Source organism: Mesorhizobium sp. P2_D6 (genome assembly GCF_056404315.1).
Genome location: NZ_JBFUEG010000003.1, coordinates 279,020 through 390,358, shown reverse-complemented (window position 1 = coordinate 390,358; position 111,339 = coordinate 279,020). Strand labels below are relative to the sequence as shown.

At 63.0% G+C, this 111,339-nt stretch carries 112 protein-coding genes and 1 pseudogene (2 of these 113 only partly in view); 62 read left to right on the top strand and 51 right to left on the bottom strand.

The window, feature by feature from the left end:
- Positions 1-133: the 5' portion of a hypothetical protein gene (locus AC1D1L_RS08290; RefSeq protein ID WP_477232759.1), read on the bottom strand. 77 nt of this gene lie to the left of the window's left edge; 133 of the gene's 210 nt are visible here — the first part of the coding sequence; its start codon is at positions 131-133; its stop codon lies off the left edge, out of view.
- A 381-nt stretch (positions 134-514) separates the two neighbouring features.
- On the opposite strand from AC1D1L_RS08290, the gene rpsD reads away from it, so the two are divergent.
- From rpsD to AC1D1L_RS08275, 3 genes are all read left to right on the top strand, one after another.
- The gene (gene rpsD, locus AC1D1L_RS08285; protein WP_027028657.1) at positions 515-1,132 is read left to right on the top strand and encodes a 30S ribosomal protein S4; all 618 of its coding nucleotides are present in this window, start codon (positions 515-517) and stop codon (positions 1,130-1,132) included.
- A 151-nt stretch (positions 1,133-1,283) separates the two neighbouring features.
- Positions 1,284-2,177, top strand: coding sequence for a tRNA 2-thiocytidine(32) synthetase TtcA (ttcA, locus tag AC1D1L_RS08280; protein ID WP_477340369.1), 894 nt, complete (start codon positions 1,284-1,286; stop codon positions 2,175-2,177).
- Positions 2,167-2,994 carry an inositol monophosphatase family protein gene (locus AC1D1L_RS08275; protein ID WP_477340367.1) on the top strand — a complete coding sequence of 276 codons (828 nt, stop codon included), beginning with the start codon at positions 2,167-2,169 and terminating at the stop codon, positions 2,992-2,994. The genes ttcA and AC1D1L_RS08275 overlap by 11 nt, the downstream gene beginning before the upstream one ends.
- 55 nt (positions 2,995-3,049) lie before the next feature.
- Here the strand turns inward: AC1D1L_RS08275 and AC1D1L_RS08270 are convergent, their stop codons facing one another.
- On the bottom strand, positions 3,050-4,318 hold the full coding sequence (locus AC1D1L_RS08270; RefSeq protein ID WP_477340365.1) for a multidrug effflux MFS transporter: 1,269 nt from the start codon (positions 4,316-4,318) through the stop codon (positions 3,050-3,052).
- A gap of 131 nt (positions 4,319-4,449) precedes the next feature.
- The gene (gene grxD / locus AC1D1L_RS08265; protein ID WP_192253553.1) at positions 4,450-4,785 is read right to left on the bottom strand and encodes a Grx4 family monothiol glutaredoxin; all 336 of its coding nucleotides are present in this window, start codon (positions 4,783-4,785) and stop codon (positions 4,450-4,452) included.
- 160 nt (positions 4,786-4,945) lie between these two features.
- Here grxD and AC1D1L_RS08260 point away from each other — a divergent pair, with 160 nt between their 5' ends.
- Positions 4,946-5,758, top strand: a complete 813-nt coding sequence (locus AC1D1L_RS08260) for a phosphodiester glycosidase family protein (RefSeq protein WP_477340362.1) — start codon at positions 4,946-4,948, stop codon at positions 5,756-5,758.
- Between the two features lie 12 nt (positions 5,759-5,770).
- Here AC1D1L_RS08260 and AC1D1L_RS08255 read toward each other — a convergent pair whose 3' ends face one another.
- From AC1D1L_RS08255 to purL, 3 genes are all read right to left on the bottom strand, one after another.
- Positions 5,771-6,004 (bottom strand): BolA/IbaG family iron-sulfur metabolism protein, encoded by a 234-nt coding sequence (locus AC1D1L_RS08255; RefSeq protein ID WP_010909092.1) that lies wholly within the window; start codon positions 6,002-6,004, stop codon positions 5,771-5,773.
- A gap of 110 nt (positions 6,005-6,114) precedes the next feature.
- The gene (locus AC1D1L_RS08250) at positions 6,115-6,639 is read right to left on the bottom strand and encodes a hypothetical protein (RefSeq protein WP_477340360.1); all 525 of its coding nucleotides are present in this window, start codon (positions 6,637-6,639) and stop codon (positions 6,115-6,117) included.
- Positions 6,636-8,867, bottom strand: a complete 2,232-nt coding sequence (purL, locus tag AC1D1L_RS08245; RefSeq protein ID WP_477340358.1) for a phosphoribosylformylglycinamidine synthase subunit PurL — start codon at positions 8,865-8,867, stop codon at positions 6,636-6,638. Before purL ends, AC1D1L_RS08250 begins: the two co-directional genes overlap by 4 nt.
- Positions 8,868-9,055: 188 nt before the next feature.
- Here purL and AC1D1L_RS08240 point away from each other — a divergent pair, with 188 nt between their 5' ends.
- On the top strand, positions 9,056-9,220 hold the full coding sequence (locus AC1D1L_RS08240; protein ID WP_185970361.1) for a hypothetical protein: 165 nt from the start codon (positions 9,056-9,058) through the stop codon (positions 9,218-9,220).
- Positions 9,221-9,260: 40 nt separating this feature from the next.
- On the opposite strand, the gene AC1D1L_RS08235 is transcribed toward AC1D1L_RS08240, so the two are convergent.
- Positions 9,261-10,673, bottom strand: a complete 1,413-nt coding sequence (locus AC1D1L_RS08235) for an aminotransferase-like domain-containing protein (protein ID WP_477340356.1) — start codon at positions 10,671-10,673, stop codon at positions 9,261-9,263.
- A 93-nt stretch (positions 10,674-10,766) separates the two neighbouring features.
- Between AC1D1L_RS08235 and AC1D1L_RS08230 the strand changes: the two genes are divergently transcribed.
- Positions 10,767-11,012, top strand: a complete 246-nt coding sequence (locus AC1D1L_RS08230; RefSeq protein WP_477340354.1) for a DUF1127 domain-containing protein — start codon at positions 10,767-10,769, stop codon at positions 11,010-11,012.
- 16 nt (positions 11,013-11,028) lie between these two features.
- On the opposite strand, the gene AC1D1L_RS08225 is transcribed toward AC1D1L_RS08230, so the two are convergent.
- From AC1D1L_RS08225 to AC1D1L_RS08195, 7 genes are all read right to left on the bottom strand, one after another.
- Positions 11,029-11,673 carry a Pr6Pr family membrane protein gene (locus AC1D1L_RS08225; protein ID WP_477340352.1) on the bottom strand — a complete coding sequence of 215 codons (645 nt, stop codon included), beginning with the start codon at positions 11,671-11,673 and terminating at the stop codon, positions 11,029-11,031.
- Positions 11,674-11,677: 4 nt separating this feature from the next.
- Positions 11,678-12,088 carry a hypothetical protein gene (locus AC1D1L_RS08220; protein WP_203279350.1) on the bottom strand — a complete coding sequence of 137 codons (411 nt, stop codon included), beginning with the start codon at positions 12,086-12,088 and terminating at the stop codon, positions 11,678-11,680.
- A gap of 43 nt (positions 12,089-12,131) precedes the next feature.
- The gene (purQ, locus tag AC1D1L_RS08215) at positions 12,132-12,800 is read right to left on the bottom strand and encodes a phosphoribosylformylglycinamidine synthase subunit PurQ (protein WP_112561440.1); all 669 of its coding nucleotides are present in this window, start codon (positions 12,798-12,800) and stop codon (positions 12,132-12,134) included.
- Positions 12,797-13,051, bottom strand: a complete 255-nt coding sequence (locus tag AC1D1L_RS08210; protein WP_477340350.1) for a hypothetical protein — start codon at positions 13,049-13,051, stop codon at positions 12,797-12,799. The genes purQ and AC1D1L_RS08210 overlap by 4 nt, the downstream gene beginning before the upstream one ends.
- Before the next feature lie 20 nt (positions 13,052-13,071).
- Positions 13,072-13,314 carry a phosphoribosylformylglycinamidine synthase subunit PurS gene (purS, locus tag AC1D1L_RS08205; protein ID WP_477340348.1) on the bottom strand — a complete coding sequence of 81 codons (243 nt, stop codon included), beginning with the start codon at positions 13,312-13,314 and terminating at the stop codon, positions 13,072-13,074.
- Positions 13,315-13,343: 29 nt separating this feature from the next.
- Positions 13,344-14,138, bottom strand: coding sequence for a phosphoribosylaminoimidazolesuccinocarboxamide synthase (purC, locus tag AC1D1L_RS08200; RefSeq protein ID WP_056594372.1), 795 nt, complete (start codon positions 14,136-14,138; stop codon positions 13,344-13,346).
- A gap of 104 nt (positions 14,139-14,242) precedes the next feature.
- Positions 14,243-14,365, bottom strand: a complete 123-nt coding sequence (locus AC1D1L_RS08195; protein ID WP_281401896.1) for a hypothetical protein — start codon at positions 14,363-14,365, stop codon at positions 14,243-14,245.
- Between the two features lie 47 nt (positions 14,366-14,412).
- On the opposite strand from AC1D1L_RS08195, the gene AC1D1L_RS08190 reads away from it, so the two are divergent.
- Positions 14,413-14,733, top strand: a complete 321-nt coding sequence (locus AC1D1L_RS08190) for a DUF1476 domain-containing protein (RefSeq protein ID WP_352559758.1) — start codon at positions 14,413-14,415, stop codon at positions 14,731-14,733.
- A 129-nt stretch (positions 14,734-14,862) separates the two neighbouring features.
- A complete protein-coding gene (locus AC1D1L_RS08185) occupies positions 14,863-15,636 on the top strand; it encodes an HpcH/HpaI aldolase family protein (RefSeq protein WP_112561442.1) in 774 nt (257 codons plus the stop codon).
- Positions 15,637-15,656: 20 nt separating this feature from the next.
- Here AC1D1L_RS08185 and AC1D1L_RS08180 read toward each other — a convergent pair whose 3' ends face one another.
- The gene (locus AC1D1L_RS08180) at positions 15,657-16,211 is read right to left on the bottom strand and encodes an RBBP9/YdeN family alpha/beta hydrolase (RefSeq protein WP_477340345.1); all 555 of its coding nucleotides are present in this window, start codon (positions 16,209-16,211) and stop codon (positions 15,657-15,659) included.
- Positions 16,212-16,402: 191 nt separating this feature from the next.
- Here AC1D1L_RS08180 and AC1D1L_RS08175 point away from each other — a divergent pair, with 191 nt between their 5' ends.
- The gene (locus AC1D1L_RS08175; RefSeq protein WP_477340343.1) at positions 16,403-17,215 is read left to right on the top strand and encodes a VOC family protein; all 813 of its coding nucleotides are present in this window, start codon (positions 16,403-16,405) and stop codon (positions 17,213-17,215) included.
- 75 nt (positions 17,216-17,290) lie between these two features.
- On the opposite strand, the gene purB is transcribed toward AC1D1L_RS08175, so the two are convergent.
- Genes purB through AC1D1L_RS08160 form a run of 3 tightly spaced genes read right to left on the bottom strand, consistent with a single transcriptional unit; the run spans position 17,291 to position 19,904 of the window.
- A complete protein-coding gene (gene purB / locus AC1D1L_RS08170; protein ID WP_477340341.1) occupies positions 17,291-18,598 on the bottom strand; it encodes an adenylosuccinate lyase in 1,308 nt (435 codons plus the stop codon).
- 59 nt (positions 18,599-18,657) lie between these two features.
- Positions 18,658-19,122: a hypothetical protein gene (locus tag AC1D1L_RS08165; RefSeq protein ID WP_477340755.1), complete on the bottom strand. Its 465-nt coding sequence runs from the start codon at positions 19,120-19,122 to the stop codon at positions 18,658-18,660.
- Between the two features lie 56 nt (positions 19,123-19,178).
- Positions 19,179-19,904 (bottom strand): DUF2259 domain-containing protein, encoded by a 726-nt coding sequence (locus AC1D1L_RS08160; RefSeq protein WP_477340340.1) that lies wholly within the window; start codon positions 19,902-19,904, stop codon positions 19,179-19,181.
- 138 nt (positions 19,905-20,042) lie between these two features.
- On the opposite strand from AC1D1L_RS08160, the gene AC1D1L_RS08155 reads away from it, so the two are divergent.
- Entirely contained in the window at positions 20,043-20,297 is a 255-nt protein-coding gene (locus tag AC1D1L_RS08155) for a DUF2171 domain-containing protein (protein ID WP_112561447.1), read from the top strand.
- Positions 20,298-20,310: 13 nt separating this feature from the next.
- On the opposite strand, the gene AC1D1L_RS08150 is transcribed toward AC1D1L_RS08155, so the two are convergent.
- Positions 20,311-21,330 carry a P1 family peptidase gene (locus AC1D1L_RS08150; protein ID WP_477340338.1) on the bottom strand — a complete coding sequence of 340 codons (1,020 nt, stop codon included), beginning with the start codon at positions 21,328-21,330 and terminating at the stop codon, positions 20,311-20,313.
- Complete coding sequence (locus AC1D1L_RS08145; protein WP_477340336.1) at positions 21,330-22,400, bottom strand: branched-chain amino acid ABC transporter substrate-binding protein; 1,071 nt, start codon at positions 22,398-22,400, stop codon at positions 21,330-21,332. Before AC1D1L_RS08145 ends, AC1D1L_RS08150 begins: the two co-directional genes overlap by 1 nt.
- 180 nt (positions 22,401-22,580) lie before the next feature.
- On the opposite strand from AC1D1L_RS08145, the gene AC1D1L_RS08140 reads away from it, so the two are divergent.
- The 7 genes from AC1D1L_RS08140 (at position 22,581) to AC1D1L_RS08110 (ending at position 29,093) form a co-directional block, all read left to right on the top strand.
- Complete coding sequence (locus tag AC1D1L_RS08140; protein ID WP_477340334.1) at positions 22,581-23,108, top strand: flavin reductase; 528 nt, start codon at positions 22,581-22,583, stop codon at positions 23,106-23,108.
- A complete protein-coding gene (locus tag AC1D1L_RS08135) occupies positions 23,105-24,034 on the top strand; it encodes an AAA family ATPase (protein WP_023711480.1) in 930 nt (309 codons plus the stop codon). The genes AC1D1L_RS08140 and AC1D1L_RS08135 overlap by 4 nt, the downstream gene beginning before the upstream one ends.
- 4 nt (positions 24,035-24,038) lie before the next feature.
- A complete protein-coding gene (locus tag AC1D1L_RS08130; protein WP_477340333.1) occupies positions 24,039-25,289 on the top strand; it encodes a vWA domain-containing protein in 1,251 nt (416 codons plus the stop codon).
- A 44-nt stretch (positions 25,290-25,333) separates the two neighbouring features.
- Positions 25,334-25,672 (top strand): XdhC family protein, encoded by a 339-nt coding sequence (locus tag AC1D1L_RS08125; protein WP_023734542.1) that lies wholly within the window; start codon positions 25,334-25,336, stop codon positions 25,670-25,672.
- A gap of 6 nt (positions 25,673-25,678) precedes the next feature.
- Positions 25,679-26,383 carry an XdhC family protein gene (locus tag AC1D1L_RS08120; RefSeq protein WP_477340331.1) on the top strand — a complete coding sequence of 235 codons (705 nt, stop codon included), beginning with the start codon at positions 25,679-25,681 and terminating at the stop codon, positions 26,381-26,383.
- Positions 26,380-27,990: an NTP transferase domain-containing protein gene (locus AC1D1L_RS08115; protein WP_477340329.1), complete on the top strand. Its 1,611-nt coding sequence runs from the start codon at positions 26,380-26,382 to the stop codon at positions 27,988-27,990. Before AC1D1L_RS08120 ends, AC1D1L_RS08115 begins: the two co-directional genes overlap by 4 nt.
- 185 nt (positions 27,991-28,175) lie before the next feature.
- Positions 28,176-29,093 (top strand): alpha/beta hydrolase, encoded by a 918-nt coding sequence (locus AC1D1L_RS08110; protein ID WP_477340327.1) that lies wholly within the window; start codon positions 28,176-28,178, stop codon positions 29,091-29,093.
- Positions 29,094-29,108: 15 nt separating this feature from the next.
- Here AC1D1L_RS08110 and AC1D1L_RS08105 read toward each other — a convergent pair whose 3' ends face one another.
- On the bottom strand, positions 29,109-30,158 hold the full coding sequence (locus tag AC1D1L_RS08105; RefSeq protein WP_477340325.1) for a DUF1176 domain-containing protein: 1,050 nt from the start codon (positions 30,156-30,158) through the stop codon (positions 29,109-29,111).
- A 139-nt stretch (positions 30,159-30,297) separates the two neighbouring features.
- Between AC1D1L_RS08105 and AC1D1L_RS08100 the strand changes: the two genes are divergently transcribed.
- Positions 30,298-30,804, top strand: a complete 507-nt coding sequence (locus AC1D1L_RS08100; RefSeq protein ID WP_477340323.1) for a DUF1993 domain-containing protein — start codon at positions 30,298-30,300, stop codon at positions 30,802-30,804.
- Positions 30,805-30,862: 58 nt separating this feature from the next.
- On the opposite strand, the gene AC1D1L_RS08095 is transcribed toward AC1D1L_RS08100, so the two are convergent.
- A complete protein-coding gene (locus AC1D1L_RS08095; protein ID WP_112395048.1) occupies positions 30,863-31,027 on the bottom strand; it encodes a hypothetical protein in 165 nt (54 codons plus the stop codon).
- A gap of 48 nt (positions 31,028-31,075) precedes the next feature.
- On the opposite strand from AC1D1L_RS08095, the gene AC1D1L_RS08090 reads away from it, so the two are divergent.
- The 4 genes from AC1D1L_RS08090 (at position 31,076) to AC1D1L_RS08075 (ending at position 34,406) form a co-directional block, all read left to right on the top strand.
- On the top strand, positions 31,076-31,315 hold the full coding sequence (locus AC1D1L_RS08090) for a hypothetical protein (RefSeq protein ID WP_477340319.1): 240 nt from the start codon (positions 31,076-31,078) through the stop codon (positions 31,313-31,315).
- 119 nt (positions 31,316-31,434) lie between these two features.
- On the top strand, positions 31,435-31,902 hold the full coding sequence (locus AC1D1L_RS08085; RefSeq protein WP_477340753.1) for a hypothetical protein: 468 nt from the start codon (positions 31,435-31,437) through the stop codon (positions 31,900-31,902).
- Between the two features lie 118 nt (positions 31,903-32,020).
- Positions 32,021-33,088: an aldo/keto reductase gene (locus AC1D1L_RS08080; protein WP_477340317.1), complete on the top strand. Its 1,068-nt coding sequence runs from the start codon at positions 32,021-32,023 to the stop codon at positions 33,086-33,088.
- 52 nt (positions 33,089-33,140) lie between these two features.
- Positions 33,141-34,406 carry a cysteine desulfurase-like protein gene (locus AC1D1L_RS08075; protein WP_477340315.1) on the top strand — a complete coding sequence of 422 codons (1,266 nt, stop codon included), beginning with the start codon at positions 33,141-33,143 and terminating at the stop codon, positions 34,404-34,406.
- A gap of 1 nt (position 34,407) precedes the next feature.
- Here the strand turns inward: AC1D1L_RS08075 and AC1D1L_RS08070 are convergent, their stop codons facing one another.
- Genes AC1D1L_RS08070 through AC1D1L_RS08045 form a run of 6 tightly spaced genes read right to left on the bottom strand, consistent with a single transcriptional unit; the run spans position 34,408 to position 40,446 of the window.
- Positions 34,408-35,436, bottom strand: a complete 1,029-nt coding sequence (locus tag AC1D1L_RS08070) for a histone deacetylase family protein (RefSeq protein ID WP_477340313.1) — start codon at positions 35,434-35,436, stop codon at positions 34,408-34,410.
- Positions 35,433-35,957 carry an N-acetyltransferase family protein gene (locus AC1D1L_RS08065; protein ID WP_477340311.1) on the bottom strand — a complete coding sequence of 175 codons (525 nt, stop codon included), beginning with the start codon at positions 35,955-35,957 and terminating at the stop codon, positions 35,433-35,435. Before AC1D1L_RS08065 ends, AC1D1L_RS08070 begins: the two co-directional genes overlap by 4 nt.
- A 3-nt stretch (positions 35,958-35,960) precedes the next feature.
- Positions 35,961-36,458: a 2-thiouracil desulfurase family protein gene (locus tag AC1D1L_RS08060; protein ID WP_477340309.1), complete on the bottom strand. Its 498-nt coding sequence runs from the start codon at positions 36,456-36,458 to the stop codon at positions 35,961-35,963.
- A 35-nt stretch (positions 36,459-36,493) separates the two neighbouring features.
- Positions 36,494-37,420, bottom strand: coding sequence for a 3,5-dioxohexanoate:acetyl-CoA acetone transferase (gene kce / locus AC1D1L_RS08055; RefSeq protein ID WP_477340307.1), 927 nt, complete (start codon positions 37,418-37,420; stop codon positions 36,494-36,496).
- Positions 37,421-37,428: 8 nt separating this feature from the next.
- Positions 37,429-38,796 (bottom strand): aminotransferase family protein, encoded by a 1,368-nt coding sequence (locus AC1D1L_RS08050; protein WP_477340305.1) that lies wholly within the window; start codon positions 38,794-38,796, stop codon positions 37,429-37,431.
- Positions 38,797-38,805: 9 nt separating this feature from the next.
- Positions 38,806-40,446 carry a N,N-dimethylformamidase beta subunit family domain-containing protein gene (locus AC1D1L_RS08045; protein WP_477340303.1) on the bottom strand — a complete coding sequence of 547 codons (1,641 nt, stop codon included), beginning with the start codon at positions 40,444-40,446 and terminating at the stop codon, positions 38,806-38,808.
- Between the two features lie 154 nt (positions 40,447-40,600).
- On the opposite strand from AC1D1L_RS08045, the gene AC1D1L_RS08040 reads away from it, so the two are divergent.
- The gene (locus tag AC1D1L_RS08040; protein ID WP_477340301.1) at positions 40,601-40,849 is read left to right on the top strand and encodes a ParB N-terminal domain-containing protein; all 249 of its coding nucleotides are present in this window, start codon (positions 40,601-40,603) and stop codon (positions 40,847-40,849) included.
- Positions 40,850-40,970: 121 nt separating this feature from the next.
- The gene (locus AC1D1L_RS08035) at positions 40,971-41,927 is read left to right on the top strand and encodes an alpha/beta fold hydrolase (protein ID WP_477340299.1); all 957 of its coding nucleotides are present in this window, start codon (positions 40,971-40,973) and stop codon (positions 41,925-41,927) included.
- Between the two features lie 63 nt (positions 41,928-41,990).
- Here AC1D1L_RS08035 and AC1D1L_RS08030 read toward each other — a convergent pair whose 3' ends face one another.
- Positions 41,991-43,025, bottom strand: coding sequence for an isopenicillin N synthase family dioxygenase (locus tag AC1D1L_RS08030; RefSeq protein ID WP_477340297.1), 1,035 nt, complete (start codon positions 43,023-43,025; stop codon positions 41,991-41,993).
- 199 nt (positions 43,026-43,224) lie between these two features.
- Between AC1D1L_RS08030 and AC1D1L_RS08025 the strand changes: the two genes are divergently transcribed.
- The 4 genes from AC1D1L_RS08025 (at position 43,225) to AC1D1L_RS08010 (ending at position 45,846) form a co-directional block, all read left to right on the top strand.
- The gene (locus tag AC1D1L_RS08025) at positions 43,225-43,623 is read left to right on the top strand and encodes a GFA family protein (RefSeq protein ID WP_477340295.1); all 399 of its coding nucleotides are present in this window, start codon (positions 43,225-43,227) and stop codon (positions 43,621-43,623) included.
- A gap of 118 nt (positions 43,624-43,741) precedes the next feature.
- Positions 43,742-43,933 (top strand): hypothetical protein, encoded by a 192-nt coding sequence (locus tag AC1D1L_RS08020; RefSeq protein WP_112561471.1) that lies wholly within the window; start codon positions 43,742-43,744, stop codon positions 43,931-43,933.
- 155 nt (positions 43,934-44,088) lie between these two features.
- Positions 44,089-45,174 (top strand): glycoside hydrolase family 25 protein, encoded by a 1,086-nt coding sequence (locus tag AC1D1L_RS08015; protein WP_477340293.1) that lies wholly within the window; start codon positions 44,089-44,091, stop codon positions 45,172-45,174.
- 168 nt (positions 45,175-45,342) lie between these two features.
- The gene (locus AC1D1L_RS08010) at positions 45,343-45,846 is read left to right on the top strand and encodes a DUF2314 domain-containing protein (protein WP_477340291.1); all 504 of its coding nucleotides are present in this window, start codon (positions 45,343-45,345) and stop codon (positions 45,844-45,846) included.
- A gap of 173 nt (positions 45,847-46,019) precedes the next feature.
- Here AC1D1L_RS08010 and AC1D1L_RS08005 read toward each other — a convergent pair whose 3' ends face one another.
- The gene (locus tag AC1D1L_RS08005; protein ID WP_477340289.1) at positions 46,020-46,934 is read right to left on the bottom strand and encodes a LysR substrate-binding domain-containing protein; all 915 of its coding nucleotides are present in this window, start codon (positions 46,932-46,934) and stop codon (positions 46,020-46,022) included.
- A 104-nt stretch (positions 46,935-47,038) separates the two neighbouring features.
- Here AC1D1L_RS08005 and AC1D1L_RS08000 point away from each other — a divergent pair, with 104 nt between their 5' ends.
- Positions 47,039-47,212, top strand: a complete 174-nt coding sequence (locus AC1D1L_RS08000) for a hypothetical protein (protein ID WP_185970365.1) — start codon at positions 47,039-47,041, stop codon at positions 47,210-47,212.
- 40 nt (positions 47,213-47,252) lie between these two features.
- Positions 47,253-47,862: pseudogene (locus AC1D1L_RS07995) on the top strand (class I SAM-dependent DNA methyltransferase).
- Between the two features lie 28 nt (positions 47,863-47,890).
- Here AC1D1L_RS07995 and AC1D1L_RS07990 read toward each other — a convergent pair.
- Positions 47,891-48,832: a phosphoribosylaminoimidazolesuccinocarboxamide synthase gene (locus AC1D1L_RS07990; RefSeq protein ID WP_477340751.1), complete on the bottom strand. Its 942-nt coding sequence runs from the start codon at positions 48,830-48,832 to the stop codon at positions 47,891-47,893.
- 169 nt (positions 48,833-49,001) lie between these two features.
- Here AC1D1L_RS07990 and AC1D1L_RS07985 point away from each other — a divergent pair, with 169 nt between their 5' ends.
- On the top strand, positions 49,002-49,976 hold the full coding sequence (locus tag AC1D1L_RS07985; protein WP_477340287.1) for a DUF3592 domain-containing protein: 975 nt from the start codon (positions 49,002-49,004) through the stop codon (positions 49,974-49,976).
- Positions 49,977-50,000: 24 nt separating this feature from the next.
- Positions 50,001-50,612, top strand: coding sequence for a hypothetical protein (locus AC1D1L_RS07980; protein ID WP_352586749.1), 612 nt, complete (start codon positions 50,001-50,003; stop codon positions 50,610-50,612).
- A 39-nt stretch (positions 50,613-50,651) separates the two neighbouring features.
- Here the strand turns inward: AC1D1L_RS07980 and AC1D1L_RS07975 are convergent, their stop codons facing one another.
- Positions 50,652-51,620 carry an MBL fold metallo-hydrolase gene (locus tag AC1D1L_RS07975; protein ID WP_477340285.1) on the bottom strand — a complete coding sequence of 323 codons (969 nt, stop codon included), beginning with the start codon at positions 51,618-51,620 and terminating at the stop codon, positions 50,652-50,654.
- Between the two features lie 154 nt (positions 51,621-51,774).
- Between AC1D1L_RS07975 and AC1D1L_RS07970 the strand changes: the two genes are divergently transcribed.
- Complete coding sequence (locus tag AC1D1L_RS07970) at positions 51,775-52,659, top strand: LysR family transcriptional regulator (RefSeq protein WP_352586752.1); 885 nt, start codon at positions 51,775-51,777, stop codon at positions 52,657-52,659.
- A gap of 181 nt (positions 52,660-52,840) precedes the next feature.
- Here the strand turns inward: AC1D1L_RS07970 and AC1D1L_RS07965 are convergent, their stop codons facing one another.
- Positions 52,841-56,614, bottom strand: a complete 3,774-nt coding sequence (locus tag AC1D1L_RS07965) for a vitamin B12-dependent ribonucleotide reductase (RefSeq protein WP_477340283.1) — start codon at positions 56,612-56,614, stop codon at positions 52,841-52,843.
- 811 nt (positions 56,615-57,425) lie between these two features.
- Here AC1D1L_RS07965 and gltX point away from each other — a divergent pair.
- Positions 57,426-58,799, top strand: a complete 1,374-nt coding sequence (gene gltX, locus AC1D1L_RS07960; protein WP_477340281.1) for a glutamate--tRNA ligase — start codon at positions 57,426-57,428, stop codon at positions 58,797-58,799.
- On the opposite strand, the gene AC1D1L_RS07955 is transcribed toward gltX, so the two are convergent.
- Complete coding sequence (locus AC1D1L_RS07955; protein WP_477340279.1) at positions 58,717-59,919, bottom strand: DUF2865 domain-containing protein; 1,203 nt, start codon at positions 59,917-59,919, stop codon at positions 58,717-58,719. The genes gltX and AC1D1L_RS07955 overlap by 83 nt on opposite strands.
- A 210-nt stretch (positions 59,920-60,129) precedes the next feature.
- Between AC1D1L_RS07955 and AC1D1L_RS07950 the strand changes: the two genes are divergently transcribed.
- A complete protein-coding gene (locus AC1D1L_RS07950; protein WP_477340277.1) occupies positions 60,130-60,747 on the top strand; it encodes a DUF1287 domain-containing protein in 618 nt (205 codons plus the stop codon).
- Positions 60,748-60,752: 5 nt separating this feature from the next.
- Here AC1D1L_RS07950 and AC1D1L_RS07945 read toward each other — a convergent pair whose 3' ends face one another.
- On the bottom strand, positions 60,753-63,077 hold the full coding sequence (locus AC1D1L_RS07945; RefSeq protein WP_477340275.1) for an NADP-dependent malic enzyme: 2,325 nt from the start codon (positions 63,075-63,077) through the stop codon (positions 60,753-60,755).
- A gap of 178 nt (positions 63,078-63,255) precedes the next feature.
- Complete coding sequence (locus AC1D1L_RS07940) at positions 63,256-64,035, bottom strand: SDR family oxidoreductase (RefSeq protein WP_436259768.1); 780 nt, start codon at positions 64,033-64,035, stop codon at positions 63,256-63,258.
- A 120-nt stretch (positions 64,036-64,155) separates the two neighbouring features.
- Between AC1D1L_RS07940 and AC1D1L_RS07935 the strand changes: the two genes are divergently transcribed.
- Together AC1D1L_RS07935 and AC1D1L_RS07930 are read left to right on the top strand one after the other, a co-directional pair.
- Complete coding sequence (locus AC1D1L_RS07935) at positions 64,156-64,971, top strand: UDP-2,3-diacylglucosamine diphosphatase (protein WP_112561808.1); 816 nt, start codon at positions 64,156-64,158, stop codon at positions 64,969-64,971.
- A 103-nt stretch (positions 64,972-65,074) separates the two neighbouring features.
- A complete protein-coding gene (locus AC1D1L_RS07930; RefSeq protein ID WP_477340272.1) occupies positions 65,075-66,289 on the top strand; it encodes an MFS transporter in 1,215 nt (404 codons plus the stop codon).
- On the opposite strand, the gene dgcA is transcribed toward AC1D1L_RS07930, so the two are convergent.
- Complete coding sequence (gene dgcA / locus AC1D1L_RS07925; protein ID WP_477340270.1) at positions 66,260-67,243, bottom strand: N-acetyl-D-Glu racemase DgcA; 984 nt, start codon at positions 67,241-67,243, stop codon at positions 66,260-66,262. The genes AC1D1L_RS07930 and dgcA overlap by 30 nt on opposite strands.
- 77 nt (positions 67,244-67,320) lie before the next feature.
- Between dgcA and AC1D1L_RS07920 the strand changes: the two genes are divergently transcribed.
- From AC1D1L_RS07920 to AC1D1L_RS07905, 4 genes are read left to right on the top strand one after another with little or no spacing between them, the layout of a single operon-like run.
- Positions 67,321-68,508, top strand: a complete 1,188-nt coding sequence (locus AC1D1L_RS07920) for an MlaE family ABC transporter permease (protein WP_436259772.1) — start codon at positions 67,321-67,323, stop codon at positions 68,506-68,508.
- Between the two features lies 1 nt (position 68,509).
- Complete coding sequence (locus AC1D1L_RS07915) at positions 68,510-69,322, top strand: ABC transporter ATP-binding protein (protein ID WP_477340268.1); 813 nt, start codon at positions 68,510-68,512, stop codon at positions 69,320-69,322.
- Between the two features lie 14 nt (positions 69,323-69,336).
- Positions 69,337-70,710 carry an MlaD family protein gene (locus AC1D1L_RS07910; RefSeq protein ID WP_477340266.1) on the top strand — a complete coding sequence of 458 codons (1,374 nt, stop codon included), beginning with the start codon at positions 69,337-69,339 and terminating at the stop codon, positions 70,708-70,710.
- A gap of 37 nt (positions 70,711-70,747) precedes the next feature.
- On the top strand, positions 70,748-71,389 hold the full coding sequence (locus AC1D1L_RS07905) for an ABC-type transport auxiliary lipoprotein family protein (protein ID WP_477340264.1): 642 nt from the start codon (positions 70,748-70,750) through the stop codon (positions 71,387-71,389).
- A gap of 407 nt (positions 71,390-71,796) precedes the next feature.
- Here AC1D1L_RS07905 and AC1D1L_RS07900 read toward each other — a convergent pair whose 3' ends face one another.
- Positions 71,797-77,859, bottom strand: a complete 6,063-nt coding sequence (locus AC1D1L_RS07900) for an apolipoprotein A-IV repeat region-like domain-containing protein (RefSeq protein WP_477340262.1) — start codon at positions 77,857-77,859, stop codon at positions 71,797-71,799.
- A gap of 315 nt (positions 77,860-78,174) precedes the next feature.
- Here AC1D1L_RS07900 and AC1D1L_RS07895 point away from each other — a divergent pair, with 315 nt between their 5' ends.
- The 3 genes from AC1D1L_RS07895 to AC1D1L_RS07885 all read left to right on the top strand — a co-directional run bounded on the left by AC1D1L_RS07895 (position 78,175) and on the right by AC1D1L_RS07885 (position 80,127).
- Positions 78,175-78,513, top strand: coding sequence for an Hpt domain-containing protein (locus AC1D1L_RS07895; protein WP_436261979.1), 339 nt, complete (start codon positions 78,175-78,177; stop codon positions 78,511-78,513).
- A 157-nt stretch (positions 78,514-78,670) separates the two neighbouring features.
- A complete protein-coding gene (locus tag AC1D1L_RS07890) occupies positions 78,671-78,991 on the top strand; it encodes a 2Fe-2S iron-sulfur cluster-binding protein (RefSeq protein WP_023707481.1) in 321 nt (106 codons plus the stop codon).
- A 104-nt stretch (positions 78,992-79,095) separates the two neighbouring features.
- Positions 79,096-80,127: an NAD(P)/FAD-dependent oxidoreductase gene (locus tag AC1D1L_RS07885; RefSeq protein ID WP_477340260.1), complete on the top strand. Its 1,032-nt coding sequence runs from the start codon at positions 79,096-79,098 to the stop codon at positions 80,125-80,127.
- 21 nt (positions 80,128-80,148) lie between these two features.
- On the opposite strand, the gene AC1D1L_RS07880 is transcribed toward AC1D1L_RS07885, so the two are convergent.
- Both AC1D1L_RS07880 and AC1D1L_RS07875 read right to left on the bottom strand, forming a co-directional pair.
- Positions 80,149-81,633, bottom strand: a complete 1,485-nt coding sequence (locus AC1D1L_RS07880; RefSeq protein ID WP_477340258.1) for an MDR family MFS transporter — start codon at positions 81,631-81,633, stop codon at positions 80,149-80,151.
- A gap of 217 nt (positions 81,634-81,850) precedes the next feature.
- Entirely contained in the window at positions 81,851-82,468 is a 618-nt protein-coding gene (locus tag AC1D1L_RS07875; RefSeq protein ID WP_477340256.1) for a DUF922 domain-containing Zn-dependent protease, read from the bottom strand.
- Positions 82,469-82,589: 121 nt separating this feature from the next.
- Here AC1D1L_RS07875 and folP point away from each other — a divergent pair, with 121 nt between their 5' ends.
- From folP to folK, 3 genes are read left to right on the top strand one after another with little or no spacing between them, the layout of a single operon-like run.
- The gene (gene folP / locus AC1D1L_RS07870) at positions 82,590-83,435 is read left to right on the top strand and encodes a dihydropteroate synthase (protein ID WP_477340254.1); all 846 of its coding nucleotides are present in this window, start codon (positions 82,590-82,592) and stop codon (positions 83,433-83,435) included.
- Between the two features lie 17 nt (positions 83,436-83,452).
- On the top strand, positions 83,453-83,812 hold the full coding sequence (gene folB / locus AC1D1L_RS07865) for a dihydroneopterin aldolase (protein WP_112561505.1): 360 nt from the start codon (positions 83,453-83,455) through the stop codon (positions 83,810-83,812).
- The gene (folK, locus tag AC1D1L_RS07860; RefSeq protein ID WP_477340252.1) at positions 83,796-84,308 is read left to right on the top strand and encodes a 2-amino-4-hydroxy-6-hydroxymethyldihydropteridine diphosphokinase; all 513 of its coding nucleotides are present in this window, start codon (positions 83,796-83,798) and stop codon (positions 84,306-84,308) included. The genes folB and folK overlap by 17 nt, the downstream gene beginning before the upstream one ends.
- Here the strand turns inward: folK and AC1D1L_RS07855 are convergent.
- Positions 84,305-84,853, bottom strand: coding sequence for a DUF924 family protein (locus AC1D1L_RS07855; protein WP_477340250.1), 549 nt, complete (start codon positions 84,851-84,853; stop codon positions 84,305-84,307). The genes folK and AC1D1L_RS07855 overlap by 4 nt on opposite strands.
- Complete coding sequence (locus tag AC1D1L_RS07850; RefSeq protein ID WP_477340248.1) at positions 84,850-86,700, bottom strand: monovalent cation:proton antiporter-2 (CPA2) family protein; 1,851 nt, start codon at positions 86,698-86,700, stop codon at positions 84,850-84,852. The genes AC1D1L_RS07855 and AC1D1L_RS07850 overlap by 4 nt, the downstream gene beginning before the upstream one ends.
- Before the next feature lie 160 nt (positions 86,701-86,860).
- On the opposite strand from AC1D1L_RS07850, the gene AC1D1L_RS07845 reads away from it, so the two are divergent.
- The 3 genes from AC1D1L_RS07845 (at position 86,861) to AC1D1L_RS07835 (ending at position 89,674) form a co-directional block, all read left to right on the top strand.
- Entirely contained in the window at positions 86,861-87,850 is a 990-nt protein-coding gene (locus AC1D1L_RS07845) for an AraC family transcriptional regulator (protein WP_192254335.1), read from the top strand.
- 60 nt (positions 87,851-87,910) lie between these two features.
- Positions 87,911-89,119, top strand: coding sequence for an MFS transporter (locus AC1D1L_RS07840; RefSeq protein WP_477340246.1), 1,209 nt, complete (start codon positions 87,911-87,913; stop codon positions 89,117-89,119).
- Positions 89,120-89,407: 288 nt separating this feature from the next.
- Complete coding sequence (locus AC1D1L_RS07835) at positions 89,408-89,674, top strand: hypothetical protein (RefSeq protein ID WP_112561811.1); 267 nt, start codon at positions 89,408-89,410, stop codon at positions 89,672-89,674.
- Between the two features lie 72 nt (positions 89,675-89,746).
- On the opposite strand, the gene AC1D1L_RS07830 is transcribed toward AC1D1L_RS07835, so the two are convergent.
- From AC1D1L_RS07830 to AC1D1L_RS07815, 4 genes are all read right to left on the bottom strand, one after another.
- Entirely contained in the window at positions 89,747-90,295 is a 549-nt protein-coding gene (locus AC1D1L_RS07830; RefSeq protein ID WP_477340244.1) for a hypothetical protein, read from the bottom strand.
- An 83-nt stretch (positions 90,296-90,378) separates the two neighbouring features.
- A complete protein-coding gene (locus AC1D1L_RS07825; RefSeq protein WP_477340242.1) occupies positions 90,379-91,443 on the bottom strand; it encodes a YcjF family protein in 1,065 nt (354 codons plus the stop codon).
- On the bottom strand, positions 91,440-92,918 hold the full coding sequence (locus AC1D1L_RS07820) for a YcjX family GTP-binding protein (protein ID WP_477340240.1): 1,479 nt from the start codon (positions 92,916-92,918) through the stop codon (positions 91,440-91,442). The genes AC1D1L_RS07825 and AC1D1L_RS07820 overlap by 4 nt, the downstream gene beginning before the upstream one ends.
- 85 nt (positions 92,919-93,003) lie before the next feature.
- The gene (locus AC1D1L_RS07815; protein ID WP_477340238.1) at positions 93,004-93,507 is read right to left on the bottom strand and encodes a SixA phosphatase family protein; all 504 of its coding nucleotides are present in this window, start codon (positions 93,505-93,507) and stop codon (positions 93,004-93,006) included.
- 255 nt (positions 93,508-93,762) lie between these two features.
- Here AC1D1L_RS07815 and dksA point away from each other — a divergent pair, with 255 nt between their 5' ends.
- Complete coding sequence (gene dksA / locus AC1D1L_RS07810) at positions 93,763-94,179, top strand: RNA polymerase-binding protein DksA (RefSeq protein ID WP_112395407.1); 417 nt, start codon at positions 93,763-93,765, stop codon at positions 94,177-94,179.
- Between the two features lie 173 nt (positions 94,180-94,352).
- Here the strand turns inward: dksA and AC1D1L_RS07805 are convergent, their stop codons facing one another.
- Entirely contained in the window at positions 94,353-95,066 is a 714-nt protein-coding gene (locus tag AC1D1L_RS07805; RefSeq protein ID WP_477340236.1) for a hypothetical protein, read from the bottom strand.
- 207 nt (positions 95,067-95,273) lie between these two features.
- On the opposite strand from AC1D1L_RS07805, the gene cckA reads away from it, so the two are divergent.
- Positions 95,274-97,847: a cell cycle histidine kinase CckA gene (cckA, locus tag AC1D1L_RS07800; RefSeq protein WP_477340234.1), complete on the top strand. Its 2,574-nt coding sequence runs from the start codon at positions 95,274-95,276 to the stop codon at positions 97,845-97,847.
- 79 nt (positions 97,848-97,926) lie between these two features.
- Positions 97,927-98,637, top strand: coding sequence for a purine-nucleoside phosphorylase (locus tag AC1D1L_RS07795; RefSeq protein WP_352561777.1), 711 nt, complete (start codon positions 97,927-97,929; stop codon positions 98,635-98,637).
- Between the two features lie 3 nt (positions 98,638-98,640).
- Here AC1D1L_RS07795 and AC1D1L_RS07790 read toward each other — a convergent pair whose 3' ends face one another.
- The gene (locus AC1D1L_RS07790) at positions 98,641-98,943 is read right to left on the bottom strand and encodes a ribbon-helix-helix domain-containing protein (protein WP_112561515.1); all 303 of its coding nucleotides are present in this window, start codon (positions 98,941-98,943) and stop codon (positions 98,641-98,643) included.
- 219 nt (positions 98,944-99,162) lie between these two features.
- On the opposite strand from AC1D1L_RS07790, the gene AC1D1L_RS07785 reads away from it, so the two are divergent.
- The 3 genes from AC1D1L_RS07785 to AC1D1L_RS07775 all read left to right on the top strand — a co-directional run bounded on the left by AC1D1L_RS07785 (position 99,163) and on the right by AC1D1L_RS07775 (position 101,793).
- Positions 99,163-99,558, top strand: a complete 396-nt coding sequence (locus AC1D1L_RS07785) for a VOC family protein (RefSeq protein ID WP_477340231.1) — start codon at positions 99,163-99,165, stop codon at positions 99,556-99,558.
- Between the two features lie 82 nt (positions 99,559-99,640).
- Complete coding sequence (locus AC1D1L_RS07780; protein WP_477340229.1) at positions 99,641-100,171, top strand: gluconate 2-dehydrogenase subunit 3 family protein; 531 nt, start codon at positions 99,641-99,643, stop codon at positions 100,169-100,171.
- A gap of 50 nt (positions 100,172-100,221) precedes the next feature.
- Positions 100,222-101,793, top strand: a complete 1,572-nt coding sequence (locus AC1D1L_RS07775) for a GMC family oxidoreductase (RefSeq protein ID WP_477340227.1) — start codon at positions 100,222-100,224, stop codon at positions 101,791-101,793.
- 68 nt (positions 101,794-101,861) lie between these two features.
- Here AC1D1L_RS07775 and AC1D1L_RS07770 read toward each other — a convergent pair whose 3' ends face one another.
- Together AC1D1L_RS07770 and AC1D1L_RS07765 are read right to left on the bottom strand one after the other, a co-directional pair.
- Positions 101,862-103,775 carry a PhoX family protein gene (locus tag AC1D1L_RS07770; protein ID WP_477340225.1) on the bottom strand — a complete coding sequence of 638 codons (1,914 nt, stop codon included), beginning with the start codon at positions 103,773-103,775 and terminating at the stop codon, positions 101,862-101,864.
- 120 nt (positions 103,776-103,895) lie between these two features.
- The gene (locus tag AC1D1L_RS07765) at positions 103,896-104,291 is read right to left on the bottom strand and encodes a hypothetical protein (RefSeq protein WP_477340223.1); all 396 of its coding nucleotides are present in this window, start codon (positions 104,289-104,291) and stop codon (positions 103,896-103,898) included.
- 311 nt (positions 104,292-104,602) lie between these two features.
- Between AC1D1L_RS07765 and urtA the strand changes: the two genes are divergently transcribed.
- From urtA to AC1D1L_RS07735, 6 genes are all read left to right on the top strand, one after another.
- Positions 104,603-105,913: an urea ABC transporter substrate-binding protein gene (urtA, locus tag AC1D1L_RS07760; RefSeq protein ID WP_112561521.1), complete on the top strand. Its 1,311-nt coding sequence runs from the start codon at positions 104,603-104,605 to the stop codon at positions 105,911-105,913.
- A gap of 105 nt (positions 105,914-106,018) precedes the next feature.
- Complete coding sequence (gene urtB, locus AC1D1L_RS07755; protein WP_477340221.1) at positions 106,019-107,635, top strand: urea ABC transporter permease subunit UrtB; 1,617 nt, start codon at positions 106,019-106,021, stop codon at positions 107,633-107,635.
- Positions 107,632-108,864, top strand: a complete 1,233-nt coding sequence (gene urtC, locus AC1D1L_RS07750; RefSeq protein WP_477340219.1) for an urea ABC transporter permease subunit UrtC — start codon at positions 107,632-107,634, stop codon at positions 108,862-108,864. The genes urtB and urtC overlap by 4 nt, the downstream gene beginning before the upstream one ends.
- Positions 108,865-108,868: 4 nt before the next feature.
- The gene (urtD, locus tag AC1D1L_RS07745; RefSeq protein WP_436259795.1) at positions 108,869-109,615 is read left to right on the top strand and encodes an urea ABC transporter ATP-binding protein UrtD; all 747 of its coding nucleotides are present in this window, start codon (positions 108,869-108,871) and stop codon (positions 109,613-109,615) included.
- Between the two features lie 69 nt (positions 109,616-109,684).
- A complete protein-coding gene (gene urtE / locus AC1D1L_RS07740) occupies positions 109,685-110,380 on the top strand; it encodes an urea ABC transporter ATP-binding subunit UrtE (protein ID WP_477238482.1) in 696 nt (231 codons plus the stop codon).
- Between the two features lie 499 nt (positions 110,381-110,879).
- Complete coding sequence (locus AC1D1L_RS07735; protein WP_112561526.1) at positions 110,880-111,056, top strand: hypothetical protein; 177 nt, start codon at positions 110,880-110,882, stop codon at positions 111,054-111,056.
- 56 nt (positions 111,057-111,112) lie between these two features.
- On the opposite strand, the gene AC1D1L_RS07730 is transcribed toward AC1D1L_RS07735, so the two are convergent.
- Positions 111,113-111,339, bottom strand: the final stretch of a protein-coding gene (locus AC1D1L_RS07730) for a GGDEF domain-containing protein (RefSeq protein ID WP_477340748.1). Its footprint extends 919 nt past the window's final position; only the last 227 of its 1,146 coding nucleotides appear in the window; its start codon lies beyond the right edge, outside the window; it ends in the stop codon at positions 111,113-111,115.

The following is a 111,339-nucleotide window of genomic DNA, read 5'->3' as shown; positions in this document are numbered from 1 at the left end:
TCACCACGATGCGGCAGACCTGATAGTGCCTGTGACCGTGCCAATGCCTGGCCATCGCCGGCTCGGGGACGGCAATCGACATCGATCCTGCCAGGACGGCTGCACTTACCAACGAAAGGAAGAATTTTTTCATACGACTTTTGGCTCCTCTGGCTCCAGTCCCTTCCTAATGCCGTTGGCAACGACACCGCCACATCCGGCACCGCACTTAACACCAGAAAAGCTATAGGGTTGCCGCAGCCGGCGCCAGCCGCGAGCTTGACACCGGTTAAATCTCCGTTTAACGAGCCCACCAACACCGGGCCGCAATGCCCGGTGGTTTCTTTTGCATGGCAAGCCCCGGGAAATCAGGTTTATCGTTTCCTTGGTCTTGTCTAGACTGACGTGTCCCGTGGGCTTTCCACCGCATTGCGTGGAAGACCCTGTCAGGTCTCGAAAACGGAGGCCAGAGGAGGGCGCGTTTCCTTCACCCGGACCATGAGGTTCCGGGTGGTTTGTTTTGAAAGGGAATGCGATGAGCAAGCGCGAATCCGCGAAGTACAAGATCGACCGCCGTCTCGGCGAAAACATCTGGGGCCGCCCGAAGTCCCCGGTCAACAAGCGTGAATACGGCCCCGGCCAGCACGGCCAGCGCCGCAAGGGCAAGCTTTCCGACTTCGGCCTGCAGCTGCGCGCCAAGCAGAAGCTGAAGGGTCACTATGGCGACGTTTCGGAAAAGCAGTTCCGCAAGGTCTATGAAGAGGCTGACCGCCGCAAGGGCGACACCTCGGAGAACCTGATCGGCCTGCTCGAGTCGCGTCTGGACGCGGTCGTCTACCGCTCCAAGTTCGTGCCGACCATTTTCGCCGCCCGCCAGTTCGTCAACCACGGCCACGTCAACGTCAACGGCAAGCGCGTCAACATCGGCTCGTACCGCTGCAAGCCGGGCGACGTCATCGAAGTGCGCGAAAAGTCGAAGCAGCTGGTCATCGTTCTGGAATCGGTCGGCCTCGCCGAGCGCGACGTGCCGGACTACATTGAAGCCGATCACAACAAGATGGTCGCGACCTTCTCGCGCATCCCCGGCCTGGCGGACGTTCCGTTCGCCGTGCAGATGGAACCGAACCTGGTCGTCGAATTCTATTCGCGCTGATCGGCCTCTTTGCCGCAGATATCGAAGGCCGCCTTTCGAGGCGGCCTTTTTCTTTGTGCATCGCGCTTTGCGAAGCATCGACCAAAAACCGATTTCGATTTTCGAGCCAATGCGCTAATCCGGGCGCAACAGGGATTTGGGCCGACGCGCCATGAACATGTTGCCAAACGCCGATCTGCTTGAACCGGTTGCCGATGCCGAAGGCGGCTTCCATCCGCTGTTCGCCGACGTGCCGTCCTCGGTCGAATTCAACAAGCTGCGCAAGCGGCTGTTGCGGCTGACCCGCCAGGCGATCGAGGATTTCGCCATGGTCAGGCCAGGCGATCGCTGGCTGGTGGCGCTCTCCGGCGGCAAGGATTCCTACGGACTGCTCGCCGTGCTGCTGGACCTCAAATGGCGCGGGCTTTTGCCGGTCGAACTGCTCGCCTGCAATCTCGACCAGGGCCAGCCGAATTTCCCGAAACATATTTTGCCCGACTATCTCGACAGGTACGGCATTCCCCATCGCATCGAGTATCAGGACACCTATTCGGTGGTCACCGACAAGCTGCCGCAGGGCAGCACCTATTGTTCGCTGTGCTCGCGGCTGCGGCGCGGCCATCTCTACCGCATCGCGCGTGAAGAGGGTTGTTCGGCGCTGGTGCTCGGCCACCACCGCGAAGACATCCTCGAAACCTTCTTCATGAACCTGTTCCATGGCGGCCGCCTTGCGGCCATGCCGGCAAAGCTGCTCAACGATGACGGCGACGTCATGGTGCTGAGGCCGCTGAGCTACTGCGCCGAGGCGGATCTGGAGAAATTCGCCTCGGCGATGAAATTCCCGATCATTCCCTGCGATCTCTGCGGCAGCCAGGAAGGCCTGCAGCGCAACGCCACGAAGGCAATGCTCGACGACATGGAAAAGCGCATGCCGGGCCGCAAGGACACGATGCTGCGCGCGCTCTCCAACACCAGGCCGTCGCATCTGCTCGACCGCAAACTGTTCGACTTTGCTGCCCTCAATGGCAGCCTCAGCGCAGGACAAGACCTTTCCGATGACATTTGACGACCATGCGATCGACTGGCTTGCCGAGCTTCTCGCCGATGCAGCCAGGGCCGAGATCATGCCGCGCTTTCGCCGGCTAGGCGAGGGTGACGTCCGCCAGAAAACCTCGGCCGCCGATCTGGTGACCGAGGCCGACGTCAATGCCGAACGGCTGATCACGGCAAGGCTGCGCGAGCGCTACCCCCAGGCGATGATCGTTGGCGAGGAGGCTTGTTCCGATAATCCGGCGCTGCTTCAGGGGCTTGGCGATGCCGATCTCGCCTTTGTCATCGACCCGGTTGACGGCACCTTCAACTTCGCCTCCGGCGTGCCGCTGTTCGGCGTCATGCTAAGCGTCGTGGTCAAGGGCGAGACCGTGGCCGGCATCATCCATGATCCCGTAGGCAAGGACTGGCTGATCGGCGCCAAGGGCGCCGGCAGCCATATCCGCCATGCGCATGGCGCGCTGGAGAAGGTGCATGTCGCCGATGCCGTGCCGGTCTCGCAAATGACCGGTTCGGTTTCCTGGCAATATCTGGCCGAGCCGCAACGCTCGCTTCTGGCGCGCAACCAGACCAAGACGCTGTCGCAGTTCGGCTATCGCTGCGCGGCGCATGAATACCGGCTGCTGGCCAGCGGCCACGCCCATTTCGTCGTCTACAACAAGCTGATGCCGTGGGACCATCTGGTCGGCGTGTTGATCCATGCCGAGGCCGGCGGTTACACCGCGCGCATCGACGGCAGCGCCTATTTGCCGTCGGATGTCGACGGCGGCATCCTGGTCGCGCCCGACAGGGAAAGCTGGCAGGAATTGCGCCGCGAACTATGGGCCGAGTAGGCTCAGTTCCTGCTCTGGCGTTTAAGTCGCCAGGCGTCCGGCCTCCAGACCAAAATCAATGCAGGTCGGTGACGTGCCCTGAAATGGGCGGGTTGTGCGGCTGGAACATCTTGCCGCGCTCGGCGATCAGGATCATCAGCAGCGCCGCGACCGAGACGCTGCAGAATCCGGCGGCAAGCGGCGTCACCGTGCCGTTGAAGGCCTGGCCGATCAGCGTGCCGAGAATGCCGCCGAGAAACGTCTGCATGAATCCCAGGATCGACGACGCCGTGCCGGCCAGTTGGCCGAGCGGCTCCATGGCGAGCGCGTTGAAATTGGCGCCGAGCGCGCCGAACGGGATCATCGCGCCGGCGAAGAAGGTGATGAACAGCCAGAGCGGCATCTTCATTTCAAGCGAAACGGTGAGCCAGGCAAGGCTGATCACCAGGAACAGCAGCAGCGCGCTCTGTGACAGGCGGCGCATGCCGATGCGGCCGACCAGGCGCGAGTTGAGGTAATTCGAAAAAGCAAGAACGCCGGCGACGCCGGCGAAGATGACCGGAAACATCTCGCCGACATGAAAAATGTCGACATAGATCTGCTGCGCCGAGGCAATGAAGCCGAACATGGCGGCGAAAATGAAGGTGCTGGCGAAGGCGTAGCAAAGCGCAATGCGGTTGGTGAGCACGATGCGGAAACCGCCGAGGACGGATGAGACTGTCAACGGCCGGCGATATTCCGGGTGCAGCGTTTCCGGCAGCCGCAGCAGCGACCAGGCCGACACGACCAGCGCTCCGACCGCCATGGTGACGAAGATCCAGTGCCAGCTTGCAAACAGCATGATGAACTGGCCGATCCCCGGAGCAATCACCGGGATGGCCATGAACACCATGAAGATCAGCGACATTACCTCGGCCATGCGCCGGCCGTCGAACGTGTCGCGCACGATCGAGACGGCGATGACGCGCGTGGCCGCAGCACCGATGCCTTGCACAAGCCGGCACAGCAGCAGGATGGCGAATGAGGGGGCGATGGCGGCAGCCGCCGCCGCCACGACGTAGATCGCCAGCCCGACGACCAGCGGCGCGCGGCGCCCGAACCGGTCCGAGATCGGCCCGAAGAAAAGCTGTCCGCCGCCGAAGCCCAAGATGTAGGCGGTGATCACATATTGGCGGTGGTTTTCATTTTCGACGCCAAGCGTGGCGCCGATTTGTTGCAGCGCCGGCAGCATGATGTCGATGGCCAGCGAGTTCAGCGCCATCAGCGCCGCGCACAGCGCGATGAATTCCCAGCGCGGAATAGGCAAGTTGCTTGCCTGTTGCGGCGCTTGTGACTGCTGGTCCACGGCGAGTCCGATCTTCAAAACGAATATGCGCCGGCATGCCGGCGCATCGATTCGTCCTCACCCGAAAGGGGAGGTAACATTTTGCCGGGGCGGGCTGCCCCGGTCTCAAACCAGAATCAGGCGCCCCAGAATCAGGCGGGAGCTTTGACGCTGATGCCCTTTTCGACGAGGAACGTCTGCAGTTCGCCCGCCTGGAACATTTCGCGGATGATATCGCAACCACCGACGAATTCGCCCTTGACGTAGAGCTGCGGGATCGTCGGCCAGTTCGAGTATTCCTTGATGCCTTGGCGAAGTTCGGCCGAGGTCAGCACGTCGACGCCCTTATAGTCGGCGCCGATGTAATCGAGGATCTGCACCACCTGGCCGGAAAAGCCACACTGCGGAAAACCGGGCGTGCCCTTCATGAAAAGGACGACGTCATTGCCCTTCACTTCGCTGTCGATGTAGTCGTTGATGCCGCTCATGGAATATCCTTTCACGCCTGTGGGAGTCAGGCTCGAAGCATAGCCATCAAATAAACCCATAGATGGGCCGAAACAAGATGTTTGCGCCGCTGCCGCGGAAATGGCGCAAAGGATCGCCTGTCTTGGGCCAAGCATCCCGCCCGATTGCAGCCTTCGGAAGATGATGAAAAAACGACATGGCGCCGCCCTTCTGATCGCAATCCTGGTGGCGGCGACAGCCATTATCTGGTGGCCGAGACGCCCGGAGCCGCCGCCACCGCTGGTTGTCGGCGGCGAATTGCCCGCACCCTGTCGGAATGTCGCTTTCGAGGCAGTGACCTATGTCGTCTGCGAGATCGATCTTCGAGCCGACAGCATCGGAGTTTTCCATGCCGGTGCCGACGGCAAGCCCTTCGGCTCGCTGGACGCCTTCGGCAGAGCAACGGCCGGCGAGGGCAGGCCGGTACTGCTCGCCATGAATGGCGGCATGTATCATGAGGATTTGTCGCCGGTCGGCCTCTTGGTCGAGAACGGCAACGAAAAGTCGCCGCTCAACAGTGCCGACGGCGAAGGCAATTTCTTCCTGAAGCCGAACGGCGTCTTTCTGGTTGGCAAGGACGGCAAGGCCGCGGTCATGGAAAGCAGCGCCTATGTCGCGGCGAAACCCGATGTCGCCTTCGCCACGCAGTCGGGCCCGATGCTGGTGATCGACGGTCAGATTCACCCGCGCTTCGAGCCGAACGGCACCTCGCGCCACATCAGGAACGGCGTCGGCGTGCGCGATGAATACACCGTCGTGCTGGCGATCTCACGTTCGGAGGTGAGTTTCGGCAGCTTCGCCCGGTTGTTCCGCGACGCGCTTGGCTGCCGCAACGCGTTGTTCCTCGACGGCGCGGTCTCGGCATTGTCGGATAGAAAGAGAATGATCGTCGGCGGAAAATACCCGGCAGGGCCGATCATTGCCGTTTCGGCCAGGCAGCCGCTGACGCAGTAGGCGAGCCTGGCTTCAGTCCGGCACGCTGGTCTGCAGTGCCAGCGCGTGCAGCACGCCGCCCATATTGCCCTTCAGCGCGTCATAGACCATCTGGTGCTGCTGGACGCGACTCTTTCCCCGGAAGCTCTCGGCCACCACCTCGGCCGCATAGTGATCGCCGTCGCCGGCGAGGTCGCGGATCGTCACCTTGGCGTCCGGAATGCCGTCCTTGATCAGTTTTTCGATGTCGTGGGCATCCATTGCCATGGCAAAATCCTGTTCTGGGCGGCGGCTAGGCAGCTTCTACGAGGTGACTCGGGGGCAAGCCTAAAGCCTTTCTGGTTCGGGTTGAAGCCGTTCTGTCGGTGACGCAGTGTCTAAGGCCCATCCTGCCGCGGGTGGACCACACCATCCTCGGTAATGTCATCGCGGGTCGAGAACCCCCGGCCAAGGCTGAAGACCAGCACATAGAGCGGAATGTTGATCACTAGGTTGACGATAGGGAGATAGCTGGTCATCTGCCAGAGCGGGGAGAAAAACGCCTGGCCGTAGCCGTCGCAAACCAGCGACGAGCCATATTCCCACAGCGCCCCTATGATCGCGGCAGCAACAAAAAGCTTGATGCAGGTGATGACATGCCTTGCTCGCGCCGGCTCCGGCAAAAGCCGGATCCAAAGCACCAGGCAGATGATCGGAACCGCATAAAGGAGGTTCTGCAGGACCAGCATCGGAAGCGCGCCGTTGGCCGCCTCAAGGAACTGCTCGCGCCTTTCCAGCAGCGGACAGACCTCGCTTGAGGTCGTCGACAGCAGAAAAAAGACGAACGGGCCGAGGAACCAGAAGAAGAACAGCGACGGCCAGAAGACGACAGCGATCAGCGTCCGGGCAGCCAGTCTGCTCAACTGGCCTTGTCCATGAAGCGCGGAAACCAGCCTTCATGGGCGGCGGTCAATTCGCTGACCGGGATCGCCCTGGCATCGCCGAGTTTCAGCTCGCGCCCGCCGGTCGAGCCGATCCATGGCGCAAAAATGCCGAGCTTGCTCTGCTCCTCGCGGATGGCGTCCCATTCCTTGCTCTGCGGATCGACCGACAGCGTCAGGAGGTAGCGGCCCTGGTCCTCTCCGAACCAGACCGGGATCGGATCGGTGCCCGCAAGGCCGGGAATTGTAGCGCCGATGCCGGATGCCATCGCCATTTCGGCCAGCGCCACGGCAAGGCCGCCATCGGAAAGGTCATGCGCGGCAGTCACCACGCCCGACGCGATCAGGGCGCGCACATGGTCGCCGACGCGCTTCTCATGCGCGAGGTCGACCGGCGGCGGTGGGCCGTCGGTACGGCCATGAATGTCTCTGAAATAGGCGGACTGGCCGAGATGGCTGCCCCATGTCGCCGGCGCGCCGACCAGCAGGATCATCTGGCCCTCGGCGGCAAAGCCTATGCGCGTCATCTTCGACCAGTCGGCGATCAGCCCGACGCCGCCGATGGTCGGTGTCGGCAGGATTCCCTGGCCGTTGGTCTCGTTGTAGAGCGAGACATTGCCCGACACGATCGGGAAGCCGAGCGCGCGGCAGGCATCGCCAATGCCTTTCACCGCGCCGACCAGCTGACCCATGATCTCGGGCCGCTCCGGATTGCCGAAATTGAGGTTGTCGGTGGCCGCCAAGGGCAGCGCGCCGGTGGCGGTCAGATTGCGCCAGCATTCGGCCACCGCCTGCTTGCCGCCCTCATAGGGATCGGCCTCGCAGTAGCGCGGCGTCACGTCGGAAGAGAAGGCGAGCGCCTTGGTCGCATGGCCCTCGACGCGTACCACGCCGGCGTCGCCGCCGGGCAGTTGCAGCGAATTGCCCTGGATCAGCGTGTCATACTGCTCCCACACCCAGCGGCGCGAAGACAGGTCCGGCCCGCCGAGCAGCTTCAGCAGCGCGTCGGCGACATCGGCCTTTGGTGCATCGCCGGCCGCCAATGCCGCCGGCTTCTTCGGCTCGACCCAGGGGCGGTCATATTCCGGCGCCTTGTCGCCAAGGTCCTTGATCGGCAGATTGGCGACCTCGTCGCCCTGGTGGATGACGCGGAAACGCAGATCGTCTGTGGTCCTGCCGACGATGGCGAAGTCGAGGCCCCATTTGTGGAAGATCGCCTCGGCTTCCTTTTCCTTCTCGGGGCGCAGCACCATCAGCATGCGCTCCTGGCTTTCCGAGAGCATCATCTCATAGGCGCTCATGCGCTCTTCGCGCACCGGCACCTGGTCGAGCTGAAGTTCGATGCCGAGGTCGCCCTTGGCGCCCATCTCGACCGCCGAGCAGGTGAGGCCGGCCGCACCCATGTCCTGGATGGCAATGACTGCACCCGATGCCATCAGCTCCAGGCAGGCCTCGAGCAGGCATTTTTCGGTGAAGGGATCGCCGACCTGCACGGTCGGGCGCTTCTCGTCGATCTTGTCGTCGAATTCGGCCGACGCCATGGTGGCGCCGCCAACGCCGTCGCGGCCGGTCTTGGCGCCGAGATAGACGACCGGCAGACCGACGCCCTTGGCTTCCGACAGGAAGATCGCATCGGTCTTGGCCAGGCCGGCGGCAAAGGCGTTGACGAGGATGTTGCCGTTGTAGCGAGCGTCGAAATTGACCTCGCCGCCAACCGTCGGGACGCCGAAGGCATTGCCGTAACCGCCGACCCCGGAAACCACGCCGGAGACCAGATGTCGCGTCTTGGGATGGTCCGGCGCGCCGAAGCGCAGTGCGTTCATCGCCGCGATCGGCCGCGCGCCCATGGTGAAGACGTCGCGCAGAATGCCGCCGACCCCGGTCGCCGCACCTTGATAGGGCTCGATGTAGGAGGGGTGGTTATGGCTCTCCATCTTGAAGACGACGCAGTCGCCGTCGCCGATATCGACTACGCCGGCGTTCTCGCCCGGACCCTGGATGACCTGCGGCCCGGTGGTGGGCAGCGTTCGCAGCCATTTCTTCGAGGATTTATAGGAGCAGTGTTCGTTCCACATCGCCGAGAAGATGCCGAGTTCGGTAAAGCTCGGCTCGCGCCCGACCAGATCGAGGATGCGCTGGTATTCGTCGGGCTTCAGCCCGTGCGCGGCAATGAGTTCCGGAGTAATCGGCACGGAATTGGAAATGGTCATGGGCAGCGATTGGTATCCATGGGAGAGGGGGATTGCTGAGTCCCCTCTTATCGCAAGCTTTGGCGTGATACACCCCATCCGCTGACGAAAAACGCCGGAAAGCTACAAGGCGAGGGGGCAGCGGAGCCCGTCGGGGAACGCTATGGCATTCCGGCCGTTAGGTCTCCAATCAATCAGGAGATCTGGATATGGCCACCAAGCAAGGCAAGAAAGACAATCGCCTCTCGGACAAGGAAGCTATGCATCTTGCCGAGATCACCGACGTTTCGCCGCAACAAGCCAAGGACCTGGCCGAGAAGCACGGCAAGGAAAAGGGCGCGAAGGAAGCCAAAAACTTCAAGGCAGAGGGCTGACCGAGGCCAGGGTCGCGAGCATCAGTTAAGCCTCAACGGGTCAGGAAGACCTGTCGTAGCCGGCGCGGCCTTCCTCCAGCAGTCGACGGATCACTTCGACACCGCCGGCAATCTCCTCGCGCCGCCTTGGCTGCGAGACGCCGAAACGCACGCCATGGAAAACCTGGTCGGAACGCCCCGCCTTGAACTCGTCCTCGTCGTCGAGGAGCACGCCATTTTCGAGGCAGGCACTCCGGAAGGTGCCGGACAACCAGGGGTCGGGCAGCGTGAGCCACACGAAGGGCACGCTGTCGTGTGACTTGAACGCGAAGCCGGCCAATATTTCGCGCACGATGGCGATGCGGGCGGCAATTTCGGCGATGCTGCGCTTGCGGATATCGCCAGCCTGCCCGGACAGAACCAGCCGCGCATTGACCTCCGCCAGCAGGAACGGCATGCCGCCGGTCATCATCTTGTGAGCGACGCGGATGCGATGGCGATAGGCGGGCGGGCAGGAGAGCCAGCCGCCGCGGACGCCGGCGGCAACCGATTTCGACAGGCCACCGGCAACGATGGTGCGCTCGGGCGCATATTCAGCGATGAGCGGCGTCGGGTCCTCGGTCAGACCGCCATAGAGATCGTCCTCGATGAGGATGACATTGTACTCGCGCGCGACGCGCGCGATCGCCTCGCGACGCGAAACCGACAGGATCGCCAGCGTCGGGTTCTGCACCGTCGGCATCAGGAAGATCATTTTCGGGTGCTTTTGCGCGCAGACGCGCTCAAAATCCTCGGGATCGAGACCTTCCTCGTCCGATGCCACCAGTGCAATGCGCCGCCCGATCAGCCCGGCGCTGCGGGCGATCTGCGAATAGGTCAGGTGCTCGAAGGCGACATAGTCGCCAGGCGTGGTCAGCGCCGCGATCGCCGCCATGACAGCGGCATGGGTGCCGAGCGTGGGAACGATGGTCTCGGCCGCCGGGCGGAACGAATTGCGCGATAGCCAGCGGGCGCCGGCCTCGAACCAGCGCTCCGGAAAATCCCTGGTGTAGCTGGAAATCTCATGCGGGTGATCCTGCACCGTGCGTAATAGCATGTCGGCAACAATAGCGCCCTGGCCGATGTCGGGCGCGGCCGTGCTGTCGAAGCGCAATTTGCCGGGCGGCGCATCGACATAGCGCGTGCCTTGCACGGCGGGCTCGGCGAATTCGGGGCTCGCCGCTTCCGATTGCTGGGCCAGAACATAGGTTCCGCGTCCGACCTCGCCGCTCACCAGCCCTCGCTCGCGCAGCAACTGATAGGCCCGGCCGATCGTGCCGACCGTGGTGCCGATGTCATAGGCGAGATCGCGCTGCGGCGGCAATTTTGCTCCGGCGTCGATGATGCCCTTGTCGATATCCGACTCAATGCTGTCGGCAAGGCGCTGATAGAGCGGGCCGGAACCGGTGGTGAGGTCAGGAAGCCAATTTGTCATGGTGACAATTTTGTATATTGCACCGAATTAGGAGTCAATACATATCAGCGCCGTACCGAAACGGGTACAATTTGCAACCTTGGCAGAAAGACAATGGATACATCAGAGACAATCCGCTGCGCGGGCATTGAACTGGTCGAGCCGCGCCCGTCGGGCCGGCGAGGCTTTGTCGGCCGCATCGTGCAGGTGGTCAGGTCGCTGGCGCAGCAGATCGACGCGCTGATCGAGCGCCGTCGCGGCCGCTTGGCCCTGCTGGAAATGACCGACGAGCAGCTTAAAGATATCGGTGTGTCGCGTTCCGATGCCTACCGCGAAGGGATCCGGCGCTTCTGGGACTGACCCGGGACCGTTCCAGTCAGCGACGGACGCCCGGTGCCCTGAGGCGTGAGACGCCCTTGTCGGCAAGCACGGCGAGGATGCACAGCACCAGAAAAACCCCGGTGACGACCAGCGCTGCAAGCGCGACGCTGGTCACACCGTTTTTCGCAACGTCCAGGAACGGGTAGGGCACTTCGCCCGCGATCGGCGCCCGCGCCAGCGCGTAGGCGAGATAGGCGATCGGATAGGTCATCCACCAGGAGATGTCGCTCCAGCGTGTCCTGCCGTCGGCACCCGCCAACAGCCACCACAGCACGAACAGCACCGGCGTCACATAGTGCAGCAGCACGTCGCAGAATAGAAACAGGCCCTGCGGCTGCCAGAGCTGTGCCAGAACCGTGGCATAGACGATGAAGACAAGTGCGATGGAAACCGCGACGCCTGCGCGCATCCGCGGTCCGGCAAAGGCGGGCAGCCAGGCATAGCCGCTGGGTGACAGCAGCGAGGTGTGGACCAGCACCGCACCGATGTTGGTCAGGATGGTGAAGAAGCTGAACAGGAAGACGATGGAGCCGAGAAAGCTGCGGCCGGCTTCCATCGACGCCGGGATGGTGATGCAGGCTTGCAGGACAAGCCCGGCCAGACCAATGACCAATCCCGCAATCTGCAGGAAGCGGCCCATGGCGTCAGGCGGCCGCGTTACACGAGGGATTGCCCGTCTGCCAGCGCGCAATGTCGGAGCCGATGCGAGCGCCGAGCGGATCGTCCATCAGCGGACCGAACACGTCGATGCGGCTGGAATTGCCTTGCGCCTGGACGACTAGCAAGGGCTTGCCGCCATAATGCTTGGCAGGAACCAGCAGGAAGCGTGGCGTGCCGCTGAACGAATTCAGCTCATTGGCCATCTGGTACGACTTGAAGGCGGGATCCTTGCTGGCGATCCAGCATTTGTGGGCTGATATCGCCACCTGTTCCATGGCCAGCAGCGAAGCGCTCTTGCCCGCAGGCGCCGGCGCGCTCTTCGGGCTGGACTGGCAGGACGCCAACGCCAAGCCGGCGGCGGTCAGGAGAGCCATCCGGGCAATCGTCAGTCTCATGGTCAGCCGCCCCCGCGCTTTGAAAGGAATTTCAAAAAGGATATCAGGCGGCGATGCCGAGCGCGCCTTCGAATAGCGCGCGGCCATCGCTTCCGCCATGCGCGGCCTCGATCAGGTTCTCCGGATGCGGCATCAGGCCGAGCACATTGCCTTTTTCGCTGATGATACCGGCAATGTCATTGATCGAGCCATTGGGATTGGTGCCCTCGGCATAGCGAAACACCACCTGTCCTTCGCCTTCGAGGCGGGCAAGCGTGTCGGCATCGGCAAAATAGTTGCCGTCATGATGCGCCACCGGCGTGCGGATGATCTGGCCCGGCTGGTAGCGGCGGGTGAACATGGTGTTGGCGTTCGCGATTTCGAGCTTCACCTGCCGGCAGACGAATTTCAGCGACGCATTGCGCATCAGCGCACCGGGCAGCAGGCCGGCCTCGACCAGGATCTGGAACCCGTTGCAGACGCCAATGACCATGACGCCCTTTGCCGCCTTTTCCGCCACCGCCCGCATCACCGGCATGCGCGCGGCAATGGCGCCGCAGCGCAGGTAGTCGCCAAAGGAGAAGCCGCCGGGGATGGCGATCAGGTCGACATCGGGGATTTCAGTGTCGGTCTGCCAAACGGTGGCCGGCGCCTGTCCCGAAATCTTGGTCAATGCGGCGATCATGTCGCGGTCACGGTTGAGGCCGGGGAGAAGAACGACAGCTGATTTCATTTCGGTTCGTAAGGCCTCTGATTTTCGGCTAGCTCTCGCAAATCGAGGCGCTGCTCAATCCGTTCAAGACGTTGATCGATGCGACCGGCTATCGCGTAGATGTTGCCGACATCCGTTTGCGTGCTCAAAGCCTGCAGCCGGATCGCAACAATCTCTTGCTTAACTTCGCCTAGACCATTCTCAAGCCGATCCATCCTTGAATGGATTTTCTTGAGGAGTTCGTACATCAGCTCATTCGTGACTTCAGGCATCCGAGCCCCCGGATACAACCTCAGGTAAGCGTCACATTATAGTTCTCAATCACCGTGTTCGCCAGCAGCTTGTCGCACATGGCTTTCAGATCTGCCTCGGCCTTGGCCTTGTCGGTCTCGGCAAGCTCGAGGTCGAACACCTTGCCTTGCCGCACCTGGCCGACGCCGCCGAAACCCAGGCCGGACAGGGCGTGCTCTATGGCTTTTCCCTGGGGGTCGAGCACGCCGTTCTTGAGGGTGACGGTGATGCGGGCCTTGATCATGCTGGACAGGTTCCTGTTCGAGTATGGGTTTAGTGCGGCTTGCCTTTGATGCCTTCGGTCGAGGCGACGAGCACCGGGCCGGTCGGGCGCGGCGGCTCGTTCTCGTTCATGATGCCGAGGCGGCGGGCGACTTCCTGATAGGCTTCGACGAGGCCACCCATATCGCGGCGGAAACGGTCCTTGTCGAGTTTGTCCTGCGTCGCCACGTCCCACAGCCGGCACGAATCCGGCGAAATCTCGTCGGCAACGACGATGCGCATCATGTCGCCTTCGAACAGGCGGCCGCATTCGATCTTGAAGTCGACGAGCTGGATGCCGACACCCATGAACAGGCCGGAGAGGAAGTCGTTGACGCGAATGGCCAGCGCCATGACGTCGTCGATCTCCTGCGGGGAAGCCCAGCCGAAAGCGGTAATATGCTCTTCCGACACCATCGGGTCGTCGAGTGCATCGGCCTTGTAATAGAATTCGATGATCGAGCGCGGCAGAACGGTGCCTTCCTCGATGCCGAGGCGCTTGGACAGCGAACCGGCGGCGACATTGCGCACCACCACTTCGAGCGGAATGATCTCGACTTCCTTGATCAACTGCTCGCGCATGTTGAGCCGGCGGATGAAATGGGTCGGAATGCCCATGCGGTTCAGATGATTGAAAATGTACTCGGAAATGCGGTTGTTGAGCACACCCTTGCCGTCGATGACCTCGTGTTTCTTCTTGTTGAACGCAGTGGCATCATCCTTGAAGAACTGGATCAGCGTGCCGGGTTCTGGTCCCTCATAGAGGATCTTGGCCTTGCCTTCATAAATGCGGCGGCGATTTTTCATCTGATTTTTTCTCTGGATTTGCGGGCAGGCGGCGAGCGACCAGTTCCTGTCCGTCTGCCTCAATTAGTGCGGCGACGGGTGGGTCAATGCCGGGTCTATCCCAATCACAGCGTTTGCTCAATCGGCAAATCCTTCTCGTTGGCCGCTTTCAGGAATGAAATGCCGCAGCGCAGCAAGTGATGTAGCATATTGACCGACCCGCGCCCTTTTGGTTTGTGCTGCGGCAACACACATATCCACCGCCAACGCGAATCGATTTCACCGGAGGGAAGCCATGAGCAGCATGAAAGACCGCGAAGAGGGTTTTGAGCGCAAATTCGCCTTCGACGAAGAACTTCGCTTCAAGGCCTCCGCACGCCGCAACAAGGCGCTTGGCCTGTGGGCCGCCGAAAAGCTGGGCAAGTCCGGCGCTGACGCTGACGCCTATGCCAAGGAAGTGGTTGTTTCCGACATCGAGGAAGCCGGCGATCACGACGTGTTCCGCAAGATCCGCAAGGATTTCGACGCCGCCGGCGTCGACCAGTCCGACCATCAGATCCGCCGCACCATGGACGAATTGATGGCGGAGGCGATCGAGCAGATCAAGAACACCTGATTCCAGCCACTTCTGGACCAATCGACCGCCCGGCCCAGCCGGGCGGTTTTTCTTTGCCTTTTCAGCCTTTTCCGGCTGAAACTGCGCGCAGGCCTGCTGAAGGGCCCGTGCCAACAAGGAAAAGCGCCGATGTCCCTAAAATCACGCCTGGCGGCGGATGAAACGCTGTTCACCGCCTGGTCCGGGGTTCCGGACGCTTTGACGGTCGAAATCATCGCCAAGCAGGGTTTTGACGCCGTCACACTCGACATGCAGCATGGCGGACACCACGAAGACTCGGTCTTGCGCGGCCTGGTGCCGGTGCTCGCCGCCAACAAGCCGGCGCTGGTGCGCATTCCGGTTGGCCGCTTCGACATGGCTAGCCGCGCGCTCGACTTCGGCGCCGAGGCGGTGATTGCGCCGATGGTCAACTCGGTGGCCGATGCAAAGCTGTTCGCCGCCGCGATGAAATACCCGCCGCTCGGCGAACGCTCCTGGGGTCCGACCTATGCCTTTCCGCGCCACGGCAAGGGCGACCATGCCGAGTGGCTGCGCGATACCAATCAGCGCACCATGGCCTTCGCCATGGTCGAAACGCGCGCCGCGCTCGATGCGCTGGACGGCATTCTCGATACGCCCGGCATTGACGGCATCTTCCTCGGTCCATCGGATTTCTCGATCGCCTGGTCGAACGGCGCCACCATCAACTCGACGCTGGAAAGCATGATGGAAACCGTCGCCTCCATCGCCGAGCGGACACGCAAGGCTGGCAAGCATGCCGCCATCTACGTCGTCGAGCCGGCGATAGCCGGCCGCGTCGTGGCAATGGGCTACCGGCTGCTGGCGATGGGCTCGGACCACGCGCTGATTTCACTCGGCGCAAAAACCCTGATCAAGAGCATGAACGATTCGATCAAGGGCTAAGGCGCGACGCCTCCCCCCGGTCAGGCCTTGAGGTCGGTCAGGAACTTGGCAAAGGTCATCGATCCCTCGGGCCACGGGCCGAAGCCGGCGTCCTCATTGAGGTGACCGGTTTCGCCGGCATCGATGAACAGCGAGCCCCAGGCGCCGGCAATGTCCTCGGCAACCTCGAAGGCGCAGAACGGATCGTTGCGGCTGGCGATCACGATGGACGGGAATGGCAGCGGCTCGCGCGAATAGGGGCCGAAGGTCATCAGGTGCCTCGGCCTTATCTCCGGATTGGCGACATCGGGAGGCGCGACAAAAAACGCGCCTGCGACCGGCTTCCTGAATTGCGGTATGGCCTGCACCGCGGCTGCCACGCCCAGCGAATGGGCAACGATCACCACCGGCCGCTCCGCTACGTTGACGGCGTTCGCCACGCTCGCTGTCCAGTCCTCGCGCACCGGCTTCGACCATTCGGCCTGCTCGACTCGGCGCGCCGTCGACAGTTTGGACTGCCAGCGTGTCTGCCAGTGTTCCGGGCCTGAATTGGTGTAGCCCGGCACGATCAAGATATCTGCGTCTTTGACTTTCATGCCGCTGAGATAGCGAGCAGCTCTGTCTCGTGCAACCATGCTGATGCACGCAATGTCATCACAATTGTGAACAACCTGTTCGATTCTTTCCGTCTTGTGTGAACGACCGGGATAGACGATCTGAGATGTCAGATTGGGACCATCGACAGAATTGCTGGGCGCCTCGGACAGTGCGCCGAATGGAGAGTTTTATGAGCGAACTGCCCTTTGCCGCGACTACCCCCGTCAGTGTGTCACGCGTTGGCCTGAAGGCGCGCGATGCCGAGAGCCTCGCGGCCTATTACCGTGCCGTTGTCGGCCTGCAGGAATTGAGCCGCGCCGACGGCGCGATCACGCTGGGCGCCGCGGAGCGCCCGTTGCTGGTCATCGAGCCTGACGCGGCGGCCAAGCCGGACGATCCGCGCAGCGCCGGCCTGTTCCACACCGCTTTCCTGCTGCCTAGCCGCGCCGATCTCGGCCGCTGGATCAACCATGCTGCCGCCAACAAGATCCGCATCGAGGGCGCCTCCGACCATCTGGTCAGCGAGGCGCTGTACCTGACTGACCCTGAAGGCAACGGCATTGAAATCTATAGAGACCGCCTGCCGGAGGAGTGGAAGTGGAACGGCGACAAGATCGCCATGGCGACCGAGCGGCTGAACCTGGCAGCCGTGGCTGCCAGCGTGCCGGCCGGAGACGCCGGCTGGCAGGGCGCGCCGCAAAACAGCATTGTTGGCCACGTCCATCTGCGTGTCGGCCGGCCTGAAGACGCCGAAGCCTGGTGGCACCAGGAGTTCGGCTTCGACACGGTGGCCAAATATGGCGGCCAGGCGGTGTTCCTGTCGTCCGGCGGCTACCACCATCACATTGGTGGTAATTCGTGGCACAGCGCCGGTGCCGGCCGCCGCGACCTGTCTCGCACCGGCCTTGCCTGGGTCGAGATGCGGTCGGACAATGTGACCAAGGAAACGAGCCGCGAGGATCCGTGGGGCACGGTGATCAGGACGGTTCCCGGCAAGGCGTGATTAGACAACGTTGGCGGTTGGCGAAAGCGGCGGCGAAATCGTCTTTCTCCCCGTATAGTGACGGGGAGAAGGAAGCTAAGCTTCCCCAAAAACCCGCTTGAAGATCGTGTCGACATGTTTGGTGTGATAGCCAAGGTCGAATTTCTCGCGGATCTCGACTTCGGGCAGCGCTGCGGTGACCTCCTTGTCGGCCAACAGTTCCTCAAGGAAATCAGCGCCTTGTTCCCACACCTTCATGGCGTTGCGCTGTACCAGACGGTAGGCGTCCTCGCGTGATACGCCGGCCTGCGTCAGCGCCAAAAGCACGCGCTGCGAATGCACCAGGCCGCGGAACTTGTTCATGTTCTTCAGCATGTTGTCGGGATAGACCAGCAATTTGTCGACGACGCCGGTCAGCCGCGACAGCGCGAAATCCAGCGTCACGGTGGCGTCCGGTCCGATCATGCGCTCGACCGACGAGTGCGAGATATCACGCTCGTGCCAGAGCGCCACATTCTCCATCGCCGGCAGCGCCATGGAGCGAACCATGCGGGCAAGGCCGGTAAGGTTTTCGGTCAGCACCGGGTTGCGCTTGTGCGGCATGGCCGACGAGCCTTTTTGACCCGGCGAAAAATACTCTTCCGCTTCCAGCACCTCGGTGCGCTGCAGATGGCGGATCTCGGTCGCCAGCCGCTCGACCGACGAGGCGATGACGCCAAGCGTGGCGAAGAACATGGCGTGGCGGTCGCGCGGGATGACCTGCGTCGACACCGGTTCCGGCTTCAGCCCCAGCTTTTTAGCCACATGCTCTTCGACATAGGGGTCGATGTTGGCAAAGGTGCCGATCGCGCCCGATATGGCGCAGGTCGCGATATCCTCCCGCGCGTGCACCAGCCGCTCGCGGCAGCGCGAGAACTCGGCATAGGCTTGCGCCAGCTTGATGCCGAAGGTGGTCGGCTCGGCATGGATGCCGTGGCTGCGGCCGATGGTGACGGTGTCCTTGTGCTCGAAGGCGCGGCGCTTCAGCGCGGCGAGCAGGCCATCCAGATCGGCGAGCAATATGTCGCTGGCGCGGCTGAGCTGCACCGCAAGGCAGGTGTCGAGAACATCCGACGAGGTCATGCCTTGGTGGATGAAACGCGCATCCGGCCCGACGAATTCGGCGAGATGGGTCAGGAAGGCGATGACGTCATGCTTGGTGACGGCCTCGATCTCGTCGATCTTGCCGACATCGAATTTGGCCGCATTGCCCTTTTCCCAGATGGTCTTGGCAGCTTCCCTGGGGATGACGCCAAGCTCGGCCAGCGCATCGCAGGCATGGGCCTCGATTTCGAACCAGATGCGGAAGCGGGTTTCCGGCGACCAGATGGCGACCATTTCCGGCCGGGAATAGCGAGGGATCATCCGTCAGTCCTGATATGTCGGTGGTTAAGTCCGCCTCCTAACAGAGGCGGACCAAATGCTCAACGCTGCTGGTGCGCAAACCACACGCTGGCGACGGCAAGCGCGATGAATCCGAGTGGAAAATAGAGCCGCACGCCCAGCACCACGAACTGATAGAGCGCCGTCAGCGAGGTGAACACCAGTTCGAACGCCCAGAGGACGGTGAAAGCCTCGGCGTGCCATTCGGCGTAGTAGGAGCGGTATTGCAGGGCAAACAGCCCGCCAGTGAAGGCGAGTGTCGTGGCAAGCAGGCAGATGAAGCCAGCGGCAAACGCCACTTCCGACGGCCGGCCGAGCGAGAGCAGCCGCGCCGCAAACAGGCCGAAGGGGAAGGCAAGTGCTGCGCCCATGGCATAGAGCAGGACGACGAAGCGGATCTTTTCCGGCGTCTCCCAATTGTCGAGCCAAAGGCCGGCCAGCGCGCTGGCGCCCATGGCCATCGCCCACAGCAAGGCACCGAGAAGAGCCGCGACCGTCGACGGCACGGCGCGGCGGACACGGTTGCCGGCGCGCTGGCGCCAGCCGGGTTGATCGAGCGATGTCACAGGCGGCCGGTCACGGCGATCCAGCGGAAATCCGGTCCTTCGAAGCCGTATTGGCGCACTGCGATCAGCACTGCATAGGCGCTGATGCTGTCCATGGAGAATATCTGAACCGCGCCGATCCGGTAGCCGTTCGGGCAACCGCGGCTTTTCGGGATTGATTTGTCCTCATGCAGAAGATGCGTCTGGCCGCCATCCCGGGCTTCGATGCGCAGCAACCGAAAACCATCGATCTCGCCCTGGCTCTCACAGCCCGCCGTATTGTTCATGCCGATCTCGTCGAGCCGGAATTCGAGCGGCGGGTCGACCGGCGAGAAGATCGGCCGCGGGTTGACCACCATGCGGAACGGGTCGGCCGACAATTCGGTCACCGGGTTGAAGCCGGCGGTGATGCCGCGGTTCGCGGCAAGTTCTGCCTGGGCAATAATGACTTCGCCGTTCTGCCTTGCCTGCAGACGGGCCGTGTCGAGCGAGGCGGTCTCGTCCTCCAGCCGGACCCGGATCGGCGTGCCTTTCAGGAATGTGTCGTCGGCGGTGTCGATGTAGTAGCGGTTGGCATAGGGAAAGCCCGATCCGTCCGCGACGCCGTATTCCTCGAAGGCGAAGACACCGCCGTCTCTAGTAAAGCCGAGGATCTCGAGCTCGGCGACATCGCCCGCCCGGGCGGCGATGCCGGATGCCAGCTGCACCAGCAGGCAAACGCCAATCAGGACAAGATTTCGCATCGGGGTTCCCGCTCCGGCCGCCATGGTTCGATCGTTCCCTATCATGAGACAGTCAAAACATCGTGCTATGCAAAAGGCGATGCATCCAATTGCGCCTCTGTTTGTTATCGTCGATCGCTTTCAAAAGGAGAACTCCCCATGACCGAGGCCAGCAAGATTCGCGAACATATGGAAGTGGTCGGCGCCGACGGCGTTCATCTCGGCACCGTCGACAAGGTCGAGGGCGACCGGATCAAGCTGACCAAGGCCGACAGCGGCATGGGTGGGCACAAAGGCCATCACCACTACATTCCCTTGAGTCTGCTGGCCGAGGTCGATGGCAAAAAAGTCTGGCTGTCGGCGAATTCGGACGTCGCGGTCAGCTTCGAGGAAGAAAAATCCGACCCGACCTGATCGGATTACGCGCCTAGCGCGACGACCACACCGGAAACAGATCGCCATCGGCCGGCGTCGCGGCATGGATGCCGCGGCTGATGGCGCGCGCCATGGTGGCACCGGCGGCGGCAAAGAAGTCGACCGCATCGTCGGCGCCAAGCTCGATGCCACTCTTGCCCGTCGCCAGCGCGAACACCAGGTCGCCGTCGGCCGGCGTGTGCACCGGCCAGATGGCGCGCACGAAGCCGTCATGCGCCGAAATGGCCAGCCGCTTGGCCGCCGCTTTGGTCAGCACGGCGTCGGTGGCGATGACGGCGATGGTGGTGTTGCCGCCGGCCTCGCCCGTCCCACCCACACGCTTGTCGCGATATTTCAAAAGGATCCGCCTGGCGTCGTCGGGCATGGGCGAGGGATAGCCAAGCCCGCCGAACTCGTCGCCGATTTCGAACGGTGCTGCCCAGAAATGGCGCGTTCGGGCGATGGTCACCGAGCCGGTCGGGTTGGCGGCGGCGAGCGCGCCGATGGTGACGCCGTTGTCGAGCACGGTCGAGGCCGAGCCGAGGCCGCCCTTCAGCCCGGAACTCAGCGCGCCGGTGCCGGCGCCGATTGTGCCGAGCTGAAAGTCGATTGTTGCCGTCTGGGCGGCTTCGTAGCCGAGGTCACGGTAGGGCGGATAACGGCCCCAATCCTTGTCGCCGCCATTGCGCAGGTCGAACAGGATCGCCGCCGGCACGATCGGCACGCGAAAACCGCCGACATCGACGCCGATGCCCTTTTCGCGCAACGCCGCCTGCACGCCCGAGGCGGCGTCGAGGCCGAAGGCCGAGCCACCCGAAAGCACCACGGCATGAACCGCTTCGATGGAATTGTGCGGTTCGAGCAGGTCGGTTTCACGCGTGCCCGGCGCGCCGCCCAGGATCTGCACCCCACCGACCGCCGGTTCGTCGCACAGCACCGCCGTCACCCCGGATTTCAGCCTGGCATCGCCGGCGTTGCCGACGCGCAGGCCGGCGACATCGGTGATCAAATTGCGCGGCCCGGTGCGGAACATCAGTTCGTCTCCGCCGGCACGAAACGCGTCCCGTCGAAGCGGAAGGCGCGATAGAGGTTTTGGGTCAGATCGCCTTTGTCGTCGAACCGCAGTGGGCCGATCGCTGTGGTGAAATCATGCGCGGTGAGCGCGTCGGCCAGCGGCTTGCCAGAGGTCTCGGCTGCCGCAGAGGCCGCCTTGGCTATTTCCACCGCGGCATAGGCCGGCAATGTGTAGCCGTCCGGCGTGATGTTTTTGGCCGCAAATGCCGCCAGCACCTTGGGATCGGCGACATCGGCCCATTCCGGCGGCGCGATCATCAGTGTGCCGACGGCGTAAGGCACGTCACTGGGTGGCGTGCGCAAGTTCTCGCCGCCGGCAAAGGTGATGCCGGCCTCGAGCTGGCTGGCGTCACGGCCCATAATCGCGATGTCGTCGCCGTCGCCGCCGGCAAAGACATGCGTCGCGCCCGCCTTCTTCAGCCGACCGATCAGCCCGATCTGGTTGTCGAGTTGCGGCCGGAACGTGTCGGTGAAGACCGGCTTCAGCGCCGCCTGTTCGGCGGCTGCCCGCAATGTCTCGGCGATCTCGCGGCCGTAGATGGTGCCGTCATCGACGATGGCGAACAGTTCGCTCTGCCAGAGACGGGTGAGGATGGTGGCCACCGCATTGCGCTCATCATCGCCGCGCGGCCCCAGCCGATAGACCGGCCAGCCGGTCTTGGCGCGGCGATCGGTCAGGCTTTCGGTACGCACGCCGACAGTGATCACCGGTATGTGGGCGTCCTTCAGGATCGGCAGCGCCGCCTGGATTGCCTCGGTGCAGAGGAAGCCGACGACGATGTTGACCTTCGCCGCGGCAAACTCCCTGGCGGCGGCAGCGCCGCCATCGGCGGTGCAGGCATCATCAACCGTCTTGATCTCTACGCCATTGGCTTCAGCTGCCAGGCCAGCGCCAGCCTCTATCTGCTTGCCGAGGATCGCCGACGGACCGGACAGGGGCGCGGCGACGCCGACCAGCAGTGTCTGAGCGCCGGCGGCTGCCGGCAACAGCCAGAGCAGTGCCGCTATTACAGCTGTTAGGGGTCGCATTCTGACGAAGAATTCCTCCGTGCCGGTCGCATGCTTCCAGCGTCTCTTGCGCCAAGACCTAAAGGCTGCCCGCCCCAGGCGCAACACGCGAATTTGCGGATTGGCGTCAAGCACTTCGCTTGTGGCCTATTGTGTGCCGCCATATATAACGCTTGGATTCCCGCTTATGGAAAATCATCGGTGCTGAAGTTGAACGACATAGGGCCGCAGGCCTATCGCGACGCGATGGCGCATTTTGCCGGCCACGTCCATGTGGTGACCACCGACGGTGCCGCCGGCAAACGCGGCACGACGGTGATCGCCGCCTGTTCGGTGTCGGACACGCCGCCGACGGTTCTCGTCTGCCTCAACCGCGAGAATGCCAAGAACGAGCTGTTCGTGCAAAACGGCCGGTTTGCGCTGAACACCCTGGCTTCGCACCAGCAGCCGCTATCGGTGGCGTTTTCGGGCCTGACCGGCCTGTCGTCCGGTGAGCGTTTTGCGCTCGGCGAGTGGGACATCATATCGACCGGCGCCCCGGCCCTGAAGGGCGCTCTCGCCGTGTTCGACTGCGAATTGATCGACACCAAGGATCTGGCCACCCATCGTGTGCTTTTTGGCAAGGTGACAGGCCTGCGCATGGGCGATAATTTGCGGCCGCTGATCTACCACGCCCGCGACTACCACGTGTTGGAAAGCGGAGCAGAGGCGTCAACGGAGAAAGAATGACCGAGCTGAAACCGCGCCCCGCGCCGCGGACGATCGACGAAACGCTCGATCTCCTGACCGGCGCGGACTATGTCGCGGACCGCTCGCTGGCAACGGTCCTGTTCCTTTCGCTGCGCATGCAGCGGCCGCTGTTCCTCGAAGGTGAGGCCGGCGTCGGCAAGACCGAGATCGCCAAGGTGCTGGCGCAGGCGCTCGGCCGCCGGCTGATCCGCCTGCAATGCTATGAAGGCCTCGACGTCTCCTCCGCCGTCTACGAGTGGAACTACGCCGCGCAGATGATCGAGATTCGTATGGAGGAGGCGGCAGGCTCGGTCGACCGCTCCGACATGGAGCGCAATGTCTTCTCCGAAAAATACCTGATCCGCCGCCCGGTGCTCGATGCGCTGACCGGCAAGGCCGGTGCTGCCCCGGTGTTCCTGATCGACGAGCTCGACCGCACCGACGAGGCTTTCGAGGCGTTCCTGCTCGAGATCCTGTCCGACTTCCAGGTGACGGTGCCCGAGCTCGGCACCATCAAGGCGGAAGAGCCGCCGATCGTCATTATCACCACCAACCGCACCCGCGAAATCCATGACGCGCTGAAGCGGCGCTGCCTCTATCATTGGGTCGACTATCCCAACGCCGAGCGCGAGCTGGAGATCGTGCGCCGCAAGGTGCCGCAAGCCAACAGCCGGCTTTCAGCCGAAGTGGTGTCGTTCATCCAGAAGTTGCGCCAGGTCGAGCTGTTCAAGGCGCCGGGTGTTGCCGAAACCATCGACTGGGCCGGCGCGCTGACCGAACTCGACAAGGTGGCGCTCGACCCCGAGACCGTATCCGACACAATCGGCGTTTTGCTGAAATACCAGGACGACATTGCCCGCATCGGCGCGGGCGAGGGCCGACGCATCCTCGACGAGGTCAAGGCCGAGCTTGCGGCGGCGGAGTAGGATAGTGAAGGCGCCGCATCCCGACCCCAGAGAGGCGACGGAAGACGGGCGCATAGCCGACAACATCGTCTATTTCGCCCGCACCTTGCGCAAATCAGGCATGCGCGTCGGGCCGGCCTCGGTCAAGGATGCGATCGAGGCGGTGCTCGCCGCCGGCATCGGCTCTCGCGACGATTTCTACTGGACGCTGCATGCCGTGCTGGTGTCCAGGCACGAGGATCATCCTGTCTTCGACGAAGCCTTCCGGCTGTTCTGGAAATCGCGCGAACTGATCGAAAAGCTGCTGGCGATGTTTTCGCCGGTGGCGCCCGACACCAGGGAGAAGCAAAAACCCCGCGCGGCCGAGAACCGCGTCAGCCAGGCGATGTTCGAAGGCCATCATAAGAACCAGCCGGTCAAGGAAATCCCTGAGTTCGAAGTCGACGCGCGCTTCACCTTCTCCGGCAACGAGGTGCTGCGAGCTAAGGACTTTGCCCAGATGAACGCCGCCGAGATGGCCGAAGCCAAGAAGGCTATCGCCCAGCTGCGACTGCCCTTCGACATGGTGCGGACGCGGCGGTTCAAGGCCGACCCGCATGGCCGCCGCATCGATCCGCGCGCCATGATGCGGTCGGCCGCGCGCACCGGTGGCGACTTGATCCTGCCGAAATTCCGCTCGGCCCGTGAGGTGCATCCGCCGCTGGTCGTGCTCGCCGATATTTCCGGGTCGATGAGCCAGTACACGCGCATCTTCCTGCATTTCCTGCATGCGCTGACCGACAAGCGCCGGCGCGTGCACACCTTCGTCTTCGGCACGCGGCTTACCAATCTGACCCGGCAGATGCGCCATCGCGACCCCGATGCCGCCCTTGCCGACTGCTCGGCGGCGGTCAAGGACTGGTCCGGCGGCACCCGCATCGGCGACACGCTGGCCGAGTTCAACAAGCAGTGGTCGCGCCGTGTGCTGGGGCAGGGCGCGGTGGTGCTTTTGATCACCGACGGGCTGGAGCGCGACGATGTCACCGGCCTGTCGGAAGAGATGGAGCGACTGCACAAATCCTGCCGGCGGCTGATCTGGCTGAACCCCTTGCTGCGCTTCGACGGCTTCGAGGCGCGCGCCCGGGGCGTCAAGGCGATGCTGCCGCATGTCGATGAGTTCCGCTCGGTGCACAATCTCGATGCGCTGGCCGACCTCTGCGCCTCGCTGGACAAGAAATCGGCTGCTTCGGTCGATCCGCGCCGCTGGCTGGAAGCTGGCATCAGGCGCGCAGCATAGCCATATGTTTACTTCTGCAAAAACAGACTCTGAGAGAAGCGATCATGGACAACAGCATCTATCTCGATGAGGCCCGCGACCCGCTGATCATCGCGGAAGGCTGGATGAAGGATGGCAAAGATGTCGCCATTGCCACCGTGGTCGAGACCTGGGGTTCGGCGCCGAGGCCTGTCGGCAGCCATCTGGTCATCGATGCCGAAGGCAATTTCCACGGCTCGGTCTCCGGCGGCTGCGTCGAGGGTGCCGTGGTGAGCGAGGCGATCGACGTCATCGATTCCGGCAAGGCCAAGATGCTGGAGTTCGGCGTTGCCGACGAAACGGCATGGCAGGTCGGCCTGTCCTGCGGCGGCCGCATCAAGGTCTATGTGGAAAGACTGGGCTGACCGCTGATGGATCCCTACGCCCTCAAAACACTGAATGCAGAACGCCGCGCCCGCCGCGCCGCGATCCTGGTCACCGATCTCGGCGACGGCCGCGACCGCATCGTGCGCGAGGGCGATTCCGTCGCCGGCGAACTCGGGCAAGCGATCGCCAGGGCGTTTCGGTCGGGCAGTTCGGGCTCGATCGAGGCAGAGGGACGGACCTTCTTTCTCAACGCGCATCTGCCGCAACCGCGCCTGGTGGTGATCGGCGCCGTCCATATCAGCCAGGCGCTGGCGCCCATGGCAAAGATCGCCGGCTATCCCCTCGAAATCGTCGATCCGCGTACCGCCTTTGCCACGCCGGACCGATTTCCCGATGTCGCGCTGTATGCCGAATGGCCTGAGGATGTGCTGAAGCGCCAACCGCTCGACAGCTACACGGCGCTCGCCGCCGTTACCCATGATCCGAAGATCGACGATTTCGCGCTGAAGGCGGCACTCGATGCCAATTGCTTCTATATCGGCGCGCTCGGCAGCCGCAAAACCCACGCCAAGCGCGTCGAGCGCCTGCTGGCGCTGGGCGCCAGCGCCGACCAGATCGGCCGCATTCACGCGCCGATCGGCCTCGATATCGGTGCCGCCAGCCCGGCTGAAATTGCTGTTGCCGTGCTGGCGCAGACCATCCACGCCTTTCGCTCACGCGGTCTCGAAGCGAAAGGCGCTGCGGCGTGAAATTCGGGCCGGTTCCGATCGACCAGGCCGAAGGCGCGGTGCTCGCGCATGCCACCACGGCCGGCGAGCGACGTTTCCGCAAGGCGCACAGGCTGAGCGCCGAGGACGTCTCGGCGCTGAAAGCAGCCGGCATTGCCGAGATCGTCGCGGCGGTGCTTGCAGCCGATGATCTCAGCGAGGATGCGGCGGCCGAGAAGATCGCCGCAAGCATGGCCCACCGCAACATCGAGGCGAAACCGGCTGCAACCGGCCGAGTGAACCTCCATGCCAAGGCGGCCGGCGTCTTCACCGTCGATGCCACAATGATCGACGCCATCAATGCGGTCGACCCGACCATTACCATCGCCACGCTGGCGCAGCATGCGCCGGTCGGGAAGGGCCAGATGGTGGCGACGGTCAAGATCATCCCGTTCGCCGTTGCCTCGGCCCTGGTCGATGCGGTGGTAAAAATCTGCGCCGGCGGCGAGATCTTCGCCGTCAATGCCTACCAGCCGGTGCGCATCGGCGTCATCCAGACGGTGCTGCCGGGCATCAAGGCCAGCGTGCTCGACAAGACGCTGCGCGTCACCGAGGCGCGGCTGGCGGGCTCCGGCGCCCGACTGACCGCCGAGCGCCGCACGCCGCACGAGATTGCGCCCGTCGCCGAGGCCGCGACCGCATTGGCGCGCGACAACGACATGGTGGTGATCTTCGGCGCCTCGGCGATGAGCGATTTCAGCGATGTCGTTCCGGCGGCGATCGAGAAGGCTGGCGGCACGGTCATCCGCGCCGGCATGCCGGTCGATCCCGGCAATCTGCTGGTGCTCGGCACGCTCGATGGCAAGCGCGTCATCGGCGCGCCGGGCTGTGCCCGCAGCCCCAAGGAGAACGGCTTCGACTGGGTGCTCGACCGGCTCATCGCCGGGCTCGACGTGACCGCCAGGGATATCGCCGGCATGGGTGTCGGCGGGCTTCTGATGGAGATCCCGACCCGGCCGCAGCCGCGCGAGCCGCTGCCGGCGAGAGCCGGGTTGAAGGTCGAGATCGTGCTTCTGGCCGCCGGCCGTTCCAGCCGCATGGGCGGGTCCAACAAGCTTCTGGCGCTGTTCGACGGCAAGCCGCTGGTGCGCCGCACCGCCGAACGCGCGCTTGGTTCGAAGGCATCCAGCACCATTGTCGTCACCGGCCATCAGCGCGAGCGGGTGCGCCAGGCCCTGGCTGGCCTGGACGTGATCTTCGCCGACAATCCGGATTTCGCCGACGGCCTCTCCTCGTCGCTCAAAGCCGGCATCGCCCGGGTTGGAGCCGATGCCGCCGGTGCGATGATCGTCCTCGGCGACATGCCGGGCATCTCCTCGGCCGATCTCGACAGGCTGATCGAGGCCTTCCGTAGGGACGGCGGCCATTCGGTGGTGCGCGCCGCGCATGACGGCCGCCGCGGCAATCCGGTGCTGTTGCCGCGCGCGCTGTTTCCAGCCATCGCCCATCTCGAAGGCGACACCGGCGCCCGCCATCTGGTCGAAGCCGAAGGGCTTGATGTCATCGACGTCGAGATTGGTGACGGCGCATCGATCGATGTCGACACCCGCGAGGCGCTGGAAGACGCAGGCGGCGTGCTGCAGGATTGACAAACCGAAGCTGAAAAACGCATGGCTTGGGCATGGCTCCCGGTTCGTCTATGTCTGCGCATCTACCCCCCTCTGGCCTGCCGGCCATCTCCCCCTCAAGGGGGGAGATCAGCAGTTTCGACGGCGGCGTCCACCTCGCAACTTCGAAAATTGGCGAAAGCCGAACGCATATCCAATCTCCCCCCTTGAGGGGGAGATGGCCGGCAGGCCAGAGGGGGGTGGCCTCGCTCCACGCCTTTCTAATTTCCCTATTTTTCCTGTTTTCCGCCGCCCGCGCCGATGCCCTCGAATTAAAACCCTACAAGGACGACCTCTTCGCCTATCCGGCGACGCTCTCGTCGACGGACAAGGGCGCCTACACGGTCATCGACTACCGCGAGATGCGTGACATCAATGCCCGCGACGAGGTGCCGGAAAAGCGCGTGCACGCGCAGTATACCGACACCGGCGTGCGCAAGGTGCAGCAGGATTTGATGCTGAAGACCGATGCCGGCGATGTCAGGCATGTCGCCGTCGGCAAGACCGAGGGCGCCGGCATCATCGTGCTCTACCTGCACGGGCAGGGCGGCAGCCGCAAGCAGGGCGTCGACGACTTCACCTTCGGCGGCAATTTCAACCGCATCAAGAACCTGATGGCCGGCAATGGCGGCCTCTATCTGTCACCGGATTTCACGGATTTCGGCGACAAAGGCGCAGCCCAGGTCGCCGCACTGATCGCCCATTATGCCGAGGCCTCCCCGGACGCAAAAATCTTCGTCGCCTGCGGCTCGATGGGCGGCGCGCTGTGCTGGAAGCTGGCCGGCCGCAACGATACGGGACGGCGCATAAACGGGCTGCTGCTGCTCGGCTCGCTATGGGATGAAAGTTTCCTGTCGAGCCCGGCCTACAGGCGCCATGTACCGGTCTTTTTCGGCCAGGGCAGCAAGGACCCGGTCTTTCCCGTGGAGAAGCAGGAAGCCTTCTTCCGCTCCATCATCGCGAACTCGAAAGCCTATCCTTATCCGACACACTTCGTCCGTTTTGAAACGGGCACCCACGGCACGCCGATCCGCATGGTCGACTGGCGCGAAACGCTGAACTGGATGCTGTCGAAATCGCCCTGAGCCGATGGCAATCGATCAAGGTGCGGTGTTGTAGTCGACCACCGTCTGCGGGTTTTCCTCGCCGTCATAGGACGCGTCCACGTCGTACTGGACCAGCGAAAAATCACCGTTGCGGAACAGATAGGTGCCGCTGTCGGAGGCATCGCCGACACCACGCCATTTGTTGAACGTGCGGATCGTCCTGGTTTCTTCGTCATATTCGGGATTGGTCGCCCAGCCGGTCGTGTGGAAGCCGGTGACGGTCACACCGAGCAGTTTGCCGTCGCTGTCGTTGTTCTCGTAACGGATATCCAGTTCCGGCTCGGCGAACTGCAGCTGCAGCACGCCGCCAAGCGCGTCGGTCATGTAGTAGACCGAGGCGGTATTGTAGGCAGCGGCAGAACAGGAGAATTCGAAAAGCCGTGTCTCCTTGTCGGGATCGCCTTCAGCCGCATCCTTGTCCTTGTATTTGATCGAAAAAGCGTTCGGCTCCTCGCCGAGAAATTGCTTGTCGCACTGGTTGCCATAAGTCGCCAGGAAAGCTTTCTTGGCCTGTTCGAGCGCGGTGTCCTTTTTCGGCGGCGGCGGTCCGTCGCCGCAGCTTGCCGGCAGCGCCTCCTCGAAATCGGCCTTGGACAGCTTCAGCGCGCCCTTGTCGATGAAGATCGGCTGGAACGGCGGAGCCTGGACCTGAGCGCTGACCTGGCGCAGCGTGTAGCAGCCGGCGAACACCGCCTCGTTGCCGTCCTTGCCGGTGGCGCGGATGGCGACGGGGACGCTGTAATAGATGCTGCCGGCCGCGCCCTCATCGGAAACGTCGCCGGTTTCGACATCGACCTTTTCGGTGCCGTCATAGCCCTTGACGAAGGCGTCAAAATCCTTTGCCGGCTTGGTATCGCCGTAATAGCCCCAGGCGCGGGCGAATTCGTGCCGGTTGATGGCGCTGTAAAGCGAACGGACGACGGCATCGGCGCTTGATCGGTCGTCGACGTAGGGGACTTCGGGTGTGTCTTCGGCAGCCAGCGCGGCTTGGCGTATCGTGGCAAGGGAGAAGAGTGCAACTGCTGCGAGAAAGATGCGCTTCATCGGGAATCTCCGCACGGTAACGAAGATTCTACCACACTGATTGCGGCGGCGCGGTGACGCGTGGCTGCAGTGGCTTGAACAATCGTCGGCGAAGGCGCTAGGTCGCGCCTTCGGCGCTCGGGCCGCAGGGAGAATCAAGATGACGATATCGATGTACGAGGCCTCGGTGCCGGTGTTTTCGGCCAGGCTGAAGGCGCTCTCAACTGTGCTGTCGACTGCCGAACAGAACGCGGCCGACCGCAAGATCGACCCGCAGGTGTTTTTGAACGCAAGGCTGGCGCCCGACATGTACGCGCTGGTGCGGCAGGTGCAGGTCGCAACCGACCATGCCAAGGGCGCGCCGTCGCGCTTGGCCCGCCGCGAAGTGCCGAAATACGAAGACAATGAAGCGACCTTCGCCGAGCTTCAGGCGCGCCTCACCAAGACGCTTGAATTGCTGGCGTCATTCTCGGCCGCCGAATTCGATGGCTCGGATGACAGGATCGTCGAACTGAAATTTGGCCAGCGCGAGGTCTCGATGCCGGGACTGCAGTACCTGCTGCATGTCGCCATGCCCAACTTCTATTTCCACGTCACGACGGCCTACGACATCCTTCGCCACAACGGCGTGCCGCTGACCAAGGGTGCCTATCTCGGCAATCGTTGAGGAATTCGGCGTTCCGAGGTTTCCCGGTCGCTGCCGGGAAACCTCGTCTTGCGCTGGTTCAGCGCACGGACATTTCGCGCGCGATGCGCGGAAAATCGGCCGGCTTGATGCCGATGTCGGCACGGTCGGCATTGCTCATTGAGTGCAGCAAAGCCAGTGCCGAGCGGTAACGCTGATGCTCCTGCGGACGCGGACGAGCAAACATTTCAGTGAAGAACCCCATGATTCGGCCCCTTAGTTGATCCTCCACGGCACCGAATATAGGGAAAATATGAAGATTGTGCAGTGCAGCATTTGCATGGCTGCCATGCCGGGCGATTTCTTTTCGGCACAATCAGCTCATTGGCTGAAACTTTCGGCTGATGCGGACCGTATGCATAGACGCTGGCACATGGCCGGCTTTTCCTCGCCACTCCTGGCGAATCTTCCGGGCTGCATGAAAATGCAGTCCGGCTTTTTGTTGAACTTCCCGCACCATCAAGCGGCCCGCGCAAGTCTGGCGAACGCCTAAACTGGTTAAGATCAGTGGCATTCATTTTTAACGAGCCGGTTCTATGGTGCGACCGGCTCTGTTCGCATGCGCAAAACGAGGGGGAGGCTGACATCGGCGCCAAGCGGGATTTCGCTTCCTTGCTCGACGATCTCTTCGTGGCTTCGGAAAAAGACGAGGCGGGCGGCGAGACAGGCGCGCGGCCGTCGATCCCGTTCGACTATCTCTCGGTGGCCGACGAGCTTCATTCCGGTCGCATAAAAGTCTCCGGCGAAACCTTCACCGCCGAATATCGCGAGTCTGGGTCCGATCTTGCCGCCGAATTCGCCGCAATTCTCGACCAGGCCAAGCTGGCACTGGCCGGCGAGGAAGCAAAGCCCGAGGAAAGACTGCCGCCGATCGATCCCGAGGCGATCGCCGTCGAGCTCGGTCTCGATCATCCCGTCAAGAACGCCGATCTCGGCCGCATGCGCCGCAGCTTTGCCTTTGCCAATCATCCTGATCGCGTCGCGCCGCATCTGCGCCAGCGCGCCATGATCCGCATGCAGGTCGCCAACATGCTGATCGACGAAGCCAAGCGGCGCGCGGTGGCCGGCGCCCGGCGCTAGCTTTTTCAGCTTCGCGCAAAAGTCGGCATGCCAAGGCTTGGAGAGCGCCTCTGCTTTCCCTATAGATGCGGCTTCATTTCCCGCGCAGCCGCGCAAAAATTCCCGCCGGAGAAATTCCATGCACAAACGCCGTCTCGGTCGGACCGATCTTCTTGTTACCCAGATCTGCCTGGGGTCGATGACCTGGGGCCAGCAGAACACCGAGGCCGAAGGGCATGCGCAGATGGATCTGGCCTTTGAGCGCGGCGTGAATTTCATCGACACCGCCGAGCTCTACCCGATCCCGCCCAAAGAGGAGACGCAGGGGCGGACAGAGAGGTTCATCGGCAGCTGGATGAAGGCCAAGGGCAATCGCGACAAGGTCATCCTCGCCTCGAAAGTGGTCGGCCGCACTGCCAACCGCTGGTTTCGTGGCGACCGGCCGTCAAAACTGGTGCGCGCCGACATCTTTGACGCCATCGACAAATCGCTGGCCAAGCTCGGCACCGACTATCTCGATCTCTACCAGATCCACTGGCCGGAACGCGACATCCCCTGGGGCGCCAACCCGACCCGCGTCGGCGCCACGCCGCGCCGTGCCGACGCCGTTGGCGCGCCGGCCGGCGAGACGCCGATCGCCGAGACACTGGCCGTCTTCGAGGAGCTGGTGAAGGCGGGAAAGATCCGCCATCTCGGCCTGTCGAACGAAAGCTCCTGGGGCGTCATGCGCTTCATCGCCGAGGCCGACAAGGGCCTCGGTCCGCGCGTCGTCTCGCTGCAGAACGCCTACAATCTCGTCAACCGCACCTTTGAGGTGAACCTCGCCGAGGTCTGCGAACGCGAAGAGGTTGGCTTTCTCGCCTATTCGCCGCTGGCGCAAGGCTATCTCACCGGCAAATACGACCATGGCGCGCGCCCGCAAGGCTCGCGCTCACAGCTGTTCAACCGCGGCCAGCGTTACGAGACGCCGAATGCCGCCGAGGCGCAGCTCGAATACAATGAGATGGCGCGCTCCTTCGGCCTCGAACCGGCGCTGTTTGCCAATGCCTATGTCGCCAGCCGGCCATTTGTTACCTCCAGCATCATCGGCGCGACGACGATTGCGCAGCTTGAGATGGCGCTGTCTTCAGCGGACGTGACGTGGACCGACGAGATGCAGAAGGCCGTCGATGCGATCCACCAGCGCGTCGGCAATCCGTGCCCGTAAGGCGGCCATTCGGCAAGAATTGCCGAGCAAAGACAAGGGGAAGGGGACAGCAATGGATTTTCCGATCGAGACCATCAGAGGGAAATTTCCGGCGCTGGACCTGATCGACAAGGGACGCCGGCGCATCTATCTCGACAATCCGGCCGGCACGCAGGTGCCGCAAGCGGTTGCCGATGCGGTGGCGCGCTGTCTCTTGACCACTAACGCCAATCTCGGCGGCTATTTCGAAACGACCGTGGCGGCGCAAAAAGTGGTCGACGACGCGCATGCGGCGATGGCCGATTTCCTGGGTGCGGCAAGCGCTGAAGAAATCATCATCGGCGCCAATATGACGACGCTGACCTATCACATGTCGCGCACGCTCGGCCGCAGGTTCAAGCCAGGCGACGAGATCATCGTCACCCGCATGGACCATGAGGGCAATGTCTCGCCCTGGCTGCAGCTGGCCGAAGACCTCGGCCTCGTCCTGCGCTTCCTGCCTTTCGACGAGAAGAGCTGGCAGGTCGAGGAGACGGCGCTCAGCGCCCTGCTCACCGACAAGACGCGGCTGGTGGCGCTGAACTATGCCTCGAACCTCACCGGCTCGATCAACCGGGTCAAGGCGCTGACGGCGCTCGCCAAACAGGCCGGCGCGCTTGTCTATGTCGACGCGGTGCAGTTCGCGCCGCACGGCCTGATCGACGTGCAGGAACTCGGCTGCGATTTCCTGGTCTGCTCCGCCTACAAATTCTTCGGCCCGCATATGGGCATCCTTTGGGGCCGCCGCGACGTCATCGACGCACTGAAACCCTACAAATGCCGCTGCTCGTCCAACGGCCTGCCGGAGCGTTTCGAACTCGGCACGCCGCAGATCGAACTGATGGCCGGGCTGACCGCCGCGGTCGACTATTTCGCCGATCTCGGCGCGGTCGCCGGCGAGAGCGGTTCGCGCAGACGCAAGATTGCCAAGGCATTCGAAGTCTCGATCGCCCATGAAAACCCGCTGGCGCTAAGGCTGATTGAAGGCCTGTCCGATATCGAGGGCCTGACCATTCGCGGCATCACCGATCCCAAACGTGTAAGCGAGCGCGTGCCGACGGTGTCCTTCACGGTCGACGGCATCGTGCCGGAGACGATCGTGCGGCAGCTGAATGCCGAAAACATCTTCCTGTGGTCAGGCCACAACTACGCCTGGGAGATCGTCCATCAGCTCGGCATTCCGGCCGAGCAAGGCGTCGTGCGCATCGGCATCGCGCATTACAACTCGGCAGCGGAGATCGACGACACGCTGGAAAGCGTGCACCGGGTCGTCGCCATGCTGAGGCAACAGCGTAGCTGAATCAGCGCTGTTTGCCGCCGAAACCGGTGAGGAATGCGGTGAGGTTGTCGCCGAGCGCGTCGCAGAGATAACCGCCTTCCTGCACGATCACCGTCGGCAGGCCGAGCTTGGCGATTGCCTCGCCGATGCGCGAGAAGCCGGGTGTGGTCACCGACAGCCCGCCGAACGGATCACCCTCGAACGCGTCGAGACCGAGCGCCACGACCAGCGCGTCCGGCGCGAAGGCGCGGATACGCTGGAACGCTACACCAAGTGCTTCGAGAAACGCCGCATCGGCGGATTTGCGCTGCAGTGGCAGGTTGAAATTATAGCCGAGGCCCGGCCCTTCGCCGCGCTCGTCGGCATGGCCCCAGAAGAACGGATAGAAGCGCACCGGATCGGCATGCAGCGACACCGTCAACACGTCGGGCCGCGCGTAAAAAATGCCTTGCGTGCCGTTACCGTGATGCAGATCGACATCGAGGATCGCTACCCGCGCTGCCTGCTTGCGCAACACTTGCGCCGCGACCGCCGAATTGTTGATGAAGCAGAAGCCGCCGGCGACATCGGCAAAGGCATGGTGGCCGGGCGGGCGGCAGAGCGCATAGGCGGCAGGCGCGCCTGATATTACCGCCTCGGCTGCCTCGACCGCGCTCCAGGCGCTCCACAACGCGCTCTGCCAGGTCTCGGCCGAAATCGGGCAAGCGGTGTCGGCCATGTGGTAGCCGGCCTGGCCGACCGCCGAGGCGGGATAGGCGCCGTCGCGCGCCAACGGATGGATGTTGGGAATGACTTCCGCCGAAGCGCCTTCAATGCGCTGCCAGCGCGCGAAAATATGTTCGAGGAAGGCGAGATATTCGGGCGTGTGCACGGCCGCCACCGGCCCGAGGCCATGATCTCTGGGCCGTTCGATCGTCAATCCGGTAGCTCGTGCGCCGGCTAACAACCGTTCGGCACGCTCCGGCTGTTCGGGATTGGGTTGCGGCGCGCCGCTGGACAGGAAGGCCTTCGGGTCGTGGCGTTTCTGCTCCTCGGCAAAGAAGGCTTTCATTCCGTTTCCCCATCCTGCACTGCATAGGCAAAAGCGAAAAAGGCCTCGCCGACGATCTTCTGCGTCTGCTCGTAATGCGCCCAGCCAATGCCGAGCTTCTCATAAAACGCCTTGGCGCCGTCATTATCGGTATCGACCGACAGCCTGAGATAGGCGCCACCATCCCGGCGGCAGTCACGCGCGACCCGGCGGAGCAGCTTTTCGCCGATCTTGCGGCCGCGAAAGCGATCCTCGACATAGAGGTCCTGGATAAAGACGCCGGGCCGTCCCATCCAGGTCGAGAAGATCGGGAAAGAGAGGCACAGCCCGGCAAATTCGCCGCCGACTTCGGCGATCAGGGTGGAGAAGGCAGGCTTTTCGCCAAAACCGTAACGGCGGAGATCATCGGCGGTGGAGGTGATTTCCTGATGCGCGCCGATATGAGCGCCGAGGCGCAGAAGCGCGGCGTAGATGGTGTCGACGTCCTTGATGGTGCCGCGGCGGATGACGATATCGCCGGTCATGCTGATCTTCTTCGCCATGGGTCAGGCCACGGTTCCGGCTGAGCCGTTCAGGAGATCGTCAAGTTTGCCGATATCGTCTTCCGAAAAGACGCGAATGCCGTTGGCTTCCAGGAGCGCGGTGGTCGTGCCGCGGCCGGCCACGCGGTTACCCGAAAAACTGCCGTCATAGACGAAGCTGGAGCCACAGGACGGGCTGCCGTCGGTGAGAACCGCATAGCGACATCCGGTTTCCCGGGCGAGTTCGAGAGCAAGCTGCCCGGCTTCGAGATAGAGTGCGGTCACATCGTTTCCCATCTGCTCGACCACCTGGCCTTGGCCGTGCAGCACAGCGTCGCCTGCGCCGCGAATTTCCGCCGGCGGGCGCGGCGTGGAGAAGCCCGCCGCAACCTCGGGGCAGATTTGCACGACCCGCCCTTCCGCCTGCCATCGCGTCAATACCGGATGGTTGTTGAGCCGGTAAGAGCCGTTGTAGCGGACGTGGCTGCCGAGCAGGCAGGCTGAGACCAGAATCCTTTCCATGTCAGCCTCCTTTTACCACGCGATCCGGTGCGCCCCTAGAAGGCTACCCGGTCGCCACCCTTCAGCGCCAGCATGTCGCGCGCCTCCGCCGGTGTGGCGACGTCCAGCGACAGCCCGTCGAGAATGCCGCGAATACGGCGCACCTGGTCGGCGTTGGATTTCGCCAGCTGGCGGCCGTCATAGAGGCTGTCCTCCAGCCCGACACGGACATTGCCACCCATCGCCGCCGCAATCGAGATCAGCGGCATCTGGTTGCGGCCGGCGGCGAGCACCGAGAATTGGTAACTGTCGCCAAACAATTTGTCGGCGATGCGCTTCATGTGGATGAGATTGTCGGGATCGGCGCCGATGCCGCCCAGGATGCCTAGCACGAACTGGATGAACAGCGGCCCCGACACCAGCCCGCGATCGCGAAAATGCGCCAGCGAGTAGAGATGGCCAACATCGTAGCATTCGAACTCGAAGCGTGTGCCGCAGCCCTTGCCGAGCTTTTCCAGCACGCCTTCCATGTCGGCAAAAGTGTTCTTGAAGATCGTGTCGCGGGTCGCTTCGAGCAGTTTTGGCTCCCACTCGTGCTGCCATTCGCGTGGCTTGTCGAGCATCGGGAACAGCGCAAAGTTCATCGAGCCCATGTTGAGCGAGCACATTTCCGGCTGGGCCCGCAGCGGTGCGGCCAGCCGCTGGTCAAGCGTCATCAGCGACGAGCCGCCGGTGGTGATGTTGATCACCGCATCGGTCGCCTGCTTGATGCGCGGCAGGAACTGCATGAACACATCCGGATCGGCGGTCGGCCGCCCGTCCTTGGGATCGCGGGCATGCAGATGCAGGATCGAAGCGCCCGCTTCCGCTGCCGCGATGGCGTCTGTGGCGATCTGGTCCGGCGTCACCGGCAGATAGGGCGACATGGACGGCGTGTGCACCGAACCAGTGACGGCGCAGGTGATGATGACTTTTCTCGCCATTTTGCGCCTCAGCGGTTGACCGGCAGGTCGAGTTCGACGGCAAGTGCTTCCAGTGTGTCGCCAAGGACCGCGATAATCTCACCGATCTGGTCGTGGGTCGCGATCAGCGGCGGGCAGACCATGAAATTGTCGCTCACCGGCCCGCCACGCACGCGCCGCGAGTAAACGATCAGCCCGCGTTCAAAGGCCAGATCGATCAGCCGCAAATTGGCGTTGAGATTTTGTGGCAGTGGCGTCTTGGCCAAGGGGTCCGCGTAGAGCTCCGCTCCCATGAAAAGGCCCTTGCCTCGCACATCGGCTATGAAAGGAAAGCGGCTCGACAGGGCTTCAAGCTCGGCCCTCAGCATCTCGCCCATGGCGGCGGAATTCTCGATCAAGCCAAGTCGGTCGACCTCGCCAAGAACGGCAATGCCCGCTGCGCAAGCCACAGGGTTGCCGCCGTATGTATGGCCATGCAGGAATCCACCCGCCTCGACAACCGGCCCGACGATCCTCTCTGTCGCGGCAAGTGCGCCAAGGGGCGCATAACCGGATGAAAGACCCTTGGACAGCGCGACGATATCCGGCCGGCAGGACCAGTGGTCACCGCCCAGGAATTTGCCGGTGCGCCCGATGCCCGTCATCACTTCGTCGTGGATGAGCAGGATGCCGTAGCGGTCGCAGATTTCGCGGATACGCTGAAAATAGCTGTCCGGCGGGACCAGCGCCGCGGTCGCGGCGCCGCCGATCGGCTCCATGATGAAGGCGAGCACACTTTCCGGCCCTTCCTCCAGGATCTTTTCCTCCAGCATATTCGCGTAGCGGACACCTCGCTGTTCCATTGACAGGTTGTCGTGATCGCGATGAACAAACGGGGCCGGCACCAATGGCATTGGCCGACCGATCGGATCGAAGGTCTTGGTGAGAATGTCATCGCCGGTTACGGCAAGCGTGCCGAGTGTGACACCATGATAGGAGGGCATGCGGCCGATGGTCTTCCAGCGTTTGTGCTGACCTGTTGCTACGGCCCATTGCCGCGCGAGCTTGAGGCAGGCTTCGATCGCCTCGGAGCCGCCGGAAACGAAATAGATGCGGTTGAGCCCGTTAGGCAGGCGATCGGCCAGTGCGCGCGCCAGCCCGATCGCCTGTTCGTTCTCGAATTGAAAGATGTAGGCGAAGCTGACGCGGTCCAGCTGCCGCTTCATCGCGTCGATGACATTGCGGTTGCCATGGCCAACATTGACGTTGACCGCGCCGCTCGATCCGTCGATGTAGCGGCGGCCGCTCTTGTCCCACAGGTAGATGCCATCGGCGCGGTCCACCATTGGTCGTTGCAACCTGGTGAAATGGAAAAGGTTCGGTCGACGGTCGGATTCGACGGACTGCAAAGCGATCATTCAAGCCTCTTACTTTCGGCCGAGATAGCGGTCGATTACATTTTTGGTCACGCGCTCGACCATCGGATCCTGCCTTAGCAGGCCGGCGACCCATTCGCAGCTTCCGGCGTGAAAGACCTCGCCCTTGCCGCGCGGGAAATTGACGATCATGCCATTGCCGCGTTTGACTTTTTCCAGATTGGCATCGCTTGGCTCGCCAAACAGCGTTTCGGCGGTGAAGCGGCCATCCTCGTCGGTCAGAAACTGGTCCTCGATCGGGATGTCGGCGCTTTCCTCGACCTGGCTCGCCATGCCGACGGCCAGCACTTGCAAACCTTCCGGCGCGCCGCTGTCCGATGTCGGGTAGGGCAGGCCACCGCGGATCTCGAAATCGAGCCCGTCGACCTCATAGCCATAGACATGGCTGTCGGCGCCGAGCAGGTCGCCATAATAGATGCCGGTGCCGGCAAAGGCCCAATGCTGCGGACGGTAAACCGGAAAGCCACGCACGCCGCGCGGCGCGCAGCCGCCCCAGCCGGCATAGACGCCGCGTGTGGCGTTGAGGCCGAAGGTCATTGCACCGGGACGGCCGATCTCCGGTGCCTCCCAGGAATTGGTGGCGCGGGTCACGTCACCGCCCTGATAGGCGGGGTCCTCGGCGCGCGCCCGGTATTTGTAGCAGACCTGCCGGCGGCCTTCGTCCTCAAGCCTGGTCTGCCACATGAAATTGCCGGCAAAGCGCGCCGCGTGGCCGCCACGCTCGACATAGGTGTCGACAGCGTCGCGCATTTCCCAGGTCCAGTATTCGTCATGGCCGACGAAGACGACGCAGTCATAACCATCGAGAATTTCGGGCGCAAAATGCAAATCGTGCTGGCTGGCGAGATCGACGCTGTAGCCGGCGCGCTCGGCGAAACGGAAGAAGTGGCTGTCATAACTGGCCCAACCGGAAGAGGTGTATTTCTTCGAATGTCCGGTGGCGAACGCCCATTCCATATGGGGATAGCGCGGCACGGTCTTTGGCGGCACCGCGACTTCCAGCGGCACACGCGGCGCGTCCTTGGGCAACACCACAAAACCGCGGCACCAGGGACGCTGCGTCGACACCATCGTTGCATATTGATTGCGGTTCGGCCCGGTGATGCCCTGATAGTGGTTGGAGCCGCCCCAGGTATTGTAGGAAAGCCAGGTTCCGGTCGCCGCCACCTGCAGCACCCGGCCGGGTTTTCTGCCGGGTAAGGGAGCGACAATGATGAGGTGGTGGCAAAGGATTGGCTTGCCGTCGCGCCCGTCCGCCGCCAGCGTGATGCTGTAGGCGCCGGAAGGCCAGTCGTCACCGATGCGAAATTCGAAAGACGCTTCCCAGCCGCAGCCTTCGACTGAGCACTGGTCCGGCGTGTCCTGCCAGCGCGCCGACAGGCCGGTCTGCTCAAAGACCTTTGTCTCGGTGCCGCCATCGCGGACAATCGTGAGGTTGAAGCGTGAAGCCGTCGAACTGACGTGGAGCGTTACAATCTCTCCGGCGCGGTAGGAGAAGCGGTCCGAATAGCACCAGATCTCGCCACGCTCGCCATCCATGCCCGGCCATTCATAATAATGGCCGCGCACAGCCTCGCGGCGCTGCTCGGGCGTCAGTCCGAAATCGGGGAATTCGGTCGGCAGATGGGTCATGGACACCGGAAACGTGACAGGCCGCCATTTCGGCCATCTGCCGGCCAAGCGTCAAATGGAAACGATCGGGCCAGCAATTGCTTAGCCGCTCTTGGCCGCACCCGGCAAAGCGACTATTTCAGGCAAGGCGGTATTTTCCGCCTCGGGAGCCCGCATGCTGAGAGTGCAGAAGGTCAAGGTCGACGACATCTACGTGCCGACGGCGCGCAAGAAAACGCTGCATCCCGAAACGGTCCGCCATCTCGCCGAAGACATACTGGAAAACGGCATGAAGATGCCGATCCAGGTCCGCCATGACGGCAAGCGCCATATACTGGTCGAGGGCCTGCACCGGCTGGAAGCCGCCAAATGGCTCGGCGAGATCGAAATCGACGCCTATCTGGTGCAGGCCAAGCGCCACTGAGGCGCACCCTCCGAACGAGCAACAACAGCCGACCGATCGTCGCTCCGCAGATTTTTCGCGGACCGTGTCGGCGCGCGGCGTTCCCGCTCGTCCTTGAGGCAGACCCTGAGGAGACTGACACATGTCCAGATCGATTTTTTTCGCCATGCTTGCCTCGGTTGCGGCCTTGTTCGCGGCACCCGGCCTGACCAATGCAGAGGAGACAAAGACCGCCATGACGACCGAGACCAATGCCATGCCGACGCCGGAAAGGTCCGGCCTGCTGCCTATCAATGGGTTGTTTTATTATTACGCCGTCTACGGCAAGGGCGAACCGTTGCTTCTGCTGCATGGCGGCCTCGGCACGTCTGACATGTTCGCGCCGCTGCTGCCGAAGCTGGCCGAGAATCGCACCATCATTGCGGTCGACCTGCAGGGTCATGGCCGCACCGCGCTCGGCGAGCGGCCATTCAGCCTGGAGGCGATCGGCGACGACATGGCTGCCATCGTCAAGGTGCTCGGCTATGATAAGGTCGACGTGCTCGGCTATTCGCTGGGCGGCGGCGTCGCCTTCCGCATGGCCGTCCAGCACCCCGAGACAATACGCAGGCTTGTCCTGGTGTCGACCGGCTACGCCGCCGATGGCTTCTACGACGAAATGCGTCCGCAACAGGCTCAGGTGAGCGCCGCTGCCGCGCCGTTCATGAAGGACACCCCGATGTACAAGTCCTACGTTGCAGTGGCGCCGTATCCGGACGATTTCCCGAAACTGCTCGATGCGCTCGGCAATTTCATGCGCAAGGATTACGACTATTCCGCCGATGTGGCGAAGCTGAAGATGCCGGTCATGCTCGCCTATGGCGACAGCGACATGTACAAGCCCGAGCACGAGATCAAGTTCTACCAGATGCTCGGCGGTGGATTGAAGGATGCCGGCTGGATGCGCGAGAACCTGTCGCAGAACCGGCTGGCCATCATTCCCAACCGCACACACTACGACGTCTTCTTCGCGCCGGAACTGACGGCCGCGGCGCTGCCGTTCCTCAACGGCGAAACCAAGGTAAAGACCTGGGACGAAGTCGTCAGCGAAACCGAGTAGGTCTGCCGGAGGTTGAAGCCGGCCGTCTCCAGCGAGACGGCCGGTTTTTCTGTGCCTGCGAGACTACGAAGCCTTGGCGCGGCGCGGCTCGCGCAAATGCTTGATGCCGCTCATCTCGACGAAATTCGTCGCCGACTCCCAGAGATAATCGCCATAGAGGAACGGCTCGAACGGGGCGGCGCCTGCCAGCGGCAGCGGTGCGATCTCGGCATCGACACGCGGCTCGTAGAAGAACGGGATCGAGTAGCGCGCCGTCTTCGGTGCAATCACCCGGTGCCGCGTCGCCCGCACCCGGCCGCCGGTCCAGCGCTCGAGCAACCGACCGAAATTGACCGCCAGCGTGCCGTCGGCGGGCGGCACGTCGATCCATTCACCGGCAAGGTTTTTTGCCTGCAGTCCCTCGACACCGTCCTGCGCCAGCAGCGTGACAAAGCCGGAATCGGCATGTTCGCGGCCGATGATGGTGCGCGTCTCGCCCTTGTGGACGACGGAAAACTCCGGCCCGCTCAGATCGACGCCGCTGCTGGCATCGCGCAACGGATAGCGGATCAGCCGCAGCGTCGAGATGCCGCCGTCGAAATCCGCGTCAAAGATTGGCTCCGGCAGGCCGAGGCCGCGCGCGATCGAGCGCATGAGCGCATTGCCGAGCGCATCCATCGCCAGATAGTACTGTGCTGCCGCCGCGCGCCAACCAGGCAGCACGGCTTCGGTTGGCAATGGCGTCGGCTCGCGCAGAGGATCGTCCGCGTCGCCGGCGCCGGCGGTTTGCGCATGCGCAATGTCCGGCCCCATGTCGATGCCTTCCTTGTAGGAAACGGCGGTCGGCTGCAGCGGGAACCAGCCGCGATAGACGTTCTTTTTGGTGCGGTCGAAATTCCAGCGCAGCAGCTTTGCCTTCTCTGAATCGGGCAAGGCAAAGATGTTGAGCAGCTTCGCCCGGTTATCGCGCGTCAGCCAGTCGTCGCCTGGAAAATCGCGGATCGCCATGAAGCCGATGCCGGAGGCTGCGGCCATGATCCGCGCGTCGGTACGCTCGCGGTCGGGCGAGGGTGGTCCGAACAGATCCGCGACGGCTATGGTTTCGATGTCCTGCACCATGATTTCCTCCCGGTCGGTCCCGCGCCAAGCAGGCGCGGCGGCCGGCCGGGTGTCAATCCTTCGCCGGTATCTGAGGTTGGGCCAGTGGCGGTCCATCGGTCGTATCAAGGCAATCGATCGCGCCATCAGGGCTTTTCAATTGACCGAACGATGCCTGTCGTTACCTTCCAGGGATCTTCGGCGTGACGGGGTTCAGATGATGGCGAAATATCAGGGTGGGTGCCATTGCGGGGCAGTGCGCTACAGTGCCGAGGTCGCACCGGTCAACCAGCGCGTCTGCCATTGCCGGCGCTGCCAGAAGGTGATCGGCGCGGCCTTCAACGCGCGTTTGCTGTTTCGTATCGATGATGTCACGGTCGAGGGGCAGGTGGCGACGGTCAACACCTCTCCGGACCTCAAGCGCGGCTTTTGCGCCGCCTGCGGTACAACGCTGTTTTCCCGGCGCGATTCCGCGGGCATCGTCGGCATCACCACCGGCTCGCTCGACGATCCCTCGCTGTTCAAGCCGGAAATGCATATGTGGACTGCCTCGAAGCAGCCCTGGCTGCGGCTCGACGACGGCCTGCCACACTATGAAGGTGCGCCGCCTCCGAACTGATGCCGGCCTTACCAGAAAGTAATCCCGAAAACACGACACAGCCGGCAAAACGTCATTGGCGGGCCATGATTGCCTGCCTATCTATCGGCTGCGGGTCTGGTATTGGAGGAGACGACCGATGAGCGACAGAATCAACACCCTGGACGAGCTTTTGAGCGATCCGATGGTCCTGCTCGTGATGGAGCGCGACCGCGTACGCCCCGAACAGGTTCGCCTGCTGCTCGAACGAGCGCGTCGCCCTGCTGTTGACGCCGTGCCCCCCGCGCATGTGGTGGCCAAAAGCTGCATGCAGCAATGGCTGGGCAGGTAGGGGCTTCCCCTTTTCCCACAGGGGGAGAAGGAACAGAGCCATTTCCTAACAACTTGATTCAATCTTTGTTGGTAATTTATCGTTAGTAATCGAAGCCGGTTTGTCCGGCGGCGTCTGTTTGCCTTCGGTCTGTTGTGTTTTGCGTACAGGTCCAGATGCGGATTTCAGGCGTCGTCGGTTTTATGGTGGCATCGCTGTGCCTTGCCGGCTGCTCGTCCACAGCGGGCGTCGATGCCTTGCAGCCGTCGAACGAGACGACCAGTTCGGTCGTGCGGCCAAGAGCTCCGGTCGCGGCGGCTCCGGTGGAGACCGCCGACCTCGCGCCGATGCGGTCCGACATGGCAACCGACAACACTGTGGCCGACAATGCCGTGGCCGACAATGCGCCGCCCTTCTCCATGGTCGAGGAAGAGGAGGCCATTGTCGCGGACACGCCTTCGGCCGATGGGAACACCAGGCCGCAGCTTGAGCCGGTAGCGCTGATGTCGCCGCCAAAGCGGCTGACGCGTGCGGCGCCGGCCATGCTGGCCTCGCCGGTGACCCGTTACGGCTTTCGTGATGCCAAGCCGATCAATTTCGGCAAGGCGTCGCCACGCTATCTTGCCGTCCACGGCGTCGACGTCTCGCGCTGGCAGGGCAACGTCCGCTGGAGCAAACTGCGCGCCCAGGGCGCCAATTTCGCCTACATCAAGGCGACCGATGGCGGCGACCATCTCGACCCGATGTTCATGAAGAACTGGCGCAATGCCGACGCCGCCGGGCTGAAGCGCGGCGCCTATCATTTCTTCTACTGGTGCCGCACCGCCGGCGAGCAGGCCGACTGGTTCATCCGCAATGTGCCGAAGATGGACGGCGCGCTGCCGCCGGTGATCGATGTCGAATGGAACGGCGAATCCTCCTGCAAGCGGCGGCCTTCACGGGCCACGGTGCTGGAGAAGATGCAGGTGTTCATGGACAAGCTCGAGCGCCATTACGGCCAGCGGCCCATCATCTACACCAGCCCCGATTTCTACCGCGACAATCTCAAGGGCGCCTTTCCAGACTATCCGTTCTGGCTGCGCGCTGTGGCGCGACATCCCTCAAAAGTCTATCCCGGCCGCAAATGGCTGTTCTGGCAGTATTCCGGTTCCGGCCTGTCGCATGGCGTGACCGGTCGCATCGACCTCAACGTCTTCCATGGTGATGAGCGCGCCTGGCGGGCATGGGCGGGCGGACAGACGACCGTCGCCGACGCCAACTGACGCTTCCCGCAGGGCTGGCGACAATGCCGCTGGAACCCGCGCCTGCGGCCATTGCGACGCCTTGGCTTGAATTTTCAGCGTCGCGCTAACGATCCGGTCACTCTGTCCTTTAGCGGTATCGCAACAGCCTTCCGGTAACGTGCCCGTGATCGGGTTTCGGAGGGGTTCATGCGCAATCCAATTGTGGCAATCGCTGTTGTCGCCGCTGTCGGCTACGGGTTTTTCAATTCGCTCGGGCATAGGCCGGGTAGTGGCGAACCGCTGGGGGAGTCGAAGCAAAACGTCGTTTCGTATTCCACCGAGGACAAGGCGATGCAGGCTGCCAAGAACAGCGGCCGCTCTACCCTCAAGCGCTTCCACGAACTGATGGCCGCCGGCACGCCCGGCACCTACACGGTAAAATTCCCGCTGACCCAGAACGGCGCCACCGAGCACATCTGGCTGCAGCTGGTCGGCTACAGCGACGGCTCCTATATCGGCCTGCTCGCCGACGTGCCGGTCAACGGCAACAAGTACAAGATGGGCGACAGGATGACGGTGACTGAGGCCGACGTCGAGGACTGGATGATCAAGAACGGCAAGGTGATCTATGGCGGTTACACCACCCGCCAGGCGCTTGCGGATATGCCGAAGGAGCAGGTCGCCAAATACGGGTTCACCTTCAAGGATTGAGGACCTAGGCGCCTCTTTCCCCTTCCCCCCTTGCGGGGGAAGGTGGCCTCGCGAAGCGAGGTCGGATGAGGGGTGTTCCAGGGAACCCGACGCCTCACTCCGCTGGAACACCCCTCAACCGTCTCGGCGCTGCGCGCCGATCCACCTTCTCCCACAGGGGGAGAAGGGAAAGCTCACCGGGCCTGCGGCCTTTCCTGCTCGCGTATCTCTGCCGTTTGCGCCAGCACCCAGTCCCGAAACACCTTGATCTTGGGGGTGTTTCGCCGGCTCTCCAGGTGCACCAGCCAGTAGCCGTCGCCATCCGATCCAAGCACGTCGAATGGCTGTACCAACTGGCCCTTTGCCAAAAGGGCGCTGTAAAGGTTCTTGGTGAGGATCGCGGCGCCCTTGTCGGTCAGCGCCGCCATTGCATCATAAGCCTGCGTCCCCAGCTTCGGGCCCGCCATGATGCGATCGGGCTCGAACGGTGCGCCGGCCGCTTTGAACCAGATTTCCCACCACGGATCGTCGGCACAGCATAGGGGCACCTTGTACAGATCCTCGGGACGGTGGATGCCGCCGACGCTCTCGGCGAGCCTTGGGCTGAGCATCGGCGTGTAGTCGGCCTTGAACAGATAGTGGGCCGTGAGGCCCGGCCATTTTCCGCTGCCGGTGCGAATGCCGACATCCATGTCGCCGCGCGTGAAATCGACCAGCTCATGCGATGTATTCACCTTCACGGCAAGGTCGGGATGCATCAGCTGGAATGTTCCAAGCCACACGGCCAGCCAGTTCGTTGCGAAGGTCTCCATGGTTGTCACCGACAGCACGCCGGTCGCTCCACCCTTGGTGGCGACCCATGCATCGGCCAGCGACGAGAATGCGCCGGATGCGTGCGGCGCCAGCTGCTGTCCAGCCTCGGTCAAGGCGATCTGCCTTGTTTTTCTTATGAAAAGCGGCGTCCCGGCGCGTTCTTCCAGCACCTTGATCTGATAGGAGGCAGCTGATTGGGTCATGCCGAGTTCTTCGGCTGCCTTGGTGAAACTGCCCAGCCGCGCGGCGGCTTCAAACACCCGGATGGCTCCTAATGGCGGTAGTTCCCAGCTCATGATGCATCAATCCTCCTGATGCATACTACGCGACGTTCGATTGGAAACCAAGCCCGGAAAACGGCATGCTTTGTCCATCAGATCAAACCCTGGAGGACACGGCAATGACCACCACAATCGCTCTCTACAACACGCTTCGCCGCCCGGTGCTCGACCTCTTCACCGCGCCGTTCAGACCCCGCAAGCGCGGCCTGCTCGACCACCGCTCATTGTCGGATCATTTCCTTAGGGATATCGGTATGCTTGACGGACGCGTGCCTCCCGGCACCATTCGCTAAGCAAGCTGTTTTGACCCAAAAAGATGCGAGGGAGGGAAAGATGACCGTGCTGTCCAAGGATCTGGCCAAGAGCCGCAAAAACCATCAACGCCTATGAAGACTATGCCGAACGCTACGACGCACTGGTGCGGCATGTTCCGAACCAGAGAGAACAGAAATGGCTGAAGCGCCTTGTGGCGATCGCCGGCAAAGGCGGCCGGATTCTGGAAGTCGGGTCTGGGCCGGGATACGATGCGGACTTTGTCGAGGGGCTCGGCGTCAAGGTCCGGCGCACCGACGCAACAAAGCGCTTTCTTGAGCTGCAGGCCGCACGCGGCAAGCACGGTGAGTTTCTCGATCTCATCACCGACGATCTCGGCGGCCCCTATGACGCGGTGCTGGCCCTGTGCGTACTGATCCATGTGCCGCGCGAGCAGACCGACCAAGTGCTTGCCAAGATCGTAGGGTCGCTGCGGCCGGGCGGCGCCTTCCTCGTATCGATGCGCATTGGCGATGGCGAGAAAAGCGGCGAATATCATACTGTCTACTGGCGCAGGGACGACTTCGCGGCCCGTCTCGAAAGCGCCGGGCTGGTCCTTGCCGGAGACGAATTCAACGTCGGCCGCGATCGCGAGGAGTGGACCACCTTCCTGGCTGTGAGGCCATCATGACGCGCCGTGGAACGCCAGGCAATCGCCGTCAGAAGTAAGGCCTCAAATTCTCGCGAATACGGTCCAGCACCGTCTTTCCCGAAGTATCGGCGACGAAGGTTTTGCCGGTGATGGTTTCATAGGCCTGGGTATAAACCCGCGACGTCTGCTCGATCAGCTCGGCCGGGATTTTCGGAATACGATCCTTGTAGGGATCGCAACGCGCCGTGACCCAGGCGCGGATAAAATCCTTGTCGAAACTCTGTGGCCGCTCGCCAGCCTTGAAGCGGTGCTCGTAGCTTTCCGCGAGCCAGTAGCGGCTGGAGTCGGGCGTGTGGATTTCATCGGCAAGGATAACGGTTCCGTCCTTGTCCGTGCCGAATTCGTATTTAGTGTCGACCAAAATCAGGCCGCGTTGGGCGGCCAGCGCCTTGCCGCGCGCAAACAGCGCCAGCGCATAGCGCGAGACCGTGTCCCACTGCTCTTCAGACAACAGGCCGCGCGTCAGGATGTCATCGCGCGTCAACGGCTCGTCATGGCCGCCATCGAGCGCCTTGCTGGTGGGCGTGATGATGGTCTGAGGCAGCTTCTCGTTGTCGCGCAACCCGTCCGGCAGGCGGATGCCGTACATGTCGCGCTCACCGTTTTTGTATTTCGTCAGCACCGAGGTGCTGGTGGTGCCGGCGAGGTAGTCGCGAACGACGATTTCCACCGGCAATATGTCGAGCCTTGTGCCGACGACTACGTTGGGATCGGGATAGTCAAGCACATGGTTGGGGCAGATATCTGCGGTTTCCTCGAACCAGTAGCGCGCTGTCTGGGTCAGAAGCTCGCCCTTGAGCGGGATCGCGGTCAGGATCACGTCGAAAGCGCTCAGCCGGTCGGTGGCGATGATGATGCGGCGGCCATCGGGCAGATCGTAATTCTCGCGGACCTTGCCTTTGTAGTGGTTCGGGAGTTCCGGAATGAAGGCATCGGAGAGAACGCGCAGTGCTGTCATTCGGTGTCGTGGCTCCCAACAGTTTGGGCGACTCTTAACAAAGTTGGCGGGGGTTCGATACCCGAGGAAGGGTGGTTCGGCTTTTGCGAATAAACAAGACATTGCCGTCGCTGTGCTGTCTATTTGAAGCTTCCTGCAATTCTGGGGGAGCGGGGACGCGGTGGAACTGCAATTTCTGATCGTCGGGTTTGTCTGCGTGGTCGCGGCCGCGCTGTCGCTCATCACTTTCGTGAAATGGCGCGAGGTGCAGGCGATGAGCCACTGGCTGCCGACGCCGGGCAAGATCATCTCGTCGCGCGTCGAGGCGCGCAAGGTGAGGGTCTCGGGCGTCGGCGCCGACAGCGAGAAGGTCACCGAAATCCGAAATTTTCCCGCCATCACCTTCGAATACAAAGTGGCCGGCAAGAAATACCGCGGCTCGCGCTACAGCGTGAAGGAAAATCTCGGCAATTTCGAAGTCGATGAAACCCTGGCGCAGTTTCCGACAGGCGCCGAGGTGACGGTGTTTTATAACCCGGCCGATCCCAGCAAAGCGGTGATCGAGCGCACCTTGCCGGACGGCGCCTTCAAATTCATGGTCAAGCTGTCTGCCGGGCTGGTGATCGGTTCCGCGGTGCTGGTGTTTTCCACCGGTGGTGTTCTGGAGGCGATCAGGCCGTTCCTGCCCAAGCCGGAAAGCCTCGGCATCGCGATGGTTCTGCTTTTCATGGGCCTGTTCATCCTGCTTATGGGAATAGCCCAGAAGGTGCTTGCAAGGCGGGCGACAAAATGGCCGGTTGCCGCCGGCCGCATCGATGCTTCGGGACTTGAGACGATCCGGATCGATGCCGGCTACCAACGCTGGCGCCGCGCCTTCCGGTCCCGCATCATCTACAGCTATGAGGTTGCCGGTCGGCGTTACAGCTCCAGCCACGTCACCTTCGGCGCTGCGGTCGCCGCCTCGCTGGCTGCCCTGGTTCGAGGCCAGTCGCAACGTTATGCCGAGGGCAGCAAGGTTGACGTGCACTACGACCCCGCCAACCCAGCCTCCGCCGTGCTCGAATGCAGGGTGCGCGGACTGTGGGTGCTGTGGGTCTGTTCGATTGGTTTTATTGGTGCTGCAGCCTGGTTGGTCGGGCTGGCGCCTACTCTTTAACAGGTCGCAATGATGAATAACTTTATGAGACCGATCGTCTTGGCCGGCGGTCTGTTTGCCTCCATTGCGCTATCTGCTGCAGCACGTGCGGATGAGCCGGCGCCATCGCGCCCGCCGATCGACAAATGCGTTTGGGAAAAACTGACCGACAAGACGATCAGGCTGACCGCCTGGGCGCAGCGCTGCGACTTCGGCTTCCGCCAGATCCATTTCGAATTCGTCGGCAACGCGCTCGCCATCAAATACAGCGATGGCGGCGCGCCCGATCCTCTGGTCGAGCTGTTCGACATCAAATCAGGCGAAACCGCCGAGGCTGCAGTGCTACGCCTGTTGCTGGAAAGAACCGACAGGTCCGTCAGCGCCCGCTGCGTGCTGGCGCCCTACACCGAGGGTGCCGTGCCCGCCGGCGTCAAACGCTACACATTCAGCCCCGACGCAGCCTACGCCAAGGAATTGAAGGCACTCGCCAATGATGAGGTTCCGCAGCCGCCCTGCGGCGAGTGGGGCGAAATGCCCGACGGCATCCAGTATTTCGAGGTGCCGGCGGGTGAGGGGCGCAGGGCGTTGTTCGTCCGGGTGGGGCAGGACGAGCCGTTGTTTGACGAGCAGACGCTGCGGGTGTTGCCGAAGGGGTAGCGCCGGGGCCTCACGGACAGCTCTCTCTGAGGCTGGAGGTCAGAGAACTGTCTTCAAGGGTTCGGGAATGTAGCGGAAGCCTTCGCCGTGCTTCACGACATGGCCAAGGCCAGGCCAGGGAAAATGGTATCCCATCATCCGCGTACGGTCAGATGTCAGCATGTCGAGCATTCGAATGCGCGTTGCGGCTGCCTGCTTGGCGTCCGTATCAAAGACGAATGTCCCGCGAGGATCTTCTAGCAGCAGAACAGAGTGATGCGCGAGATCGGCGGCGTAGCAGAAGGTTTCGGAGCCGGAGGTAATCATGAACATGGAATGTCCTACAGTGTGCCCCGGCGCCGCAAGTGCCTGGACGCCAGGCAGGAATTCCTGGCCATCCTTGTAAAAGACGATCCGGTCGCGCAAAGGCAATAGGTTTCGGCGGGCAGTTTCGATAAGCGGCTTGAGTTGAGAGCCGAGCTTCACTTCGTCGGTCCAGAAGTCCAGGTCGGCTGAGCTGATATAAATTTGGGCGTTCGAAAACACCGCCTGCCCATTGATGTCGACGAGACCACCGCAATGGTCGGGGTGAGCGTGGCTGATCACCACGGCATCGATATCGCTGGGCGCGATGCCAGCCTTCACCAACGTTGAGCCTAACTTGCCGGGAAGCGGCCCAAAGCTTTTAGAAGTTCCGACCCCGGTATCAAAGACGATGAGTTTGTCTCCTGTGTTGAGAACGAGGACGTTCTGCTCGAGGACGATGTCATCGGTCGGCAAGAAATTACTCTGCAGGAGCTTGGTGATCTCTCCCGGTGGAAACCCGTTGAAGCTGGCTGCGGGTTTACCCATCGGTAGAGGTCCATCTGAGACGACCGTCGCCTCGATCGCGCCAATCATGAAACGATGGAAGGCCGGTGCTTGGGTGCCGAGAAGAGGCGCCCGTGCAGCAGCGCGGTTCGTGAGCAATGCACTGCCGATTCCCGCCGCACCCAGCCTCAAAAGTGATCGTCTATCCAATGTCGACATCTCAGGTCTCCGATTTCGTTGTTCTATTTGAGTGTGACCGGCCTGATATCGGTTGGAACGTTTTGTCAGGCGCGGATCTGCCTGAATATTGATCCGATAGTGTTTTGGAGATAAATAGCACAATACGCCACTTACTCGTAACGAATGGTTTGCAATGGATCGCTTGTCCAGCATGGCTGTTTTCGTAAAGGCCGTCGAAGCCGGCTCGTTCGCCGCGGCAGCTGACGCACTCGACCTATCTGCCCCTATGGTCGGAAAACATGTCAAAATGCTCGAGGACCATCTGGGCGTCCGTCTTATTAACCGTACGACGCGCCGTCAGAGTCTCACCGAAACCGGGCAGTGCTTCTACGAGCGTTGCAAGACAGTGTTGATGGAGGTCGAAGCCGCAGAGGCATGCGCGGCAGAAAGCCGTGCGATGCCGCGCGGCCGGCTGCGTGTGAATGCACCCGTGACTTTCGGCGCTCATTGTCTCGCGCCAATCCTGCCTGAGTATCTGCGCGCCTATCCCGAGGTGTCGGTCGATCTCAGCTTGAACGATCGCATCGTGGACCTTGTCGAGGAGGGCTACGATGCGGTCATCAGGGTCGGGGTCTTGTCGGACTCGACTTTGATCGCGCGTCCTCTGGCGCCTTATCGCTTGGTCGCTTGCGCCGCGCCGAGCTATCTGACTGAACGCGGCACGCCATCGTCACCCATGGATCTTAGTGATCACGAATGCCTTGGATTCGTTCATTGGGCGCCGCGCGGTTCTTGGGAATTCAAAGATGCAAATGGTGCCACGAAAACGGCAGCGATTGCTGCCCGATTGACCACAAACAGCGGTCAAGCCCTCCGCGCGGCGGCACTTGCGGGCTTTGGGATTATCCTGCAGCCATTCGCGCTGGTGGCTGCGGACCTCGAAGCCGGACGGCTGGTCCAACTGCTGCGCGACTACGACCCGCCGTCGCGGCCCATGCATATTCTATTTGCGCCCGACGAGCGGCCTGGCCCAAAGCTCCGCAGCTTTGTCGATTTTATGGTGCAGCGCTTCGGATGAAATGACGAAGGCATCAACCAGCCGCTGCGGCGGCTGAAATCCAAACGGAAGGGCGGGCCTTTTAACACGTCAATCCGATCTCACCCTTCTGCGACCCTCACGATCATATTCGTCCCGCTTGATCGCGACCCTCAAAACATTTCGGCCCGATCTTGCGACCGGGCCGATGTTTCAGAATTTCTCAGCTGCACCCGCTCGTCGCGCCGCAAGTATCGCACTTCTCGCACGTCCCGTTCCGCACCATGGTAAAGTTCTGGCACTCGGAGCAGGAATTGCCGGTGTAGCCCTGGAGCAGCGACTTGGCGCGGCGGTCGGCGGCGAGCTTTTTCGCCTCGGCCGCTTCATTGGCTGCGGTGTCGGTGAAGAGTGCTGTGGTGGCATCGATGGAAGCCGCGTCCTCCTCGAAGGCGATGTCCTCGGCCAATTCCTTGGCCCGCTCCTCATAGTCGCGCTTGTAGGCGACGGCCTCGTCGCTGGCAGGCTTCAGCGCCAGCACGTTGGAGCCGGAGAAGGCGGTGGGTGCCGAGCGGGCAGGGGTGCCGGCGCCGGCAAAGCCCTTCGGCTCGCTGCCGGTCACCCGTGACACCAGCTTCACCGGCGAGGCGCCACGGGTCAGGCCCTTGGAGACCGCGTCCGTCTTGCCTTCGCTGATGCCGCGCCCCAATGCCGTGTTGGAAAAGTCCGACTGGTCGACATGGGCGAGGTCGTTGCGGCCGAGATAGGAGATGGCGAGCTCGCGGAACACGTAGTCGAGGATCGACGTCGCGCTCTTGATGGCGTCGTTGCCCTGCACCATGCCGGCCGGCTCGAACTTGGTGAAGGTGAAGGCGTGCACATATTCGTCGAGCGGCACGCCGTACTGCAGGCCCAGCGAGATGGCGATGGCGAAGTTGTTGAGCAGGCCGCGCAGCGTGGCGCCTTCCTTGTTCATGTCGATGAAGATCTCGCCGAGGCGGCCATCGTCATATTCGCCGGTGCGCAGGAAGATGGTGTTGCCACCGATCTTGGCCTTCTGCGTGTAGCCCTTGCGGCGTCCCGGCAGCTTCTCCTGCTCGCGCGACACGCGCTCGATGATGCGCTCGACGATCCGCTCAGTGATCTGCGCCGCGCGCGCTGCCGCCGGTGCCGCGATCAGCTGCTCGACCGCATCGTCCTCGTCATCGTCGCTGTCGGCGAGCAGCGACGAATTCAGCGGCTGCGAAAGCTTCGAGCCGTCGCGATAGAGCGCGTTGGCCTTCAGCGCCAGCTTCCACGACAGCATGTAGGCGCCCTTGGCGTCTTCCACCGTCGCATCGTTGGGCATGTTGATGGTCTTGGAGATGGCGCCGGAGATGAAGGGCTGTGCGGCCGCCATCATCTGGATGTGGCTGTTGATCGACAGCGAACGCTTGCCGATCTTGCCGCACGGGCTGGCGCAGTCGAACACCGCCAGGTGCTCGGCCTTGAGGAAGGGCGCGCCTTCCAGCGTCATCGCACCGCAGACATGGATGTTGGCAGCCTCGATGTCCTTCTTGGAGAAGCCCAGCGCCGGCAGCATCTCGAACGAGAAATCGTTGAGCTGCTCGTCGGTGAAGCCGAAGGTCTCCTTCACCCAGTCGGCGCCGAGCGTCCACTGGTTGAAGACGAACTTGATGTCGAAGGCCGACTTCAGCGCCGCATTGAGCGCGGCGATCTTCTCATCGGTAAAGCCCTTGGCCTTGAGTGAGCCGGGGTTGACCGCCGGCGCCTGGTTCATGTTGCCGTGGCCGACCGCATAGGCCTCGATCTCGGCGATCTGGCTCTCGGAGTAACCCAGCGTGCGCAGCGCTTCCGGCACGGCGCGGTTGATGATCTTGAAGTAGCCGCCGCCGGCGAGCTTCTTGAATTTCACCAGTGCGAAGTCGGGCTCGATCCCGGTGGTGTCGCAGTCCATGACGAGACCGATCGTGCCGGTCGGCGCAATCACGGTCGCCTGCGCATTGCGGTAGCCATGCTCTTCGCCGAGCTCGATGGCGCGATCCCAGGCGGCCTTGGCGTGAACGGCCAGATCCTGCTGCTTGAGGTCGGAAGCGACCAGCGGCACCGGATTGACGGCGAGCTTCTCGTAGCCGCCCTTTTCGCCGTAAGCGGCGCGGCGATGGTTGCGCATGACGCGCAGCATGTTCTGCGCATTGCGGTCGTAATCGGCAAAAGCGCCGAGTTCACCAGCCATCTCGGCCGAGGTGGCGTAGGCAACGCCGGTCATGATGGCGGTGAGTGCGGCGCAGATGGCGCGGCCTTCGTCGGAGTCATAGGGAATGCCCGACGTCATCAAGAGGCCGCCAATGTTGGCGTAGCCGAGCCCGAGCGTGCGGTATTCGTAGGACTGCTTGGCGATCTCCTTCGACGGGAATTGCGCCATCATGACAGAGATTTCGAGGACGACCGTCCACAGCCGCACCGTGTGCTCATAGGCGGCGATGTCGATCGTGCCGTCGGCATTGCGGTAGGGGAGCAGATTGATCGAGGCCAGGTTACAGGCCGTGTCGTCGAGGAACATGTATTCCGAGCACGGGTTGGAGGCCCGGATCGCACCGGCCGAAGCGCAGGTGTGCCAGTCGTTCATCGTCGTGTTGAAATGCAGGCCCGGGTCAGCCGAAGCCCAGGCGGCGTAGCCGATCTTTTCCCAGAGGTCGCGTGCCTTGAGCGTCTTCAACACCTTGCCATCCTTGCGGGCGGTCAGGTGCCAGTCGGCATCGTCCTCGACGGCGCGCAGGAAATTGTCCTTCAGCGACACCGAATTGTTGGAGTTCTGGCCGGAGACGGTGAGGTAGGCATCCGAATCCCAGTCGGTGTCGTAGGTCTTGAACGACATCGAGGTGTAGCCCTGCTTGGCGAACTGGATGACGCGGTAGATGTAGTTCTCCGGCACCGCAGACTTCTTGGCCGCCTTGATCTCGCGCTTCAGGGCGGAGTTGAGCGCCGGGTCGAAGCAGTCGTCGGCATTGCCTTCACAATTGATGCAAGCCTTCATGATCGCTTCGAGATGCTTCTTGACGATCTTGGAGCCAGTCACCAGCGAGGCGACCTTCTGCTCTTCATTGACCTTCCAGTCGATGAATTCCTCAATATCGGGGTGGTCGGCGTCGACAATGACCATTTTTGCGGCGCGACGCGTCGTGCCGCCCGACTTGATGGCGCCCGCCGCGCGGTCGCCGATCTTGAGGAAGCTCATCAGGCCGGACGAGCGGCCGCCGCCCGACAGCTTTTCGCCCTCGCCGCGGAGCAGCGAGAAGTTGGAGCCGGTGCCGGAGCCGTATTTGAACAGGCGCGCTTCGCGCACCCACAGGTCCATGATGCCGCCTTCGTTGACGAGATCGTCCTGCACGCCCTGGATGAAGCAGGCATGCGGCTGCGGATGCTCGTAGGAGGATTTCGACTTGGTCAGCTTGCCGGTGAACGGGTCGACATAATAGTGGCCCTGGCTCGGACCATCGATGCCGTACGCCCAGTGCAGGCCGGTGTTGAACCATTGCGGCGAGTTCGGCGCCACGCGCTGGGTGGCCAGCATGTAGGCAAGCTCGTCGCGGAAGGCGAGAGCGTCGTCTTCCGACTTGAAGTAGCCGCCCTTGTAGCCCCAGTAGGTCCAGGTGCCGGCCAGCCGGTCAAAGACCTGACGGGCGTCGATCTCGGAACCGTAGCGCTCGGCCTCCGGCAGTTTCGCCAACTCGGCCTCGTCGGCCACGGAGCGCCACAGGAAGGAGGGGACGTCGTTCTCCTCGACCTTCTTCAGGCGCGCAGGCACGCCGGCCTTGCGGAAATACTTCTGCGCCAGAATGTCGGCGGCAACTTGGCTGAACTGCGCTGGCACATCGATGTTATCGAGACGGAACACCACCGAGCCATCCGGATTCTTGATCTCCGAGAGCGCCTTGCGGAATTCGATCTCCGCGTAGGCTGATTGTCCTGGCTTGGTGAAGCGACGCTCGATGCGCATTGGTCCGGTCCCTTTGTGTCTATATATAGCGCTTTTCCCCAGGGATTTCTGCCCCACAAGCCGAAAAACGCAGTCCGCCATTTGCCGGCATTGCGAGCAACGCCGGCACTCTCCTTTTCGCAAGTGCCGGCATGCAGACAGCAATACGCCTTCCCCAGCGTTTGCTCAGGCTGCAGACCGACCCTTGCGGGTCCTCAACTGAAACTTTGATCGATTCCCTCGTTCGAGGGAGGTTCACATTATCTAGCGTCGAGACTGCCTGCAAACACTAAATATAGTGTTAACAGATGATTTCTTCCAGTCCGACAATTCTCCCTTTCGTCACCCAAGCCCCCACGATCCCAACGCTTCCGCCAGCCTCGTAAACAGGCGGAAATCTGGGCAAAAACGCACAAAATCCGGGAAAAAAGACCGGGCTCGAAACTCTCCGGTCGCGCCCTCAACAAGAGCACATGGCACATAAAAGGCGACTCGGTTTGCGTCGTCAAGGATTCGTTTGCGTAGCTTTTGTGACCCCAACATCTTGTGTGTCACATATGTGGATAACGGGGACAGAAAACCGCCTGGGCAGAATTCGCTTGGCGACGATCTCGATCGTCGTGCCCGACCTGAAGCTCAGGCAGAAAGACCCCGATCTGACCGCTCTGGTCAGGCAAGCGCCAGCCGCATCGAGACGCGCCTGGGCTGGCGTCGCGGCGAGGGTAAGCGCCGGCGTTCTTAGCCTTTTCATTTTAGCTGGCGTGCATTATGTCTTGCGCGTCGCGCGGGGGCGCGTCTTGTCAATTCTAAGAGCATCCGTTACGCCCCGCCCATGACAGTTACCGTCCGTTTTGCCCCCTCACCAACCGGCCGCATTCATATCGGCAATGCCCGCACCGCCTTGTTCAACTGGCTGTTTGCCATGAACAACAAGGGCCGTTTCATCCAGCGCTTCGACGACACCGACATTGCCCGCTCGACGCAGGAATTTTCAGACGCCATCCTCTACGACCTGCACTGGCTGGGGATTTTCCCCGATGCTACCGAATACCAGTCGCGGCGCTTCGAGGCTTATGATGCGGTGGTTGAACGGCTGCAGGCGGCCGGCGTGCTTTATCCCTGCTACGAAACCCCTGAGGAGCTCGACCTGCGCCGCAAGGTGCGCCGCACGCGCGGCTTGCCGCCGGTCTATGGCCGCGAGGCGCTGACGCTTTCACAGCAACAGATCGCCGAGTATCGGTCGGATGGCCGCCGGCCGCACTGGCGCTTCCTGCTGCCCAACTTCACCAGCGACCCGCTGCAACCGGAACGCACCGAAGTGCATTGGAACGACCTGGTGCGCGGCAAGGAAACCGTCGATTTGGCGTCACTGTCCGATCCGGTACTGCGGCGCGAGGACGGCACCTATCTCTACACGCTGCCTTCGGTGGTGGACGACATCGATATGGGGGTCAGCCACGTCATCCGCGGCGACGACCACGTCACCAACACCGGCGTGCAGATCGCGCTGTTCAAGGCGCTGGGCGCCGAGCCGCCTGTGTTCGGCCACCACAATCTGTTGACCACGGCATCGGGCGAGGGTCTGTCGAAGCGCAGCGGTGCGCTGTCGATCGAAAGCCTGCGCGAGGACGGCATCGAGCCGATGGCGGTCGCTTCGCTCGCCGTGCTCGTCGGCACATCGGAAAATGTCGCCGCCATACATGACATGCAGGCACTGGCCGAGCGCTTCGACCCTGCGGCCACCTCGAAATCGGCGGCAAAATTCGACCCGGACGAGCTGTTCGTGCTCAACCGCGCGCTCATGCATCATATGCCGTTTTCCGAGGCGCAGGACCGGCTGATGGTGCTCGGCATCTCCGGCGACAAGGCCGAGCCATTCTGGCTGGCTGTGCGCGGCAATATCGACCGGCTAAGCGATGCGGCCGGCTGGTGGCGTATCCTTGCCGACGGGCCGCAGCCCGCGCCGGAGTTTTCCGACGAGGATCGCGACTTCCTGCAGCAGGCCTTCGACCTGTTGCCGGAAGAGCCATGGACCGGCACTGTCTGGAAGGACTGGACGGCCAGGATCAGGGAAGCAAGTGGCCGCAAGGGCAAGGCGCTGTTCATGCCGCTGAGGCTGGCGCTTACCGGACTTGCTTCCGGGCCGGAGCTTGCAGATCTATTGCCGCTGCTGGGTCGGGAAGGAACGCTGGCCCGACGACCCTGACCTTGCGCTGGTCCGGCGGGATCAGCGATACCGGCGACACCACCGGTTTGACGGCAAGGCGCTTGATGGCGTCGCGGTCGAGCCCGCCTTGCATGTTGGCCAGTGTCTCCGGATCGGCGCCAGGATCGGGCTTTGCCGCCGGCAGCGGAATGAAGGGCGTCGTCTCAACATCAGGCTGCGATTGCTCGGGCGGTGGCGGGTTGCCGCCGATGATCTCGAAATTTCCAGCCTGCGCATTGCAGCCGCAGGCCGGCGGCCGCGACATGTTGGGCTGTTTGTAGAGATAGGCCGTCGGCAATTCGCTGTAGGGCCTGCCGGTTACCGACGAGGTCATGTTGGCCGAATCGTCATCCATGCCGCTTGAATAGAACACCTGCATCTCGGTGCCGGGGCAGCTCGATTCGCAGTTCTTCTGGTCGCGCTCGAAATCGCCGAGCGAGGCCGAATTCGACATCGGGAAGAAATAGCCGTCGCAGGTGCGCACGCAGCTCGTATGGAACTCGCCGACCGCCGGGAAATCCGGAACGCCGGGCAGGTTGAGCACGCGCCGCACATTGCGCTCCTCGCCGGGATCGTCGGGATCGTCGAGCGTGTCGACCTGCCTGTTGCCGCCGAAAAGCTGGTCGAACAGGTTGCCGTCGTCCGGTTCGCGGCTGGCTTCCTGCACCGGCTCCTGCCGTCGCGGCGCAACCGGCTCGTCGCGGCAGCCATTGGCGTCGAGCGCGGCCAGGATGCGGCCGCGGTCGCGCCTCGAGTCGCCGCCGGCAAGCTGGGCGCGCTTGGCTTGCAGCGCGTCGAGATTGGCGTTCATGCGATCGAGGGATCTGTTGAGGGCTGCGCATTCGCTGACGTTGCGTGAAAACAGCGAAAAACCGCAATTCGCATCGCTCGCACGACCGCGCACCTTGTCGAGCTGTTCGAGCTGGCGGGCGATGGCGTTGTCATATTTCCGCACCATGCCGGACTTGCCGCCGCCATTGGATGCAGAAGCAAGCTCGGCTTCCAGCTGCCGGCAGACGCGTGAAGCGGCTTGCGGCTGAGTGGTGGTGACGGCCGAAAGCACAAGCGCGCCAAGCAGCGCAGCCATCTGCGTCAGCTTCCACCTTCCGCCGCCCGTCATTGCCAGAGACCCCGCTTGCCTGCCTGTCGCGATGCTACCGGATTCGCGGTTAACCGTTCCCTCAATCTACAGCCAAAGATGGTCTTAGCCCATAGACGCGGTGCAAGAGGCGTTTGGCGAAGGCCGCAACTGCCCGATCTCACCGCTGCATGAAAAAGGCGCAATCGCTCGGGAAATATCCCTCGATCCAGCAATGCTCGGGGACCTGGCATGACCACGTTTTGCCGTCGAACCGCACTGCAGTTCGGTCTGTTGTGCATGGCGGCGCCCGCCTTGGTGCGGGAGGCATGGGCCGCGCCGGACTGGCACAGCAGATTGGTCGAAGCCGCGCGCGAGCAGATCGGCGTCACCACCTTCTACGACCCGACCTATGTCCGCCTCGACTATCCCGGCGGCGATGTCGCGCCGGATCGGGGCGTGTGCACCGACGTCATCGTGCGCGCCTATCGCCGCGCCTTCGGGCTCGACCTGCAGAAATTGGTGCACGAGGATATGGCCGCAAATTTCTCTGCCTATCCCAAAACCTGGGGCCTGAAAGCGACCGACCGCAACATCGACCACCGCCGGGTCGGCAACCTTGCCGCCTTTTTCGGGCGCAGGGGTGTTTCTTTGCCCGTGAGCGAGGATCTCGCCGACTTTCAACCGGGCGATCTCGTCACCCAGATGCTGCCCGGCAACCTGCCGCACATCGTCATTGTCTCATCCGACCATTCGGCGGACGTGCCGGAAAGGCCACTGGTCATCCACAATATCGGCGCGGGCGCTCGGCAAGAGGATACGCTGTTCGCTTTCAGGCAGACCGGGCATTACCGCTTTGCGCCCGCCTGAGGGGCTCAGCTGAAATCGACCACCGCCTGCGCCTTGTGCGCCGCCTCGACCACCGCCAGCGCCGTCATGTTGACGACGCCGCGCGAGGTAACCGACGGCGTCAAGATATGCGCCGGCTTGTCGGTGCCGAGCAGGATCGGTCCGACATGCAGCGCATCCATCATCGTCCTCAGCGCGCTGAGCGTGATGTTGGCGGAATCGAGGTTCGGGAACACCAGCAGATTGGCCTCGCCTTTCAGACGCGAATGCGGATAGACGCGCTGGCGAAGATGCTCCGACAGAGCGGTGTCGGCGTGCATTTCGCCGTCGCATTCCAGGTCGGGCGCAACGCGCGCCAGGATTGCCGCCGCCTGCCGCATCTTCAGCGCGCTGGGTGAATCGCGCGAGCCGAAATCCGAATGCGACAACAGCGCTGCCTTGGGCTCGATGCCGAAGCGCTGGATTTCCTCCGCCGCCAGAATGGTCATTTCGGCGATCTCTTCCGCCGTCGGGTCGACCGAGACATGGGTGTCGGTCAGGAAGATGATGCCGCGCTGCGAGATCAGCATCGACAGCGTCGACAGATCGCGGTCGTTGACGCCGGGGCGCGCGCCGATGACCAGCGTCACATTGCGCAGATGCCGCTCGAAACGGCCTTCGAGGCCGCAGACCATGGCGTCGGCGTCGCCGCGTTTGAGGGCAAGCGCTGCGATCACCGTATTGTCGGTGCGCACCATGGTGCGCGCGGCCTCCGTCGTCACCCCGCGCCGGCCGGCAAGTTCGATCAACAGGTCGACATAGTGACGGTAGCGCGGATCGTCCTCGGGGTTGATCAGGCCGAAATCGACGCCCGGCTTGATGCGCAGGCCATAGCGCTTCAGCCTGACCTCGATGACATGCGGGCGGCCGATCAGGATCGGTTCGGCGATGCCTTCCTCCAGCACCACCTGGGCTGCGCGAAGCACGCGCTCATCCTCGCCATCGGCGTAGATGACGCGCTTGGCGGTCGACGCCTTGGCCGAGGAAAACACCGGCTTCATCACCAGGCCGGAGCGGAAGACGAAGCGGTTGAGCTGGTCGATATAGGCGGCGAAGTCGGTGATCGGCCGGGTCGCGACGCCGGTATCGCAGGCGGCTTTTGCCACCGCCGGCGCGATGCGCAGGATCAGGCGCGGGTCGAAGGGCGAGGGGATCAGGAAATCGGGTCCGAAGATCGGCGTCTCGCCGGAATAGGCGCGTGCCGCGACGTCGGACGGTTCCTCGCGGGCAAGGGCGGCGATCGCCCGGACCGCCGCCATCTTCATCTCCTCATTGATGGCGCTGGCGCCGCAGTCCAGTGCGCCGCGGAAGATGTAAGGAAAGCACAGCACGTTGTTGACTTGATTGGGAAAATCCGAGCGGCCGGTGCAGATCATGGCGTCCGGCCGGGCCGCGCGCGCCGCCTCCGGCATGATCTCGGGATTGGGGTTGGCCAGCGCCAGGATCAGCGGTTTCGGCGCCATGTGTTGCAACAGTTCCGGCTTCAGCACGCCGGCGGCCGACAGGCCGAGGAAGACGTCTGCGCCCGGGATCACATCGGCCAGCGTGCGCGCCTCGATGTCCTTCACATAAGGGTCTTTCCAGCGGTCCATCTCCTCGGTGCGGCCCTTGTAGGCGACGCCGAAACGGTCGGTGACCCAGATGTTTTCGACCTTGGCGCCGAGCGAGACCAAAAGATTAAGGCAGGCAAGCGCGGCAGCACCGGCGCCCGAGGTGACGATCTTGATGTCCGAAATTGTCTTGCCGGCGAATTCCAGCCCGTTGAGCACGGCGGCGGCGACGATGATGGCGGTGCCATGCTGATCGTCGTGGAATACGGGAATGCCCATGCGAGCCTTCAGTTGCGCCTCGACCTCAAAGCATTCCGGCGCCTTGATGTCCTCGAGGTTGATGCCGCCGAAGGTCGGTTCCAGCGCGGCGATCGTCTCGACCATGCGTTCGATCCCCGGCGCGTCGATCTCGATGTCGAAGACGTCGATCCCGGCGAATTTCTTGAACAGCACCGCCTTGCCTTCCATTACCGGTTTGGAGGCGAGCGGACCGATATTGCCGAGGCCGAGCACGGCCGAGCCGTTGGAGACGACGCCGACCAGATTGGCGCGCGCCGTATAGTCGGCGGCGGTCGCCGGATTGTCGCGGATTTCGAGGCAGGGGGCGGCGACGCCCGGCGAATAGGCCAGCGCCAGGTCGCGCTGGTTGCCGAGCGGCTTGGTTGCCTGGATCTCGAGCTTTCCCGGTCTTGGATGCTTGTGGAAGTAGAGGGCGGCTTCGTCGAGGTCCGAACGTGCCGTTTTCTTGTTCTCGCCTTCCATGCGGCCGCTCCCTCAAACCTGCTGTGTTCCGAGTCCTTTTAGCATGCGACCAAGGTTTGTCGCGACGCTAAATGACGCGTCGTCAGCATTCTGCCGCGGTGCGTCGAAAGTCCCGTTGCATCAGATGCTTATGCCGATTTCATCGCGAACGACTCCTGCTGCTTCGCAGGCGCGTCGGTCAAAAGGCGCTGACGTAGAGGCCGCCATCGACCGGGATGTTCTGGCCGGTGAGATAGCCGGCATGGACCGAGCACAGGAAGGCGCAGATTTGGCCGAATTCTTCCGGCGTGCCGAGCCGCTTGGCCGGGACGTCGGCGCTGATGCGGGTCTTGCGCGCCGCGGCAGCAGTCGGGTCTTCCGTCGTGCCGGCCTCATGCGGGCCGCGCAGCCGGTCGGTGTCTAGCTTGCCCGGCAGCAGGCTGTTGATGGTGACATTGCGGTCGATCACCGTGCGCGCCACGCCGGCCAGGAATGAGGTCAGGCCGGCGCGCGCGCCGGACGAAAGGTCGAGGCCGGGGATCGGCACGTAGACCGACAGCGAGGTGATGTTGACGATGCGGCCGAAGCCGCGCTTGGCCATGCCGTCGATGACGGCCTGCACCAGCTCGATCGGCGTCACCATGTTCTGCGTCACGCCTTCGAGGATCTTCGTGCGGTCGAGCTCGCGGAAATCGCGCAGCGGCGGGCCGCCATTGTTGTTGACCAGGATATCGGGGTCGGGGCAGGCTGCCAGCAGCGCCTTCTGCACTTCGGGTTTCGAGACGTCGCCGACGATCTCGGTCACCTTCACGCCGTAGCGTTCGCGCAGTTCGGCGGCGGTTTTCGCCACCAGTTCGGCATTGCGACCGTTGACGACGAGATCGCAGCCGGCCTCGGCCAGCGCCATGGCGCAACCGCGGCCGAGCCCCTTGCTCGAAGCGCAGACAATGGCTTTCTTGCCCCGAATACCGAGATCCATGACGATTTTCTCCGTTTGATTGGCGCGCACGCTAGCTCTTTGGCTGGCCCAATCGCAACCGTCATACGGTTGTTGCATGAATCGGGGCATAGCCTGCGCGAAAGCAACGGTGACGATCTGATGTCCAGCACAGAAACCCGCACTTTCCGCAGCATGTTCATTTCCGACCTGCATCTCGGATCGAAGGCGGCCAAGGCCGAGTTCCTGATCGATTTCCTGCGGTATCACGACGCCGATATCATCTATCTCGTCGGCGACATCGTCGACGGCTGGCGGCTGCGACGCAGTTGGCATTGGCCGCAGAGCCACAATGACGTTGTCCAGAAGCTGCTGCGCAAGGCGCGCAAGGGCACCTCGATCACTTACATCGCCGGCAATCACGACGAGTTCGCGCGCCAATTCCAGGGCGTGCATTTCGGCGGCATCGTCGTTGCCGACCGCGCCATCCACGAAACCGCCGACGGCAGGCGCCTGCTGGTCATCCATGGCGACCAGTTCGACACCGTCGTCCACAACCAGCGCTGGCTGGCCTATCTCGGCGACTACGCCTATGACGCGGCCATGATGGTCAATCGCGTGGTGACCAAGCTTCGCCATCTGCTCGGCCTTCCCTACTGGTCGTTCTCGTCCTGGGCAAAGGGAAGGGTCAAGAGGGCGGTCAATTTCATCGGCTCGTTCCAGACCGTGCTCTCCGACGAGGCGCGCCGCTCGCATGTCGACGGCGTCATCTGCGGTCACATCCATCATGCCGTAATCGAGAATTACGGCGATGTGCAGTACATCAACACCGGCGACTGGGTAGAGAGCTGCACGGCTGTGGTCGAGCATTTCGATGGCCGGATGGAGATCATCAACTGGGCGAAAATCCTGCCCGAAGCGCCGGACGAGCCCTTCATCCCGATGCTGATCGACGACAGGGTCGTCGAAGCGGCGTGAACCCCTGTTAATCGGTTAGTCCAGGCAGTTTCGACTCGCATTGCCTCATGTTAAGGGATCGATCTGCGTTGCAGCCCTTTGTGCAACGTAATTGGATCGATTCATGTCGCTGCCGCCACTGTCTCCCGAACAACTCGTCAAGCCGCGCCATTTCGAACTGCGCATGAGCCTGATATTCGCGACACTCTTCGTGTCGCTGGGAACGCATCTGCCGTATTTCCCGCTCTGGCTGCAGGCCCAGGGTTTTCATGCCGAGCAGATCGCCATCATCCTGGCGGCGCCGATGTTTTTGCGCGTGGTGACAACGCCGCTGCTCACCGCGCTTGCCGACCGCGCGAAGGACAGGGCCAATGTCTATATCGCGCTGGTGGCCGCGACCATGCTGCTTTCCGCTGGCTATTTCCTTAAGCCGACCTACGCCATGGTGCTGGCCGTATCGCTGGCACTGACGGTGGTGTGGACGCCGCATTTGCCGATCGCCGATTCGCTGGCGCTGTCGGGCGTGCGCCGCTTCGGCTCCAACTACACCGCGATGCGAAAATGGGGCTCGATCTCCTATCTCTGCGCCAATGCCGCGGGCGGTTTCATCCTGTACTGGACAAGTGTGCAAGCCGTGCCGGTGATCATTTTCGTTTCGCTTGCGGCCGCACTCGTCGCCGGGCTGCTGGCGCCGCGGCTTGGCCGCCCACGCCGGGCCTCGCCGCTGTCCGCCACCGACATCCAGCATTCGGCGCCCAGCCTTCTCAATCCGTACTTCCTCTATTTCACCCTCGGTGTCGGCATCATCACCGCCAGCCATGCCTTCCTCTACGGCTTTGTCTCCATCTACTGGAAGTCGATCGGCATCAGCGGCTCCGTCATTGGCCTGCTATGGGCCTGGGGCGTCGTAGCCGAAGTCTGCATGTTTTTGTTTTTCAATCGTATTTTCGCCTCCGTATCGGTCGTCAAGGTGATGCTGATCGCCGGCATCGGCTCCATCGTGCGCTGGATCGCCTTTCCGCTGATCTGGCCGCTCGGGCTTGGCGTTATCGGCTTCTTCGGCGTCCAGACCTTGCATTCGGTGTCGGTGGCGATGGTGCTGATCGGCCTGCAGAAGATGATCGGCGAGACCGTTTCGGAAGAGCGCACGGGCGCCGCGCAGGGCATCGCCTATTTCTTCAACGGCTTCTTCATGGCAGCGGTGACGCTGGCTTCCGGCCCGCTTTACGAGCGCTACGGCGTTGACGGCTTCCTGGCGATGATCCCGATCGCCATCATCGGCCTGGCGCTGATCGGGCTCGCCGCGCGTTCAGCCCCACAGCATCCTGTCAGGCGGTGAGACGAGCGACCCCTCGTAGACGAGCCCGGGCTGCCGGTCGCGCGCCAAAAGCAGCGGACCGTCGAGATCGGCGAACTCGGCACCTTGCGCCAAAAGCACCGCCGGGGCCATCGCCAGCGAGGTGCCGACCATGCAGCCGACCATCACCTCAAAACCCAGTTCGCGAGCGCGGTCGCGCAGGGTAAGCGCAGCAGTCAGGCCGCCGGATTTGTCCAGCTTGATGTTGACGGCGTCATAGAGGCCGACAAGGGCTTCGAGGTCCTTCGCCTCGTGCACGCTTTCATCTGCGCAGATCGGCACGGGGTGCGCGATGTGGCGCAGGCGTGCGTCACGCCCGGCCGGCAGCGGTTGCTCGATCAACGCGATGCCATGCTCGGCCGCAAAAGCGAGATTCGCGACGATGTTATCATCGGTCCAGCCTTCATTGGCGTCGAGGATGATGCGGCTGCCGGGCGCCGCTTCGGTCACGGCGCGGATGCGGGCCATGTCGTCGTCGCCGCCGATCTTGACCTTGAGCAGCGGCCGCCCGGCATTGGCGCGGGCTTGCGCGGCCATCGCCTCCGGCTCGCCCAGCGACAGCGTGTAGGCTGTCTCCAGCGCCGACAAGGACACGGCGTGGATGGCGTCCGCCACCGCTATGCCGCTCATCTTCGCCTCCAGGTCCCACAAGGCGCAGTCGATGGCGTTGCGGGCAGCACCCGCCGGCATCACATCCAGCAACGCGGTCCGGCTGATGCCGTCTTCTATCTGCCGGCGCATCGCCTGGATGGCGTCTCGCACGCCATCCATGGTCTCGCCATAGCGCTTGTAGGGGACGCATTCGCCCCATCCGCGATTGTCTCCATCGCTGATAGTGCAGGTGATGACTTCGGCTTCGGTCTTCGATCCGCGTGAGATGGTGAAGGTGCCGGCGATGGGAAAACGCTCGGCCTCAACCGAAATGACACGCGCCATAATTTTCTGCTCCGGCTATGCAACATCAGCCTGTCGGCAAATCGACAGGTACGACCCGTCAGGCTAAACAGGACGCCATGTTGACCATCGGCAAACGCGACGCAAGCGGCAACGCCGCCAAGGAGGCCGACCACCAGCCCCGCGTCGCGGTCGGCGAGGAGGGCGGCGTCCTCGGTTGCGCTTTCTCCGGAATTTGGACGACATCGACAGTGGCGCTGATCGACGCCGAGATGCGCAAGATCGAACAGCGCAAAGGCTTTCAGACGTTGGCGTTGGACCTTTCTCATATCGAGAAGATAGATACGGCCGGGGCCTGGCTGATCGACCGCCTGGTCAGCGTCTTCGAGAAGAAGGGCGTCGAGATCAAGATGCAGGGGCAAAGCGATGTCGCCTCGATCCTGCTCGGCGCCGTCGGCGAAGCCGTCCGGCGCGAGCCCGAATCGGGTCGTGTGCGGCGCCCCAACATCATCCTTCGAGGACTGGAGGCAGTCGGCCGCCGCGTCTATGAGATGCGCGACGATTTCCTCGCCTCGATGAACATCCTGGGCGCCACCATCGGCGGCGCGCAGATGAAGCTTGGGCGCGGCCATGCCATCAACCCGGCGGCGATCTTCAACCAGATCGATCGCATGGGTGTCGGCGCCATACCGGTGGTGGTGCTGATGTCGGCCATCGTCGGCGCCATCGTCGCCCAGCAGGGCGCCTACCAGCTCAACTATTTCGGCGCCAACATCTTCGTTGTCGATCTGGTCGGCGTGCTGATCCTGCGCGAACTCGGCGTGCTGATGACCGCAATCATGATCGCCGGACGCTCCGGCAGCGCTATCACCGCCGAGATCGGCTCGATGAAGATGCGCGAGGAGGTCGACGCGCTGAAGGTCATCGGTCTCAATCCGATCGGCGTGCTGGTGTTTCCGCGCCTGGTGGCGCTGGTGATCGCGCTGCCCTGTCTCACCATTATCGCGAATTTTGCAGCCCTTGGCGGCGGCATCATCGCTGCCTGGCTCTATTCCGGCATTGCGCCATCCGCTTTCATCGACCGGCTGCGCGGCGCGATCGATATCAGCACCATATTCGCCGGCCTGATCAAGGCGCCGTTCATGGCCATGATCATCGGCACCATTGCTTCCGTAGAAGGCATGAAAGTCGGCGGCAGCGCCGAATCGCTGGGGCTGCACGTCACCGCCTCGGTGGTGAAGTCGATCTTCGTCGTCATCATCCTCGATGGCCTGTTTGCCATCTTCTACGCCTCGATCGAGTTCTGACATGAAGAACTCAAAGGCGATCAAGGCTGCGCAAGGAACGGACGAGAGCGATATCGTGCTCTCCGTTCGTGACATCACGGTTTCCCTGGACGACAAACTGATCCTCGACAAACTGGCGCTCGACATAAAGCGCGGCGAGATCCTCGGTTTCGTCGGCGCCTCGGGCGCCGGCAAATCGGTGCTGCTGCGCACCATTCTCGGCCTGCTGCACAAGCAGGCTGGCACGATCAAGCTGTTTGGTCTCGACCTCGACAAGGCCAGCGACATCGAGCGGTTGCGCATCGACATGCGGCTTGGCGTGCTTTTCCAGCATGGAGCGCTGTTTTCGGCGCTCACAGTGCAGGAAAACGTGCAGGTGCCGATGCGTGAATATCTCGATTTGCCGAAGAAGCTGATGGACGAGCTGGCCTTGCTCAAGATCGAACTGGTCGGCCTGCCGCCGGACGCGGCGCAAAAATTTCCCTCGGAGCTTTCGGGCGGCATGATCAAGCGCGCCGCCCTGGCGCGTGCACTGGCGCTCGACCCCGACATCGTCTTCCTCGACGAGCCGACGTCCGGCCTTGACCCGATCAGCGCGTCCGAGTTCGACGAATTGGTGGTCAAGCTGCGCGATACGATGGACCTGACGGTCTACATGGTGACACACGATCTCGACACGCTGTTTACCGCTTGCGATCGGGTGGCGGTGCTCGGCAACAAGAAAATCCTGGTCGAAGGCACGATCGACGACATGCTGAAGAGCGAGGAGCCGTGGGTAAAATCCTATTTCCGCGGAAAACGCGCCCGGCAACTTGATCTTGCGGCGCGCGCATAGCCATAAGTGGGGCAATGGAAACCAGAGCCAACTACGTAATTGTCGGCGTTTTTACCCTGGCTGCGATCCTGGCGGCCTTCGCGTTCGTCTATTGGACCGCTCAGATCGGCGATCGGGGCGAGACGGCGCAGTTGCGCGTGCGCATTCAGGGTTCGGCCTCAGGCCTCGGCCCCGGCAGTCTGGTGTTGTTCAACGGCGTCAAGGTCGGTGTGGTCAAGCGTGTCTATTTCGACCGCAATGACCCGAATGCCGCTATTGCCACGACTGAGATCGACAAGACAACGCCGCTTACCAAATCGACGCAGGCCGATATCGGCATCGCCAGCCTTGCCGGCCAGGTCAACATCGAATTGAAGGGCGCCAACCCCAAGGAACCGAACCTGCTTGAAGAGGCGGAAAAGGAAGGCAGAACCGCTGAGATCGTCGCTAACCCCTCTGCCGTCAACAATCTTTTGCAGACGGCGCAGAACATCTTCAGCCGTGCCGATAGGGTGCTTTCGGATCTCGAAGGTTTCACCAAGGATGTGCGCGGGCCGCTGACACAGACCGTCAAGAACGCCCAGACATTCTCCGATGCGCTGGCCAAGAATGCCGACGGCATCGACAAGTTCCTGACCGCCGTCAGCGCGCTGTCGGACGAGTTGAAGGATGTTTCCGGCAAGCTAGACGGTACGCTGAAGGCCGCCGAAGGCCTGCTCAATGCCGTCGACAAGGACAAGATCAAGAGCATCGTCGCCAATGTGGACACTGTGACGGGCAACCTGAAGGAAACCTCGAAGCAGCTCGACGGCGTGATCAGGAACGTCGATACCGCTGTCGGCTCGGTCAACGATTTCGCCAAGCGGACGCAAGGCACGCTGGCCAAGGTGGACAATGTGCTCGACGGCATCGATCCGGCGCAGGTGCGCGTAGCACTGGCCAACATTCAGTCGGCCAGCGAAAATGCCAACCAGGCCGCAGCCGACATCGCCAAGGTGACCGACAAGTTCGCCGACCGGGCCGACGACATCGACGAGACGATCAAAGACGCCAAACAGCTTGCGGCGCGCCTCAACGATGCCTCGGTGCGCGTTGACGGCATCCTGAAAAGGGTCGACACGCTGCTCGGTTCGGGCCAGGCTGACGGCGTGATGGCCGATGCCAGGGACACGCTGAAATCGTTCAAGCAGGTCGCCGACACGCTGAATGCGCGGCTTGGCACCATCACCGACAATCTGGCGCGATTCTCCGGCCAGGGCCTGTCGAATGTCGAAGCGCTGGTCCAGGACAGCCGGCGTTCGATCAGCCGGATCGAAGAGGCGGTGACCGATCTCAGCCGCAACCCGCAGCGCATCCTGACGGGTGGCGACGGCGAGGTTCGGCAGTTCGATGGCAGGGCGCGGCGTTGACTTCCGTGCCCGCCCACCGCAAGAAGTTGAACCGCGAATGCGGGTTGGTCTTACGGTCCGGGGACAACGGGGATCGCGCGTGACGTTCAGCTTGGGTGGGTATAGATCTGCTGTCGTGTTGCTTGGCTTGACCCTTGCTGGTTGCGCGGCATTGGGAGGCAAGCCGGCGCCGCTCGATACGTTCGAGCTGTCCGCACCCTCAATCGACGCGCATGGCCACAGCCGCCGCCAGATCCTGATCGCCCAGCCATCCGCGCTCAAGGCGCTGGACAGCCAGAACATCGTCATCAAGCCGTCCGACCGCTCGATCCAGTATCTGAAGGGCGCGCAATGGGCCGACCGGCTGCCGCTGATCGTGCAGGCAAGGCTCGCCGAAACCTTCCAGCGCTCCGGCAGCTTTGCCGGCGTCGGCAAGCCGGGCGAGGGGCTGGCGATCGACTATCAGGTGATGGTCGAGATCCGCTCCTTCGAAGTCCGCGTCAATGGCGGCGAGCATGCCGAGGTCAACCTCTTCGTGCGCATCCTGAACGACCGCAACGGCGAGGTGCGCGCCTCAAAAAGCTTCACTGCATCCGCTCCGGTCTCGGGCAGCGGCAACCCAGCCTATGTCAGCGCGCTCGACAACGCCTTCGGCGAGGCGGCGAAGGATATCGTGCGCTGGACGGATTCCGTGATCTGAGCCAGCCTAGGCTTCAAAGCGATCGTGCGCGCAATCAGCTTAGACAAAGCATCGACTTAAAGATCGTCGGTCTGCGCTGCCCCTCATTGCCCTGCCGGACGGTCGTCATTCGAAAAGCCAAGCAGTTGGCTTTTCGTCCGCATCGCGGACCATTCCTCAACCCCCCGTATAGTGACGGGGAGAAAGACGCCATCATGGCCGCCTTCGCCAACTTTCAACGTTGCAAGAAGTAGCGGCATGGTCGCGGCCACCTCCTTCTCCCCGTCACTATACGGGGAGAAGGTGCTGGCAGGCGGATGAGGGGCAGCGCCGACAGATTGTGATCTTTTCCTGCAGTGACACGAACCTGGGCCTGAACGAAAAAGGCGGGCCGTGGCCCGCCTTGGTTAAGTTGATCGTCGCACCAATCAGTGCAACCGGCCGCTGGCGTGGGCCAGCATGGTGTAGACCTTGCCAGTGTCCGACGTCAGGTAGGTCTGCGCCATGATGTTGTCGCGGTCGTTGCGCGAAACGTCCTTGAGCAGCTTTTCGAAATCGTCGCAATAGCGGTCGACGGCAGCGCGGAACTCCGCTTCGCCCTGATACTTGCGGCGGATTTCATCGAAGGTCTGCTGGCCCTTGAGCGTGTAGAGACGGCGCGTGAACACGTCACGCTCGCCGCGCCGGTAGCGGTTCCACAGCTCGATCGAGGCGTCATGGTCGATCGCCCGCGCAATATCGACCGACAGCGAGTTGAGCGACTCCATGACATGCAGCGGCGAGCGCTGGGCGGGAGCCGCGCGCGGTGCTTCCGCGGGCGCTGCCGGCTTGGCGGCGACTTCCTCCTCACGCGATGCGCCGGTCAGCAGGTCGCGCACCCAACCACCTTGTGGCGTGCGGGCACTGGCGTCGCGCTGGCGCGGTGCTTCGGCAGGACGTTCGATATCGAGCGTGCCGCGCAGGCCGCCAAGCGGTGCCTGCGGAGCCGGGCGTTCGGCCTGCGGTGCCGGCGGCGGACGGCGCACCGGCTCGGCCGGGCGTTGTACTGGCGCCTGGGGAGCCGGGCGCAGGGCGCGGGGCTCGGAATTGTCGCCACCACCGCGGCCCGATTTCGCAACGATATCCGAAAGTTCCTTGAGCGCGTTGATCTGCTCGGAAACGGCACGGCGGATCGCCGAAGTCGATTCCTTGGCCTCTTCCGGCATCTCGATGACGCCCTTCTTGAGCTCGGCGCGTGTGAGGTCGAGCTCGCTCTTGATCGAGCTTGCGGTGCGCCGCATCTCCTCGGTCGCATCGGCGAACCGGTTGGTTGCCGAATCGACCACTTCCGCAATGGCAATGCGGATCTTGTCGGCCGATGCCAGCGTCCTGCCTTCGGCATTCTGCATCGTTTGACCGACAAGGCTCTCGAAGGAACGCATCACCTTCTCGAGGTCTTCCGACTTCTTGACCAGGCCGACGGCGAGATCTTCCAGTGACGACTGCCTCTCAAGCGTGTGTTCCAGATTGCTCTGCGCCGAGCTCAGCAGGTCGGAGGCCGACGACAGCAGACGGCTGTGTTCGTCGAACTTGGTGGCGATCGATGCGACCTCGCGCAGCGTCGAGGACGACAGTTCGGTAAGCCGCGTCGTGTTCGAATCGACCAGGCGGGCCGAGCTGGCGAAGGTCTGCGCCGCCTTTTCGGTGGTCGCGGCGAAGCTTTGCGTGCTGCCGCTGAGACGTTCGTCGACCTGGCCGAGATTGACTGCCGCCTGCTCGATCAGCTCACCGAGCTGCGAGCTGGAGACGCTCATGCGGCCGATGAGATCGGCGACACTGTCGGCGAGCGACGAGCGCGCGCCTTCGACGGCCGACAGCGTTTCGGCCGTGCGGCTGGCGAGCGCATTGACGAGGGCGGCGTTCTCGCTGCGCAGCTTCTCGGTCGCGCGTTCGGTGACCTCTTCCATGCTCTTTTGCAGTTCCGAGCCGCCCTGGGCGAAGCGCTCGACCAGCGGCCGTGCGGTTTCGTCGAGGATCTTCGACAGTTCGGCCGAACGTGCCGCCAGCATCGTGTTGAGCTCGCGGGTGTTTGTGCCGATGGTCTTGGCCGCGTCGTTGGTGCTCTGGCCGATATGCTGGCCAACAGCGGTGAAGGTCTCCGCAATCGTGTTGGCGCGCGAGATCAGTTGAGCTTCGGCGCTCGACACCTGCTCGTTGAGCTTCTGGCCCATCGTCTCGGTGGTAAAGGCGAGGCGGTTTTCGACATTCGCGACCTGTTCCTCGACGCGGGTGGTTGCGGCGGCAACACTCGCGGCCAGCCGCTCGTCGGCACCGGCCAGAGCCTGCTCCATTTCGCGGGCGTGGACGGCAAGTTCCTCGCCGGTATGGCGTGCGCGTTCGGCAACCCGCTGCTCGGTGCTGGCGAAGGCACCGACGATGTTGTCGGCATGTTCGCCGATCGTCGACGTGGAGTCGGCGATGCGCGACACCAGGCGGTGATCGGCCTCGTCGAAGATGCGGCTGATCTCGGTGGCGCGGGCCGACAACGCGTCTGAACCCTCGGCAATGCGCGAGATCAGCTGCTGGTCGGCGGCATCGAAGATGCGGCCGAGGTCGGAGGCGCGGGCGGCCAACGCTTCGGCGGATTCGCCGATGCGCATGCTCAGCCGCTGGTCCGCACCCTCGAAGTTACGCAGGATGTCGCCGGCGCGGTCGGCGAGCGACTGCGCCGTCTCGACCGCACGGGCGACAAGCTTCTGGTCGGCGGCATCAAACGTCCCCGCGATTTCGCCGGCGCGGGCAGCCAGCCGTTCGGCCGTTTCCTCGGCGCGCGCGAGCAGCGAGTTTGACGTCTCGTCATGCCGGGCAAGCAGCGCGCTCGTTGTGTCTTCGGCGCGTGCGTGCAGTCGGCGATCGGCGTCCTCGAAGGTGCGAGCGATGTCTTCTGCCCGGGCAAGCAGGGCGGCCGAAGTCTGCTCGGCACGCTCGGCGATCTTGCGGTCGGCATCGCTGAAGGCAGCACCCGCCTGTTCGTGCAGGGCGCTGGTGACCTCCATCACCTTCTCGCGCAGTGCGCCGGCAACAAAGACGGCGCTCTTTTCGAGTACGTTGCGGACATTGTCGACACCCACCGACAGCGCGCGCTCCATGGTTCCGGCGCGCTCCTCGATGATGCCGGTCTGCTTGCTGAAGGCCTGCTCGATCTTCTCGACATCGGCTGCGATAGCCGCGGAAATGTCGGTGCTTCTGGCAGCAATCTGGTCGATATGGCCCGACAGCGAGCGGTCGACATCCTTGCGGGTGTCGGCGAGCTTTGCCAGATCGTCTTCCAGCGCCTGGGTCAGCATGTTGCGGCCTTCGGCCAGCTTGCCAACATGGCCGGCGATGATGTCGTCGACCTCGCCGCGGCTTGCCGACAGCTTCTGCAGGTCCGCTTCCAGCGCGCGCTTGAGAATGTCGCGGCCTTCGGCCAGCTTCTCGACCTGGCCGGCGACCAGTCCGTCGATGCTCGACCGGCTCTCGGCCAGCTTGGCGAGGTCGTCCTCAAGAGCCTTCGACAGCGTCGCGCGATCTTGGGCGAGCTTGTCGCTGTGGTCCTGGAGCAGGCTGTTGACATTTTCCAGATCGGCTTCCAGCACCCGTGCGAATTCTCCACGGTTTTCAGTCAGCTTCTGCGACTGGTCGACAATGGCGCTCCTGATCGTGTTGAGATCGGCTTCGAGCGCCCGCTTGAGGATGTCGCGGCCCTCGGCGAGCTTCTCGACCTGTCCGGCGACCAGCCCATCGATGCTGGAGCGGCTCTCCGCCAGCTTGGCGATGTCGTCTTCCAATGCCTTTGAGAGGGCCGAACGGTCCTGGACGAGCCTGTTTTGATGATCGGCCATGATGCCGCTCACATTGTGCAGATCGTCCTGAAGCGCCTGGGATAGTGTCGAACGATCCTGGACAAGCCGGCTCGTGTGGTCGGCGATTAGGCTGTTCACATTCTGCAGATCGGCTTCCAGTGCCTTCGAAAGCTGGCTGCGCTCTTCCGCCACCCTGTCGGAATGACCCGCGATGGCACCCTTGATGGTATTGATGTCGGCTTCGAGCGCGCGCTTGAGAATGTCACGGCCTTCGGCCAGCTTCTCGACCTGGCCGGCGACCAGCCCGTCGATGCTCGACCGGCTTTCCGCCAACTTGGCAAGGTCGGCCTCGAGCGTTTGGGACAAGAGGCCACGATCGTCGGCGAGCCGGTTCGAATGGTCGGAGAGCAGGCCCCTGATGCTGGACAGGTCGTTCTCCAGCGCCTTGCTGAGTTCGGTCCGGTCCTCGGCCAGTTTGGCCGAGTGGTTCTCGATCACGCCCTTGATGCCGATAATGTCGTTTTCGAGCGCCTTGGTGAGCACGGCGCGGCCTTCGGCGATCTTTTCGACCTGGCCGGCGACCAGCCCGTCAATCGAGGTGCGGCTGTCGGCCAGCTTGCCAAGGTCGGCTTCCAGGGCGCGCGACAGAATGTTGCGGCCTTCGGCCAGTTTCCCGACATGTCCGGCGACCATTTCATCAATGATCGTACGGGCTTGCACGAGCTTTCCGGAGTCCTCATGCAAGGCCTGATTAAGCCGGTTGCGGCCTTCTTCGAGGCGCTCGAGATGGCTGCCGACCGACGCGTCGATGGCGGCGCGCGACTCGTTGACCTTGCGCAGATCCTCTTCCAAAGCGCGCGAAATCAGGTTGCGGCCTTCGGCCAGCTTCTGCACCTGGTTGGTGACGGCTGCGTCGATGCCGGCGCGGCCCTCGGCGAATTTCGCTAAATCCGCCTCCATGGCCGCTGCCATGCGCTCGCGGCTTTCGGACAGCTTGCGGCTGTGGTTTTCGACCGCTTCCTCGATGCCGACGCGGGCGTCGGCGAGGCGCTGGATGTCGGTGTCGAAGGAGCGCGACACGACGTGGCGGGCCGCTTCCATGCGGCCGGCGAAGTCGCTGGCGCGGGCTTCGAGCATCGACGAGGTCGACGAGACGATGTCGGCCATATCAGCGCCGATCTGGGTCTTGCCCTGATCGATCATCGCCGACAAATGATCCTTGCTCTCGGCAAAGGTGTGGGCGATCTCGCGGGCGCGCTCGACCAGCGTCTCGTTGATCTGGCGGGCACGCGCTTCGAGCGCGGCGTTGAGCTTCTGCGTGCCCGTGTCGAGCGCTTCTGCGCGGGTCTGGAATTCGCTGATCAGCGCCTGGCCGCGCTCGGCCAGCGTGCGCTCGATGCCGTTGAGGCTGGATTCGAATTCAGAGTTCAAGGTGCGCGCAGCACCCCCAAGCAGCGACACCATGCCGGTGGTGCGGTCGTCGAGCAGGTCGGTCAGCGACCGGGTCAAGCCGTCGGTGGTGTCGGTCAGCTTGGCGATGCGGGTGTCGAGCAGCGAAGCGAAGGCTTCGCCTGAGGTCGACAGCCTATCGGTGATCGTGTCGAGCCGGCCTTCCACCTGATCGAAGATCGACATCGAGCTTTCGTTGATGCGGTCGATCAGCGTGTCGCCGGAATTCGTGATCGTCATCGACAGCTTGGTCGACGCGTTGAGGATGGAGTCGCGAATGATGTCGCTGGCAGCGCCGATTTCGTCCTTCAGCGTCTCATGCGCACCGGTGATCGAAGCGCGCACGCGCTCGGCATGGGTGACGACGGCTTCGCGTTCGCTGCCCAGCCCGTCGACAAGCGAGCGGATACGGGATTCATTCTCCGAATAGGAGCGTTCGATCTGGTTGACCTCGCTGTGAACCAGCGTTTCCAGTTCGACGGCGCGCGCCAGCGTGCGCTCGATGCCTTCGCCCATCGCCGCCACTTCGCGGCGAACGGCCTGGCCGATCATCATGACGCGGTCCTGGGCGAGGTTTTCCGGCTCCGCTAGGCGGAAAGCCACTTCCGTCATTGACTGGGCGGCGATGCGCATTTCCTGCGCGCGGCGGATCATTGCCGCGAAAGCCCAAAACAGGACAACCGGTATGATTGCCGCGATTGCGAGGCCGATCAGTTCGGGGCGGGCCAGGAGTTGGTCGAATGTACGAATTTTCCAGATGCTGGGGCCAAACAGCAGATTGGCAAGACCTCCGGCGCCGGCAATCCAGGCCAGCGACACGAACGCCACGACCCAATAGATTGTGCTCGACGCACGCCGGTTGAGGCTGTGCAGCAGCGTCTTGTAATCTTTCTGGCGGTCATCGTTTGCCGGCTTGAAGCCGGCCGGCTGCGCGCTGTTGCGCGATTCAACCGGGCGCAACTCGGCGGGCTTGGCAGCCGGCGTCGCGCTTTGATTCTGTTGGATGGGTGCGCTTTGAGCGGGGGCGGGTTTCTGGGTACGGCCTTCGCGCGCCAGTTCGTCCGCGGCCTGCGAAATCTGCGCTTCCAGATCTTCCATCGACGCCGCAATATCGAGATCGCCGCTGCCGTCTCCGCTAAGGTCGAGGTCTAGTGCCTTTTCGAGTTCCCTGGCTACGTCGTTGTCGAGAGTTCTGGTCGTCGTTGGTTTCTTCGCCATGCCTTCGCTACCCTGTACTAGCTGCCGAGGGACTTTATGATTTTGGCCTGATTCTGGCTTGTCTTATCCCACGCAGGAGGCTGAAAATGGACCCTCGTATCGTAATGACACACAGGGGTAAAGAAAACCTGCATTCCGCGAGATACGTAAAACTTTAAATATAAGGTTAACGTGAACGTGATTTCGTCGCCTCTGCGGCAACAATTTTCCAGCCCATTCATTAACGCGTTGGCGACGGAAATCGCCTAAGTTTTTTTGCGAGCGGGACAAAGGAGTTTCAAATTGGTACGCGGTGAAAGCGGCATTGCCTTCTCAATGCCGGGTGGCGATGCGTCGGGTCCAGCCCGTTCGCGGCCGGTGGATCTGGCCCATCTGGCCCGCCAGACAATGGGCGATCGCGCCCTCGAGCAGGAGGTGTTGGCACTGTTCGTACAGCAGGCGCTTTCTGTTCGCGACAAGATCATCGATGCCGATGTCAGGGAGAGGCTGCTTCTGGCGCATGGGCTGAAAGGTTCGGCGCGCGGCGTCGGCGCATTTGCCATCGCCGACTGCGCCTCATCAATCGAACAGCAGCCGGAAGATACACGCAGTCTCAAGCGCCTCGGCGTCCTGATCGAGGAAGTGCGCGATTTCATCGCCGCCATCAGCCGGTAATGGCTGCCGCTCGTCGGCGGCCACCGGCATGAATCGGCCGGGCCAGGGCGCGCTTTAGCCAGCTTTCCGAAAAAACGTCACAAAGCGGCGCTTTCGCGCCGCAGTTGACTTGTCTGGCGGAGTGATTATCTCGGCTGAGACTCCCTTCAGGTGACAAATGACCAAGCTGACCTTCATCGCCCATGACGGCACTCCTTTCGATGTCGAGGCCGAAAACGGCTCGACCGTCATGGAGAATGCGATCCGCAATGCGGTGCCGGGCATCGAGGCCGAATGCGGCGGCGCCTGCGCCTGCGCAACCTGCCATGTCTATGTCGACGAAGCCTGGACGGCCGAGGTCGGCGAGCCGGAGGCGATGGAAGAGGACATGCTGGACTTCGCCTATGACGTCCAGCCGAACTCGCGCCTGTCCTGCCAGATCAAGGTGCGCGACGCCCTTGACGGCCTCGTCGTGCGCGTGCCCGCCCGCCAGGGCTGAACCAACTTCTTTCGGATTTTTACCGCCGACGCTTGGCAGCAAGCCAATGCTCATGCAGTCTCGCGCCCAGTTTGGCCCAGTTTTGGCAATGAGGCTCGCCTGGCATGACCGATGTAATCAAGACGGACGCACTCATTGTCGGGGCAGGGCCGGTCGGCCTGTTCGCCGTGTTCGAACTCGGCCTCCTCGACATGAAGTGCCATCTGATCGACATCCTCGACCGGCCCGGTGGCCAGTGCGCCGAACTCTATCCGGAAAAGCCGATCTACGACATTCCGGGCTGGCCCTTGATCTCGGCGCAAGGGCTGGTCGACAGGCTGATCGAGCAGATCCATCCGTTCAAGCCTGACTTCACCTATAACCGCATGGTCTCCAGCCTGCAAAAGCTAGAGGATGGCTCCTTTCGGGTCACCACCGACGAGAACGAGGTGTTCGAGGCCAAGGTGGTGGTGATCGCCGCCGGTGGCGGCTCGTTCCAGCCCAAGCGGCCACCCATTCCCGGCATCGAAGCCTATGAGGGCAAAAGCGTCTTCTATTCGGTGCGCCGCATGGAGGAGTTCCGCGGCCACGACCTCGTCATCGTCGGCGGTGGCGATTCCGCGCTCGACTGGACGCTGAACCTGCAGCCGGTGGCAAGAAGCGTGACACTGGTTCATCGCAGGCCGGAATTCCGCGCCGCACCCGACAGCGTCAACAAGATGTACGCCATGCAGGAGATGAAACAGCTGGAGTTCCGCGTCGGCCAGGTGAGCGGTCTGAACGGCGCCGACGGCCAACTGGCGTCCGCGACCATCAAGGGCGGCCCTGACGGCGACATCGAGGTGCCGTGCACGCGCATGCTGCCGTTCTTCGGCCTGACCATGAAGCTCGGCCCAATCGCCGAATGGGGGCTGAACCTTCACGAGAACCTCATTCCGGTCGACACGGAAAAGTTCCAGTCCTCGGTGCCCGGCATCTTCGCCGTCGGCGACATCAACTGGTACCCCGGCAAGCTCAAGCTGATCCTGTCGGGTTTTCACGAGGTGGCGCTTATGGCGCAGGCGGCCAAGCGCATCATCAGCCCTGGCGAGCGTATCGTCTTCCAGTACACGACGTCGTCGACCAGCCTGCAGAAAAAGCTCGGAGTCGTGGAATAGGCGTTCAGGGCTTTTGCCGGATCACTCCACCAGGACGACTGGCGCCTCGGCCTCGTCGCGGCCGCGCAACGACTTCTCCGGCATCAGCGCCAGCGTGATCAGAGCCAGCACCAGCGTGATGGCCGCCGCAAGAAAGATCATCATAAAGGGCGTCGCCGAGACGGTCTGTCCGGCAGCCGGCACGCCTTCGCCGGCAAGCGGCAGGCCATAGCCGAGCGCGACGGCGCCGAGCATGGCGACGCCGAGTGCGCTACCCAGCGAGCGCAGGAAGGTCAGCACGCCGGTGGCGACGCCGAGATGCGCGCGGTCGACGGCGTTCTGCACCGACACGGTGGCGACCGGGAAAGTGGTGCCGCTTCCAAGCCCAATGCAGATCGTCAGCAGCTCGACCACCAGCAGCGAGGCGTGGCCGGCGACCAGGCTGAGCACGCCAAGGCAGACAATGGCGAAGAGAACGCCGACCATGGCGATGCGCTTGTAGTGGAAGAAGCGCGGTATCGTGCGGCCGCTGAACGTCGCGCCGGCGACCGTGCCGAGCAGCAGGCCGAGCATGGCAAGGCCTGACTGGCTGACCGACAGGCCGATGATCGACTGCAGATAGACCGGCAGGTACACGGACAGGCCGATATTGGCGGCCTGCAGCAGGAACATCGACGCCGTACCGGCAAGCACGATCGGATTGCTCAGCACTTCAAGCGAAATCAGCGGCTCGGCCGCCCGCATCAGCCGCAGTGCAAACGCGCCCCAGAAGACCGCCGAACAGGCGAGCAGGCCGAGGATTTCACGCGAGGCCCATGGATAGGCGCTGCCGCCCCAGTTGAGCGCCAAAAGCAGCAGTGCCGTCGCCACCACCAGAAGCAGTGCTCCCAGGGCGTCGATGCGATGCCGCTTTGCGGTAACCGGCAGTTTGCGCAGCGGCTTGTTGATGATCGCCATGGCCACCAGGCCAAGCGGGATGTTGATCCAGAAGATCAGCGACCAGTGCAGATGTTCGGCAAAACCGCCGCCCAGCAACGGTCCGGCGATGCTGGCGACAGCCCATGTGCCCGAAATCCAGGCGGCATAACGCGCCCTTTCGCGTGGCGGCACCAGATCACCGATGACGATCTGCGCCAGGGCGAACAGGCCGCCACCGCCCGCACCCTGGATCGCCCGGCCGATGACCAGCACGAACATGTTGGGCGCCATGGCGCTGACCAGCGATCCCGCGAGGAAGATCAGGATCGCCGCATAGACGGTCGGCCGGCGGCCGTAAACGTCGGAGATCTTGCCGTAGAGCGGCGCCATGGCGGTCGCCGTCAGGAGATAACCGGTCACGATCCACGGCAGATAGTCGGCGTGGCCGAGCGAACGGCCGATGGTCGGCATGGCCGGCGCGACAATGGTCTGGTCGAGTGCCGCCAGGAGCATCGACAGCAAGATGCCGGCGATGATGACGTTCTTTTCGCTCTCCGTCAGCGGCGCGGCGGGCGTCGCCATCACCGGCCTGTCGACAGCCTGGTCCATATCAGTTCGTCCACAACGCTTGGCGAGCGATTGCGCGGCGCCAAATGGCCGCTCCGCTATACGCCGCCTCAATTGGTCTTGATCTCGCGTTTCGAAGCTCGCGCCGTGCGAGCCTGACATATGTCGTCCCGTATAGGCCGATTTCGACCTTTGCCCGAAAATTTTCTGGGGCTGGCCTCATGTTTGGGCAGGATTGGCTTGGTATCGGTCCCGTGGTTCAGCCGGGTGGAAGCTGGCCGTTCTCGACGCGCTGTATGCGGTAGCGCAGCAGCCGCAGGATGCGGCTTTCGAAGTTGACGCCCTCGACGCGGTCGAAGCGCAGCTGGTCCTGGTCGTGCCTGGCGAGTTCGGCTGCGGTGATCTCAGCCGCCTTGGCCTTGGCCTCGGCGCAGGTCTTTTGCGGGTAGCTGGCGTTCAGCGCGTCCTCAAGGAGACGGCCGTGGTTCTTGGCGATCTCGACATGGCGCTCCTCATGGCGCTTGATGTCGGCCGACAGCGTGTCCCAGAACAGCCTGACATCGGCGTCGGCCTTGCGCGGCCGGCGCCACTGCGGAAGGATGACCTTAACCTTGACGGTGACGGCGGCCTTGGCGATGCGGCAGGTATCGGCGGTTTGCGCGTAGCTGATGCGGGTGGTGAAGGCCATCTGGGTGGCGCCCGGATGCCGCATCCCGGTGCTTTTCACCTCGGGTCCATGTGTCGACAATTGCGTCTCGATGGCATCGAGCGTGCTGCCGCCGATGCCAAAATAGCTGTAGGTCTTCACCAGATTGGCCGCGCTCGCCGGCAAAACGGTCAAAGCCAGCATCAGGGCGCAGAGCAGGGGTCGCTTCATTATGTTGCCTCTTCACTCACCTTGCTTTACGGCCGTTGCCGGCGCAACGGAATTGATCTTCCACCGATCACGCATCGTTGATGGATTGCAAGTGCTCGATGAGCCACATGGTTGAAGGACAATGACGACAAGGCGATGGCAACTGGCGCATGGGCGCCATCTCGACCTTGGCGAGAAGGCCATGGTGGTCGGCATTCTGAACGTCACGCCGGACAGTTTTTCCGATGGCGGGCAGTTCATCGGACCGGACCAGGCGGTGGCGCAGGCGCGCCGCATGGTCGAAGAGGGCGCCGCCGTCATCGACATCGGCGGGGAATCCACGCGCCCGGGCGCCTCTCCCGTCACCCCTGAGGAAGAGCAGGCCCGCATCCTGCCGGTGATCGCCGCGCTCGCCGGCGCCGGTGAAGCCCTGATTTCGGTCGACACCTATCGCGAGGAAACCGCGCGCCTGGCCGTCGCCGCCGGCGCGCATATCGTCAACGATGTCTGGGGCCTGCAGCGTGAACCCGCCATTGCCCGCGTCGCCGCCGACACCGGCGCCGGCCTGGTCATCATGCACACCGGGCGCGAGCGGCAAAAACTGCCCGACGTCATCGACGACCAGTTTTCCTTCCTCAAGGCATCGCTGGAAATCGCCAAGCGCAATGGCGTCCAGGATGACCATATCGTGCTCGATGCCGGCTTCGGCTTCGCCAAGGAGACGGCGGAGGAAAACCTCGACCTGATGGCGCGGTTTTCCGAACTGAAGGCGCTGGGCTTTCCCCTGATGGCCGGCACGTCCAGAAAGCGCTTCATCGGCATCGTCACCGGCCGCGACGCCGCCGCGCGCGGCGCCGGCACGGCGGCCACCAGCGTCATCCTCAGGCTGAAGGGCGCCGATCTGTTTCGCGTCCACGATGTCGCAATCAACGTGGACGCGCTGGCCATGGCGGATGCTATGCTGGCGCGTGAAAAGCCGGGACACTGAGCCCAGGAACCCAAGAAATGTATGTCATCCGCATGAAGAACTGCGCCTTCTTTGCCCGGCACGGCGTGCTGGACGAGGAGGAGGCGCTTGGCCAGCGTTTCTATGTCGATGCCGAGTTGACGGTCGAGCCCAGCCGCCCGCTGGAGGATGATTCTATCGAGGATACCGTCAATTACGGCGTCGCCTTCACGGTGATTGAAAAGATCGTCACTGGACACCGCCGTTTCCTGATCGAGGCGCTGGCGCTCGAAGTTGCGAAGGCGCTGACGGCGCGGTTTCCGCAGATCAGGAAGGCCGAGATCACCGTGCGCAAACCGAACGCGCCGGTGCCCGGCGTGCTCGATTATGTCGAGGTGACCGTTGTCTGGCCCGAATAACACGGTCTACCTCAGCCTCGGCGGCAATCTCGGCGATCCAGCCGCCTCGATGGCGACGGCGCTGCGCCTGCTGGACGCCGACGAGAGCACGCGCGTCATCGCCGTCTCCTCGCTCTATCGCACGCCGCCATGGGGCAAGCTCGACCAGCCGGATTTTCTCAATGCCGCTGCCGAAATCTCGACCGCGCTGATGCCAAGGGCGCTGCTCGATCTTTGCCTCGAGGCTGAGCGCAAGCTAAAACGGGTGCGCGAGGAGCGCTGGGGGCCGCGCCTGATCGACATCGACATATTGGTGTTCGGCGACCGCATCATCCACGAGACCGGGCTGGAAGTGCCGCACCCCAGAATGCTGGAGCGCGCCTTCGTTTTGGCGCCCCTGGCCGAGATCGCGCCGGAACTGGCGGTTGGCGGCCGCAGCGTGAGCGAGCGGCTCAGCGCCGTCGATACGTCAGGCATAGAGCGGCTGGCGTCCGGCCGCGACTGGTGGCTGGGTTAGCCGGAGAATCCGCCGCCATCGAGAAATGCCTGTTCGTCCGCCGTCGTCTCGCGGCCAAGCATCTTGTTCCGATGCGGAAAGCGGCCGAAACGCTCGATGATGTCGCGGTGCTCGACCGCGTATTTGATATACTCCGGCGCCCTGGCAGTGGTGAGCTCAACCGATCTGTCCTGGTCGGCGGGCAGTTCGGAGTGCTCATAGGGCAGGTACAGGAAGACGCGCAGGTCTTCTTCCAGCGCCAGGTCATGGCCGGCGGCGATCGCCCTGGCGGCAAAGTGCCTTGCCAGCGGATCGGTGGCGTACATGTGGCCGGAGCCGCGAAAACAGTTGCGAGGGAACTGGTCGAGCAGGATCATCAACGCCAGCGAGCCCTCGGCATGCTCCGACCAGGCGTCGCACTCGCGCCGCGCGGCCGCATAATGCAGGTCGAGAAATCGGCTGCGAAAATCCGCATCGAAAGCGTCGTTCTTTTCGAACCAGGCGTCTTCGCCGGCCTCGCGCCAGAATTTGGTGACGGCGAGCGCTCGCTCATCCAATGCGGTCATCTGCCTTCCTCTGGCTGGGCGGGTTCGGATTTGTTCAACACACCGGCGGTTTCTTCATTCAGCGCCTGGCCGGGTCGACGTGGCGGGGCGAGCGGCGTCGGAATCGGCGTGCCGATATTGCCCCTGAGGAAGCGCCGGCCAGCCCGTATGCCTTCAGCCAGCTGCGTCTCGAAGCGGTCGTTGTCGCGGCGCCGAACATCCTCGATGACGTCGGCGACATCTTCCGGTTCGACGCCAAGCGCCTCAAGCGCCGAGCCGCCGAAGACGAGGGCCGATTCGAAGGTTTCGCGCAGCTGGAAATCCACGCCGACGCGAATGAGCGACAGCGCTGTGCCGCGATCGAAGGCGCGAGCCAGAACCGTCAGCAACGGAAACTCCGCCTTGATCAGTTCGGCAATGCGAACGGCAGCGTCGGGCTTGTCGACACAGATCAGCACGGCGCGCGCACGACCAGCGCCAGCGGCGCGCAGAATGTCGAGCCGTGTGCCGTCGCCATAATAGACCTTGAAGCCGAAATCGGCCGCTGCCTGGATCATTTCGACATCATTGTCGATGATCGACACGTCGATGCCGCGCAACAAAAGCGGCTGGCTGGCGATCTGGCCGAAGCGGCCGAAGCCGATGACCAGAACACTGCCGGTCAGCCCTTCGGCGATATCGACGCCTTCGAGCGACTGCTCGTCGCGCGGCGTCAAATATCTGAGCGCAATGATCGCCAGCGGCGTAAGCACCATCGAGATGATGATGATCGCGGTCAGCGTGGCGTTGGCCCGGCTGTCGATGATGCCGACGGCCGCCGCGGCGGAGTAAAGCACGAAGGCGAATTCGCCGCCCTGCGCCATGAACACGGCGCGCTCCAGCGCTTCGCGATGGCCGCTCTTCAGCACGCGGGCGACGAGATAGATGCCGAGCGCCTTCATCACCATGTAGGCGACGACATAGATGGCGATCAGCCGCCAATTGTAGACCACCACATGCAGGTCGAGCGACATGCCGACGGCGAGGAAGAACAGGCCAAGCAGGATGCCGCGAAACGGCTCGATGTCGGCTTCCAGCTGGTGGCGGAAGGTCGATTCCGACAGGAGCACGCCGGCAAGGAAGGCGCCCATCGCCATCGACAGGCCGGAGAGCTGCATGACCAGCGCCGATCCCAGCACGACCAGAAGTGCGGCCGCCGTCATCACTTCGCGTGCCTTGGCGTCGGCCAGGATGCGGAAGAACGGATTGAGCAGATAGCGGCCGGCCACCACCAGCCCGACAATGGCGCCAAGGCCGATGCCGACCTCGGTCAGCCTTTGCTGCAGAGTCATCTCGGCACCGCCCGGCGCCAGGAAGGCGACCAGCGCCAAAAGCGGCACGATCGCCAGATCCTCAAGCAGCAGGATGGACACGATGCGCTGTCCTTTGGGGCTGGCCATCTCGCCGCGTTCTTCCAGCAGCTGCATGACGATCGCCGTCGAGGTCAGCACGAAGCCGGCGCCGGCAACGAAGGATTGCGCGATCGGAAAGCCGCCCGCTAATCCGACGAGAGTCAGGAGCACCGCGCAGACGCCGACCTGCAGGGCGCCGAGTCCGAAAATTTCGCGCCGCAGCCCCCATAGCCGCGACGGCTGCATCTCCAGCCCAATGATGAACAGGAACATGACGACGCCGAGTTCGGCGACGTGCAGGATGGCTTCCGATTCGGAAAATATGCGGATGCCGAACGGGCCGATAACCACGCCGGCGGCGAGATAGCCGAGGATCGAGCCCAGCCCCATGCGTTTGAAGATCGGAACGGCGACGACGCCGGCGGCAAGCAGCGCCACCACCTGAATAAGATCGCTGCCCGACGCTTCCGCTGCCATGCCTCTTGTCCCCGTGTTCAGCAGCACTCCTTGCATGCAGTTGGAGCTAGAGGCAAGGGTGGGAAGCCTGCCAGGACGGGTAGGTGCCGTTGAAGCGATTCCCCCGGTGAAACAATGGTCGCCGCTTGCCTGCCGGACGTTCGGCATCTATATCAGTTCAATGCTTGACCATTCGTCCCGACCGTCTTCGCCGTCCCATATCCCGATGGATGCGCTTAGTGAAGTTCTGCAGGACTTTCGCTTGAGCGGCGTCAACTATGGCCGCTGCGAGCTCCGGCATCCATGGAGCATAGACTTTCCGCAGCAACCGCTGCTTCGGTTTCATTTTGTCGGCCATGGGCCATGCTGGATTCATACCGAAGCGCAAGGCTGGCAGGAGTTGCGCGATGGCGATCTGGTGCTGCTGCCGCAAGGCATCGCCCATCGGCTGGCGAGCGCGCCGGACGTTGAGGTCGACTCGCTCGAGGGCTGCCAGGTCATCAAGTTCGGCGGCAACGTTTGCGAAGTGGTACGGCAGGGAACGGGCGCGACGAGCACCCTTTTCTGCGGCTCGATGGCCTTGGGCTCCTGTGCGCTCAACCCATTGATCACGTTGATGCCGCCTGTCATCAAGGGTTGCGACGTCGCCGGCAATGACCCCGTCGTCGGTCCTTTGCTGGCGGCTATGACGGTGGAGGCCGCGCAACCGCAGATGGGCAGCGCCACCATTTTGTCGCGTATGGCGGATTTGCTGACAGCCCGGCTCATCCGCTGCTGGGTCAATTGCAATGGCGCTTCGACCACCGGTTGGCTCGCAGCCATCCGCGACCCCCATATTGGCCGCGCTCTGGCAGCCATGCACCGAAACCCCGGCCACAACTGGACGCTGGGAAGCTTGGCCGGCGTGGCAGGCCAATCGCGGTCGATTTTCGCCGAGCGCTTCAGCGCTGTCTTGGGCGAGGGTGCTGCACGCTATCTCGCCCGCCTGCGGATGCAGCTTGCCCGTGAGTTGCTGGGGCAGAACGGCTTGTCGGTCGCCGAAGTCGCTACCCGTTTGGGCTATGATTCCGAGGCATCCTTCGCGCGCGCGTTCAAGCGCATCACCAATGTTTCGCCAGGTGTTGTGCGCCGCACAATTCCCGGACGAATAGATATGAATTTCGGATTCTAGGATACATATCATCCGAACGGACTCGTCTATAGAAGATCTCCAAACTTTGGAGATCCTTCCGTGACTGACACAACATTACAGCTTGAAGACGCCGCGATTGGCCTTGACGCCGATGCGCCAACCGCATGGAGCGCAGCCACCTGGTTCGCGGTCATTTCATTGGCGGCCACCAGCTTTGCCCTGGTGTCCGCCGAATTCCTGCCGGCAGGTCTGTTGACGCCGATGGCGCGCGATCTCGGCATCAGCGAGGGAACAGCCGGACAGGTCGTCACCGCCACCGCTTCGGTCGGCGCCGTGACGGCGATGTTGAGCAATGTTCTCATCGGCCGGTTGAACCGCAAGACGGTGCTGGTTGGTCTCATGGCCCTGGCGGTCGCTTCCAATATTCTTGCAGCGCTGGCGCCCAATTTCTGGCTGCTGTTGCTGGGCCGGGCCGGGCTGGGAATCGCGCTCAGCGCTTTCTGGGCACTTTCGGTTGCCGTCGTAGCGAGGCTGGTCGGCGCCAATGCGACAGGTCGGGGCATGGCCATCGTCACCCTCGGCGTCTCGCTCGCCACCATTGCCGCGCCGTCGATGGGCGCGTTGATCAGCGACTGGTTGGGGTGGCGCAGCGCCATGGCCATGACAGCGGGGCTGGCCTTGGTTGCCATGCTGCTGCAGTTTCTCAGCCTGCCGACCTTGCCTGCAACCGCAAGCAACAGCCTTGCCGACGTGTTTCGGCTGACGCGGCGGCGTGGCATTCAGCTCGGCATGCTTGCCATTGTTTTGCTGATGACCGGGCATTTCGCCGGCTCTGTCTATGTGCGCCCCTTCCTCGAACATGTGACGCTGCTTGCAACCGGGCCGATTGCGCTGGCTCTGCTCGGATTTGGCATCGCCGCCGTGGTCGGCAACATTGTCGGCGGCCGCTTGGCCGACGCCAATATCCGCATGGCGCTCGTGGTGACCGCCGTCTTGATGGCATTTGCGGCGCTGGCATTGGTGCTTTGGGGCGTGCACGTCGGCGCTGCCTTCGCGCTCGTAACGCTTTGGGGCTTGGCCTTCGGCATGGGGCCGGTGGTGCTGCCGACCAATCTGTCCCGTGCGGCACCTGACGCACTGGAAGCGGCGGGCAGCCTGATGGTCGTCTCTTTCCAGGTTGCCATCACCATCGGCGCGGTTGTCGGCGGCTATGTCGTGGACAATTACGGCGCCACGGCGCCTTTGACTCTCACCGCCGTCCTTGCCGCATCGACAGCTTTGCTGGCGCTGCTACAGCCTCGCAGCTAACCCTGCTTCAACTGCCCTAAAGCGCGTCGCGCCTGAACGGCCCTGTGCGACGCGCTTTAAGTTTTTGTTTTTATGCATGTCGTTATCCCAAAACCGCTGCGCACTTTTGGGCGACATGCATTAGTCTAGACGGCCTGACTCCGGGCCGCCGCGATGTTGCAGCCGCGTACACAAGTTTATGCGGCACACGCGTTGCGTTTTGCCGCAATCGGCGGCTAAGGGACGCTCGGCTTCGGCCATTTGAAGGCAGCGACGATCAAGTTCTGCCTTTGTGAGGAGATGACTGACATGAAGAAGTTTTTGCTCGTCGGCGTGGGTGTCGCCATGCTTGCCGCATCGGCCTGTTCGAAGGCGCCTGAATGCACGCAGGAGATTGCGGCCAAGAAGGCCCAGGAGATGACCGCCGCGCTGCAGGAGGCGATCACCAAGGATCCGTCCAAGGCGGCTGACCTGACGGCCAAGGTGCAGGCGGTGACGACCAAGTACCAGGGCGCCACGACGCTGGACGAAGCCTGCAAGGCCTATGACGAACTGACGGCCGCCATCAAGGGCTGATTTCGTTCTGGGGAATTGAAGAAGGCGGTGGCTCGGGGAGCCACCGCCTTTTTTGCTGGCCGCTGCCGGAACTCAGTTCTTGGCGATGGAGCCGACTTCGACGGTATCGACGCGCTTGAGGCTCATGCCGATCACCGGCACCAGTTGCTGGTCGACGCGCACGGCGATGGTCACCGTCATCGAATTGTCGTCGGGAATGCGGGCCTGCATGACGCCGCGCAACTGGTTGCGGTTGATGGTGAAGACCACCTTGCGGGGATCGACGACATTGCCACCGATGATGTCGAGGCCTGAACCCGCGGCGCCGCCCATGAAGTTGCCCTTGTAGTCGCGTCCCTTGCGCTCGACGGTGGCTGACATTTTCTGGGTGAAGACACCGACCCGGCAGTCGCCGTCCAGCGACATGCCCGTCTTGTTGTCAGGCGTCGAGCCGTCGAAGCTGCAGGTGAATTTCGTGCCCTTGTATTTGCCGGCGACGATCTCGCCCGGGCCGACCCATTTGCCTTCGACGGTGCGGAAGAACTGCTTGTCGGGTTCGGCTGCAGAGGCTTTCCCGGCCAGGCCCAGAGGTGCAGCAAGCGCGACCAGGGGCAGGACGCAGGACAAGATTACGCTTTTCATAGACGACACCCGGCAACAAGGAGGCTGTTGTTGGACGACCATGAACAAGATTGGTTAATGCTTGGTGACCGCGAGTAGGCGTTTCACTTTTCGGCAGCGGGTGTCTCCCTCTCTTTTTTGGTCGCGAACGAGGTCAGCGCCGACAGGAAATCGCCCATGCCCGGCCGCCTGGCGGCAATGAACGGCAGGGGCCGCGCCGTCTCCATCGCCGCGATGCCGATGCGCGCCGTCATCATGCCGTTGACGACGCCTTCGCCGAGTTTCGCCGAAAGCCGCGCGGCAAGGCCATGGCCGACGATCTGCTGGACAAAGCTGTCGCCGACGGCGATCGACCCGGTCACCGCCAGATGGGCGAGAACGCTGCGCGCCAGCCGGAAAAAGCCCAGCGTGCCCGGGCGGCCGCCATAAAGCTCGGACAGGCGGCGAATGAGCCGCCCCGCCTCGAACACGACATAGGCGACGTCGACCAGGGCTCGCGGACTGACGGCGGTGACCAGCGACACGCGTTTGGCGGCTTCCAGGATCATCACCTTTGCCCTGGCGTCGAGCGGCCCGAGAATCTCGGTTTCGGCCAGCCGCACCAGATTGCCGCCGTCGATGATCTCGCCCCGCAGTTCGGCCAGCGAGCGCCTGCCGGCCGCTGTTTCGGGTTTTGCCGCGACAAAAGCCGAGAGTTCGTCGACGACGGCCCTTGCGGCCTTCGGATCGTCGCGCGCCACGGCATCGAGCGCCCGTTTCTGCAGCTTTTCGACCTCGGCCAGCCGGGCAATAGCCAGGAATTCGCGCACCAGCACCACCACCAGCGCCAGCACGGCGATTGCGGCCATGGCAGCCGCCAGCCAGCCCAGCCACTCTGCGCGCTCGAACAGATCGCGAATGAGCTGGTCGGTCCACAGGCCGACGGTCAGCGAAACCAGCACGCCGACCGCGCCGAAAAACAGGCTGGCAAATAGCGAGCGCTTGCGCGGCGCGGTCGCCGGCGGCGGTTCGGCGGCGACGATGTCGGGTTCGTCGAAGACATCGATCTCGGCCGGCACGACGACGGCGCGCGGCTTGCGCGGCGGCTGCGGCTCGGCATGGCTGCGGGCCTGCTTCGGTTCGGCCTCCGGCTCGATGCGGAAAGCTGCCGGTCTGCGGGGCGCGGTCATGCCAGATGGTCTCCGATCAGGAACTGCAAGGCGCGGTCGAGCCGGATATGCGGCAACGACAGCGTGACGCCGTCGGCGGTGCGTTCGAGCTTTGGTGGCCGAAAGCGCACGAAACGGATCGCCGGATCGTCGCTGCTCTGTCTGTGGTCAGCTTCAGAAACATCGAAAACCGCTTCAATTTTCTCCGGCAAGTCACCGGGAAATATGGCGGTTTCGGTTTTGCCGTCGAAGATTTCGCTGTTGATCCTCTCGCCCTTCAGCGGCGTACCGATGATCACCGGCAGCGTTTCACGACCGTGCTTGACCGTGCCTTCGCGTGTCGCGCGCACCGCCGCCATGGCGACCACGTCGACATCGGCACCGGTAAAATTCGCCCGCGCCACGGCCCGGTCGGCAAGCCTGCGCACGATCGCCTGCAGCCGGTCATGGCTTTCGTGATGCAGATGGTCGGCCTTGGTCGCAGCGACCAGGATGCGGTCGATGCGGCGCGAAAACAAATCGGTGAGGAAATTGCCGCGGCCCGGGCGGAAACAGGAGAGGATCTCGGTCACCGCGCGTTCGAGGTCGGCCATCGCGCCGGGGCCGGCGTTCAGCGCCTGCATGGCGTCGATCAGCACGATCTGGCGGTCGAGGCGGGTGATGTGTTCGCGGAAGAACGGCTTCACCACATGCGTCTTGTAAGCCTCGTAGCGGCGCTCCATCATTGCCTGCAGCGAACCGGAGCGTGGCCGCCGCTCGCCTTGGAGCAGCAAGGGCGCGAAGGTCAGCGCCGGCGAACCCTCGAGGTCGCCCGGCATCAGGAAACGGCCGGGCGGCAAGGTCGACAGCGCCCGTTCGTCTAGCTTGCAGGCCTTGAGATAGGCCGCAAAGCTCTCGGCGAGGCGTCGCGCCGTCATCTCGTCGGCGTCGGCATTGGGATCGATTGTCGCCGCCAGCGCCCGCCAGTCCTGAGAGAGGTCGTGGCGCACCGGCAGCATCGCCATATCGAAGGCTTCGTGCGAGAAATCGGCGAAGGATTTGCCGAGCAGCGGCAGGTCGAGCAGCCATTCGCCGGGGTAGTCGACAATGTCGACCGACAACCGGCCGCTGGAAAACATGCGGTTCCAGCCGGAGGCAGATTCGTATTCGATGGTGAGCCTGAGTTCGGAAATGGCGCGCGTCGAATCCGGCCAGATGCGGTCGTTGACCAAAGCGGCGATGTGATCCTCGTACTGAAAACGCGGCACGGCGTCATCCGGCTGTTCCTCGAGGAAGGCGCGCGCGATGCGTCCGGACTTCTGCGCCTCGAACAGTGGCAGGCGCCCGCCATGGATCAGATTGTGGACGACAGCCGAGATGAACACCGTCTTGCCGGCACGGGACAGGCCGGTGACGCCGAGCCGCAGCGATGGCGAAAACAGCCCGCTGGCCCGCCCCGACAGCGTATCCAGGGCAATTCTCGCTTCGTCGGTGAATGTCGTCAGCGATGATGCCAAAATCTGTTCTCTCGGGTCTCGGTCCGCCCCGATATAGGCTTTGCATCCGCAGTTTGAAATGGCGTCCGGCCCTGGCCGGCTCCGCTCAGAGATCGGCGGGCGTCAGGAAGGCTTCGAGATAGCCGGCACCTTGCGCAGCTTGGTTGAGGGTGCCCTCGAAGCGCACGACCGCTAGGCCCGAAGTCGGAAAACCGTGGTTCATGATGGCCCGCGCCGCCTCGTCGCCGTCGCCCGAAACCGCCATGGCAAGGTCTTCCGTCATCGGATTGTGGCCGATGACCAGCAGCGAGCCCGGCCCGCCATTGCCACGGATGATGGCGAGATAGCCGGCGGCATCCTCGCTGTAGAGCGTGTCGAAGAACAGCACCCGGCCGGTATCGGTGTGGCCGGCAATGCCCTCCAGCGTCTGGCGCGCGCGCCTTGCGTTGGAGCAGAGCGTGATATCGGGAATGTAGTTGCGGGCACGCATCGCCGTGCCCATCGTTTCGGCATCGGCAATGCCCGATGCGTCGAGCGGGCGGTCGAAGTCGCGCACGCCGGGCAGGGCCCAACCAGCCTTGGCATGCCTCAACAGATACAGTCTGCTCACCGGACCCCCATGGTGTGCTTCCTATCAAAATGACACAATTGGATTAGCCACGAGAACGGCCTGCCGCACAATGGGCGGCGGCGCCCAAGCGTAACGAATCATATGCGAATTCGCCCGCGCCTTGCTGTGGACGGCTTTGCCGCCGGTCGCTACATACGGCATTAACAATTGCGCGAAACGCGCGCCGATTACGCTTGTGCAGCCTTCTCTGCGCGAATATATAAGCGCGAAATTTGGGGTTGTTGGGTGAGTCGAATGAACGATATCTCTACCGCCGATTACGTACCCTCCGAAGACGAGCCGTTCATGAACGAACGGCAGAAATCATACTTCCGCCTGAAGCTCGTCACTTGGAAGAACGACATACTGCGCGAAGCGCGCGAAACTCTCGAAATCCTGCAGCAGGAAAACGCCAACCATCCCGATCTCGCCGATCGGGCTTCTTCTGAAACCGACCGCGCCATCGAACTTCGCGCCCGCGACCGCCAGCGCAAGCTCATTTCAAAGATCGATTCGGCGCTGCAGCGCATCGATGAAGGCACTTACGGCTATTGCGAGGAAACCGGCGAACCGATCGCGCTGAAGCGTCTCGACGCACGCCCGATCGCGACCCTGTCGATCGAAGCGCAGGAGCGCCACGAGCGCCGCGAGAAAGTCTATCGCGACGATTGAGCCGCAGCCATCAGGCAGAACTTTTCATTAGAAACGGCCGGGTTTTCCCGGCCATTTCTGTTTTTGCGCGGAGCTTCCGGGTTTTGCCGCGCTAAGCCTGGGTTCAAAGAGATCATACGCAAGAATGGTATAGATCCACACTCCGGTCAGGACCGGCCGGTTTCCGGTAGGATTTATCGCTTCTGACTGGCGAGTTCGCCGAGCAGCTTGGTCATCTCGTCATCGAGTGAAGCCGGCGCTTTCGCCGCCGGCTTACTGGCGTGCGAATCATCGAGCGAGACCTCAAGTTCCCGCATCAGCGTGTCGTCGATGGACTCGCGCTTCGGTGGCGGCGGGGCCTGTCGGGCGGTGTTGGCGGCCGCGCCATAGGCCGGCAGCGGTGTCACATTGCTCGCCTGGTAGATTTGGGTTGGTTTTGGCGCCGGTGCTGCTTGGCGTGGCGGAACGGCGGCAGGGGCCGCCCTTACCGGTTGCGGCGGTGGCGCCTGCCTTGCAGGTGCGGCGGGGGCGGGTTGTGCTGCGCGCGGACGCGGCGCCTGCTGCTGCAGGCCACCACCGCCGCCATCGCCGGTCAAAGCCGGACGGCGTGGCGCCGCCAGCCTGATATCGCGCTCGACGACGACGTCGGTCGGGCCGCCGATCAAAATCAGGTGTTCGATATCGTCGCGCCGGATAAGCACCAGCCGGCGGTGGCTGTCGACCGCGGTGGCGTCCATGACCGCCAGCCGCGTCTTGCGGTTCCTGCCGCCGGCAACGAAGGTGCCGAAAGTCAGGTTGCGGACCAGCCTGATGATGACAAGCACGATGACCAGCAGGACAAGAGCGGCAAACGTCCACAGCAGCGCTGCGGCATATCCAGGACCCGCCACGCTATCCAGCCACTGCATCGGTGCCCCCAAATCGGTTTTTGAAGTGGAAGCGACACTAGACCGTTGCGACCGGGCACCGCAAGTTGCCTTCACGCCTCATGAACAGCTTGAAACACCGGCGCGTCATTTTTATCAGACATTTGCCGCCAAGGCCTTTTCCGGATTAGGAGAATGTGATTCAACCGGCCGGGGGCGATGTCGGACAAACTCACGAGCAGGGGGCATATGGCCAGGGAAACGCGCGGCGATTTCTATCCGGTACCGATCGTCGACCAGAACACGCGGCCAGGCGCGGTTACCCGGCTCATCGTCTTCATCATCGTCTTGACCGGGGCCGCGATCGTTTTCGGCATTTTCCGCGAACGTCTTGGCGATCCCTTCCTGCTCGGCATGCTGGGCGTGCTTGCCATGATCGGCGTCGGCTTCCTGTTCGCCACGGCCATCGGCTTCGTGCAGATCGCGCCGCGTTCGACCGGGGATGAACTGTCGAAGGCCTTCGTCGATTCGATGTCGCAAGGCCTGATCGTCACCGACACCAAGGGCCGCGTCGTCTACGCCAATCGGGCCTATGCCGAGATGACCGGTGCCGCGTCGGCAGCTGACCTGAAGACGGTCGAAGGCCTGCTTTCCGATGTTCCCGAAGCCTCGGTGACCATATACCGGTTGGCCTCGGGCCTGCGCGACGGCCAGGCCGGCGACGGCGAATTCCGGCTGGCGCAGTCGATCCGGCCCGGCGCCGAGCCAGGCGCGCGCTGGTACCGCGCGCGGGCCCGCGCCTTCAGCGTTCCCGGCCAGCGTTTGCCCATGCTCGCCTGGCAGCTCGCCGATATCTCGCAGGAACGGGCAGAGCAGGAGCGTTTCTTCCTCGACCTGCAGAAGGCCATCGACCATCTCGACCACGCGCCGGCCGGCTTCTTCTCGGCCGACCAGGAGGGCCGCGTCACCTACATCAACGCCACGCTCGCCGAATGGCTGGGCATTGACCTTGCGAGCTTCACACCCGGCGCGGTCACGCTGCCGGAAATCGTCGCCGGCGACGGCATGGCTCTGGTGCGCTCGGTCAAGGCCGATCCCGGCACCACCCGCAACGCGGTCATCGATCTCGATCTGACGACGACGACCGGCGAGGCACTGCCGGTGCGCTTCATGCACCGCGTTTCGGCCAGCCGCGAGGGGACCAACGGCCCGACCCGCACCATCGTGCTCAACCGCACCCAGGGTGAGGACGCGTCCGCCGACCTTCGCGCGTCGGAAGTGCGCTTCACCCGCTTCTTCAACTCGACGCCGATGGCGATTGCCGGCGTCGACGCCAGCGGCCGCATCCTGCGCACCAACGCGCCGTTCCTGTCGCTGTTTTCCTCCGTCGTCGATCGCGATGCCGTCGACCGCCGCGTGCGGCTGGATACGGTCATCCACGAGCGCGACCGCCCGGCCTTTGCCGCCGCCTTCGAAAAGGCGCGGCTCAGGCAGGCCGACATCGAGCCCATCGACACACTGCTGCCCGGCAATGAGGAGCGCCACATCCGCTTCTACGTCAACGCGGTCGCCGATGGCACCGGCGGCGAGGGGGCTGAGGAATCGGCCATCGTCTATGCCGTCGACACCACCGAGCAGAAGGCGCTCGAGGGCCAGATGGCGCAGAGCCAGAAAATGCAGGCTGTGGGACAGCTCGCCGGCGGCATCGCCCACGACTTCAACAATGTGCTGACCGCCATCATCATGGCGTCGGACCTTCTGCTGACCAATCACCGGCCGTCGGACCCGTCCTTCCCCGACATCATGAACATCAAGCAGAACGCCAATCGGGCGGCCTCGCTGGTGCGGCAACTGCTCGCCTTCTCACGCAAGCAGACGCTGCGGCCGGAAGTGCTGAACCTGACCGACGTGCTTGCCGATCTCAGGATGCTGCTTGCCCGTCTGGTCGGCAACGACATCAAGCTGAAGGTCGATCACGGCCGCGATCTGTGGCCGGTCAAGGTCGATATCGGCCAGTTCGAGCAGGTGGTGGTCAATCTGGCCGTCAACGCGCGCGACGCCATGCCTGCCGGCGGCGACCTCACCGTGCGCACCCGAAACGTCACTGCCGCGGAGTGCAAGAGCTTTTCCTACCGCGAACTGACCCCGGCCGACTATGTCGTGGTCGAGGTCGAGGATACCGGCTCAGGTATTGCGCCCGACGTGCTGAAGAAGATCTTCGAGCCGTTCTTCACCACCAAGGAAGTCGGCAAGGGCACCGGCCTTGGCCTGTCGATGGTCTACGGCATCATCAAGCAGACCGGCGGCTTCATCTTCTGCGATTCCGAGGTCGGCAAGGGCTCGACCTTCCGTATCTTCCTGCCGCGCCACATTGCCGAAGCCAGGAAGGCCGGCGATCCGGCCGATGCGCCTGCAGTGCCGGTGAAAGCCGCCGACCCCGGCAAGGACCTGTCGGGCTCGGCCACGGTGCTTCTGGTCGAGGACGAGGACGCCGTGCGCATGGGCGGCTCGCGGGCGCTGACGTCGCGCGGCTATACCGTCCATGAGGCGTCTTCGGGCGTCGAGGCGCTGGAGGTCTTCGAAGCGCTCGGCGGCAAGGTCGATATCGTTGTGTCCGACGTGGTGATGCCGGAAATGGACGGACCGACGCTGCTTGGCGAATTGCGCAAGCGCCAGCCCGACATCAAGTTTGTCTTCGTGTCCGGCTATGCCGAAGATGCCTTCGCCCGGAACCTGCCGCCCGACGCGCAATTCGGCTTCCTGCCGAAGCCATTCTCGCTCAAACAACTGGCCACTGTCGTCAAGGACGTGCTTGAATCTTAGATCTCCCTAATTCACCGCTTGCGCAATGACGTGACGCTGGCATGATTGCAGGCGAACGGCGGGTTTTGGGGAGCATGTCGTGACGCCGCACAACGAGGCAGCCAAGGGTGACTATGCCGCAACGGTGCTGTTGCCGGGCGATCCGCAGCGCGCCGAGTGGATGGCGAAGACGTTTCTGGAGGCGCCGCGCTGCGTCAACCGTCGCCGGGGCGCGCTGGGCTTTACCGGCCTCTATCGCGGTCGTCCCGTCAGCATCCAGGCCACCGGTATCGGTGTCCCGTCCTTCCTGGTCTATGTGCATGAGCTGCTGGATTTCCACGGTGTCAAAACGCTGATCCGCACCGGCACCTGCGGTGGTCTGACCCCCAACGTCCCGCTGCGTTCCGTGGTGATCTCGCAATCGGTGCGCGCCGAAAGCGAGCGAAGCGGCCAGGTCTTCGGCCTCTACGATGCTGCTGCCGGGCCTGATCCCGGCCTGTACGCCCACGCCTTGGCCTGCGCCGCTCAACTCGGCATCGACCATCAGGCAGGGCTGACCATCTGCAGCGATGTATTCTATCACCCGGAAGGGCGCGCTCGATTCGCTGAAGCACAGACGCTTGGCGCGCTCGCCGTCGACATGGAAACCAGCGCGCTCTACCGCCTCGCGGCGCATTTCGGCGCCCGCGCCCTGTCGCTGCTGACCGTCGTCGACAATATCGTGACCGACGAGCTAACCGCCTATTCCGAACGTCAGGCTCTGTTCACCGACATGGCGCGGCTCGGGCTCGAGGTTGCGGCCGAGGGATAGGCTTCAGGCGGCTTGGCGCTTCGGCGTCAACTCATCCATGTCAGGCCGGTGACCGCGCAGATAGAGCGCGCAGGTGGTGCGCAGCATCGAGGCGAAGTTGGGAATGGCGCCGTTGATCTCGATCGCCTCGTCATAGAGTTTCGAGATGAATTTCGGCGTCGTCAGGCCCTGGCTGTCGGCGATCTCGTCCAGCAATGCCCAGAATGTCGCTTCAAGCTGGATGCTGGTCGAGTGTCCGTCGATGCGTATCGACCTGTTGATCTGTCGGTAGCCCTCCGGATCCTGCCCGGCAAAAACCCTGCACATCCTTACCTCCCGATATTGTTGGTTTTGGGCGCCTCGATCGCGCCTTCACGTTTGTGCTTGTCCCTGCATTTTCGGCCTTGTGGGCCGAATCGGCAATCGGACTTTCGTCGTTGAGCCGCAGTTTACGCAAATTGTGAATTCAGGCGTGGTAACGGGCTGCCACCACCTTTTATACGCACCGCTCATAATCGTTTCCAACATGCAGCCACGGAGACTGATTTGGCGAAGGCGATCCATTCCATGATCCGGGTTCTCGAGGAGGCCCGATCCGTCGATTTCTACAGAAACGCTTTCGGGCTCGATATCGCCGACAGGCTGGATTTCGAGACATTCACGCTGATTTACCTCGCCAGCGCCGAAACCGGGTTCGAACTCGAACTCACCGTGAACAAGGGCCGCACCGAGTCTTATGGGCTTGGTGACGGTTACGGCCACCTGGCGGTCTCGGTCGCCGATCTCGACAGCGAGCACGACCGCATCGGCGCGCTCGGCCTCAACCCCAAGAAGATCGTCGAGTTCAACCGCGATGGGTCGCTCATCGCCCGTTTTTTCTTCATCGAGGACCCCGACGGCTACAAGATCGAGGTTCTGCAGCGTGGAGGGCGCTTCCAGTAGGGGATTATTCCGCCGCGTTCAGCCGCGCGACGCCAGCAACGGTGCTCTTCAAGGGCGCAATTAGCAAGCAGGGAGGAACAAAATGGTCACGATCTATGACGGGAAGCCTGGGCTCTCACGTCGTGAACTTCTCAAGCGCGGTGGCATCGGCGCGCTGCTCGTCATTTCCGGCAAAGCGGTCATCAGCCCCGAAAATGCCTGGGGGCTCGAGACATCGGCGCTCAAGCCCGAAACCATGGCGACGCTGATCCAGATGGCGCGCGACATCTATCCGCACGATCAGGTGCCCGACAAATACTACGCCATCGCCGTGAAGGGCCATGACGAGCAGGCCGGCAAGGACGCCGCCTACAAGACGATGATCGAAGACGGCATTGCCGACCTCGACAAGAAGTCGGGCGAGGGCGGCTATCGCGGCCTCGGCTGGGAGGAGCAGCGCGTCGCCGTGCTGCAGCAGATCGAGGCGACGCCGTTCTTCCAGTCGATTCGCGGCGGCCTCGTCGTCAGCCTCTACAACCAGCAAGAGGTGTGGCCGATCTTCGGCTACGAGGGCGAGTCCTACTCCAAAGGCGGCTACATCGCGCGCGGTTTCGACGACATCGAGTGGCTCTAGAGCCCCTGTCGTTTTGAACCCCCGCAAACAGGAATTCATGGGAGGAAACCATGGCAGCTTCATTTGATCTCAAGAACGACAATGTCGTCGTCATCATCGGCTCCGGCGCCGGCGGTGGCACGCTCGGCAACGAACTCGCCCAGAAGGGCGTCGATGTCGTCATCCTCGAGGCCGGCGCCCGCCACGAATATGAGGACTTCATCAACGACGAGTGGGGCTCCTTCAGCCAGCTTGCCTGGACGGACAAGCGCACGACGTCCGGCGACTGGCGGGTGTCGAAGGATTTCCCCAATTTGCCGGCCTGGATCGTCAAATCGGTCGGCGGCTCGACCACGCACTGGGCCGGCGCCTCGCTGCGCTTCCAGGAGCATGAGTTCAAGACGCTCTCGACCTATGGAAAGGTGGAAGGCGCCAACCTGCTGGATTGGCCGGTCACGCTGGCCGAGATGGAGCCGTACTACGCCAAGGCCGAAGCCAAGATGGGCGTCACCGGCACCAATGGCTGGCCGCGGCTGCCCGGCAACAACAATTTCAAGGTGCTGAAGGCCGGCGCCGACAAGCTCGGCTACAAGGAATGTCATACCGGCAACATGGCCATCAACTCGGTCGAGCGCGACGACCGCAACTCCTGCCAGCAGACCGGTTTCTGCTTCCAGGGCTGCAAATGGGGCGCCAAATGGTCGACGCTCTATACCGAGATCCCCAAGGGTGAGGCGACAGGTCATCTCGAAGTCAGGCCGAATGCCATGGCGATCAAGATCAACCACGACGCCTCAGGCAAGGTGACCGGCGTCGTCTATGCCGACAAGGACGGCAAGCTGCAGGAGCAGAAGGCCCGCATCGTCGCCGTCGCCGGCAATTCGATCGAAAGCCCGCGCCTGCTGCTGAACTCCGAGTCAGCGAAATTCCCCCACGGGCTTGCCAATTCGTCGGGACAGGTCGGCAAGAACTACATGCGCCACACCACCGGCTCGGTCTACGCCATCTTCGACAGGCCGGTGCACATGTATCGCGGCACCACCATGGCCGGCATCATCCGCGACGAGGCGCGCCATGACCCGTCGCGCGGCTTTGTCGGCGGCTACGAGTTCGAGACGCTGTCGCTCGGTCTGCCCTTCATGGCTGCCTTCCTCAATCCGGGCGGCTGGGGTCGTTCCTTCACCACCGCGCTCGACCATTATGATCATATGGCCGGCCTGTGGATCGTCGGTGAGGACATGCCGCGTGCGGAAAACCGCATTACGCTGCACAAGGACGAGAAGGATGCGCACGGCATGCCGATCGCCGACGTGCATTTCGATGACCATCCCAACGACACGGCGATGCGCAACCACGCCTACAAGCAGGCCACAGCGCTTTACGATGCGGTTGGTGCGACGCGCTCGTTCCCGACGCCGCCCTATCCCTCGACCCACAATCTCGGCACCAACCGGATGAGCGAGAGGGCGGAAGACGGCGTCGTCAACCAGCACGGCCAGGCGCACGACATCAAGAACCTGTTCGTGTCGGACGGCAGCCAGTTCACCACCGGTGCGGCCGAAAACCCGACACTTACGATCGTGTCGCTGGCGATCCGCCAGGCCGAATACATAGCGTCGCAAATGTCGGCCAAGACGATCTGAGCCGTCCTCCCGGACCGCTACGCGGAACGCGCATGGGCGCGTTCCGCACTTTTATCTCCCGAGATTGACTAGGCGCCGACCGGCTGCCCGTCCTTGCGGCGGATGGCGACGACGGACGGCCGCGGCAACTGGCCGTCTTTGAAATCGGGCCACAGCGTCTGCACCTTGTCGAGCGTCTCGGCGTCTTCCGCAGGGTGCTGTACCGACAGGAACAGCGTGGTGCCGTCCGGCGTGAAGCACGGGCCGGTTGCTTCCGCGCCATGCGGGCAAGTGAACAGCAGTTTCGGCAGGCCGCGCGCGGCACCCTCGGTGTCGACGCCATAGACGCCGTCCGGCAGGTCGAAATCATTGGCGCCGTCGGTCGCCACCCACAGCCGCCCGGCTGGATCGAAGGTGATGTTGTCGGGGCAGACGAACCAGCCATTGTCCGACGTATCGGGATGGAAGGTCGCGCCGACCTTGGCATCTTTCGGGTTGCCGCAGAGCACGAACAGGTCCCAGGCATACTTTTCCGCCGTGTGGTCGGCATCCGCGCCGCGGCCGCCGGGCGGGATCAACTCGACAATATGGCCCCAGAGGTTTTCCGGCCGCGTGTTGGCCGGATTGACCTTGGACTGGTCGCGCTTCTTGTTCTTGGTCATCACCGCATAGACGCGGCCGGTCACCGGATTGGTCTCGATGTCCTCGGGCCGGTCCATCGGCGTGGCGCCCAGCGCGTCGGCCGCAAAACGCGTCTTCAACAGCACTTCGGCCTGGTCGGCAAAACCGTTCTCGGCAGTGAGCTTCCCATGGCCATGCACCAACGGCAGCCATGTCATCGAGCCGTCGGCATCGAAGCGGGCGACCGACAGCACGCCCTCGTCGAGCAGATCGGCGCCTGAGGCCGGGTTGGCCTTGTCGTAGGCTTTTGCCGAGACGAAGCGGTACATGTATTCGAAATAGTCGTCGTCACCCATATAGACGACGACGCGGCCGTCCTTGTTGAGGACCACGGTCGACGCCTCATGCGACATGCGTCCGAGTGCAGTGCGCTTTACCGGCTTGGACTGCGGGTCGTAAGGGTTGATCTCGACCACCCAGTCGAAGCGGTTGGCCTCGTTCGGCTCCTTGTCGAGGTTGAAGCGGTCGTGGAAGCGGCCGCGGCCATAGATGTCGGAGCCGTCGAAGCCGTAACGGTCGAGCAGTTCGGCGGTCGGCGCCTTCTTCGGGTCGCCGCCGAAAATGTCCGACACGCCTTCCTCGCAGGTCAGCACCGTGCCCCAGGGGGTGAAGCCGCCGCTGCAGTTGTAGCTGGTGCCGAGCACCTTGGTGCCGGTGGCGTCGGCTGAAGTCATCATCAAGGCATGGCCGGCGGCCGGCCCGGAAACGGTCATTTCGGTGTTGGCGGTGATGCGGCGGTTGAGCGGGCTGTCAGCCACGGCTTCCCACTTGCCGTCCTTCAGTTGCACTTCGACGATCGAATGGCCCATCGCGGCCATGCCGAGATCGACCTGTTCCTTGGTCATCGTCTTGCCGGCGTCGTCCTCGGTCATCCCGGAAAACATCACATTGGGCGAGATGTATTCGTTGTTGACGCAGAGCAGACCGTGGTCGGAGTTCACCGTGCCCTTGGGCAGCGGCATGAAGGCGATGTAGTCGCAATTGTAACCGAAGCGTTTCTCCTGCTCGTCGGCGGCGACTTTGTTGCCGTCGAACTCGGCGAGGCCTGCGGCAAGCGGGTCGCCCCAGCGCGCGACGATGGTCGTCTCATAGCCCTCAGCGGCGGCATGGGTTTTGTCGTAGACCCGCTTCAACTCGGGAAAGCCGAGCGTCGACTGCGCTGCCGCGGCATGCGTTTCGCCGGCAAACAAGGAGCCGACAAAGCTGCCGCCGGCAATCAAAGCGCCGGAGGCAAGGCTGCCTTTCAAAAGAGACCGGCGCGAGACGCGCTCGGCAATGACGTCGCGGATGACGGGGGAGGATGAAGACGGTGCGTTGGCCATGGTGTCTGCCTCTCAGGGTGGATGTTACGGCGCACCGCTGCCCTAGTCTGCTTCGGCAACATCCGCATGACATGAGAGGAAGGTTTTGGCGCAAGCGATGGCGAGAGTGGTTTGCTCGGCTCAGCCCTTGGTGCAGGTCGAGGCGGTGAAGGCACCGTCGGGCTGCTTCAGGATGATGTCGAAGGACGGGGTGGTCTCGCCGTCCAGCGTCGCCTGCGTCATCGAGACGGAGTTGCCGCCGGTAGTGTAGCCGCCCAGCGGTCCCAGCCAGGTGATCTCGCCATTGGCGTTCATCTGATAGTTATAACCTTGCCGCGCGGTGCCGAACGTCACCGGGCCGGTATAGACATTGCCCTTGATGGTGATGTCACCGAGGTTGAGGAAGGCGCCGAGCAGATAGACTTCGCAGTGATAGGTGCCGTCTGGCAGCTTGCCATCGCTGAAGTCGGCGCGCGCGCCGTCGCTCGTTGCCATCAGCAGCAGGATGCCGGAAATGCAGGAGATGCGGGATGTCATCGGGTCACTCGTTTGCGGAGTGAGCTTGCCCCATTTTTGCGCCGTGCCGCAATATTGTTCGTCCGCGTGCCTGGCTGAGTTCAAAATCTAGGCACTTGTCATAATTGGGCGAAAATTAGGCAAAAGTCTTGTGCGCTGCGCAAATTTCCCTCAATCAATTTTTAACCGGCTGCCTTTGTTTTCTTTAGGCTAATATAACAATCGGCTGATAACGTTAGATTATTCCCCATTTCCGAGAGCCGCATTTGCGTTTGGCACGGCTGTTGCATTGCATGGTTGCGCTGCAATCAACCAGCTTGGGAGTATTCGGTATGAGGGGTAATTTCGCGACAATAACAAAAATGTTTTCGGCCGGCGTGGTCGCTGCCGGCCTGTCGATGTCGTCTCCGGCCAAGGCCGCCGAAGACACGATCAAGGTCGGCATTCTGCATTCGCTGTCGGGGACCATGGCGATTTCGGAGACGACGCTGAAAGACGCCATGCTGATGCTCATCGAAGAGCAGAACGCCAAGGGCGGCCTGCTCGGCAAGAAGCTGGAAGCGGTCGTCGTCGATCCGGCGTCCAACTGGCCGCTGTTCGCCGAAAAGGCGCGCGAGCTGATCTCCAAGGACAAGGTCGCCGCCGTGTTCGGCTGCTGGACCTCGGTGTCGCGCAAATCGGTGCTGCCGGTGTTTTCCGAGCTCGACAACATCCTGTTCTATCCCGTCCAGTATGAGGGCGAGGAAAGCGAGCGCAACGTGTTCTACACCGGCGCCGCACCAAACCAGCAGGCGATCCCCGCCGTCGACTACCTCATGAGTGAGGATGGCGGCTCGGTGAAGCGCTGGGTGCTGGAAGGCACCGACTATGTCTATCCTCGCACCACCAACAAGATCCTCGAGGCCTATCTGAAGGCCAAGGGCGTCGCGGCCGAAGACATCATGGTCAACTACACGCCGTTCGGCTTCTCCGACTGGCAGACCGAAGTCTCGGCGATCAAGAAGTTCGGTTCGGCCGGCAAGAAGACCGCCGTCGTCTCGACCGTCAATGGCGACGCCAACGTTCCCTTCTACAAGGAGCTCGGCAACCAGGGCATCAAGGCCGAGGACATTCCGGTCATGGCCTTTTCGGTCGGCGAGGAAGAACTGGCCGGTCTCGACACCGCGCCGCTGGTCGGCCATCTCGCCGCCTGGAACTATTTCGAGAGCGTCGACACGCCGGAAAACAAGAAGTTCATCGCTGACTGGCACAAGTTCATCAAGAACGACAAGCGCACCACCAATGACCCGATGGAAGCCCACTATATCGGCTTCAACATGTGGGTGAAGGCGGTCGAGAAGGCCGGCACCACCGATCCGGACAAGGTCATCGACGCCATGGTCGGCGTGTCCGTGCCGAACCTGACCGGCGGCTATTCGACGATGATGCCGAACCACCACATCACCAAGCCGGTGCTGATCGGCGAGATCCAGGCCGACGGCCAGTTCGAGACCGTGTCGCAGACGCCCGGCCTCGTGATGGGCGACGAGTGGTCCGACTATCTGCCTGACTCCAAGGATCTGATCTCGGATTGGCGTGCGCCTCTGTCCTGCGGCAACTTCAACGTTGCCACCGGCAGATGCGGCGGCAAGGGCACGAACTGATCCCTCCCGGGACTGGCCGGTTCCAAGGCCAGAGACCGCAAGGCGTCCGGGCGCTTCAGCCCGCCCGGACGCCAAATTCCACCTTCCGGAAAAGTACCTGAACGGATGATCCTGTTGCGCGCTCTCGGCCTCATGCTGGTGTTCCTGATGGCAAGTCTGTTGCCGTCGAACGCAGCCGAAGCCGATCTGCGCGCCGTCATCGCCAAATTCGCCACCGGCTCAGGGTTTTCGGCGACCGAAGCCGTGGTGCGCGAGCTTGCCGCGACCGGCGATCCCGCAGTCGAACGACCGCTCGCTGCACTTGCCGAAGGTAATCTTTACATCCGCAAAGTCGATTCAGCCGTCTTCGTCGGCAATGAGGCGGGCGACAGTGTCACGCTGCTCGATCCGCTGAGCGGCGAGAGCGCCGGCGAGGCAGCCAAGGCCGATATCACCAAGATCAAGGTCAACAACACGCTGCGCCGCGTCATCCGCGATGCGCTGGGCACGCTGACGTTGCGTGCGAAAGATCCGGCTGTCCGCATTGCTGCCGCCGACACAATGTTCAAGACGCCCGATGCCGCCAACATCGAGCCGCTCGACGCGGCCATTGCCGCCGAGACCGACGCCAAGGTCAAGGCGCTGTTCGAGCAGGCGCGCGCTGCGTCGGTTCTGGTCTCCGACAAGCCCGAGGCCGACAAGCTTGCAGCCATTGCGCTCATCGGCGCGCGCGGCGACCGCAACGCGCTGTCGCTGCTCACGTCGGTCGAGGCCAACGCGCAAGGCGCGCTCAAGGACGCGGCGAGCGCTGCGATCGCCAGCATCAATTCGAGCCTGGCGCTGTGGGATGCCGGTCAGAACATCTGGTACGGCATATCGCTCGGCTCGGTGCTGCTGCTGGCGGCCATCGGCCTTGCCATCACCTTCGGCGTCATGGGCGTCATCAACATGGCGCATGGCGAGATGGTCATGCTCGGCGCCTACACCACCTTCGTCGTGCAGCAGGTGATCCGAACCTCGTTCCCCGGCCTGTTCGACTGGTCGCTGGTCATTGCGTTGCCGCTCGCCTTCCTGGTTGCCGCCTCTATCGGCCTGATCATCGAGCGCGGCGTCATCCGCTTCCTCTACGGCCGGCCGCTGGAAACGCTGCTCGCGACCTGGGGCGTCTCGCTGGTCCTGCAGCAGGCAGTGCGCTCGATCTTCGGGCCGACCAACCAGGAGGTCGGCAATCCCTCCTGGATGTCGGGCTCCTTCGATGTCGGCCAGCTCGCCATCACCTGGAACAGGCTGTGGATTCTGGTCTTCGCGCTCACCGTCTTCGGTGTGCTGCTCTATGTCATGAAGCGCACGCCTTGGGGCCTGCAGATGCGCGCCGTCACCGCCAACCGGCGCATGGCCGCCTCGATGGGTATTCGGACGCCCTGGGTCGACGCGCTGACCTTTGCGCTGGGCTCCGGCATTGCCGGCATCGCCGGTGTCGCGCTCAGCCAGATCGACAATGTCTCGCCCAATCTCGGCCGCGGCTACATCATCGACAGTTTCATGGTCGTCGTCTTCGGCGGTGTCGGCAATCTGTGGGGCACGCTGGTCGGCGCCTTCTCTCTCGGCATCGTCAACAAGGTTTTGGAGCCCTATGCCGGCGCCGTGCTCGGCAAGATCGTCGTTCTGGTCCTCATCATCCTGTTCATCCAGAAACGCCCGCGCGGCCTGTTTGCGCTCAAGGGCAGGGCGGTGGAAGCATGATCACAGGACGCTTCTTCGCTGCCGGCGCGGACCGCCGCATCGCCATCACCATCTTCATCCTGTTGGCCGCCGCCATCATCGTGCCGCTGCTCAACCTTGCGGTGTCGCCGACCAGCGCCTTCTACATCCCGCCCTATATCGTGGCGCTGACCGGCAAATATCTCTGCTACGCATTGCTTGCCTTGGCGCTCGATCTCGTCTGGGGCTATTGCGGCATCCTCTCGCTCGGTCACGGCGCCTTCTTCGCGCTCGGTGGCTATGCGATGGGCATGTATCTGATGCGCCAGATCGGCTCTCGCGGTGTCTACGGCAATCCGATCCTGCCCGATTTCATGGTGTTCCTGAACTACAAGGAATTGCCGTGGTTCTGGTATGGCTTCGATCATTTCTGGTTCGCCGCCGTCATGGTTCTGGCGGTGCCTGGCCTGCTAGCCTTCGTCTTCGGCTGGTTCGCCTTCCGCAGCCGCGTCACCGGCGTCTACCTCTCCATCATCACCCAGGCGATGACATACGCGCTGCTGCTCGCCTTCTTCCGCAACGATATGGGTTTTGGCGGCAACAACGGCCTGACCGATTTCAAGGACATTCTGGGCTTCAACGTCCAGGCCGATGCCACCCGCTCGGCACTGTTTGCCGCCAGCGCGGTGATGCTGGCGCTCGCCGTCTTCATCACCTGGGCGATCGTCGGCTCCAAATACGGCAAGCTCTTGATGGCCGTGCGCGATGCCGAAAGCCGCACGCGCTTCCTCGGCTGGCGGGCGGAAAATGTAAAACTGTTTGCCTTCACCGTCTCGGCTGTCATGGCGGGCATTGCCGGCGCGCTTTACGTGCCGCAGGTCGGCATCATCAATCCCGGCGAGTTCGAACCATCCAACTCGATCGAAGTGGTGATCTGGGCCGCCGTCGGCGGGCGCGGCACCATCGTTGGCCCGATCGTCGGCGCGCTGCTCGTCAATGCCGGCAAATCCTGGTTCACCGGCGTGCTGCCGGAATTCTGGCTGTTCGCGTTGGGCGGCCTGTTCGTCGCCGTCACCCTGTTCCTGCCCAAGGGCATCATCGGCATGTGGGATTCCTGGCGCGGCAATGCCAAGGCGATGCGGGCAGCCGCGATCGCTGAGGAGGCTGGCACCGATCCTGAGGCCCCGCCGCCTGCGAAGATCGTCCGCGCCGCAGCGACAAGGCCGGGCGACTGGTCTACGTCCGGCCCCGAACCGCAGCCGGCGGAGTAGAGCGATGTCGAAGTCCAACACCATCCTCTATCTCGACGGCGTCTCGGTCTCCTTCGACGGTTTCCGCGCCATCAACAATCTGTCGCTTGTGCTCGACAAGGGCGAGATGCGCGCCATCATCGGCCCCAACGGCGCCGGCAAAACGACGATGATGGACATCGTCACCGGCAAGACGCGTCCCGACGAGGGCGACGTGTTCTTCGACGGCCAGGTCGACCTGACCCGGCACGACGAGGCCGAGATCGCCATGATGGGCATCGGCCGCAAATTCCAGAAGCCGACCGTCTTCGAAAGCCACAGCGTCGAAGACAATCTGATGCTGGCGCTCAAGGGGCCGCGCTCGATCTTCCCGGCGCTGTTCCATCGCCGCTCGGCCGCCGAGGCGCGGCAGATCGACGACATCCTCGGCGTCATCCGGCTCGGCGATAAGCGCCACGATCTGGCGGCCAATCTCAGTCACGGTCAGAAGCAGTGGCTGGAGATCGGCATGCTCTTGGCGCAGGACCCGAAGCTGCTTTTGGTCGATGAGCCGGTCGCCGGCATGACCGATGCCGAGACCGAGGAAACAGCGCGCCTGCTCAAAGACATAGCGCGTGACCATTCGGTCATCGTCGTCGAGCACGACATGCATTTCGTGCGAGAGCTCGGCGTCAAGGTCACCTGCCTGCATGAGGGCTCGGTACTGTCGGAAGGGACGCTTGATTTCGTCTCGGCCGACGAGCGGGTCGTCGAAGTCTATCTGGGGAGATGAGCATGGTGTGGCGGGTGCAATTCCATCGCTTCGATCTGTCTTTCCTCCGCTTCTGGAAAAGGCGCTGACATGCTCGAAGTTTCCAACGTCACGCTCCACTACGGTGCCGCCCAGGCGCTGCGCGGCGTGTCGCTGAAGGCGGGTGCCGGCAAGATCACTTGCGTGCTCGGCCGCAACGGCGTCGGCAAGACCAGTTTGATGAGATCGATCGTCGGCCACCACCGGCTGACGAGCGGAAGTGTTGCCTTCGAGGGGAAGGCGCTCGACCGGAGCGCGGCGTATGATCGCGCCCGGTCGGGCATCGCATTCGTGCCGCAGGGCAGGGAGATCTTTCCCTTGCTGACGGTACGCGAGAACCTGGAGTCCGGTTTTGCGCCGTTGAAGCGCGCCGACCGCAATGTGCCTGCGCATGTCTTCGAGTTGTTTCCCGTTCTGAAGCAGATGCTCGGCCGCCGCGGCGGCGATCTCTCCGGCGGCCAGCAGCAGCAGCTCGCCATCGGCCGGGCGCTGGTGATGCGGCCGAAACTGCTGGTGCTGGACGAGCCAACCGAAGGCATCCAGCCCTCGATCATCAAGGACATCGGCCGCGCCATCCGCTATTTGCGCGACCAGGCCGGCATCGCAGTGCTTCTGGTCGAGCAATATCTCGATTTCTGCCGCGAGCTCGCCGACGAGGTCAACATCATGGACCGGGGCCAGATCGTCCATACCGGCCCGGCCGAAGATCTCGACAGAGCGGACGTCAGGAAGTTTCTGACGGTGTAGCCGGACAGCGATCCAGAACGGTAGACGTCGGCGGGACAGCGCCCCCCCTCTGTCCTGCCGGACATCTCCCCACAAGGAGGGAGATTACCAGCTTCTATACCTCGCCCACCCCTGCAGCGTCTGAGATTGGCGAAAGCCGCGGTTCCGACTGATCTCCCCCCAAGTGGGGGAGATGTCCGGCAGGACAGAGGGGGGCGTGAAGGATCGCCACCGAACAGCTTCATCCTGCGCAAACGGCGGACTCTATCATCGGTGCGAAGTAGCCAGATCGCCTTGGTCTTTCTCAAACAAGGCGACGCGCACCTCTGGCACCCGCAATACTGCATGCTAGTCTTTGTCAGGCCCCGGTGAGTCGGCCGCTTCCGTATCAGTCTGTAGCAGATGGAGGGAATGCGCTGGCTCAGCCTGCAAGTTCCACGCAAGCAAGCCACCCTAGCTTTCCCTCGCAGTTCTGATTGTCGGTCAATGCGTCCAGATAATCTTGCCAGGAGAATAGGCTATGGAACGGTTCGTCGAGGACCACCAGAAACGACGGCTGACAGAGCGCGTCGACATCATCACCGCCATCAACATTCTGCGCTCGCAAGGCTACCAGCAGGATGAGTTGATCGGCGAAATCACCAAGGTTTTCTACGTCGATCTGGATACCTACAACGAAATCGTCCTGGCTGCCTGACCGCTCAGGCCGAGTATGTGTTGAGATTCAGGTCAGGCCGGCTGAATCGGCACAGCCTACCCGGCGCGCCGGAATGCGAGCACCCGGTTGCGGCCGCCGCGCTTGGCCCCGTAGAGCGCCTTGTCGGCGGCGCTGAGCACCTTGTCGAACTTGGTGCCGCCTTCGCTGCCGAAAGCGTAGCCGGCGCTGACCGTGCAGGCCAGCAGGCGGGTCTCGGTATCGATCCGGCGCGAGGCAAAACTGGCCCGGATGCGTTCGGCTATGAATTCCACCTTCTCAGGCA

Bases quoted from the DNA above. Each gene is read 5' to 3' on its own strand.
- rpsD (WP_027028657.1), top strand. From the start codon at position 515: ATGAGCAAGCGCGAATCCGCGAAGTACAAGATCGACCGCCGTCTCGGC.
- ttcA (WP_477340369.1), top strand. From the start codon at position 1,284: ATGAACATGTTGCCAAACGCCGATCTGCTTGAACCGGTTGCCGATGCC.
- AC1D1L_RS08275 (WP_477340367.1), top strand. From the start codon at position 2,167: ATGACATTTGACGACCATGCGATCGACTGGCTTGCCGAGCTTCTCGCC.
- grxD (WP_192253553.1), bottom strand. From the start codon at position 4,785: ATGAGCGGCATCAACGACTACATCGACAGCGAAGTGAAGGGCAATGAC.
- AC1D1L_RS08260 (WP_477340362.1), top strand. From the start codon at position 4,946: ATGATGAAAAAACGACATGGCGCCGCCCTTCTGATCGCAATCCTGGTG.
- AC1D1L_RS08255 (WP_010909092.1), bottom strand. From the start codon at position 6,004: ATGGCAATGGATGCCCACGACATCGAAAAACTGATCAAGGACGGCATT.
- purL (WP_477340358.1), bottom strand. From the start codon at position 8,867: ATGACCATTTCCAATTCCGTGCCGATTACTCCGGAACTCATTGCCGCG.
- AC1D1L_RS08240 (WP_185970361.1), top strand. From the start codon at position 9,056: ATGGCCACCAAGCAAGGCAAGAAAGACAATCGCCTCTCGGACAAGGAA.
- AC1D1L_RS08235 (WP_477340356.1), bottom strand. From the start codon at position 10,673: ATGACAAATTGGCTTCCTGACCTCACCACCGGTTCCGGCCCGCTCTAT.
- AC1D1L_RS08230 (WP_477340354.1), top strand. From the start codon at position 10,767: ATGGATACATCAGAGACAATCCGCTGCGCGGGCATTGAACTGGTCGAG.
- AC1D1L_RS08225 (WP_477340352.1), bottom strand. From the start codon at position 11,673: ATGGGCCGCTTCCTGCAGATTGCGGGATTGGTCATTGGTCTGGCCGGG.
- AC1D1L_RS08220 (WP_203279350.1), bottom strand. From the start codon at position 12,088: ATGAGACTGACGATTGCCCGGATGGCTCTCCTGACCGCCGCCGGCTTG.
- purQ (WP_112561440.1), bottom strand. From the start codon at position 12,800: ATGAAATCAGCTGTCGTTCTTCTCCCCGGCCTCAACCGTGACCGCGAC.
- AC1D1L_RS08210 (WP_477340350.1), bottom strand. From the start codon at position 13,051: ATGCCTGAAGTCACGAATGAGCTGATGTACGAACTCCTCAAGAAAATC.
- purS (WP_477340348.1), bottom strand. From the start codon at position 13,314: ATGATCAAGGCCCGCATCACCGTCACCCTCAAGAACGGCGTGCTCGAC.
- purC (WP_056594372.1), bottom strand. From the start codon at position 14,138: ATGAAAAATCGCCGCCGCATTTATGAAGGCAAGGCCAAGATCCTCTAT.
- AC1D1L_RS08190 (WP_352559758.1), top strand. From the start codon at position 14,413: ATGAGCAGCATGAAAGACCGCGAAGAGGGTTTTGAGCGCAAATTCGCC.
- AC1D1L_RS08185 (WP_112561442.1), top strand. From the start codon at position 14,863: ATGTCCCTAAAATCACGCCTGGCGGCGGATGAAACGCTGTTCACCGCC.
- AC1D1L_RS08180 (WP_477340345.1), bottom strand. From the start codon at position 16,211: ATGAAAGTCAAAGACGCAGATATCTTGATCGTGCCGGGCTACACCAAT.
- AC1D1L_RS08175 (WP_477340343.1), top strand. From the start codon at position 16,403: ATGAGCGAACTGCCCTTTGCCGCGACTACCCCCGTCAGTGTGTCACGC.
- purB (WP_477340341.1), bottom strand. From the start codon at position 18,598: ATGATCCCTCGCTATTCCCGGCCGGAAATGGTCGCCATCTGGTCGCCG.
- AC1D1L_RS08160 (WP_477340340.1), bottom strand. From the start codon at position 19,904: ATGCGAAATCTTGTCCTGATTGGCGTTTGCCTGCTGGTGCAGCTGGCA.
- AC1D1L_RS08155 (WP_112561447.1), top strand. From the start codon at position 20,043: ATGACCGAGGCCAGCAAGATTCGCGAACATATGGAAGTGGTCGGCGCC.
- AC1D1L_RS08150 (WP_477340338.1), bottom strand. From the start codon at position 21,330: ATGTTCCGCACCGGGCCGCGCAATTTGATCACCGATGTCGCCGGCCTG.
- AC1D1L_RS08145 (WP_477340336.1), bottom strand. From the start codon at position 22,400: ATGCGACCCCTAACAGCTGTAATAGCGGCACTGCTCTGGCTGTTGCCG.
- AC1D1L_RS08135 (WP_023711480.1), top strand. From the start codon at position 23,105: ATGACCGAGCTGAAACCGCGCCCCGCGCCGCGGACGATCGACGAAACG.
- AC1D1L_RS08125 (WP_023734542.1), top strand. From the start codon at position 25,334: ATGGACAACAGCATCTATCTCGATGAGGCCCGCGACCCGCTGATCATC.
- AC1D1L_RS08120 (WP_477340331.1), top strand. From the start codon at position 25,679: ATGGATCCCTACGCCCTCAAAACACTGAATGCAGAACGCCGCGCCCGC.
- AC1D1L_RS08105 (WP_477340325.1), bottom strand. From the start codon at position 30,158: ATGAAGCGCATCTTTCTCGCAGCAGTTGCACTCTTCTCCCTTGCCACG.
- AC1D1L_RS08100 (WP_477340323.1), top strand. From the start codon at position 30,298: ATGACGATATCGATGTACGAGGCCTCGGTGCCGGTGTTTTCGGCCAGG.
- AC1D1L_RS08095 (WP_112395048.1), bottom strand. From the start codon at position 31,027: ATGGGGTTCTTCACTGAAATGTTTGCTCGTCCGCGTCCGCAGGAGCAT.
- AC1D1L_RS08090 (WP_477340319.1), top strand. From the start codon at position 31,076: ATGAAGATTGTGCAGTGCAGCATTTGCATGGCTGCCATGCCGGGCGAT.
- AC1D1L_RS08080 (WP_477340317.1), top strand. From the start codon at position 32,021: ATGCACAAACGCCGTCTCGGTCGGACCGATCTTCTTGTTACCCAGATC.
- AC1D1L_RS08075 (WP_477340315.1), top strand. From the start codon at position 33,141: ATGGATTTTCCGATCGAGACCATCAGAGGGAAATTTCCGGCGCTGGAC.
- AC1D1L_RS08070 (WP_477340313.1), bottom strand. From the start codon at position 35,436: ATGAAAGCCTTCTTTGCCGAGGAGCAGAAACGCCACGACCCGAAGGCC.
- AC1D1L_RS08065 (WP_477340311.1), bottom strand. From the start codon at position 35,957: ATGGCGAAGAAGATCAGCATGACCGGCGATATCGTCATCCGCCGCGGC.
- AC1D1L_RS08060 (WP_477340309.1), bottom strand. From the start codon at position 36,458: ATGGAAAGGATTCTGGTCTCAGCCTGCCTGCTCGGCAGCCACGTCCGC.
- kce (WP_477340307.1), bottom strand. From the start codon at position 37,420: ATGGCGAGAAAAGTCATCATCACCTGCGCCGTCACTGGTTCGGTGCAC.
- AC1D1L_RS08050 (WP_477340305.1), bottom strand. From the start codon at position 38,796: ATGATCGCTTTGCAGTCCGTCGAATCCGACCGTCGACCGAACCTTTTC.
- AC1D1L_RS08045 (WP_477340303.1), bottom strand. From the start codon at position 40,446: ATGACCCATCTGCCGACCGAATTCCCCGATTTCGGACTGACGCCCGAG.
- AC1D1L_RS08040 (WP_477340301.1), top strand. From the start codon at position 40,601: ATGCTGAGAGTGCAGAAGGTCAAGGTCGACGACATCTACGTGCCGACG.
- AC1D1L_RS08035 (WP_477340299.1), top strand. From the start codon at position 40,971: ATGTCCAGATCGATTTTTTTCGCCATGCTTGCCTCGGTTGCGGCCTTG.
- AC1D1L_RS08030 (WP_477340297.1), bottom strand. From the start codon at position 43,025: ATGGTGCAGGACATCGAAACCATAGCCGTCGCGGATCTGTTCGGACCA.
- AC1D1L_RS08025 (WP_477340295.1), top strand. From the start codon at position 43,225: ATGGCGAAATATCAGGGTGGGTGCCATTGCGGGGCAGTGCGCTACAGT.
- AC1D1L_RS08020 (WP_112561471.1), top strand. From the start codon at position 43,742: ATGAGCGACAGAATCAACACCCTGGACGAGCTTTTGAGCGATCCGATG.
- AC1D1L_RS08015 (WP_477340293.1), top strand. From the start codon at position 44,089: ATGCGGATTTCAGGCGTCGTCGGTTTTATGGTGGCATCGCTGTGCCTT.
- AC1D1L_RS08010 (WP_477340291.1), top strand. From the start codon at position 45,343: ATGCGCAATCCAATTGTGGCAATCGCTGTTGTCGCCGCTGTCGGCTAC.
- AC1D1L_RS08005 (WP_477340289.1), bottom strand. From the start codon at position 46,934: ATGAGCTGGGAACTACCGCCATTAGGAGCCATCCGGGTGTTTGAAGCC.
- AC1D1L_RS08000 (WP_185970365.1), top strand. From the start codon at position 47,039: ATGACCACCACAATCGCTCTCTACAACACGCTTCGCCGCCCGGTGCTC.
- AC1D1L_RS07980 (WP_352586749.1), top strand. From the start codon at position 50,001: ATGAGACCGATCGTCTTGGCCGGCGGTCTGTTTGCCTCCATTGCGCTA.
- AC1D1L_RS07975 (WP_477340285.1), bottom strand. From the start codon at position 51,620: ATGTCGACATTGGATAGACGATCACTTTTGAGGCTGGGTGCGGCGGGA.
- AC1D1L_RS07970 (WP_352586752.1), top strand. From the start codon at position 51,775: ATGGATCGCTTGTCCAGCATGGCTGTTTTCGTAAAGGCCGTCGAAGCC.
- AC1D1L_RS07965 (WP_477340283.1), bottom strand. From the start codon at position 56,614: ATGCGCATCGAGCGTCGCTTCACCAAGCCAGGACAATCAGCCTACGCG.
- gltX (WP_477340281.1), top strand. From the start codon at position 57,426: ATGACAGTTACCGTCCGTTTTGCCCCCTCACCAACCGGCCGCATTCAT.
- AC1D1L_RS07955 (WP_477340279.1), bottom strand. From the start codon at position 59,919: ATGACGGGCGGCGGAAGGTGGAAGCTGACGCAGATGGCTGCGCTGCTT.
- AC1D1L_RS07950 (WP_477340277.1), top strand. From the start codon at position 60,130: ATGACCACGTTTTGCCGTCGAACCGCACTGCAGTTCGGTCTGTTGTGC.
- AC1D1L_RS07945 (WP_477340275.1), bottom strand. From the start codon at position 63,077: ATGGAAGGCGAGAACAAGAAAACGGCACGTTCGGACCTCGACGAAGCC.
- AC1D1L_RS07940 (WP_436259768.1), bottom strand. From the start codon at position 64,035: ATGGATCTCGGTATTCGGGGCAAGAAAGCCATTGTCTGCGCTTCGAGC.
- AC1D1L_RS07935 (WP_112561808.1), top strand. From the start codon at position 64,156: ATGTCCAGCACAGAAACCCGCACTTTCCGCAGCATGTTCATTTCCGAC.
- AC1D1L_RS07930 (WP_477340272.1), top strand. From the start codon at position 65,075: ATGTCGCTGCCGCCACTGTCTCCCGAACAACTCGTCAAGCCGCGCCAT.
- dgcA (WP_477340270.1), bottom strand. From the start codon at position 67,243: ATGGCGCGTGTCATTTCGGTTGAGGCCGAGCGTTTTCCCATCGCCGGC.
- AC1D1L_RS07920 (WP_436259772.1), top strand. From the start codon at position 67,321: ATGTTGACCATCGGCAAACGCGACGCAAGCGGCAACGCCGCCAAGGAG.
- AC1D1L_RS07915 (WP_477340268.1), top strand. From the start codon at position 68,510: ATGAAGAACTCAAAGGCGATCAAGGCTGCGCAAGGAACGGACGAGAGC.
- AC1D1L_RS07910 (WP_477340266.1), top strand. From the start codon at position 69,337: ATGGAAACCAGAGCCAACTACGTAATTGTCGGCGTTTTTACCCTGGCT.
- AC1D1L_RS07905 (WP_477340264.1), top strand. From the start codon at position 70,748: ATGCGGGTTGGTCTTACGGTCCGGGGACAACGGGGATCGCGCGTGACG.
- AC1D1L_RS07900 (WP_477340262.1), bottom strand. From the start codon at position 77,859: ATGGCGAAGAAACCAACGACGACCAGAACTCTCGACAACGACGTAGCC.
- AC1D1L_RS07895 (WP_436261979.1), top strand. From the start codon at position 78,175: ATGCCGGGTGGCGATGCGTCGGGTCCAGCCCGTTCGCGGCCGGTGGAT.
- AC1D1L_RS07890 (WP_023707481.1), top strand. From the start codon at position 78,671: ATGACCAAGCTGACCTTCATCGCCCATGACGGCACTCCTTTCGATGTC.
- AC1D1L_RS07885 (WP_477340260.1), top strand. From the start codon at position 79,096: ATGACCGATGTAATCAAGACGGACGCACTCATTGTCGGGGCAGGGCCG.
- AC1D1L_RS07880 (WP_477340258.1), bottom strand. From the start codon at position 81,633: ATGGACCAGGCTGTCGACAGGCCGGTGATGGCGACGCCCGCCGCGCCG.
- AC1D1L_RS07875 (WP_477340256.1), bottom strand. From the start codon at position 82,468: ATGAAGCGACCCCTGCTCTGCGCCCTGATGCTGGCTTTGACCGTTTTG.
- folP (WP_477340254.1), top strand. From the start codon at position 82,590: ATGACGACAAGGCGATGGCAACTGGCGCATGGGCGCCATCTCGACCTT.
- folB (WP_112561505.1), top strand. From the start codon at position 83,453: ATGTATGTCATCCGCATGAAGAACTGCGCCTTCTTTGCCCGGCACGGC.
- AC1D1L_RS07855 (WP_477340250.1), bottom strand. From the start codon at position 84,853: ATGACCGCATTGGATGAGCGAGCGCTCGCCGTCACCAAATTCTGGCGC.
- AC1D1L_RS07850 (WP_477340248.1), bottom strand. From the start codon at position 86,700: ATGGCAGCGGAAGCGTCGGGCAGCGATCTTATTCAGGTGGTGGCGCTG.
- AC1D1L_RS07845 (WP_192254335.1), top strand. From the start codon at position 86,861: ATGCTTGACCATTCGTCCCGACCGTCTTCGCCGTCCCATATCCCGATG.
- AC1D1L_RS07835 (WP_112561811.1), top strand. From the start codon at position 89,408: ATGAAGAAGTTTTTGCTCGTCGGCGTGGGTGTCGCCATGCTTGCCGCA.
- AC1D1L_RS07830 (WP_477340244.1), bottom strand. From the start codon at position 90,295: ATGAAAAGCGTAATCTTGTCCTGCGTCCTGCCCCTGGTCGCGCTTGCT.
- AC1D1L_RS07825 (WP_477340242.1), bottom strand. From the start codon at position 91,443: ATGACCGCGCCCCGCAGACCGGCAGCTTTCCGCATCGAGCCGGAGGCC.
- dksA (WP_112395407.1), top strand. From the start codon at position 93,763: ATGAACGATATCTCTACCGCCGATTACGTACCCTCCGAAGACGAGCCG.
- AC1D1L_RS07805 (WP_477340236.1), bottom strand. From the start codon at position 95,066: ATGCAGTGGCTGGATAGCGTGGCGGGTCCTGGATATGCCGCAGCGCTG.
- cckA (WP_477340234.1), top strand. From the start codon at position 95,274: ATGGCCAGGGAAACGCGCGGCGATTTCTATCCGGTACCGATCGTCGAC.
- AC1D1L_RS07790 (WP_112561515.1), bottom strand. From the start codon at position 98,943: ATGTGCAGGGTTTTTGCCGGGCAGGATCCGGAGGGCTACCGACAGATC.
- AC1D1L_RS07780 (WP_477340229.1), top strand. From the start codon at position 99,641: ATGGTCACGATCTATGACGGGAAGCCTGGGCTCTCACGTCGTGAACTT.
- AC1D1L_RS07775 (WP_477340227.1), top strand. From the start codon at position 100,222: ATGGCAGCTTCATTTGATCTCAAGAACGACAATGTCGTCGTCATCATC.
- AC1D1L_RS07770 (WP_477340225.1), bottom strand. From the start codon at position 103,775: ATGGCCAACGCACCGTCTTCATCCTCCCCCGTCATCCGCGACGTCATT.
- AC1D1L_RS07765 (WP_477340223.1), bottom strand. From the start codon at position 104,291: ATGACATCCCGCATCTCCTGCATTTCCGGCATCCTGCTGCTGATGGCA.
- urtA (WP_112561521.1), top strand. From the start codon at position 104,603: ATGAGGGGTAATTTCGCGACAATAACAAAAATGTTTTCGGCCGGCGTG.
- urtB (WP_477340221.1), top strand. From the start codon at position 106,019: ATGATCCTGTTGCGCGCTCTCGGCCTCATGCTGGTGTTCCTGATGGCA.
- urtC (WP_477340219.1), top strand. From the start codon at position 107,632: ATGATCACAGGACGCTTCTTCGCTGCCGGCGCGGACCGCCGCATCGCC.
- urtD (WP_436259795.1), top strand. From the start codon at position 108,869: ATGTCGAAGTCCAACACCATCCTCTATCTCGACGGCGTCTCGGTCTCC.
- urtE (WP_477238482.1), top strand. From the start codon at position 109,685: ATGCTCGAAGTTTCCAACGTCACGCTCCACTACGGTGCCGCCCAGGCG.
- AC1D1L_RS07735 (WP_112561526.1), top strand. From the start codon at position 110,880: ATGGAACGGTTCGTCGAGGACCACCAGAAACGACGGCTGACAGAGCGC.